Source organism: Citrobacter sp. RHBSTW-00029 (assembly GCF_014104295.1).
Taxonomy (GTDB): Bacteria; Pseudomonadota; Gammaproteobacteria; order Enterobacterales; family Enterobacteriaceae; genus Citrobacter; species Citrobacter youngae.
This window is the reverse complement of record NZ_JABXRT010000001.1, coordinates 2,867,067-2,982,409: the sequence shown is the minus strand read 5'-3', so window position 1 is coordinate 2,982,409 and position 115,343 is coordinate 2,867,067. Positions and strand designations below refer to the sequence as shown.

100 protein-coding genes, 1 tRNA gene and 5 pseudogenes (2 of these 106 cut by a window edge) are annotated in these 115,343 nt (G+C 52.5%); 45 read left to right on the top strand and 61 right to left on the bottom strand.

Annotation, left to right across the window (positions count from 1 at the left end; all coding sequences use genetic code 11):
* On the top strand, window positions 1-417 hold the final stretch of the coding sequence (ushA, locus tag HV041_RS14675) for a bifunctional UDP-sugar hydrolase/5'-nucleotidase UshA (RefSeq protein WP_121584312.1). 1,236 nt of this gene lie to the left of the window's left edge; only the last 417 of its 1,653 coding nucleotides appear in the window; its start codon lies off the left edge, out of view; the stop codon is at window positions 415-417.
* 181 nt (window positions 418-598) lie between these two features.
* On the opposite strand, the gene ybaK is transcribed toward ushA, so the two are convergent.
* The 10 genes from ybaK to HV041_RS14625 form a co-directional block, all read right to left on the bottom strand.
* Window positions 599-1,078 carry a Cys-tRNA(Pro)/Cys-tRNA(Cys) deacylase YbaK gene (gene ybaK, locus HV041_RS14670; RefSeq protein ID WP_003021794.1) on the bottom strand — a complete coding sequence of 160 codons (480 nt, stop codon included), beginning with the start codon at window positions 1,076-1,078 and terminating at the stop codon, window positions 599-601.
* Window positions 1,079-1,279: 201 nt separating this feature from the next.
* A complete protein-coding gene (locus HV041_RS14665) occupies window positions 1,280-2,074 on the bottom strand; it encodes a TraB/GumN family protein (protein ID WP_121584313.1) in 795 nt (264 codons plus the stop codon).
* A gap of 154 nt (window positions 2,075-2,228) precedes the next feature.
* Complete coding sequence (gene copA, locus HV041_RS14660; RefSeq protein ID WP_121584314.1) at window positions 2,229-4,730, bottom strand: copper-exporting P-type ATPase CopA; 2,502 nt, start codon at window positions 4,728-4,730, stop codon at window positions 2,229-2,231.
* A gap of 146 nt (window positions 4,731-4,876) precedes the next feature.
* The gene (locus tag HV041_RS14655) at window positions 4,877-5,647 is read right to left on the bottom strand and encodes a heme ABC transporter ATP-binding protein (RefSeq protein ID WP_121584315.1); all 771 of its coding nucleotides are present in this window, start codon (window positions 5,645-5,647) and stop codon (window positions 4,877-4,879) included.
* Window positions 5,644-6,636 carry an iron ABC transporter permease gene (locus HV041_RS14650; protein ID WP_121584316.1) on the bottom strand — a complete coding sequence of 331 codons (993 nt, stop codon included), beginning with the start codon at window positions 6,634-6,636 and terminating at the stop codon, window positions 5,644-5,646. The genes HV041_RS14655 and HV041_RS14650 overlap by 4 nt, the downstream gene beginning before the upstream one ends.
* A gap of 51 nt (window positions 6,637-6,687) precedes the next feature.
* A complete protein-coding gene (gene chuY / locus HV041_RS14645) occupies window positions 6,688-7,311 on the bottom strand; it encodes an anaerobilin reductase (RefSeq protein ID WP_048212395.1) in 624 nt (207 codons plus the stop codon).
* The gene (gene hutX, locus HV041_RS14640; protein WP_003847520.1) at window positions 7,311-7,805 is read right to left on the bottom strand and encodes a heme utilization cystosolic carrier protein HutX; all 495 of its coding nucleotides are present in this window, start codon (window positions 7,803-7,805) and stop codon (window positions 7,311-7,313) included. The genes chuY and hutX overlap by 1 nt, the downstream gene beginning before the upstream one ends.
* 12 nt (window positions 7,806-7,817) lie before the next feature.
* A complete protein-coding gene (gene hutW / locus HV041_RS14635) occupies window positions 7,818-9,155 on the bottom strand; it encodes a heme anaerobic degradation radical SAM methyltransferase ChuW/HutW (RefSeq protein ID WP_182294238.1) in 1,338 nt (445 codons plus the stop codon).
* 18 nt (window positions 9,156-9,173) lie between these two features.
* Window positions 9,174-9,998, bottom strand: a complete 825-nt coding sequence (locus tag HV041_RS14630) for an ABC transporter substrate-binding protein (RefSeq protein WP_048212393.1) — start codon at window positions 9,996-9,998, stop codon at window positions 9,174-9,176.
* A 2-nt stretch (window positions 9,999-10,000) separates the two neighbouring features.
* Entirely contained in the window at window positions 10,001-12,145 is a 2,145-nt protein-coding gene (locus tag HV041_RS14625) for a TonB-dependent receptor (RefSeq protein WP_121584318.1), read from the bottom strand.
* Between the two features lie 290 nt (window positions 12,146-12,435).
* On the opposite strand from HV041_RS14625, the gene cueR reads away from it, so the two are divergent.
* On the top strand, window positions 12,436-12,846 hold the full coding sequence (gene cueR, locus HV041_RS14620; RefSeq protein ID WP_003021822.1) for a Cu(I)-responsive transcriptional regulator: 411 nt from the start codon (window positions 12,436-12,438) through the stop codon (window positions 12,844-12,846).
* Here cueR and HV041_RS14615 read toward each other — a convergent pair.
* Genes HV041_RS14615 through HV041_RS14600 form a run of 4 tightly spaced genes read right to left on the bottom strand, consistent with a single transcriptional unit; the run spans window position 12,843 to window position 17,065 of the window.
* Entirely contained in the window at window positions 12,843-13,559 is a 717-nt protein-coding gene (locus HV041_RS14615; RefSeq protein ID WP_165712226.1) for a DUF3142 domain-containing protein, read from the bottom strand. The genes cueR and HV041_RS14615 overlap by 4 nt on opposite strands.
* Window positions 13,529-15,673 (bottom strand): hypothetical protein, encoded by a 2,145-nt coding sequence (locus HV041_RS14610; protein WP_121584320.1) that lies wholly within the window; start codon window positions 15,671-15,673, stop codon window positions 13,529-13,531. The genes HV041_RS14615 and HV041_RS14610 overlap by 31 nt, the downstream gene beginning before the upstream one ends.
* Before the next feature lie 19 nt (window positions 15,674-15,692).
* Window positions 15,693-16,151: an NfeD family protein gene (locus HV041_RS14605; RefSeq protein WP_121584321.1), complete on the bottom strand. Its 459-nt coding sequence runs from the start codon at window positions 16,149-16,151 to the stop codon at window positions 15,693-15,695.
* Window positions 16,148-17,065 (bottom strand): SPFH domain-containing protein, encoded by a 918-nt coding sequence (locus HV041_RS14600; protein ID WP_003021835.1) that lies wholly within the window; start codon window positions 17,063-17,065, stop codon window positions 16,148-16,150. The genes HV041_RS14605 and HV041_RS14600 overlap by 4 nt, the downstream gene beginning before the upstream one ends.
* A gap of 134 nt (window positions 17,066-17,199) precedes the next feature.
* Between HV041_RS14600 and fetA the strand changes: the two genes are divergently transcribed.
* The gene (gene fetA, locus HV041_RS14595; protein ID WP_121584322.1) at window positions 17,200-17,877 is read left to right on the top strand and encodes an iron ABC transporter ATP-binding protein FetA; all 678 of its coding nucleotides are present in this window, start codon (window positions 17,200-17,202) and stop codon (window positions 17,875-17,877) included.
* Window positions 17,864-18,643, top strand: coding sequence for an iron export ABC transporter permease subunit FetB (gene fetB / locus HV041_RS14590; RefSeq protein WP_121584323.1), 780 nt, complete (start codon window positions 17,864-17,866; stop codon window positions 18,641-18,643). The genes fetA and fetB overlap by 14 nt, the downstream gene beginning before the upstream one ends.
* A gap of 45 nt (window positions 18,644-18,688) precedes the next feature.
* Here fetB and HV041_RS14585 read toward each other — a convergent pair whose 3' ends face one another.
* The 3 genes from HV041_RS14585 to tesA are packed head-to-tail and all read right to left on the bottom strand — an operon-like array spanning window position 18,689 to window position 21,027.
* Window positions 18,689-19,543, bottom strand: coding sequence for a co-chaperone YbbN (locus HV041_RS14585; RefSeq protein ID WP_121584324.1), 855 nt, complete (start codon window positions 19,541-19,543; stop codon window positions 18,689-18,691).
* A 58-nt stretch (window positions 19,544-19,601) separates the two neighbouring features.
* Window positions 19,602-20,372 carry an SDR family oxidoreductase gene (locus HV041_RS14580; protein WP_061067454.1) on the bottom strand — a complete coding sequence of 257 codons (771 nt, stop codon included), beginning with the start codon at window positions 20,370-20,372 and terminating at the stop codon, window positions 19,602-19,604.
* A 28-nt stretch (window positions 20,373-20,400) separates the two neighbouring features.
* On the bottom strand, window positions 20,401-21,027 hold the full coding sequence (tesA, locus tag HV041_RS14575; RefSeq protein WP_121584325.1) for a multifunctional acyl-CoA thioesterase I/protease I/lysophospholipase L1: 627 nt from the start codon (window positions 21,025-21,027) through the stop codon (window positions 20,401-20,403).
* On the opposite strand from tesA, the gene ybbA reads away from it, so the two are divergent.
* From ybbA to HV041_RS14545, 6 genes are all read left to right on the top strand, one after another.
* Entirely contained in the window at window positions 20,995-21,681 is a 687-nt protein-coding gene (gene ybbA / locus HV041_RS14570; protein ID WP_003021853.1) for a putative ABC transporter ATP-binding protein YbbA, read from the top strand. The two genes, tesA and ybbA, sit on opposite strands and share 33 nt — an antisense overlap.
* Window positions 21,678-24,092: a putative ABC transporter permease subunit YbbP gene (ybbP, locus tag HV041_RS14565; RefSeq protein ID WP_182294237.1), complete on the top strand. Its 2,415-nt coding sequence runs from the start codon at window positions 21,678-21,680 to the stop codon at window positions 24,090-24,092. The genes ybbA and ybbP overlap by 4 nt, the downstream gene beginning before the upstream one ends.
* A 188-nt stretch (window positions 24,093-24,280) precedes the next feature.
* Window positions 24,281-25,414 carry a porin gene (locus HV041_RS14560; RefSeq protein ID WP_121584327.1) on the top strand — a complete coding sequence of 378 codons (1,134 nt, stop codon included), beginning with the start codon at window positions 24,281-24,283 and terminating at the stop codon, window positions 25,412-25,414.
* Window positions 25,415-25,676: 262 nt separating this feature from the next.
* Entirely contained in the window at window positions 25,677-26,507 is an 831-nt protein-coding gene (locus HV041_RS14555) for a MetQ/NlpA family ABC transporter substrate-binding protein (RefSeq protein WP_121584328.1), read from the top strand.
* A 63-nt stretch (window positions 26,508-26,570) separates the two neighbouring features.
* Window positions 26,571-27,587: a virulence-associated ABC transporter ATP-binding protein SfbB gene (gene sfbB, locus HV041_RS14550; protein WP_121584329.1), complete on the top strand. Its 1,017-nt coding sequence runs from the start codon at window positions 26,571-26,573 to the stop codon at window positions 27,585-27,587.
* Window positions 27,580-28,239 (top strand): methionine ABC transporter permease, encoded by a 660-nt coding sequence (locus HV041_RS14545; RefSeq protein WP_048212383.1) that lies wholly within the window; start codon window positions 27,580-27,582, stop codon window positions 28,237-28,239. The genes sfbB and HV041_RS14545 overlap by 8 nt, the downstream gene beginning before the upstream one ends.
* Here HV041_RS14545 and mnmH read toward each other — a convergent pair whose 3' ends face one another.
* The 5 genes from mnmH to ppiB all read right to left on the bottom strand — a co-directional run bounded on the left by mnmH (window position 28,240) and on the right by ppiB (window position 32,332).
* On the bottom strand, window positions 28,240-29,325 hold the full coding sequence (mnmH, locus tag HV041_RS14540) for a tRNA 2-selenouridine(34) synthase MnmH (protein WP_121584330.1): 1,086 nt from the start codon (window positions 29,323-29,325) through the stop codon (window positions 28,240-28,242).
* A gap of 96 nt (window positions 29,326-29,421) precedes the next feature.
* Window positions 29,422-30,489: a 5-(carboxyamino)imidazole ribonucleotide synthase gene (gene purK, locus HV041_RS14535; protein WP_121584331.1), complete on the bottom strand. Its 1,068-nt coding sequence runs from the start codon at window positions 30,487-30,489 to the stop codon at window positions 29,422-29,424.
* Entirely contained in the window at window positions 30,486-30,995 is a 510-nt protein-coding gene (gene purE / locus HV041_RS14530; RefSeq protein WP_121584332.1) for a 5-(carboxyamino)imidazole ribonucleotide mutase, read from the bottom strand. The genes purK and purE overlap by 4 nt, the downstream gene beginning before the upstream one ends.
* A gap of 117 nt (window positions 30,996-31,112) precedes the next feature.
* Entirely contained in the window at window positions 31,113-31,835 is a 723-nt protein-coding gene (gene lpxH / locus HV041_RS14525) for a UDP-2,3-diacylglucosamine diphosphatase (RefSeq protein ID WP_121584333.1), read from the bottom strand.
* A gap of 2 nt (window positions 31,836-31,837) precedes the next feature.
* The gene (gene ppiB, locus HV041_RS14520; RefSeq protein ID WP_003021875.1) at window positions 31,838-32,332 is read right to left on the bottom strand and encodes a peptidylprolyl isomerase B; all 495 of its coding nucleotides are present in this window, start codon (window positions 32,330-32,332) and stop codon (window positions 31,838-31,840) included.
* A gap of 173 nt (window positions 32,333-32,505) precedes the next feature.
* Here ppiB and cysS point away from each other — a divergent pair, with 173 nt between their 5' ends.
* A complete protein-coding gene (gene cysS, locus HV041_RS14515; RefSeq protein WP_121584334.1) occupies window positions 32,506-33,891 on the top strand; it encodes a cysteine--tRNA ligase in 1,386 nt (461 codons plus the stop codon).
* A 91-nt stretch (window positions 33,892-33,982) separates the two neighbouring features.
* Here the strand turns inward: cysS and HV041_RS14510 are convergent, their stop codons facing one another.
* From HV041_RS14510 to folD, 3 genes are all read right to left on the bottom strand, one after another.
* Window positions 33,983-34,507 (bottom strand): metal-dependent hydrolase, encoded by a 525-nt coding sequence (locus HV041_RS14510; RefSeq protein ID WP_048212378.1) that lies wholly within the window; start codon window positions 34,505-34,507, stop codon window positions 33,983-33,985.
* Window positions 34,508-34,631: 124 nt separating this feature from the next.
* Window positions 34,632-34,844 carry a ribosome-associated protein YbcJ gene (gene ybcJ, locus HV041_RS14505; protein ID WP_048212377.1) on the bottom strand — a complete coding sequence of 71 codons (213 nt, stop codon included), beginning with the start codon at window positions 34,842-34,844 and terminating at the stop codon, window positions 34,632-34,634.
* Between the two features lies 1 nt (window position 34,845).
* Window positions 34,846-35,712, bottom strand: a complete 867-nt coding sequence (gene folD / locus HV041_RS14500; RefSeq protein ID WP_005122057.1) for a bifunctional methylenetetrahydrofolate dehydrogenase/methenyltetrahydrofolate cyclohydrolase FolD — start codon at window positions 35,710-35,712, stop codon at window positions 34,846-34,848.
* Window positions 35,713-36,286: 574 nt separating this feature from the next.
* Here folD and fimA point away from each other — a divergent pair.
* The 6 genes from fimA (at window position 36,287) to sfmF (ending at window position 42,355) form a co-directional block, all read left to right on the top strand.
* Window positions 36,287-36,841, top strand: a complete 555-nt coding sequence (gene fimA, locus HV041_RS14495) for a type 1 fimbrial major subunit FimA (protein ID WP_005122056.1) — start codon at window positions 36,287-36,289, stop codon at window positions 36,839-36,841.
* Between the two features lie 76 nt (window positions 36,842-36,917).
* On the top strand, window positions 36,918-37,451 hold the full coding sequence (fimI, locus tag HV041_RS14490) for a type 1 fimbrial protein subunit FimI (RefSeq protein WP_048212376.1): 534 nt from the start codon (window positions 36,918-36,920) through the stop codon (window positions 37,449-37,451).
* A 41-nt stretch (window positions 37,452-37,492) separates the two neighbouring features.
* A complete protein-coding gene (fimC, locus tag HV041_RS14485) occupies window positions 37,493-38,185 on the top strand; it encodes a type 1 fimbria chaperone FimC (RefSeq protein WP_005122054.1) in 693 nt (230 codons plus the stop codon).
* A 7-nt stretch (window positions 38,186-38,192) separates the two neighbouring features.
* Complete coding sequence (locus tag HV041_RS14480) at window positions 38,193-40,814, top strand: fimbrial biogenesis usher protein (RefSeq protein ID WP_061067462.1); 2,622 nt, start codon at window positions 38,193-38,195, stop codon at window positions 40,812-40,814.
* Between the two features lie 4 nt (window positions 40,815-40,818).
* Complete coding sequence (gene fimH, locus HV041_RS14475) at window positions 40,819-41,826, top strand: type 1 fimbria D-mannose specific adhesin FimH (protein ID WP_005122052.1); 1,008 nt, start codon at window positions 40,819-40,821, stop codon at window positions 41,824-41,826.
* A 10-nt stretch (window positions 41,827-41,836) separates the two neighbouring features.
* On the top strand, window positions 41,837-42,355 hold the full coding sequence (gene sfmF, locus HV041_RS14470) for a fimbria assembly protein (RefSeq protein WP_048212618.1): 519 nt from the start codon (window positions 41,837-41,839) through the stop codon (window positions 42,353-42,355).
* Between the two features lie 50 nt (window positions 42,356-42,405).
* Here sfmF and fimZ read toward each other — a convergent pair whose 3' ends face one another.
* From fimZ to fimW, 4 genes are all read right to left on the bottom strand, one after another.
* A complete protein-coding gene (fimZ, locus tag HV041_RS14465) occupies window positions 42,406-43,038 on the bottom strand; it encodes a fimbria biosynthesis transcriptional regulator FimZ (RefSeq protein ID WP_005122050.1) in 633 nt (210 codons plus the stop codon).
* Between the two features lie 589 nt (window positions 43,039-43,627).
* Entirely contained in the window at window positions 43,628-44,350 is a 723-nt protein-coding gene (locus HV041_RS14460) for a fimbriae Y protein (RefSeq protein WP_115600804.1), read from the bottom strand.
* A 23-nt stretch (window positions 44,351-44,373) separates the two neighbouring features.
* Window positions 44,374-45,102 carry an EAL domain-containing protein gene (locus tag HV041_RS14455; RefSeq protein WP_121584335.1) on the bottom strand — a complete coding sequence of 243 codons (729 nt, stop codon included), beginning with the start codon at window positions 45,100-45,102 and terminating at the stop codon, window positions 44,374-44,376.
* A gap of 167 nt (window positions 45,103-45,269) precedes the next feature.
* The gene (gene fimW, locus HV041_RS14450; RefSeq protein ID WP_165712222.1) at window positions 45,270-45,863 is read right to left on the bottom strand and encodes a fimbria biosynthesis transcriptional regulator FimW; all 594 of its coding nucleotides are present in this window, start codon (window positions 45,861-45,863) and stop codon (window positions 45,270-45,272) included.
* Window positions 45,864-45,899: 36 nt separating this feature from the next.
* On the opposite strand from fimW, the gene HV041_RS14445 reads away from it, so the two are divergent.
* The 4 genes and pseudogenes from HV041_RS14445 (at window position 45,900) to HV041_RS14430 (ending at window position 46,863) form a co-directional block, all read left to right on the top strand.
* Window positions 45,900-46,079 (top strand): hypothetical protein, encoded by a 180-nt coding sequence (locus HV041_RS14445; RefSeq protein ID WP_040232627.1) that lies wholly within the window; start codon window positions 45,900-45,902, stop codon window positions 46,077-46,079.
* 39 nt (window positions 46,080-46,118) lie between these two features.
* Window positions 46,119-46,195 (top strand) — tRNA-Arg (locus tag HV041_RS14440).
* 99 nt (window positions 46,196-46,294) lie between these two features.
* Window positions 46,295-46,516: pseudogene (locus tag HV041_RS14435) on the top strand (IS4 family transposase); the annotation flags it as partial.
* A gap of 41 nt (window positions 46,517-46,557) precedes the next feature.
* The gene (locus tag HV041_RS14430) at window positions 46,558-46,863 is read left to right on the top strand and encodes a tail fiber assembly protein (RefSeq protein ID WP_053065226.1); all 306 of its coding nucleotides are present in this window, start codon (window positions 46,558-46,560) and stop codon (window positions 46,861-46,863) included.
* 119 nt (window positions 46,864-46,982) lie between these two features.
* Here HV041_RS14430 and HV041_RS14425 read toward each other — a convergent pair whose 3' ends face one another.
* Window positions 46,983-48,224 carry an acyltransferase gene (locus tag HV041_RS14425; RefSeq protein WP_237558109.1) on the bottom strand — a complete coding sequence of 414 codons (1,242 nt, stop codon included), beginning with the start codon at window positions 48,222-48,224 and terminating at the stop codon, window positions 46,983-46,985.
* Here HV041_RS14425 and HV041_RS14420 point away from each other — a divergent pair.
* Both HV041_RS14420 and HV041_RS25110 read left to right on the top strand, forming a co-directional pair.
* Window positions 48,130-48,384: pseudogene (locus HV041_RS14420) on the top strand (recombinase family protein); the annotation flags it as partial. The gene HV041_RS14425 and the pseudogene HV041_RS14420 sit on opposite strands and share 95 nt — an antisense overlap.
* Window positions 48,385-48,417: 33 nt before the next feature.
* Window positions 48,418-48,581, top strand: a pseudogene (locus HV041_RS25110) (LexA family transcriptional regulator); the annotation flags it as partial.
* 39 nt (window positions 48,582-48,620) lie between these two features.
* On the opposite strand, the gene uspF reads toward HV041_RS25110, so the two are convergent.
* The 7 genes from uspF to cusR form a co-directional block, all read right to left on the bottom strand.
* Entirely contained in the window at window positions 48,621-49,049 is a 429-nt protein-coding gene (gene uspF / locus HV041_RS14415; protein WP_048212371.1) for a universal stress protein UspF, read from the bottom strand.
* 145 nt (window positions 49,050-49,194) lie between these two features.
* Window positions 49,195-49,998, bottom strand: coding sequence for an MBL fold metallo-hydrolase (locus tag HV041_RS14410; RefSeq protein ID WP_121584337.1), 804 nt, complete (start codon window positions 49,996-49,998; stop codon window positions 49,195-49,197).
* An 80-nt stretch (window positions 49,999-50,078) separates the two neighbouring features.
* Entirely contained in the window at window positions 50,079-50,330 is a 252-nt protein-coding gene (locus tag HV041_RS14405) for a hypothetical protein (RefSeq protein WP_121585468.1), read from the bottom strand.
* Window positions 50,331-50,344: 14 nt separating this feature from the next.
* Complete coding sequence (locus tag HV041_RS14400) at window positions 50,345-50,851, bottom strand: hypothetical protein (RefSeq protein ID WP_121585469.1); 507 nt, start codon at window positions 50,849-50,851, stop codon at window positions 50,345-50,347.
* A gap of 315 nt (window positions 50,852-51,166) precedes the next feature.
* Window positions 51,167-51,493 carry a copper-binding protein gene (locus HV041_RS14395; protein ID WP_121584338.1) on the bottom strand — a complete coding sequence of 109 codons (327 nt, stop codon included), beginning with the start codon at window positions 51,491-51,493 and terminating at the stop codon, window positions 51,167-51,169.
* A gap of 143 nt (window positions 51,494-51,636) precedes the next feature.
* Complete coding sequence (locus HV041_RS14390; protein ID WP_101742357.1) at window positions 51,637-53,088, bottom strand: Cu(+)/Ag(+) sensor histidine kinase; 1,452 nt, start codon at window positions 53,086-53,088, stop codon at window positions 51,637-51,639.
* Complete coding sequence (gene cusR, locus HV041_RS14385) at window positions 53,078-53,761, bottom strand: copper response regulator transcription factor CusR (RefSeq protein ID WP_182294236.1); 684 nt, start codon at window positions 53,759-53,761, stop codon at window positions 53,078-53,080. The genes HV041_RS14390 and cusR overlap by 11 nt, the downstream gene beginning before the upstream one ends.
* Before the next feature lie 182 nt (window positions 53,762-53,943).
* On the opposite strand from cusR, the gene HV041_RS14380 reads away from it, so the two are divergent.
* The 4 genes from HV041_RS14380 to HV041_RS14365 all read left to right on the top strand — a co-directional run bounded on the left by HV041_RS14380 (window position 53,944) and on the right by HV041_RS14365 (window position 60,231).
* Complete coding sequence (locus HV041_RS14380; protein ID WP_048212366.1) at window positions 53,944-55,326, top strand: efflux transporter outer membrane subunit; 1,383 nt, start codon at window positions 53,944-53,946, stop codon at window positions 55,324-55,326.
* 32 nt (window positions 55,327-55,358) lie between these two features.
* Window positions 55,359-55,706, top strand: coding sequence for a cation efflux system protein CusF (gene cusF, locus HV041_RS14375; RefSeq protein ID WP_061067467.1), 348 nt, complete (start codon window positions 55,359-55,361; stop codon window positions 55,704-55,706).
* A gap of 77 nt (window positions 55,707-55,783) precedes the next feature.
* A complete protein-coding gene (locus HV041_RS14370) occupies window positions 55,784-57,076 on the top strand; it encodes an efflux RND transporter periplasmic adaptor subunit (protein ID WP_121584339.1) in 1,293 nt (430 codons plus the stop codon).
* Window positions 57,077-57,087: 11 nt separating this feature from the next.
* Window positions 57,088-60,231: a CusA/CzcA family heavy metal efflux RND transporter gene (locus tag HV041_RS14365; RefSeq protein WP_182294235.1), complete on the top strand. Its 3,144-nt coding sequence runs from the start codon at window positions 57,088-57,090 to the stop codon at window positions 60,229-60,231.
* Between the two features lie 40 nt (window positions 60,232-60,271).
* On the opposite strand, the gene rclR is transcribed toward HV041_RS14365, so the two are convergent.
* Window positions 60,272-61,126 (bottom strand): reactive chlorine-specific transcriptional regulator RclR, encoded by an 855-nt coding sequence (gene rclR, locus HV041_RS14360; protein WP_048212362.1) that lies wholly within the window; start codon window positions 61,124-61,126, stop codon window positions 60,272-60,274.
* Between the two features lie 236 nt (window positions 61,127-61,362).
* On the opposite strand from rclR, the gene rclA reads away from it, so the two are divergent.
* The 6 genes and pseudogenes from rclA (at window position 61,363) to HV041_RS14330 (ending at window position 65,946) form a co-directional block, all read left to right on the top strand.
* Window positions 61,363-62,688, top strand: coding sequence for a reactive chlorine resistance oxidoreductase RclA (gene rclA, locus HV041_RS14355; RefSeq protein WP_115600799.1), 1,326 nt, complete (start codon window positions 61,363-61,365; stop codon window positions 62,686-62,688).
* Between the two features lie 44 nt (window positions 62,689-62,732).
* Window positions 62,733-62,888, top strand: a pseudogene (locus tag HV041_RS14350) (YdgH/BhsA/McbA-like domain containing protein); the annotation flags it as partial.
* 65 nt (window positions 62,889-62,953) lie between these two features.
* Window positions 62,954-63,193: pseudogene (locus HV041_RS14345) on the top strand (DUF417 family protein); the annotation flags it as partial.
* Between the two features lie 584 nt (window positions 63,194-63,777).
* Window positions 63,778-64,473, top strand: a complete 696-nt coding sequence (locus tag HV041_RS14340; RefSeq protein WP_061067471.1) for a pilus assembly protein PilZ — start codon at window positions 63,778-63,780, stop codon at window positions 64,471-64,473.
* A gap of 21 nt (window positions 64,474-64,494) precedes the next feature.
* Entirely contained in the window at window positions 64,495-65,076 is a 582-nt protein-coding gene (locus tag HV041_RS14335; RefSeq protein ID WP_170927356.1) for a LuxR family transcriptional regulator, read from the top strand.
* Between the two features lie 102 nt (window positions 65,077-65,178).
* The gene (locus HV041_RS14330) at window positions 65,179-65,946 is read left to right on the top strand and encodes an EAL domain-containing protein (RefSeq protein WP_048212357.1); all 768 of its coding nucleotides are present in this window, start codon (window positions 65,179-65,181) and stop codon (window positions 65,944-65,946) included.
* A gap of 194 nt (window positions 65,947-66,140) precedes the next feature.
* On the opposite strand, the gene HV041_RS14325 is transcribed toward HV041_RS14330, so the two are convergent.
* The 3 genes from HV041_RS14325 to HV041_RS14315 form a co-directional block, all read right to left on the bottom strand.
* A complete protein-coding gene (locus HV041_RS14325; protein WP_121584340.1) occupies window positions 66,141-75,473 on the bottom strand; it encodes an autotransporter outer membrane beta-barrel domain-containing protein in 9,333 nt (3,110 codons plus the stop codon).
* Between the two features lie 196 nt (window positions 75,474-75,669).
* On the bottom strand, window positions 75,670-76,248 hold the full coding sequence (locus HV041_RS14320) for a LuxR C-terminal-related transcriptional regulator (RefSeq protein ID WP_061067473.1): 579 nt from the start codon (window positions 76,246-76,248) through the stop codon (window positions 75,670-75,672).
* Between the two features lie 737 nt (window positions 76,249-76,985).
* Window positions 76,986-78,161: a DnaJ family molecular chaperone gene (locus HV041_RS14315; protein ID WP_048212354.1), complete on the bottom strand. Its 1,176-nt coding sequence runs from the start codon at window positions 78,159-78,161 to the stop codon at window positions 76,986-76,988.
* 300 nt (window positions 78,162-78,461) lie between these two features.
* On the opposite strand from HV041_RS14315, the gene HV041_RS14310 reads away from it, so the two are divergent.
* The 3 genes from HV041_RS14310 (at window position 78,462) to pheP (ending at window position 83,322) form a co-directional block, all read left to right on the top strand.
* The gene (locus HV041_RS14310; RefSeq protein WP_121584341.1) at window positions 78,462-79,544 is read left to right on the top strand and encodes a YncE family protein; all 1,083 of its coding nucleotides are present in this window, start codon (window positions 78,462-78,464) and stop codon (window positions 79,542-79,544) included.
* A 59-nt stretch (window positions 79,545-79,603) separates the two neighbouring features.
* Entirely contained in the window at window positions 79,604-81,802 is a 2,199-nt protein-coding gene (locus HV041_RS14305; protein WP_048212352.1) for a TonB-dependent siderophore receptor, read from the top strand.
* Window positions 81,803-81,927: 125 nt separating this feature from the next.
* The gene (pheP, locus tag HV041_RS14300) at window positions 81,928-83,322 is read left to right on the top strand and encodes a phenylalanine transporter (protein ID WP_121584343.1); all 1,395 of its coding nucleotides are present in this window, start codon (window positions 81,928-81,930) and stop codon (window positions 83,320-83,322) included.
* A gap of 54 nt (window positions 83,323-83,376) precedes the next feature.
* On the opposite strand, the gene HV041_RS14295 is transcribed toward pheP, so the two are convergent.
* The 4 genes from HV041_RS14295 to HV041_RS14280 form a co-directional block, all read right to left on the bottom strand.
* Window positions 83,377-84,621: a mechanosensitive ion channel family protein gene (locus tag HV041_RS14295; protein ID WP_061067478.1), complete on the bottom strand. Its 1,245-nt coding sequence runs from the start codon at window positions 84,619-84,621 to the stop codon at window positions 83,377-83,379.
* A gap of 64 nt (window positions 84,622-84,685) precedes the next feature.
* Window positions 84,686-85,339 carry an oxygen-insensitive NAD(P)H nitroreductase gene (gene nfsB, locus HV041_RS14290; RefSeq protein WP_061067479.1) on the bottom strand — a complete coding sequence of 218 codons (654 nt, stop codon included), beginning with the start codon at window positions 85,337-85,339 and terminating at the stop codon, window positions 84,686-84,688.
* Between the two features lie 119 nt (window positions 85,340-85,458).
* Entirely contained in the window at window positions 85,459-85,827 is a 369-nt protein-coding gene (locus tag HV041_RS14285) for an MmcQ/YjbR family DNA-binding protein (protein WP_121584344.1), read from the bottom strand.
* The gene (locus HV041_RS14280) at window positions 85,827-86,408 is read right to left on the bottom strand and encodes a TetR/AcrR family transcriptional regulator (RefSeq protein WP_048212348.1); all 582 of its coding nucleotides are present in this window, start codon (window positions 86,406-86,408) and stop codon (window positions 85,827-85,829) included. Before HV041_RS14280 ends, HV041_RS14285 begins: the two co-directional genes overlap by 1 nt.
* A 191-nt stretch (window positions 86,409-86,599) precedes the next feature.
* Here HV041_RS14280 and HV041_RS14275 point away from each other — a divergent pair, with 191 nt between their 5' ends.
* Together HV041_RS14275 and HV041_RS14270 are read left to right on the top strand one after the other, a co-directional pair.
* Entirely contained in the window at window positions 86,600-87,712 is a 1,113-nt protein-coding gene (locus HV041_RS14275) for an MBL fold metallo-hydrolase (protein WP_048212347.1), read from the top strand.
* A 17-nt stretch (window positions 87,713-87,729) separates the two neighbouring features.
* Window positions 87,730-88,071, top strand: a complete 342-nt coding sequence (locus HV041_RS14270) for a RamA family antibiotic efflux transcriptional regulator (protein WP_005122005.1) — start codon at window positions 87,730-87,732, stop codon at window positions 88,069-88,071.
* A gap of 22 nt (window positions 88,072-88,093) precedes the next feature.
* Here the strand turns inward: HV041_RS14270 and HV041_RS14265 are convergent, their stop codons facing one another.
* Entirely contained in the window at window positions 88,094-88,342 is a 249-nt protein-coding gene (locus tag HV041_RS14265) for a DUF1158 family protein (RefSeq protein WP_005122002.1), read from the bottom strand.
* Between the two features lie 66 nt (window positions 88,343-88,408).
* The gene (locus HV041_RS14260) at window positions 88,409-89,527 is read right to left on the bottom strand and encodes a YbdK family carboxylate-amine ligase (RefSeq protein WP_101742366.1); all 1,119 of its coding nucleotides are present in this window, start codon (window positions 89,525-89,527) and stop codon (window positions 88,409-88,411) included.
* A 144-nt stretch (window positions 89,528-89,671) separates the two neighbouring features.
* Here HV041_RS14260 and HV041_RS14255 point away from each other — a divergent pair, with 144 nt between their 5' ends.
* Complete coding sequence (locus tag HV041_RS14255; protein ID WP_115600793.1) at window positions 89,672-90,376, top strand: GNAT family protein; 705 nt, start codon at window positions 89,672-89,674, stop codon at window positions 90,374-90,376.
* Window positions 90,377-90,455: 79 nt separating this feature from the next.
* Here HV041_RS14255 and HV041_RS14250 read toward each other — a convergent pair whose 3' ends face one another.
* Genes HV041_RS14250 through HV041_RS14235 form a run of 4 tightly spaced genes read right to left on the bottom strand, consistent with a single transcriptional unit; the run spans window position 90,456 to window position 95,220 of the window.
* Window positions 90,456-91,964: an FGGY-family carbohydrate kinase gene (locus tag HV041_RS14250; protein WP_048212344.1), complete on the bottom strand. Its 1,509-nt coding sequence runs from the start codon at window positions 91,962-91,964 to the stop codon at window positions 90,456-90,458.
* Window positions 91,965-91,996: 32 nt separating this feature from the next.
* A complete protein-coding gene (locus tag HV041_RS14245) occupies window positions 91,997-93,415 on the bottom strand; it encodes an L-fucose/L-arabinose isomerase family protein (RefSeq protein ID WP_121584345.1) in 1,419 nt (472 codons plus the stop codon).
* Between the two features lie 34 nt (window positions 93,416-93,449).
* Window positions 93,450-94,397 (bottom strand): transketolase C-terminal domain-containing protein, encoded by a 948-nt coding sequence (locus tag HV041_RS14240; RefSeq protein WP_048212342.1) that lies wholly within the window; start codon window positions 94,395-94,397, stop codon window positions 93,450-93,452.
* The gene (locus HV041_RS14235) at window positions 94,390-95,220 is read right to left on the bottom strand and encodes a transketolase (protein WP_061067485.1); all 831 of its coding nucleotides are present in this window, start codon (window positions 95,218-95,220) and stop codon (window positions 94,390-94,392) included. Before HV041_RS14235 ends, HV041_RS14240 begins: the two co-directional genes overlap by 8 nt.
* A 316-nt stretch (window positions 95,221-95,536) precedes the next feature.
* On the opposite strand from HV041_RS14235, the gene HV041_RS14230 reads away from it, so the two are divergent.
* Window positions 95,537-96,487, top strand: coding sequence for a sugar-binding transcriptional regulator (locus tag HV041_RS14230; protein WP_048212340.1), 951 nt, complete (start codon window positions 95,537-95,539; stop codon window positions 96,485-96,487).
* 127 nt (window positions 96,488-96,614) lie between these two features.
* Here HV041_RS14230 and HV041_RS14225 read toward each other — a convergent pair whose 3' ends face one another.
* The 6 genes from HV041_RS14225 to HV041_RS14200 form a co-directional block, all read right to left on the bottom strand.
* Complete coding sequence (locus HV041_RS14225) at window positions 96,615-97,703, bottom strand: ABC transporter permease (RefSeq protein ID WP_048212339.1); 1,089 nt, start codon at window positions 97,701-97,703, stop codon at window positions 96,615-96,617.
* Between the two features lies 1 nt (window position 97,704).
* Window positions 97,705-99,231, bottom strand: a complete 1,527-nt coding sequence (locus tag HV041_RS14220) for a sugar ABC transporter ATP-binding protein (RefSeq protein ID WP_170971279.1) — start codon at window positions 99,229-99,231, stop codon at window positions 97,705-97,707.
* A complete protein-coding gene (locus HV041_RS14215) occupies window positions 99,231-99,839 on the bottom strand; it encodes a DUF2291 family protein (protein ID WP_048212338.1) in 609 nt (202 codons plus the stop codon). The genes HV041_RS14220 and HV041_RS14215 overlap by 1 nt, the downstream gene beginning before the upstream one ends.
* 11 nt (window positions 99,840-99,850) lie before the next feature.
* A complete protein-coding gene (locus HV041_RS14210) occupies window positions 99,851-100,792 on the bottom strand; it encodes a D-ribose ABC transporter substrate-binding protein (RefSeq protein WP_048212337.1) in 942 nt (313 codons plus the stop codon).
* Window positions 100,793-100,909: 117 nt separating this feature from the next.
* The gene (gene entD / locus HV041_RS14205; RefSeq protein ID WP_121585470.1) at window positions 100,910-101,572 is read right to left on the bottom strand and encodes an enterobactin synthase subunit EntD; all 663 of its coding nucleotides are present in this window, start codon (window positions 101,570-101,572) and stop codon (window positions 100,910-100,912) included.
* A 48-nt stretch (window positions 101,573-101,620) separates the two neighbouring features.
* Entirely contained in the window at window positions 101,621-103,912 is a 2,292-nt protein-coding gene (locus tag HV041_RS14200) for a TonB-dependent siderophore receptor (protein WP_121584346.1), read from the bottom strand.
* 252 nt (window positions 103,913-104,164) lie between these two features.
* Here HV041_RS14200 and fes point away from each other — a divergent pair, with 252 nt between their 5' ends.
* The 3 genes from fes to entF are packed head-to-tail and all read left to right on the top strand — an operon-like array spanning window position 104,165 to window position 109,518.
* Entirely contained in the window at window positions 104,165-105,382 is a 1,218-nt protein-coding gene (gene fes / locus HV041_RS14195; protein WP_121584347.1) for an enterochelin esterase, read from the top strand.
* 30 nt (window positions 105,383-105,412) lie between these two features.
* The gene (locus HV041_RS14190) at window positions 105,413-105,631 is read left to right on the top strand and encodes an MbtH family protein (protein ID WP_061067489.1); all 219 of its coding nucleotides are present in this window, start codon (window positions 105,413-105,415) and stop codon (window positions 105,629-105,631) included.
* Window positions 105,628-109,518, top strand: a complete 3,891-nt coding sequence (gene entF / locus HV041_RS14185; protein WP_121584348.1) for an enterobactin non-ribosomal peptide synthetase EntF — start codon at window positions 105,628-105,630, stop codon at window positions 109,516-109,518. Before HV041_RS14190 ends, entF begins: the two co-directional genes overlap by 4 nt.
* A 33-nt stretch (window positions 109,519-109,551) precedes the next feature.
* Here the strand turns inward: entF and fepC are convergent, their stop codons facing one another.
* From fepC to fepD, 3 genes are read right to left on the bottom strand one after another with little or no spacing between them, the layout of a single operon-like run.
* Entirely contained in the window at window positions 109,552-110,355 is an 804-nt protein-coding gene (gene fepC / locus HV041_RS14180) for an iron-enterobactin ABC transporter ATP-binding protein (RefSeq protein WP_005123456.1), read from the bottom strand.
* Window positions 110,352-111,344 carry an iron-enterobactin ABC transporter permease gene (gene fepG / locus HV041_RS14175; protein ID WP_161958600.1) on the bottom strand — a complete coding sequence of 331 codons (993 nt, stop codon included), beginning with the start codon at window positions 111,342-111,344 and terminating at the stop codon, window positions 110,352-110,354. The genes fepC and fepG overlap by 4 nt, the downstream gene beginning before the upstream one ends.
* Window positions 111,341-112,348 carry a Fe(3+)-siderophore ABC transporter permease gene (gene fepD, locus HV041_RS14170; protein ID WP_048212331.1) on the bottom strand — a complete coding sequence of 336 codons (1,008 nt, stop codon included), beginning with the start codon at window positions 112,346-112,348 and terminating at the stop codon, window positions 111,341-111,343. Before fepD ends, fepG begins: the two co-directional genes overlap by 4 nt.
* Before the next feature lie 109 nt (window positions 112,349-112,457).
* Here fepD and entS point away from each other — a divergent pair, with 109 nt between their 5' ends.
* Complete coding sequence (gene entS / locus HV041_RS14165) at window positions 112,458-113,693, top strand: enterobactin transporter EntS (protein WP_061067491.1); 1,236 nt, start codon at window positions 112,458-112,460, stop codon at window positions 113,691-113,693.
* 61 nt (window positions 113,694-113,754) lie between these two features.
* On the opposite strand, the gene fepB is transcribed toward entS, so the two are convergent.
* Complete coding sequence (gene fepB / locus HV041_RS14160; RefSeq protein WP_048212329.1) at window positions 113,755-114,711, bottom strand: Fe2+-enterobactin ABC transporter substrate-binding protein; 957 nt, start codon at window positions 114,709-114,711, stop codon at window positions 113,755-113,757.
* A gap of 188 nt (window positions 114,712-114,899) precedes the next feature.
* On the opposite strand from fepB, the gene entC reads away from it, so the two are divergent.
* Window positions 114,900-115,343: the 5' end (the start) of an isochorismate synthase EntC gene (gene entC, locus HV041_RS14155; protein WP_048212328.1), read on the top strand. 732 nt of this gene lie beyond the right edge of the window; 444 of the gene's 1,176 nt are visible here — the first part of the coding sequence; it begins with the start codon at window positions 114,900-114,902; the stop codon falls past the right edge of the window.

Here is a 115,343-nt window from a genome sequence, read left to right as displayed (position 1 = left end):
ATCGAAGGCGGCGATATCACCTATAAGAGCGTGCTGAAGGTACAGCCGTTTGGCAACATCGTGGTGTACGCCGATATGAGCGGGAAAGAAGTGATTGATTATCTGACCGCGGTGGCGCAAATGAAGCCGGACTCCGGGGCCTATCCGCAGTTTGCCAACGTCAGCTTTGTGGCGAAAGACGGCAAGCTTAACGATTTGAAAATCAAAGGCGAGCCCGTTGACCCAGCCAAAACCTATCGTATGGCAACGCTGAGCTTCAACGCCACCGGCGGTGATGGTTATCCGCGTATTGATAACAAACCAGGCTATGTGAATACCGGGTTTATTGATGCGGAAGTGCTGAAAGAGTACGTGCAGAAGAACTCACCGCTGGATGCCAGTATGTATGAGCCGAAGGGTGAGGTGAGCTGGCAGTAACAGGGCTATTTTGTTCGCCATTTTGAACACGGGCAGTGCTCGGAATCCTCACGTACTTCATGTACGCTCCGGTTCCTGCGCGCTGGCCGAGTCCAAACTGCCTTCACCAATAACGCCCTGTTGAGTATTCGATTTGTAGGCCTTAAAGCTGCGCGCCATCAGGCAGTCATTCTATAACCGCTTAATCCCGGCGGGCGATATCGGCGAATTTCGCATCCAGAATTTTCGCCAGATCGCTCGCTGCCAGTTCGATGTCCAGTCCGCGTTTGCCGCCGGAAACATAAATGGTGTCAAACGTTTGGGCTGGCGCGTCGATAAGCGTCGGCAATCTTTTTTTCTGCCCCAACGGGCTGATACCGCCTACCAGATAGCCGGTAGTGCGTTGCGCGACCATGGGGTCGGCCATATCGACCTTTTTGGCGCCCAAAGCTTTGGCAACCTTTTTGAGATCCAGTTGACCGGCTACCGGTGTGACGGCAACCGCCAGATGTTTCATATCGCCATTCACGGCAACCAGCAGCGTTTTGTAGACCTGATCCGCATTCAGTCCTAATTTACGGACCACTTCGTCGCCAAAATTCGTCTCGGACGGATCGTGATCGTAGGTGTGGATCTGAAAAGAAATTTTGTTTTTTTCGAGTAGTTTAACGGCGGGTGTCATAGCAATTTTTCCTGGCCCAGACAAAATACGCCATAAGCATACGCCTGATGGCGGTGGAAAAAATAGTACCATCTTGCGCAATAGTATTGGCAGGATGATGACTTTGAGCGACAATCGACCTACACCGATGCTTTAAGCGTCGGCATAATAATAATGATGAAATTCCTCTTTGACGGGCCAATAGAAATATTGGCCATTTTTTTATCGCATCATCTCCGGTAAGTTTCCCTCTCCATATAGATGCAGTGCGCCCACAGCGACCACATAGTGGCCCGCAGGCATTGCCTTGAGTTTGTCCCGCCAGGCCTCATTACGCTGGTGCATGAGTACGTCATATAACGACTGGCTGAATGTGTTGGGTAATGTGAGTTCGCCATTTTGTGGTGGTGATTCAAGCCACCAGCCCATCATTTGTTGCAGCAACCTGGCGTTGGTATGCCAGTGCGTCAGGGTATCGTCGAGCAAAGCCAAACCGTTATCAGGCAATTGGCATAACAGGTCGATTTGGCTGGAGGCGCCTTCCAGTTCAATAATGGGTTTTTGCGTCTGTTTAGCCGCTTTGAGCAGTTGGTAGTCAATGCCATATTCCGCCCGTAATCCCAGCTGTTGCGCCTGCGTGGCTTGTAAGATCATGGCAATTTGCCACAGGGGTTGAGTCGAAAATAGGGAAGGGGAAATACCGAGATCGGCAGAAACTTTTTGCAGATTGCGCAACTGCTCTTCGCTGATGCGTTCTTTCAGCGTGGCAAAGGCCGGAAGATTGGCAAACGGAGTATCGTCACCGGAGACATCGGCTTCGACAATCAGTGCGTCAGCGTGGCTGAGTTTTTTCAGTAATCTGGCAGGCAGAGGGGCCATACCCCGGCTACCCATATGAATACTGCCGATCAGATGAAAATGGCGGTTGCCAGGCAAAGAGATATCGATGGCCGGCCAGGTATAATGGTTACCGCGCAGTGCAGACCATAATGCTTTTACCCGGTATAACAAATCCATACGGCCTCCCTTGAGTAGACTTCCATGCTAGCGCGTGGTCCAGGAAGGTGCAATCCGTGAATCGTTGAATGGCGACGCGAAATCGTCTTATCCGGCCTACATTATCACCTACTTTTTGTAGGCCGGATAAACGAGAGCGCCGTTCGGCAAAGGGTTACTCTTTCGGTTTAAAGCGCAGCAGTCGGTTGGCGTTGCTCACCACGGTAATAGAAGAGAGCGCCATCGCCGCTCCGGCAACTACCGGGTTCAGCAGGGTTCCGGTGAACGGCCACAGAATCCCGGCGGCAACGGGGATACCGATGCTGTTGTAGATAAATGCGCCGAGCAGGTTCTGCTTCATATTACGCAGCGTTGCCCGCGAGATAGACAGCGCATCAGCAACGCCCATCAGGCTATGACGCATCAGCGTGATCGCAGCGGTCTCAATCGCCACATCGCTGCCTCCGCCCATTGCAATACCCACATCGGCCTGGGCCAGGGCAGGGGCATCGTTAATGCCGTCACCGACCATGGCGACCTGACGTCCCTGGCTCTGCAGACGTTTAATGGCTTCCGCTTTACCGTCTGGCAGTACGCCGGCTATCACCTCATCAATACCTGCTTCTTTGGCAATAGCATTGGCCGTCGTTGGGTTATCGCCGGTGAGCATCACCAGACGATAGCCGGCGCGGTGCAGACGCTGAAGCGCTGCCACGCTGTCGCTGCGCAATGGGTCACGTACCGCTAACAAGGCTGCCGCTTGCCCGTCAATGGCTAACAGCACCGGGGTTGCCCCCTGGGAAGCCTGAACCGTGATCTCGGCTTCCATTTCGGTGGTAGCAACGTGCTGTTCGTTGAGCAGCGCCTGGTTACCCAGTAATAACGTATGGCCTTCAGCTTCCCCGCTGACGCCTAAACCGCGCAGCGTACGGAAACCATTGACCTGCGGCAGCGTCACATCGCCCGCCTTATCCATAATCGCCCGGGCCAGCGGATGGCTGGAACCCTGTTCAAGGGCCGCTGCCAGGCGAACAGCCAGCGCTTCGTCGGTATTGCCGAACGTTTTGATGGCGACAACCTGCGGTTTACCTTCGGTCAGCGTCCCAGTCTTGTCAAAGACGACGGTATCAAGCGTGCTGGCGCGTTGCAGCGCATCGGCATCGCGTACCAGTACCCCAAACTCAGCGGCACGCCCCACGCCGGAAATAATCGACATCGGCGTTGCCAGACCCAACGCACACGGGCAGGCAATAATCAGGACGGTGGTGGCGATGACCAGCGTATAAACAATCTGCGGCGCCGGGCCAAAGAAATACCAGATAGCGGCACTCACCAGCGCGATCACCACCACCACCGGAACGAACACCGAGGAGATACGGTCGGCCAGCTTACCAATCTCGGGCTTACTGCTTTGCGCCTGACGCACCATGCGAATAATGCGTGACAGCGTGGTGTGGCTGCCAACAGCGCTGGCGCGGAACAGTACGCTGCCGTCCTGGACGACCGTACCGGCGTGGACGCTATCGCCTTCGCCTTTTTGTTGCGGAATCGGCTCACCGGTCAGCATCGCTTCATCCAGCCAGGCTTCGCCCTGGGTAATTTCGCCATCGACCGGAACGCGGTCGCCGGTGGTCAGGCGCAGTAACATTCCGGCCTGAACGTCTGCCAGCGGTACGTTCTTTTCACCTTCGTCAGTAACGACGCGTGCGGTCGGCGGCGTCAGATCGAGCAGTTTTTCCAGCGCTTTGGACGAGCGCTGGCGAGCCCGCGCTTCCAGCATGTGTCCGAGGTTAATCAGACCAATAATCATGGCGCTGGCTTCATAATAGAGGTGTCGCGCTTCCATCGGGAACCACTGCGGCCAAAGGTTGACGCTCATGGAATAGAGCCATGCCACCCCCGTGCCCAGCGCGACCAGTGTATCCATGGTTGCGGTGCCGTTCATCAGGCTTTTCCACGCGCTGCGGTAGAAGTGACCGCCTGCGAAGACCATCACGGCGAGTGTTGCCAGACCAATTACCAGCCACAGGCTACGGTTGTCGGCACTCACCATCATGTTATCGCCAATCATTCCCCATACCATGACCGGGATACCCAGCAGCAGCGCGACGGCCGCCTGCCAGCGAAAACGTTTCATGGTTGCCACGGCGGTTTCTTGCTGACGCTCGCGGCGCTTAGCATCATCTTCAATGGCTTCTGCGCCGTAGCCCGCTTTTTCAACCGCCTGCACTAAATCTGCGGCGGAGGCACTGCCCATTACCAGCGCAGTGCGTTCCGCCAGGTTTACCCGTGCTTGGGTGACACCCGGTACGCTTTGCAACGCATTTTGTACACGGGTCACACAACTGGCGCAGCTCATGCCGTTTAACAGCAACTGTTGGCTGTCATCATCAGCCGTAGCTGCCGGAAGCTCGGAAGGGACCGCTGCCAGTGCTTCCGACGGGATTGATGACTCCGTCAGCGGTTTAGCCTTTGGGTGGCTTAACTCCGCGCCGTAACCGGCTTGTTTGATGGTTTCAATCAGCGCTTCTGCGCTGGCGCTCCCGGTAACATGCGCTTCAGTCACAGTGACATCCGCTTGCTCAACATCCGGACGTTGTTCCAGACTTTCTTTAACGCGTTTTACGCAGTGACCACAGGACAAACCGTCCAGGGTTAGATCGATTGTTTGAGACATAACCAACTCCTTCATTGCAGGTTTAACTGACTGTGATAAAGGTTAAACCTTCCAGCAAGGGGAAGGTCAAGGGTGTTTTTAGAAAAGATGAAAAAAGGGGCGAAGGGGAAAAAACGGGAACGTCACCTCAGAGCGTTCCCGGTCTGTTATTGATTGAGAACGATAAGCGGCGTTCGATGCTCCGGTTCATTTATGACCGTGAGATCGGCACCGTACAGCGCGTTCAGCGCCCGTTGCTTCAGGACATCCTGCGGATACCCGTTATCAACAATCCTGCCGCGCTCCATCAATACCACGCGGTCGGCATAACGCGCTGCGAGGTTGAGATCGTGCAGGACGCAGCAGACGCTAAACTGCCGTTCACGCACCAGACGACGCAGCAGACGAAAAAGGTGCTGCTGGTGGTGAATATCCAGGGCGGAAGTGGGTTCATCGAGAAACAACCATTTGGGCCGAGGCTCGGGCTCCCAAAGCTGAACCAGCAGACGTGCCAGCTGTACCCGCTGTTGTTCTCCTCCCGACAGATGCCGATAATCGCGCGCGGCCAGCGCCTGGCAGTCACACAACGTCATGATGTGTTCCGTTTCATCGCCCGTATTGCGCGTGCGATACGGATGCCTGCCCATGCGGATAACCTCCTGCACGCTAAACGGGAAGGCCATATGACTGTTCTGGCGCATCACGGCACGGGTTTTTGCCAGCTCGGTGATTGACCATTCGTTCAGCGGCTTGCCGAATAAGCTACAGCGCCCACTGTGAGGTTGCAGATAACCCGTGAGCTGGCGTAGCAGTGTCGATTTCCCGGCGCCATTCGGGCCAAGGATCGCGACGATCTCTCCTTGGGGTAGCGTCAGGGAAACATCGTCGGTCAGTCGTCTCCCCTGAATGTTGTAGATCAGATTTTCTGCGACGATCATGACACCCTCCGGCTACGCAGGATTAACCACAGAAAATACGGTCCTCCGATCAGGCTGGTTAACAGGCCAACGGGCATTTCGGCAGGCTGCACCAGAGTGCGGGCCAGCGTATCGGCAATCAGGAGTAGACAGGCGCCCGCCAATGTAGAGCAGGGAATCAACCAGCGATGATCGGCGCCGGTAGTCATTCTGATCAGATGCGGGATCACCAGGCCTATAAAGCCAATTACGCCGCTGACGGAAACGGCAGCACCAACCAGTAGCGAGCTGAGCACCAGTAACTGCTGGCGCTTACGTTTGACGTTCACGCCGAGGTAATGCGCCTCTTCATCGCCCAATTGCAGCAAATTAAGCGTGCCCGCCATACAGACGGTGATAGCAATGGCTGGAAGAACAAAGGTACTGGCAACCAGCAGCGTTGGCCACTGGGCCTGGCCTAGATTGCCCATCATCCACAGTGTAAGTTGACGTAGCTGCTGCTCATCGCCCACATAGCTCAGCACGCCAATAGCCGAACCGCACAGAGCATTGATAGCGATGCCGGCTAACAGCAGTTGCATCATTCCGCCGTGGTTATGCCGCTGGCTTATCAGGAAAATAATCGTGCAGACCACCATGCTGCCCGCGACGGCAAAAATCATCTGCTCATACAGCACCAACACCACGGGAAACGAAAAGGGGATAACTATCGCGATGCCGACCATCAGCGCGGAGCCGCTACTGACGCCAAGCAGGCCAGGATCGGCCATCGGATTGCGAAAAAGCCCCTGCATAATGACCCCTGCCGTTGCCAGCGCTGCGCCTACCAGAACGGCCAGCAACACGCGGGGCAGGCGGATGTTCAACCAGATGTCACGGTATTCGTCGTTGAACAGCGCGCTGAAGCTAATGTTCAGCGCCCCCTGGCTGGCTCCGAAGAGCATCAGAGCGACCAACAACAGAGAAAGACCCGTCAGAATGCTGACGGAAGAAAGCGAGTCCTTAAGCACGCAACGCTCCATAACGTCTTTGCGGCGCGAAGTTCCCGCGCCGCGAGGGGTTTACGCGGGTTTCAGTCCTGGCTCAACCAAACTGTAAATCTGGTTATTGAGTGACGGAGCTGTAGCCAGTTCGTGAATGTGCCTGGCAACATCTGCGCGCATCACAAAACCATGGCACTCCTCGGCCTGTATCCGTTGCGCCTGACCTGTGGCTGCACCGTTCAGTAAACCGCCGGGGCGGAGAATGGCGTAGTCCAGTTGACTGGTTTGTAACCAGCTTTCAGCCAACGATTTTTCCCGTACAGCCTGACCAAATGCGGCCCTGGCGCGTGGGGATAAAAAGGGCCAACTGTCGCCACAGCCAAGCGAAGTCACCAGAATCATGCGTTTGATCTCCGCTTTTTCTGCTTCATCAATGACGGTTCTGTGCGCCAGATAATCCTCGGCACCGCCCATGGAGGAGATCACCGTGGCATGTTGACCCGCTGCGCGACAGGCACAGGCGGTGACCTGGCTGTCGCAGGCGTCGCCAATGAAGACCTGCACTCCTTTTTCCTGCAACCCGGCAGCGACCTGCGCGTTGCGAACGACGGCAATCACCGGACGTTGTTCCGCCAGTGCGAGTGCCAGCGTTTTCGCGCCGACGCCGCTACCACCCGCACCAAAAATGAGCCATGGAGCCATCAGGCATGTTCCTTTAAGGATGAAGACAGCGCGTGAAAGGCGCTGACCTGGTCGGCCAGTAGCTGACGATGCTCATCCCGACCGAGGAAAATTTTGAACATAGCGCTACCCGCCTGGTTAAAGAAGAGAATGGACGCGGTGTCCATGCCCATAAATTTGCGTTCAATCAGGGCGATATGCGTGCAGTTTTCTGCCTTGATATGACCGGTCATGCCTTTTTTGCCGCGCAGGTTGAAGTAACCGTGGCGGTGGAATCCTGAAGGTAATTCACCCGTGAATTCCAGTATGACATCAGCAGTATGGACCAGGGTGGTGACTTTGCCCCATTCGCTGACGGTTTCCCAGACGGTATCAAATTGACTGCCGGAAACCAGCGTCGGGGAGGGGAGGTTTTTCACCACCTCCAGCAGCGTGGTGTTGTACTGGGCTGCGATAGCTTCCAGCGTACCGTCCGGCTCAGTTTTCAAAAAATCCTGTAAAGAGACATGGCTCATACTTCACTCCTTTTATGGTTGCTCTACCGCAATACGCGGCGCGTTAAGTGTTTGAATCAGTTCATCAAGAGACTGCAAAATATTGCTCGCCCAAAAACGCCCTTCATTGGTCAGGCGCAAACAGGTACTGGCATCTCGCGTCAGTCCTGCGTGATGCCACTGGGTCAGTAGCGGGGCCAGTTTTTGTGCATGAGGCGTCAGTTCATCCAGCGGGACGCGGGCCGTTTCGATACCGGCCTGGAGGGTGTGTCGCCACTGGAAACCACGCTCGGCGGTGCGCATCATCATCATGAGCGGTTTTTTTCCGGCGACGATGGATTCATGCCATGTGGTCAGATTGCGCTCGACCATCCAGGAATAGCCATTGACCGACCCTCCTGCGCCAGAGCCGAATGCCAGACAGTCTGCTCCCTGTTTAATCAGCAGGTTGTACAAATTGCGTTCCCGCGTGGTTCGCGCCCAGTGGCTGTTGCTGATGCAGCGCCAGCCCGCGTTGTCCATAAAATCGCAGCCCTGAAGATAGAGATCGCGGCGTTCGGCAGGGGAGGGAACCGTTGTACGCCCGGTTTCAACCGCTTTGCCAAGCGGTGTATTAGGGATCAGGTTCAGCGCATAAAGATCTACACCGTCGAGGCCGATGTCGCGAGCAATCGCCAGATCCTCGCCCCACACCTTTGCGTCCTGTCCTGGCAGACCAAACAGCAGATCGCACACCACGGCGGCTCGATCCCGTTTTACCAGCCCCTGCATAAAGGCCGTCGCGGTCGGGCAGTCCGAAGTGCGCGCCATTTTTTTGCGGATCCGGCTGTTAAAAGACTGAATACCGATCGAAAATCGATTGGCGCCAGCGTCAAGGCAGGCATCTATTCGCGCATCGTCAAAATTGAGTACCCGCCCCTCAATAGTGATTTCGCAGTCCGGCGCCAGAGGTAGCTTGTCACGCAGTGCGGTGATGATTCTGGCCAGATCCCGTGCCGACAGCGCAGACGGTGTACCGCCGCCAAAATAGACGGCGTGAATCGGGGCCGACTGATGCAATGGGCTATCGGCTTCCATCTCTATTTCGCGCAGCAGCGCGTTGGTATAGCGGGCGCAGTGATCCTCTTCAAACCGGTTTTGATAAAACCCACAGAAAGTACAATGTGTTGCACAAAAAGGGATATGCAAGTACACCAACCGTTTCCGCGGTGGGGTTGGCTGGCTGATGACCTCCTGCCAGGTTTGTGACAATAGCTCTTTGGCAACCGGGATCGCCCCACGCCAGGGCATCGTGGCGCGGCGATCCTTAAAGGGCTTACTTCCCTCGAGCGCAAAATGCGCGGTGAGATCCAGCGAGTGTTCAGTTTTCATTGTTCTTTATAAATCCAGTTAGTGAGGCCAGAATTGCTGGTGCAGGGCTTCAACCGCATCGGCGACGCGCGGCCCCATACCCAGAATCAGCGCCTGGTCTACCGCCACAATGCGCTGGTTTTTCCAGGCCGCAGTGTGGGTAATACCGGCTATTGCGCTCAGACGAGCCAGACCACCATCCACCATTTGCGACGTCACCACGATCACCTCTGGGTTGGCGGCGATCAGCGATTCCGCGCTGTAGCTTTTGTACTGCGCGTGAGTGGCGACATTTTGTGCGCCCGCAAGGGTCATAATGGCATCGGCAACGCTACCCTTGCCGGCGACCTGTGGCGCGCTGCCGCCAGCGGAGAGAATGAACATGGCTTTGACCGGCGCGTTTTTTGCTGCCACGCTGTGCTGAACGCGATCCAGACGTTGACGAATGCGATCGATCAACGTCTCACCTTGTTTGGGAATGCGCAGGGTTTGAGCCAGTTCCCGGATGTTGGCGTACATTTGCTCAACGGTGGCCGGTACGCGCGGCAACGTCACGACGTTAACTTTTTGCGCCCGCAGCTGATCCAACACGATTTGAGGGCCTGCATCCTGCCAGGTGATAAAGCTGTCCGGATGCAGCGATAAAATGCCCTCGCTGTTTAACTGCTTCCAGTAGCCGATATGCGGGAGTGCGGCAGTTTCGGGCGGATACGAGGTGGTTTCATCGACGCCGACCACCCGGTTGCCGACACCCATGGCGTAAATCAGTTCGCTAAGCGATCCGCCCGCCACCACCAGGCGGTCGGCGGACTGGGCACTAAAAACGCAGGCGAGGCTCAGTAAGCCAATCAAGAGATTTTTCATCGTCAGAAATTCCACGCAAAGCCAATGGCGGCATTGAAACCAGCGTCTGGAATAGATTCATGCGCGGTTCTGTAACGCTTGTCGGTCAGGTTGTTGAGCGCGAGGTTGACCTGATACTGATCCTGCGGACCGAACTCGGCGTTGAATGCGAGGTTAAGCGTGGCCCAGCCCGGGTAGTTGATTTCCGTGGTGCCGGTATTATCTTTGGCGCTGGACGCCGCGCGGATAAAGACATCGGACGTCAGGTTAGCGACGTTCATCAACCAGGTATGTTTCAGGCCGACGCGCCCGGTCAGCGTAGGTTCGCCGGTATCCCAGGTTTTAAGGGTATTGCCTTCGTACTGACGGCGAATAAGATTACCGCTCAGGTAAGGTGATACCGCCCAGCCGTTGTATTCTGCGGTGAGTTCCATGCCCCAGGTTTTGGCCCGATCGATGTTGTCGTAGTAGTAATAGCCGCCCCGTGAAGAGGTGGTATTACCGCTGCATACGGGTTGACCTGAACAAGCCAGACTGGCGATATAGTCTTTAGCTTCGGAGTAATAAATGGCGCCGTCTATCAGCCACATATTCCCTTTATACCGCGCGCCCAGCTCATAGTTATTCGAGTGTTCCGCCTTCAGGTTTGGGTTGCCGTAGGTCACGCTGCCGCCTGCGGACGTCTGTGTGAACAACTGAGTCAGCGTAGGGAAGACATAGCCCTGGGCATATGCAGCCCGGAGTTCAAGATCTTTAAAACCGGAATAGCGTAGGCTGGTTGAGGTCACCAGTTCATCATCGTGAACGGAATTTCCTCCGGTGGATTGCCAGGTGCTGCCGCTGCTTTGCAGGGTTTGCGTATCGTTGCGATTGAGCTTCGAAGACAGCCAGTACTGGCGGGCGCCCACGGTCCACGTCCAGTCATCGGCAAAGCGCCAGTCGTTTTGCGCGAACAATGAGGTGTTGCTTTGCTCCGCTTCGTTGTATGACAGGGTACGGGTTTGCGTATCGAAGAAGCCGGTAGCCGCGGTCTGGCGCGTGCTGCCGTCCGTGTCCTGTTTTATTTTGTCATGCTGGTACTGAGCGCCAATCACCAGCTCGTTGTTAGCAGGCAGGGAGAAGTTGCTCTGTAGCGTTACCCCCTGGGTATACTGTTTGTCGTTGGTATTGGTCTGATTGCTGACCGTCAGCGCTTTAATCATCGGGCTGGGGATAACCTGGGTCGTTTTGACCCGGTTTTCAAATTTGCGCTCTATTGTCTGGGTGTATGCGTCAACATGGATGTTCTTCAGGTAATCCCCATCGGCCGCGTAGTCGTAGAAAAGACCGATTTTCTCGCGTTCCAGCTTAGGAATTTTGACGCTAAAGTCGTCGAACTGGCCTTCCGGATCGTCAAACCAGGTTTGAGTGGACAGTTTGTAACGATCGAGGGAGAGTCCGATTTTGTGGCGATCGAAGTTGTAACCCAGCCACACGCCCTGGCCGTTATTACGGAAATTGGTGTCGGGCAATCTTCCGTCAGGTGTGTCGCGGTCGCCCTGGTCGGAATAGCTGCCATTGATGCGGTAGTCAAAGTTTCCGATGCTGCCCCAGGCCGCTGCTGATTCTTCCCATCCTGCCGTTGCGGAGTTATAAACAGCCTTAACGCTGCCGCCGAGGGGCTTATCGCCGCCTTTTTTGGTAATAAAGTTCACGACGCCGCCAATCGCCTGCGAACCGTAGAGGACAGAATAGGGGCCTTTGACCACTTCAATCCGTTCCAGCGCGGATTCGTCAATCAGCAAACCGGCTCCGTAGTTTTGTCCGGCACGTTGGTAACTGACGACCTGGCCGTCGATCAAAATCAGCACCCGCGAAGAGGCTTCGCCACGGATACGAATTTGTTTCCGCCCTGCGAGGGCGTTATCGGTGACTTCGACGCCGGGAATATCTTGTAAATCATCAGCAATAGAAACGCTGGTGGAATTTTGCAGCGTCTGGCGATCGATAACCTGGATGGTTGCCGGGCTATCCCAAAGACTACTTTCTGTGCGGTTAGCCGTGACGATCACCGTGTCTTCGTCGGACGTAGAAGCGTGTGCTGGAGAGGTAGCTGCAAAAGCGGCGCCGGACATGCATAATGTCAGGGCTGAAAGAATAAATGGCCTTTGGTTATTCCGTGGCAACATAAGAGAACCTTTATTGAATGTAAATGATCATCATTATCATTCGCGTTTATATATAAAATTGTTTCCCTTTGTTCAAGATGAAAGATGTAGAACCAATATATCTTTTGATTTGAGTCAATTTCGTGCAGTCATTAAATGCATAAATGTGATCTGAATCGGATATAACAATGTGAATTAAAAGGATTTGCGCATCGCGGTGATGGTGGAAAATGTGCAGAGTTCTCGGGTAAATCATTACGACAATCTGGGCTATAATGGGGCTCAGTACCAACAAGATCCGCGGGGGAAATGTGAATATTAGCGATGTTGCGAAAAGAACCGGTTTGACCAGCAAAGCGATACGCTTTTATGAAGAAAAAGGCTTAGTGACGCCGCCGCTGCGTAGCGAAAATGGTTATCGCACATACAACCAACAGCATCTGAATGAACTGACGCTGCTGCGCCAGGCACGCCAGGTGGGTTTTAATCTCGAAGAGTGCGGCGAACTGGTGAATCTGTTTAACGATCCGGCGCGTCATAGCGCAGATGTGAAAAAGCGTACCTTAGAAAAGGTCGCGGATATTGAGCGGCATATCAGCGAGCTGCAGGCCATGCGCTTGCATTTGCTGGCACTGGCGGAGAGTTGCCCTGGCGATGACAGCGCCGAATGCCCGATAATCGATAACCTCTCCGGCTGCTGCCACCATAAAGCGAAGGCTTAACGGCGAGGGGGATTAAGCATAAATACCACCGTGCCGCGGTACCACGGGGATTTCTCAAGCTGCGCTTCAGCCTGCGGGTCCCGGCTACCGTTTTGCACCAGCCCCAGCTTAAACGGAATGCGCAGACGACTGAGTGCAGGCAGATACGCCTGATAATTCGTTACCGTATGACGGCCCTGATAGCTCTGGACCACCAGTTCATCGACCGCCAGCGCATTCAGCGTGGCGACGTCGCCCGTTTTTGCCCAATCCAGAAGTCCAGTCACGCCAAGCGCGAACTCGGCCGGTAGCTGTTGGCGTAATTGCTGCAGAAAGCGGGCGTAATCGGCAAGCTGATGGGTCGCCGCGTCAAAATCAACCTGCAGGCCGACCACGTGATTCCCGGCGGTCTGCCAGCGTTGCATCAATCTGATGATGCGAGCCGGGAGCGCCTCCGGTACGTCGAGCGTGGTAAAGCGCACGGTCAGCCAGATTGAGGGAAAAGACAGGCGGCTGACCGGCAGCCCGAGACGCTGGAAAACCACGTTACCCGAACGAATCAGCACCTCACCCTGATGCAGATAGACCGTTTGTGCGTCTTTCAGCTCATCACTGGCCTTCACGCCGGACCACAGCCAGAAGGCCGGATGTTCACGGGTGGCGACGATATCCGCCGCCTGTGCCTGTCCGACCAGCAGCGCGGTTACCAGTAGTATTTGAGTTTTTGCGCCCACGGACTTCCCGGATATTGCGTTTTCAGTTGGGTGAACCAGCCTTTACGCTGCAGTTTATCCACTTCCTCACCGCCGCACTCGTTAGAACCTGACGGCGCATAGCACATGATGGCGCGATACAGCGCGAAGCTCTTGTCTTCAACCTCTGCTTTTGGCGAAGTGATTACCTGCTGATAGTAGCTTTGCCTGTCGAACTGGCCGAACGGCTCCTTGCGCGAGATTGCTGATTCAAGTACATCGTTACCGGCGCTGTTTTTCCACAAATCAACGTGGGTTTGCGTGGTGCGGAAGAATTCGCCTAAGCAGTTCAGCGCGTGGGCATCATCCGCTTTTTTGCTCAATACCGTTACCGTTTCATTGAGGATGCGACAGGTGTAACCGGCTTGAGCGGCATCGCCATTCCAGTCGAAAATACTCAGATTAACGTCAGCAAACGCGTCGCCAATAACCGGTGGGGTAATGGCGCTGGCCAGCTTTCTGTCATTCAACCAGTCGCCAAAGCGGTTTTCGGTAAGATCTCGTACCAGCAGCGTATGCAGGGCGATGGTACGCTCTTCATTGTTAGGTCCATGGACGGCCTGCTGGCGCAGCAGTTCAGGCGAGGCCTGTGTTTTAAGTATCTGCGAGCGAAAACGCAGGTTGGTGACTGCGCTTTCTGGGGCAAAAACCGCTGCCACGTCGCCGCTATAAACCAGCGTTGCGGCGAGCTTAGCCTGTACATACTGCTGCTGTTCGTTGTCCTGGCTGAGTTTTAGCAACTGCTGCCAGAAATCACGCGCCGCGCGCCAGTTCTTCTGGCCCATCAGCGCTTCGCCGTACAGTACCTGTTCACTGAAGGCGAGCGTATCGTGAGCGGCAAGTTTCTGCGCTGGCGTAACGGCCTGAATAATCGCCGCGTAGTTCTCCGTCGCCAGCCACAGATTCAGTTGCAGATCGCGCCATAGCGGTAGTTTTTGGCTCTGCTCAAACACCGGTTTGCTGGCATCGAGCTGCGCCTGGGTCAGCGTGGGTTTACTGTTGTTATCCAGACGCAGCGCGCGCAGTAGTTCGATATAGCTGACATGCGGCGCATCGGGGAATGCTTCCACCACGGACTGTTCGTAGAACGCCATACCGTAGACATTATCGTATTCGATGACAATTTCACGCAGTTGCCGAGCGTCAGCCGACTGCTGGAGCGTCTGCTCATACAACCCGGCCAGCTGCGGCCACGCCTGTAAATACCAGTTGATGCGACGCAGCATACCGCGCGCGGAGTCGGCATACAGGCCTTGCGGGTAACGTTGCAGATAGGCCTGCGCCTGTGTCTGAGCCTGAGTCGCGTCCTCGCGGTTAATTTTTGCAATATCAAAATCGCCGTACTCGCCCACGCTGTTCTGGCTGCTCTTGTTCAACGCCGCACGCATCAGCATGTATTGCGCGGTCTCTGCCAGCCACGGATGCTCACTTTTGGCAAGCTGAGTAAAATCCCGTTCGGCGCTGGCATAATCACCGGCATAGAAACTGGCGGCCGCGGCCAGATAATTTTTATAGGACAGAGCGGGTGAATCAGCCGGGAGAGTGGCAAGTGAAGACTCAATTTGCTCGCGGGTTGCCCCGGATAGCAGCCCCGTACGCGCCTGGGCTAAGGCCTGGCGCTGTTCCGCCGTTAACGTCGAGTCGGCCAGCAGTGCGGCAAAAAACGCGCTGACGCTCTCGGTGTTATTCGAAACATGACGGTTCTCAAGCTCAGCGTCGTTGACGTTTATTTCGTCTGCGCGAATGTTCAGTTCGGCCATCTGTTGAGAGAGTGGGCTGTTTTCGCCGGATGCCGGAGCAGCGGTTGGCTGCGGGGAAGCCTCATCCCACTGCGGGTGATAGGCAAAATAGAAATCCCGGGAGCGGGTGATATCCGCTGGCATTGATTGCACCGGCAGAGCAAATGATTTTTCCTGGCTCAGCAGCCGCAGCAGGTTATCGCGGCTGTCGTTATTCGGATTAAAGGTCGGCGTGCCTTTCAGCAGGCAGCTGTCGTCGCTCCATTTGCAGTCTTCCATATCGAAAGAGGCGAATGCCTGCGGGGCGGCGGTTAATAACGTGCAAAGGGCAAAGGCAAGGGGTGTCTTCCTGACCATAGTCTTATTTCCTGTCTTTTTAGTGTGATACCGCTTTAATAATCAGGGTTATCCCTTCAACGGCAATGACTTCAACCTGCGTTCCGGCGCTCAAATCGTCAGGGGCGCTGACGGGCCAGGAACTGTCGCCGACGCGCATATGTCCACGGCCATTGACCAGGCCAGTTTCCAGAATAAATCGTCGGCCAACCAACTGCTGCCCGCGCTGGTTAAGATGGCTGTCGGCGGGTCTCTGCTCCTGAACGCGCCTTGCCAGCCATTTCCACCACAGCCAGGCCGCCAGTAAGGTGAGGGCGGCGAACATCGCACCCTGCCATGCCCAGTCAAGCGGAACGAGCCAGACGACCAGACCGGTAATCACCGCCGCTACGCCGCTCCACAGCAGGTAGCCGTTACCGCCCAGCATCTCGGCGGCGAGTAGCAAACCGCCGAGGCTGAGCCAGAAGATGTGCGGGTGCACTAGAATCATCGCTATCATGATTTTTTCCGCTCGCTGGCGCTGTCCTTAACCAGTTCTGCGATCCCGGCAATGGAGCCCATCAGGCTGCTGGCATCCAGCGGCATCATCACCACTTTGCTGTTATTTGACGAACCGATGTGTTGCAGCGCTTCGGTGTATTTCTGCGCCACGAAGTAGTTCACTGCCTGAATATCCCCGGCGGCAATGGCCTCCGAAACCATCTGCGTTGCGCGAGCTTCAGCTTCTGCCGAACGTTCACGCGCTTCAGCCTGTAAAAACGCGGACTGGCGTTCACCTTCCGCTTTAAGGATCTTCGACTGCTTCTCACCTTCGGCCTTGACGATTTCTGCCTGACGGATCCCTTCGGCTTCAAGAATGTAGGCGCGCTTGGTACGTTCGGCTTTCATCTGCGCGTTCATCGCGTCGATAAGTTCTGCCGGAGGACGCACGTCGCGGATCTCGATACGGGTGATTTTGATGCCCCAAGGATTCGTGGCTTCATCAACAATATGCAGCAGGCGCGTGTTGATGTTGTCGCGTTGGGAGAGCATTTCATCGAGTTCCATCGAACCGAGAACGGTACGAATGTTGGTCATGGTCAGGTTGATAATCGCCAGTTCCAGATTGCTGACTTCATAGGCCGCTTTCGGCGCGTCGATCACCTGAATAAAGCACACGGCATCAATGGCGACGTTGGCGTTATCTTTGGAAATGACTTCCTGAGAAGGGATATCAAGCACCTGTTCCATCATGTTGATCTTACGACCAATGCGGTCCATGAACGGCACAACAAGGCTTAAACCCGGTTGCAGGGTTTTGGTGTAACGGCCAAAACGCTCTACCGTCCACTGATATCCCTGCGGGACGATTTTGACGCCAGCACCGACGATGACCAGCGCGACAAAAATAAGAATAGGAATAAAAATGAGCATTGATGAAACCTCCTGTTGTGCTGTCCTTTACTGCCTCATTAATCAAATTATACCCGATTAATCAAGGGGGGTTCCCTTATAATAAATTACAGGCATAGACTGTCTGCACGAAAGATGTAAAAAAGGGATGGGTAATGGAAGAAAGCAGCATTCTGCTTCAGTTAAAAAAAGTCGCATGGCAGGCAGGGGAGACGCAGGTTCTCAATAACATCTGTTTTGATCTCCGCGCCGGAGAATTTAAGCTGATTACCGGCCAGTCCGGCTGCGGGAAAAGTACGTTACTCAAGATTGTGGCGTCATTAATGAGTCCGACTGCCGGTGAAATTCTCTTTGAAGGCAAGGATATAGCTACCCTCAAGCCGGAAACGTATCGCCAGCAGGTCTCTTATTGCGCGCAAACGCCCGCTTTGTTTGGTGACACCGTTTACGACAACCTCATTTTCCCCTGGCAAATCCGTAATAAACGTCCGGAGCCGGATGCGTTTCTGAGCGATCTGGCCCATTTTGATCTCCCCGAGACGATCCTCAAAAAAAGCATCAATGAGTTGTCCGGTGGCGAAAAGCAGCGCGTCTCGCTAATTCGTAATTTGCAGTTTCTGCCCAAAATCCTGCTGCTTGATGAAATCACCAGCGCGCTGGATGAGGCTAATAAACGTAATGTGAACGAATTAATTCACCACTATGTTCGTGATAAGAATATTGCGGTGCTGTGGGTGACGCACGACAAAGATGAAATTACGCATGCGGATAATGTCATAACCCTTCAACCGCACGCCGGAGAAATGCAGGAAGCACGCAATGAACGAGCATAATATTACCAATGAGTCCCTGGCATTAGCGATGATGCTGGTGGTGGTGGCAATCCTGATTAGCCACAAAGAAAAACTAGCGCTGGAGAAAGATATTCTCTGGAGCGTTTGCCGGGCAGTGGTTCAGCTTATTATCGTCGGCTATGTGCTGAAATATATTTTTGGCGTTAACCACAGTATTCTGACCTTACTGATGGTGCTGTTTATCTGCTTTAACGCGGCTTATAACGCACAAAAGCGCAGTAAATATATTGATAAAGCTTTCCTCTCGTCGTTTATCGCTATCACGGTGGGGGCGGGGCTAACGCTGGCGGTGCTGGTTTTGTCTGGCTCTATCGAGTTCACGCCGATGCAGGTCATCCCGATCTCCGGCATGATTGCAGGCAATGCGATGGTAGCAGTGGGGCTGTGTTACAACAATCTGGGGCAGCGGTTTAACAGCGAACAGCAGCAAATTCAGGAAAAACTCAGCCTCGGCGCGACGCCGAAAGTGGCCTCCGCGGCGCTGATTCGCGACAGCATTCGCGCCTCGCTGATCCCAACGATCGACTCTGCTAAAACGGTAGGGCTGGTGAGTTTACCGGGGATGATGTCCGGATTGATCTTCGCGGGTATTGATCCAGTAAAAGCGATTAAGTATCAGATTATGGTGACGTTTATGCTGCTTTCTACCGCCAGCCTGTCGACCATTATTGCCTGCTACCTGACTTATCGGAAATTCTACAATTCGCGCCACCAATTAGTCGTAACGCATTTGAATAAGACGTGATGTGATGCCGGATGGCGGCTAGCGCTATCCGGCAAATGCGGCAGATTAGTACAACAGCGCGTACAGCTGGCGGCGGTATTTTGAGGCCAGCGCATCGCCGGTTCCGAGTGCGGAAAGGATCTCCTGGAAGGTCTTACGTGCCTGACCGTCGGCAGCAGTGAGATCTTTCTTCAGGTGGCTGAACAGCAGTTCCAGTGATTCCTCGTTACGTCCGACCTGATGTAACTGGATGGCCAGTTGAGTTGCCAGCGCCGCATCCTGTGGATTGCTGGCGACCTGCTGCTGCAGCTGCTGGATTTCCGGCGTATCCGCCGCCTGCTTCAGCAGTTCTATCTGCGCCACCAGTCCCTGATAGCGGGTGTCCTGATCCTGCAACGGAATGGTTTTCAGCACCGCTTCGGCTTCGTCAGAACGATTGAGGGCGATTTGCGTTTCCGCCAGCAGCAGGCCAATTTCGCTGCTCTGGTTGGAGATCTGCCAGGCTTCTTTCAGCAGCGGCAGTGCATCCGCGTGATTACCGGCTTCGATGAATTCGATAGCCTGACGCGCTTTCAGCTCTTCTTCGCTCGGCAACACTTTTTCCAGCAGCGCGCGGATAACCTCTTCCGGCTGCGGGCCCTGGAATCCGTCTACTGGCTGACCGTTCTGGAACAGATAAACCGTAGGGATGGCGCGCAGGCCAAACTGAGAAGCGATCATCTGCTCGGCGTCGCAGTCGAGCTTGGCGAGAATAAACTGGCCGTTGTACTGGGCGGCAAGGCTCTCCAGTACCGGCGTCAATTGCAGGCAGTGCTGGCTGCGCTCAGACCAGAAATAGAACAGGACCGGCGTGGTCATCGACTGTTCAAGGGTCTGCTGCAGGTTAGATTCGTTAATGTTAACAATATTCTGTGTGGACATGGAGTTACTCTCTTTTGTCGATTTCTTGTTACATGGGGGCTGACGCGCGCGCTTCAACTCAACCCTGTAAAATTTTGTCCATTATGCGGCCTGGCAACAGGCGTTTAAGTAGCATCACTGCCCAGGTCACCAGCGTAACCGGATAACGCAATTTGGGTTTATCGCTCTCAAATGCATGACGTACTTTGGCGACAACGGCCTCCGGGCCCAATGTAAATCGAGCAGCAATGCCGGGGTTTTCCACGGGAGCATCGCTCTGGGTCTGGTTGACGTTTTCGGTAAAACGGGTGCGAATAGGGCCGGGTTCAATCAGGCTGACCTTAATGCCGCTGTGGCGCAGCTCCATACGCAGCGCGTCGGACCAGGCTTCCAGCGCATATTTGCTGGCGGCATAGGCGCCGCGTCCCGGCGTTGAGATCAATCCCATCACCGATGAAGTCATCACGATACGTCCTTCGCCGTGAGGGAGCATAGCGGGCAACAGGCGCATGGTAAGCTGATGTGCGCCAAAGAAGTTGGCGGAAAATTGCTGCTCCATTTGCTCGCGGCTAATGGTGGACAGCGGGCCATAGACGCCGTATCCGGCGTTGTTAAAGATCCCATACAAACGATTATCGGTCAGGGCGATCACCTCGTTGGCGGCGCGATCCACGCTTTCGGGTGAATCCAGATCCAGCAATACGCCAGTGAATCCCATACTGTTCATACGCGCGACATCGTCAGGTTTGCGACAGCCTGCCAGAATTTGAAAACCCTGGCGTTTAAGCTCAAGCGCACTTTCCAGACCGATTCCGCTGGAACATCCTGTTATTAAGACCGATTTTTGCATAACTTTACCTGTCAGGATCTCCGTTGAATTACGAGTCGTGATTTACTAAAGGGGTCAATTGTTTCGCCATCCAGTCGGCAATAAACGGCTGGGCGTCACGATTAGGATGGATACCATCATCCTGCATCCATTGGGGTTTCAGATAGACCTCTTCCATAAAAAAGGGCAGCAGAGGAATATCAAACTCTTTGGCGAGCTTTGGATAAATCGCGCTAAAGGTTTCATTATAACGGCGACCGTAGTTTGCCGGCAGACGAATTTGCATCAGCAGCGGTTCGGCATTTGCCGCTTTCACATCCTGCAGGATTGTGCGCAGGGTTTGTTCGGTTTGCGCAGGCGCAAACCCGCGCAGGCCATCGTTACCGCCAAGTTCGACCAGCACCCAGCGCGGCTGGTGCTGCTTGAGTAATGCAGGCAGACGGGCCAGACCCTGCTGAGAGGTATCACCGCTAATGCTGGCATTCACCACTGGCGTTTTGGTTTGCCATTTATCATTAAGTAGCGCAGGCCACGCGGCGCTGGCGGACATACGGTATCCGGCGCTCAGGCTGTCACCCAGAATTAATAACGTGTCCGCAGCGGCGGCGCGGAAAGTTAACAGGACCAGGAACAGGAAAGGCCAATGCCAGCGGAAAACATTGTTGAAGTTCATCATCTTAAGAAATCCGTCGGTCAGGGTGATCAAGAGCTATCCATCCTTACCGGAGTTGAACTGGTTGTCAAACGCGCCGAGACCATTGCGTTGATTGGCGAGTCGGGATCGGGGAAATCCACGCTGCTGGCGATCCTCGCCGGGCTGGACGATGGCTCCAGCGGTGAAGTCAGCCTGGTGGGGCAGGCGCTGCACACCATGGATGAAGAAGCCCGGGCGCAGCTGCGGGCGCGACACGTGGGCTTTGTCTTCCAGTCATTCATGTTAATTCCAACCCTCAACGCGCTGGAAAACGTCGAACTGCCCGCGCTGCTACGCGGCGAAAATAGCGGAAAAAGTCGTGACGGGGCAAAAACGCTGCTGGAGCAACTGGGGTTGGGAAAACGCCTTGATCATCTTCCGGCCCAGCTTTCCGGCGGGGAGCAGCAGCGCGTAGCGCTGGCGCGGGCGTTTAACGGACGCCCTGACGTGCTGTTTGCCGATGAACCAACGGGCAATCTGGACCGCCAGACCGGGGACAAAATCGCCGACCTGCTGTTTTCTCTGAACCGGGAACATGGCACCACCCTGATTCTGGTGACCCATGACCCGCAGCTGGCGGCGCGTTGCGATAGGCGTTTACGCCTGGTAAACGGACAGTTGCAGGAGGAGGCATGATTGCACGCTGGTTCTGGCGCGAATGGCGCTCGCCTTCATTACTGATTGTCTGGCTGGCGTTAAGCCTGGCGGTGGCCTGCGTACTGGCGCTGGGCAATATCAGCGATCGCATGGAAAAAGGACTTAGCCAGCAAAGTCGTGAGTTTATGGCGGGCGATCGGTCGCTGCAAAGTTCGCGCGCTGTGCCGAAAGCATGGATTGACGAGGCGCGACAGCGTGGTCTGAAGGTGGGTGAACAGCTCACCTTTGCCACCATGACCTTTGCCCGGGATACGCCGCAACTGGCGAACGTCAAAGCGGTGGATGATGTGTATCCGATGTACGGCACGTTGCAAACCAATCCGCCGGGGCTGAAACCGCAGCCGGGCTCAGTGCTGTTGGCCCCGCGTCTGATGGCGCTGCTCAACGTAAAAATCGGTGATTCCATCGACGTTGGCGATGCCACCCTGCGCATCGCCGGAGAAGTGGCGCAGGAACCGGATTCCGGTTTTAATCCCTTCCAGATAGCGCCGCGCCTGATGATGAACATGGCGGATGTCGAAAAAACGGCGGCGGTCCAGCCGGGAAGCCGGGTGACCTGGCGCTATAAATTTGGTGGTACGCCACAGCAACTGGAAGCCTATGAAAAATGGCTGCTGCCGCAGTTAAAGCCGGAACAGCGCTGGTATGGGCTGGAGCAGGATGAAGGGGCGTTGGGGAAATCTCTGCAGCGTTCGCAACAGTTCCTGCTGCTGTCGGCATTGTTAACGCTACTGCTGGCGGTTGCTGCCGTTGCCGTGGCGATGAATCATTACTGCCGTAGCCGTTACGATTTGGTGGCGATATTAAAAACGCTCGGTGCGGGCAGGGCGCAGTTGCGCAAGCTGATTATCGGCCAGTGGCTGATGGTGCTGGTGCTGTCTGGCGTGACCGGCGGGCTGTTCGGGCTGTTATTTGAGCGGGTGCTGGTGGTATTACTGAAGCCGGTTCTGCCCGGTGAGCTGCCGCCCGCCAGCCTGTGGCCGTGGCTGTGGGCACTCGGTACGATGACCGTCATTTCTCTGCTGGTGGGGCTACGCCCTTATCGCCTGCTGCTGGCGACGCAGCCGCTGCGGGTACTGCGTCGCGACGTGGTGGCAAACGTCTGGCCGCTCAAGGTCTATCTGCCCGTAGCAACGATAGTTGTGGTTGCGCTGCTGGCCGGACTGATGGGCGGAAGTATGCTGCTGTGGGCGGTACTGGCCGGGGCGGTGGTGCTGGCGCTGCTGTGCGGCGTGCTGGGTTGGATGCTGCTCAACGTACTGCGTGGCCTGACGTTAACGTCGCTACCGCTACGTTTAGCGGTCAGCCGGCTGTTGCGCCAGCCGTGGTCAACGCTGAGCCAACTGTCGGCATTTTCGCTGTCCTTTATGCTGCTGGCGCTGTTGCTGGTGCTGCGCGGCGATCTCCTCGACCGCTGGCAGCAGCAAATGCCGCCGGAAAGTCCAAACTATTTTCTGATCAACATTGCCACTGAGCAAGTGGCTCCGCTGAAGGCTTTCCTTGCTGAGCATCAGGTGATCCCTGAGTCGTTCTATCCCATCGTGCTGGCGCGTCTGACGGCAATCAATGACAAAGCGACCGAAGGTAATCAGGACGAGGCGCTTAATCGTGAATTGAATCTGACCTGGCAGGATACCCGGCCGGATCATAACCCGATTACCGCCGGAAGCTGGCCGCCAAAAGCGGGTGAAGTGTCGATGGAAGAGGGGCTGGCGAAGCGGTTAAACGTAAAGCCTGGCGATCGTGTGACCTTTATGGGCGATACCCAGGATTTCAGCGCCACAGTCAGCAGTCTGCGCAAAGTGGACTGGGAAAGCCTGCGACCGAATTTCTTCTTCATTTTCCCTTCCGGCGCGCTGGATGCTCAGCCACAAAGCTGGTTAACCAGTTTTCGCTGGGAGAACGGCAACGGCATGCTGACGCAGCTTAACCGTGAGTTTCCGACTATCAGCCTGCTGGATATTGGTGCGATCCTCAAACAGGTGAGTCAGGTGCTGGAGCAGGTGAGCCGAGCGCTGGAGGTGATGGTAGTGCTGGTCACCGCCTGCGGTATGTTGCTGCTATTGGCGCAGGTGCAGGTCGGGATGCGTCAGCGTCATCAGGAACTGGTGGTCTGGCGCACGCTGGGAGCGGGTAAGAAGCTGCTGCGTACCACGCTGTGGTGCGAGTTCGCCATGCTCGGGATGGTCGCCGGACTGGTGGCGGCCATCGGGGCGGAAACTGCGCTGGCGGTGCTGCAAACCCGCGTGTTTGATTTCCCCTGGGAGCCAGACTGGCGGCTGTGGGTTGTGTTGCCGCTTTGTGGGGCATTGCTGCTCTCTCTCTGCGGCGGATGGCTTGGTTCACGTCTTCTTAAAGGCAAAGCGCTGTTCCGTCAGTTCAGCAGTTAATTCATATTCGTGATGATTACGCACCGGTTTTTTTAAATCGGCGCGTTTTTTTATCTATGTAGCACAAATTGATAACTCCTTAATATTTAACAGCACAGAACAATAAAAACCCGACAACACGAGTGTATTAATAAACGTTAATATTTGTATGCTGAATAATTGGCAGGCTATCTATCAAAGTACAAATAATGACTATAAAAAAAACGGTGCTGGCGGTATCGATCGGCGCAGCAGTGGCATTAACGACTTTCGCCTCCCAGGCGGAAATCACGGTCCTGAAACAAGATCCGCAGGCGGGCAACCCGCTGAGCCGTCTTAACTTCACCGTCGGCGGGAGTATTCGTCCGCAGTTCCAGAATATGGCCGGTGACGATGGTAAGAATGGCTACAAACGTAATGGCTTCGACGGCGGGACGCGTTTCCGCTTTGCCGCTGACTACTATCTGTTTGATGATATCAGTTGGGTGAGCTACTACGAGCTGGGCGTTAACTTCCCGGCGATGTTCAACTGGGACAATCACTATGCTAACGGCGCCAACGATACCACGCGTCGTATGCTGTACACCGGTCTGAAGAGCGCGACCTGGGGTACGCTGACCTTCGGTCAACAGAACAGCATTTACTATGATGTGGTGGGTGCGAAAACGGATATCTGGGACTACGACATGATCGGCCAGGCGCCAGGTAACGGTATCAATGGCGACTACGACGGTTCCTATCGTACACGTAAGTCACTGAAGTATAAAAATACGGTAGGCGATGTTGATCTTTACGCGTCTTATCTGTTCAGTGATGACTACAACCCGAACAACGGTTTGCGCTACAAACGTAAAGGCGGCGGCTCGCTGGGTGTGGATTATCACATCACCGATGACCTGACCTGGGGTACAGCGTGGAACTACACTCGCGCGGAAATGCGTGGCAACACCAGCAAAACCTACGATCAAAACATCGTCGGTACTGCGCTGAGCTGGAAACCGGACAACTGGACCTTCTCAATGGGCGGCGGCTGGTATCAGAACTTCATGACCACCAAAAAAGTCTCGGTTAACGACTACTTTGCCGGTGATGCCTGGGGTCTGGAATACTTCGCGGGTTACACCTTCCCGGTTGGTCAGTATGCGCTGAAATCCGTTCAGCCATACTTTATGGGCGATCGTATTGAATACGTGAATGGTCGTAACTACCTGCGCACCGACAACGGTGTGGGTATCAGCTTCCAGCTGGATTACGGTTTCCGTGTGGATTACGAACACGTCTTTACCTCCAGCACCGACAATCTGGGTGATATGAACCTGGTTCGTCTGCGTTACGATTTCTAATCAAACGCCCGCCGCCCGATGCGCTTGCGCTTATCGGGCCTAAGAAAGCTGTTGTAGGCCGGATAAGGCACTTGTGCCGACATCCGGCTTTTTCATGCCATCTCACATTTAAAAACACATTCTGCAACATCATGAAATAATTTCAAGGACAGCAGGTTGTGATCTGTGTCATGTTAACAATCAGCCTGTTAAACAGGTTAACAACAACAACGCCGCAAGAACGGCGTGAGACATGACACCACAACGTTAAAATGGAGAGATTATGGGATTGCGTCAGAGTTTACGCGTCGCGACCGGGGCGCTGTTACTGGCCTGTGGATTACAATTTGCTCATGCGAACAGTGATCCGCACACTATCGTATTTGGCGTCGCGCCTGGGCCGTACGGCGATATGGTAAAACAAGCCATTGCCCCTACGCTGAAAGAGAAAGGCTATAAGGTCGTGGTGCGCGAATTCAGCGACTACGTGCAGCCGAACATGGCGCTCTCCAACGGCAGCATCGATGCCAACCTGTTCCAGCACTCGCTCTACTTTGACAAATTCACCGCCGATAAAGGCCTGAAGCTGAGCAAGCTGATTGTGGTCCCGACGGCCGGGATGGGTTTTTACTCACATAAAATCAAAAGCCTGGATGAGTTGAAAAAAGGGGATGTGATCACGCTTTCCAACGATCCCACCAACCTGGCTCGCGGTCTGCGTTTCCTGCAGTCAATTGGCCTTATTACCATCAAAGATAACATCGACCCGACTAAAGCCTCTGAGCGCGATATCGCCAGCAACCCGAAAGGGCTGGTGTTTAAACCGCTGGAAGCGGCACAGCTGCCGCGCACGCTGGACGGTGTGACCGGGGCATTGGTTAACGGTAACTTTGCCGTGGCGGCAAAACTGGATCTTGCCAGCGCCATCAAGCAAGAGCATCTGGATGAAAATCTTAAAAATATCATTGCGGTACGCAGTGACGATGCGGATAAACCGTTCGCCAAAGATATTGTTGAGGCGGTGAAATCTCCGGCATATCGTGCCGTGATTGACGACCCGAAAAATATCTACAGCGCCTTCCAGAAACCGGAATGGATGTCGGCAGCCCAATAATCGCTGCGCACAAGGGTTAACAGGGGCAGCGACGACTGCCCTTTTCGCATTTCTGAGGTGGCTATGATTGAGATAGAAAAGGTTTGCGTGGACTTCGCCGCAGGCCGTGGAGCATCAACCCGGGCGGTTGATGACGTTAGCTTGCGCATTGGCGCAGGTGAGATATTTGGCATTGTCGGGACCAGTGGCGCGGGGAAAAGTACGCTGCTGCGCACCCTGAACGCCTTAACGCGACCGAGCCAGGGAAGCGTAAAGGTGAACGGCGTAGAAATTTCTGCGCTGGAAGGCTCTCAGTTACGTAAAGCCCGTCAGCGTATTGGTATGATTTTTCAGCACTTTAATCTGATGCATACCCGCACTGTGGCGCAAAACGTTGCTTTCAGCCTGAAGGCTGCCGGATGGGAGCGCAGCAAAATCGCTCCACGCGTGGCGGAGATTCTGACGTTGGTCGGACTGGCGGATAAAGCAAACCGCTTTCCGGTTCAGCTCAGCGGTGGGCAAAAGCAGCGCGTGGGTATTGCCCGTGCGATTGCTAATCACCCGGATGTGTTGCTGTGTGATGAACCGACTTCCGCATTAGATCTGGAAACGTCAGCCACGATTCTGACGTTGCTCAGGCAGATCAACCAACAGTTGGGGATCACGATCGTGCTGATCACCCATGAGATGAACGTGATCAAATCCATTTGCGATCGCGTGGCGGTGATGTCCGGTGGCAAGGTAGTGGAGTCTGGTGAGGTGTTTGATGTTTTTGCTCACCCGCAGCACGCTTTCACTCAGCAACTGGTGTCGCATACTCTCAATCTGACGCTACCCGACCGTCTGCGCCAGCATCTGCCCGGTCAGTTGCTAAAAATTCTGTTCATCGGTGATTCGGCAGAACAGCCGGTGTTGTCAGAAGTGGCGGTTAAATTTGGCGTGGCGGTGAACATTCTGCACGGCAAAATTGAATATATCGGCGAACGTGCGCTGGGGATTCTGGTGGTGCAACTCACCGCGCCGCATAACCCTTCTGCGGTGGATATCGCCGTGGAACATATTCGTCAACGTACTGCACAGGTGGAGGTGATTCGTGGATGATTTATTGCCGGATTTGACGCTGGCGTTCAATGAAACCTTCCAGATGCTGAGCATCTCTACGCTGTTGGCGATTATTGGCGGTCTGCCGCTCGGTTTTCTTATTTTCGTTACCGATCGGCATTTATTCTGGCAAAACCGTTTTGTGTATCTGCTCAGCTCCGTGCTGGTGAATATTATCCGTTCGGTGCCGTTTGTGATCCTGCTGGTTCTGTTGTTGCCGCTCACCCAGTTTTTGCTCGGCAATACCATTGGACCCATCGCGGCGTCGGTCCCACTTTCGGTAGCAGCAATTGCTTTCTATGCCCGTCTGGTTGATAGCGCGCTACGTGAAGTCGATAAAGGCATTATCGAGGCGGCGGAAGCCTTTGGCGCCAGCCCGATGCGCATCATCTGCACCGTTCTGTTACCGGAGGCGAGCGCGGGTCTGCTGCGTGGGTTGACGATAACGCTGGTGAGTTTGATCGGTTACTCCGCAATGGCTGGGATCGTTGGCGGCGGCGGGGTAGGCGACCTGGCGATTCGCTTTGGTTATTACCGCTACGAAACCCAGGTCATGGTAGTCACCGTGGTGGCGTTGATTATTCTGGTGCAGGTCGTTCAGGTGCTGGGCGACTGGCTGGCGAAACGCGCAGACAAGCGCGACAGACATTGATTACTGCACGCTAAGCCAGTCAGCCACCTCCTGCCATGAGCCGCGAAAGACGATTTTCGCGGCTTTCTTTTCCAGCTGATAGCGATACATCGGGTCGTAATACTCGTTGAGCAACGGCACCAGCCAGCCCATATGAGCGTCGGTACTGCCCGTCGTCTGCTGTTCGCGCAGGGCCACGTCGAGCAGGGCGGTCAGCTCGGCAAAACGTTGTAAACCCAGACGACGGCGGATAGCAAACAGGCCATGGTGCAGATACTCGCTGTACTCCTGCCAGCCCTGGCTCTCGCCATAAGCGTGGGTAAAATCGTGGTGCATCTTCACGAAATACTCTTCGCGCAGTCGCTCCAGCCGTAACTCAAAGGGATCTTCCACCACCGCAATGTTTGCCTGAGTCATGCGATCACGCAAACATTCGGGCAGATGATTGGCACCAATCATGCGGCCTTCATCTTCCAGTACCCACAGACGTAAATCCTGGCGGCTGTCGGTTTTCAGCATTTCGACCGCCAGCAGGTTTTCGAAGCTCGCCTGGCTCAGTTGCGGTTCGACGGTGCGGCCAAAAGAGGAACCGCGATGATGTGCCAGACCTTCGAGATCCACGCCGTTTGGCTGCTGTTGTACCAACAGCGTTTTACCGCTGCCGGTACAGCCGCCAATCAGGACGATAGGTTTTTGCACCAGCGTTTCCGTCAGCTGTATCGTCGCCTGGCGCAGCGCCTTGTAACCGCCTTTTATCAGCGGATAGTTGATACCAGCCTCCTGCAACCAGTGCTGCACGATGTGCGAGCGCTGCCCGCCGCGGGCACAGCATAAGTATCCCTCTGGATGCTGGCGACAGGCGTCCAGCCAGGCGTTCATTCGCTGCTGGCGGGTTTCACCCGAGACCAGTTGGTGGCCCAATGCGAGCGCCGCCTCCGGTCCCTGACGTTTATAGCAGGTCCCGACCGCGGCGCGTTCGTCATCGTTCATTAGGGGGAGGTTGATCGCACCTGGCATCGCACCCTGTTGAAATTCGACGGGGGCGCGTACATCGATTAAAGGCGTACCGGCGAGCAGAATCGCGCGATAGTCCGTTCCATCGTTCATGTTCAGTCCTGAAAATACAAAACAGCAATGGAGGGGATTTTACGCGCCTGAAGAGGGGCCGGGGAAGGATAAAATCAACTCCCCGGCATTAATGGCTTATTTCAGCTGTGATTGCGCCCAGATAATTCCGCTGGCATATTCCGGCGGTAGTAGGGGAATTAACGCTTCCAGCGTGGCATTTAGACGTGCAGTATCGCTGTCGCTCAGGTTCAGGTGGCCGACTTTACGCCCTTCGCGCACTTCTTTGTCGTACCAGTGCAGATGGACCAGCGGCAGTTTCAGCCAGTCGTAGTTCAGGTCGCTACCAATCAGGTTTACCATCACCGAAGGATTGTTCACTACCGGCGTCGGTAACGGCAGGTTGGTAATAGCGCGCAGGTGCAACTCGAACTGGCTGATGCTGGCACCGTTTTGTGTCCAGTGCCCGCTGTTGTGCACGCGAGGCGCCAGTTCGTTAATCAGCAGACCTTCCGGGGTAATGAAACATTCCATCGCCATCACGCCGACATAACCCAGCGCCTGCATGATGGCGGAAAGCATCGCTTCGGCCTGTTCCTGCTGTCTGGCGTTAGCCTGCGGGAAGACCACGCTGGTACGCAGAATGCCGTCCTGATGCAGGTTGTGGGTTAGCGGATAGAAAACCGTGCTGCCGTCGTGTGCGCGAGCGCCTACCAGCGACACTTCGCCCGAGAAGTTAATGCCCCGCTCAACGATGCATTCGCCATAGCAATCATCCGGCAATTGTTCCGTTTCATTCGCGCGCAAACGCCACTGACCGCGACCGTCATAGCCGCCAACGCGACGCTTGACGATCGCCAGCTCACCCAGCTTGTCGAATACCGCAGGCCATTCGCTTTTCTCTGTCAGCAACTGCCACGGCGCGGTTGCGAGGCCGAGTTTGTCAAAAAGCTGCTTTTGCGTCAGGCGGTCGGCAATAATCGGGAAGACATCACGATTCACGAACGCCGGATGTCGCGCCAGCTCGCGGGTTAACGCGGTTTCCGGCCAGCGCTCGATCTCAGCAGTAATGACGCTTTGCTGAAAGGGAACGGCGGCGGGTTCGGCATCCAGCCCGACTGGCCAGACCGCAATGCCCAGCGGCTCGCCGGCCTGACGCAGCATGCGCCCTAACTGACCGTTACCGAGTACGCAGACCTGCTTCATGCCGCACCTCGCGGGTCCGGGTTCTCCAGTACCTCATCGGTTTGTGCTTTGCGCCAGTCGTTCAGACGCTGGTGTAATGCTTTGTCGTGTGTTGCCAGAATTTGTGCTGCCAGCAGGGCTGCATTGGCCGCACCCGCTTTGCCAATCGCCAGCGTACCCACAGGGATGCCGCGTGGCATCTGCACGATCGAATAGAGGCTATCTACACCGCTCAACGCTGCGCTTTGTACCGGAACGCCTAACACGGGGACCAGCGTTTTCGCTGCAATCATGCCCGGCAGATGCGCTGCACCGCCAGCACCCGCAATAATGACCTGATAACCGTTTTCTTCAGCACTTTCGGCGAAGCTGAACAGTTTGTCAGGGGTACGGTGGGCTGAGACGACTTCAACATGGTGTGGAACGTCCAGCATTTCGAAGATTTCGGCGGCGAACTGCATAGTAGCCCAGTCGCTTTTGGACCCCATCACGATGGCGACACGCGCCGGATTATTGCAGGAAGACATGCGTCTAAAAACTCCTGTGGTGCACTACACTCGACTTTTGAGGCCACAGAGAATAGCATAATTCACCGCCAAGGAAAACGATTGCGTAGCCTGTATAACAAGCATTTTGACAGGGAGTTAAAACGGAAATGCGATCAGTTCAACGTCGTCAGGTGTGACTTTAATCATCGAACCTTCGGTATGCCAGGCACCTAACACCACGCGGAAAGCGGGTTGCGCATTGGCCGTGACTTCGTGGACTGCCGGGCGATGGGTATGACCGTGAATTAACCACTGGACCTGATGTTTCTCCATTTCGGCAATGACGGCCTGTGGATTCACATCCATGATCTCCAGCGACTTGCTGCTATTGGCCGCTTTGCTGTTGGCGCGCATTTTCGCGGCAATACGTTGGCGAATGAATAACGGCAGGGAGAGAAACAGTTTTTGTAGCCAGGGCTGATGAACCTTCGCGCGAAACGCCTGATAGCCTGCGTCATCGGTACATAAGGTGTCACCATGCATGATCAGTACGTTGCGGCCATACAGGTTGAGCACTTTTTCCTGAGGTAACAGGGTCATGCCGCTCTCACGGGCAAAACGCTTGCCGATCAGAAAATCACGGTTGCCATGAATGAAAAAGCAGGGAACACCGGAATCCGTCAGCGTTTTTATCGCTGCGGCCATTTCACGATGTAGGGGATTGGGATCGTCATCGCCTATCCAGGCTTCAAACAGATCGCCAAGAATGTACAGCGCATCGGCCTTTCGTGCATCGCCGGCTAAAAAACGCAGAAAACCGGCGGTGATCGCCGGTTCTTCCGTGCAGAGATGAAGATCTGCAATAAACAGTGTTGTCACGATTACTCGCTGACGGTCACGTTTTCGATGATAACGTCTTCTTTTGGTACGTCCTGATGCATACCGCTGCGACCGGTGGAAACGCCTTTGATTTTATCAACGACATCCATACCTTCGACAACTTCAGCGAACACACAGTAACCCCAGCCCTGCATGCTTTCGCCGGAGAAGTTCAGGAAGTCGTTGTCGGCAACGTTGATGAAAAACTGAGCAGTCGCGGAGTGCGGAGCCTGAGTACGCGCCATTGCCAGCGTTCCACGGGTGTTTTTCAGACCGTTGTTGGCTTCGTTTTTGATAGCCTCTTTCGTGGCTTTTTGCTTCATGCCCGGCTCAAAACCGCCGCCCTGGATCATGAAACCGTTAATAACACGGTGGAAAATGGTGTTGTTGTAAAAACCTTCGCGGCAGTAGTCCAGGAAGTTTTTAACTGTTTCAGGCGCTTTATCATCAAACGTTTTGATTACGATATCGCCGTGATTAGTGTGGAAAGTAACCATTTTTGCATCCTGTTCCGATAGAGTGGTGCTTCGACCCTGGTCAGGGTCACATGATAGGGGCTTGTTATAGCATAACCGCAAGGTTCGATCACCTTGCAAAGTGTGCTGCTTCGGGGCCAATTTATAGGTATTATAGGGCTTTGTTATCCACACACGTCTACACGGAATCTTCGATGTTAAAAATCTTTAATACACTGACGCGCCAAAAAGAGGAATTCAAACCCATTCATGCCGGGGAAGTCGGCATGTACGTGTGTGGCATCACCGTTTACGATCTCTGTCATATTGGACACGGGCGTACCTTTGTTTCTTTCGACGTTGTTGCCCGTTATCTGCGCTTCCTCGGCTACAAGCTGAAGTATGTGCGCAACATTACCGATATCGACGACAAAATCATTAAGCGCGCTAATGAAAATGGCGAGAGCTTTGTGGCGCTGGTTGATCGCATGATTGCGGAAATGCATAACGATTTCGATGCGCTGAATATTCTGCGCCCGGATCTTGAACCGCGTGCTACGCATCATATCCCTGAGATTATTGAAATCACCGAACAGCTGATTGCCAAAGGCCACGCTTACGTTGCCGATAACGGCGATGTCATGTTCGACGTACCGACCGACCCGAATTACGGTCAGTTGTCACGTCAGGACCTGGATCAGCTGCAGGCGGGTGCGCGTGTTGATGTGGTTGATGTGAAGCGTAACCCGATGGACTTCGTGCTGTGGAAGATGTCTAAAGAGGGTGAGCCGAGCTGGCCATCCCCGTGGGGCGCAGGCCGTCCGGGCTGGCACATTGAATGTTCTGCGATGAACTGCAAACAACTGGGTAACCATTTCGATATTCATGGCGGCGGCTCTGACCTGATGTTCCCGCACCATGAAAACGAAATCGCGCAGTCTACCTGTGCGCATGACGGTGAATATGTAAATTACTGGATGCACTCCGGGATGGTGATGGTTGACCGTGAGAAAATGTCCAAATCACTGGGCAACTTCTTCACCGTTCGCGACGTGTTGAAATATTATGACGCCGAAACCATTCGCTACTTCCTGATGTCTGGCCATTATCGTAGCCAACTGAACTACAGCGAAGAGAACCTGAAGCAGGCTCGCTCAGCGCTGGAGCGCTTATATACCGCGCTGCGCGGCACTGACAAGTTCGTTGCCCCTGCGGGTGGCGAAGCCTTTGAAGCGCGTTTCATTGAAGCGATGAACGATGACTTTAATACGCCAGAAGCCTACTCCGTGCTGTTTGATATGGCGCGTGAGGTTAACCGTCTGAAGGGCGAAGATATGGCGGCAGCTAACGCTATGGCTGCGCATCTGCGTAAGCTGTCCGGCGTGCTGGGCCTGCTGGAACAGGAGCCAGAAGCCTTCCTGCAAAGCGGTGCGCAGGCGGATGATGGTGAAGTTGCTGAAATTGAAGCGTTAATCCAACAACGTCTGGATGCCCGTAAGGCGAAAGACTGGGCGGCAGCTGACGCCGCGCGCGATCGTCTCAACGAGATGGGCATCGTGCTGGAAGACGGTCCGCAGGGCACCACCTGGCGTCGTAAGTAAATCTCTATATTGCCGGATGGCGGCTAGTGCCTTATCCGGCCTACGATGGAATGATCGGTAGGCCTGATAAGCGTAGCGCCATCAGGCACTATTAATGACGTCTGTACCACCACAACACACCCATCATGACGGCTCCCGGCAGCCATACCCACATTAGCTCCGAAAGAATAACCTGATGCCCGTACGGCGTGGCGTAGCGTGATAGCGCAAACGGGGCGACCTTAATGACCTGCCACGGTGCGAAGAAGCGTTCATCTGACCACGGCCACAGCCAGCCGACGCCTTTTCCCCCGGTAGTGACAGAATCCAGCAGGCTGTGCGACAGCAGTGAAACCGTCAGGAATAACCAGCAGCGAATCAATCCCACCTTAAACCATCGTCGGCCAATCAAAACACAGAGTAGTGGCACGACAAAGGCGAACAGCAGCGAGTGGGTAAAACCACGGTGACCAAATACGTTGCCGTAGGCGATGCCAAGCTTAAACGACAGCACGTCGGCATCCGGCAACATAGCCAGAATGACGCCAGTAAACAGTAAGCGCGGGGGGATGACTTTAAGCCCGAGACCTAACCCTAAGCAGAGTGGCACGGCCGCGTGGGTAACAATTGTTGGCATGATGATCGCTTCGTGTGGAAAAACGACATGCTAACAATTCACTGTGAAGTGGTGATGAAGTGATTATCTGAAAATGAGAGAGGAAGTGGCCGGACAGGGGGTTAGCCTCATCCGGCACCGGGGATCACGCCACGACGGTAATACTTTGGCCTTCAAAGCTTACGGTCTGTCCGGCAACGATTTTGCAGCGCTTACGCGTTTCTACTACACCATCGACCTTCACCAACCCTTCGCCAATGGCGATTTTTGCCTGGGCGCCACTTTCGCTCCAGCCTTCCAGCTTCAGCAGATCGCAGAGTTCAACATGTGGGTGTTTACCCAGTGAAAATGTGGCCATCTTAAACGTCCTTTACATCATGATATTCAACACACGCCTGCAGCGTGTTTTCGATAAGCGTGGCGACGGTCATAGGGCCAACGCCGCCCGGCACTGGCGTGATATATGACGCGCGTGCGGCAGCATCTTCAAAGACCACATCGCCAACAACCTTACCATTCTCCAGACGGTTGATGCCGACATCAATCACAATCGCACCTTCTTTAATCCACTCACCGGGAATAAAGCCTGGTTTACCGACGGCGACGATCAGCAGGTCAGCATGCTCAACGTGGCGACGCAGATCTTTGGTGAACCGGTGGGTAACGGTGGTGGTGCAGCCAGCCAGCAGCAGTTCCATGCTCATCGGGCGACCAACAATATTGGAGGCGCCAATCACCACGGCGTTCAGGCCATACGTGTCGATGTTGTAGCGTTCAAGCAGGGTCACGATACCGCGTGGGGTACATGGACGCAGGCGCGGCGCGCGTTGGCACAGGCGACCGACGTTATACGGGTGGAAACCGTCAACGTCTTTATCCGGTGCAATACGCTCCAGCACTTTGACGTTGTCGATACCCGCCGGCAACGGCAGTTGTACCAGGATACCATCGATGGTGGCATCTGCATTGAGCGTATCGATCAGCTCAAGAAGTTCCGCCTCGCTGGTGGTTTCAGGCAGGTCCCAGGAGCGGGAGACAAAACCCACTTCGTCACAAGCTTTGCGTTTACTTGCCACGTAAATCTGCGAAGCCGGGTTGCTACCTACCAGCACAACAGCCAGTCCTGGGGCGCGTAATCCAGCCGCTAAACGCGCCTGAACTTTTTGAGCAACCTCAGAGCGCACCTGCTGCGCAATCGTTTTACCGTCAATAATCTTTGCTGCCATCAGAGAGAGGATTCCGTCTGTTACGTTAAGTCGAAGGGGATGTCACTATTTTGTCAGAAGCGGGGCGTGCTGTCAGTTTTCGTTTGCGTTTTTACGTGCGGTGGAGTGTTTCGCATAGCCCGTGAGCGCGGCAACAGGTGTTGGACGTTGGTACGTAATTCATAAGCATGCTAACGAAATTTAACCTAAATGAAACAACTCATCACCCTGCTATTTTCATGGGTAATATCTCAGAAACCAGACTGTTACGTCTTGTTATGGCCGTTTTTGCCTCATTTCCATCCGGAATTTTCTTAGAGTCCAATAAGAATAAGCCAGGGTCATTAAAAGGAATTGCAGGTATTTTTCATTAATTGAAATGTTTAATTTATCCCGGTGACGAATTGTCATATTCGTGAAGATTAATTAGTGAATCAAATACTCAGGAGAGTGGGAGTACACGTTTCGCTAATTCTCTCTCGATATATATCTTTACAGGATGCAGAGATAATTTGCCTGACATTTAATGTCGATAATGATTCAAACGGATCCCGCAGGACGCTGGAGCCGGATGTGTGTAATTCAAGGGAAATCCATGAAACGTAAATTAATGACCTCTTCTGTTTTTGCCAGCATGATGTTAATGGCGGGCGCAGCGGTGGCGGCAGATCCGGTAAGCGTGAGCGGCGGTACGGTTCACTTTGAAGGTGAACTGGTCAATGCAGCCTGTGCAGTGAGCACTCAGTCAGCCGACCAGGTTGTCACATTAGGCCAATATCGTACCGCCAGCTTCACCGCAGTCGGTGACACCACGGCGCAAATTCCGTTTTCCATAGTGCTGAACGACTGTGACCCGAAAGTTGCTGCGACTGCTGCTGTTGCTTTCTCGGGCCAGACGGACCTCACCAACAACAGCCTGTTGGCTCTCTCCTCTTCGGATAACAGCACCACAGCGGGCGGCGTAGGGATCGAAATCCTGGACAACACCTCTACCGCACTGAAGCCAGATGGCGCGACCTTCTCAACCGCTCAGGCGCTGGTGGAAGGCACCAACACCCTGCGTTTCTCCGCGCGTTATAAAGCCACAGCAACCAGCGCCACGCCGGGTCAGGCAAATGCGGATGCGACCTTCATCATGAAGTACGAATAAGCCGTTTGATTCTTGCAGGGAAGACTACCGCCTCATGGGATGAGGCACTATCCGGGGATGATGAAGGATGTGGCAGATGATAGGGAAAGGCGTAGCGCTGGCGGGAATGGTCTGCGTAATGCCGGCGTTTGCTCACACCGTGATACTGGAAAGTGGCCGTCTTCATTTACGTGGGCAACTGGTTAATGGTGCCTGTACGGTTGCCACAGACAGCCAGAGCTTACGGGTGCAGATGGGGCAGTACCGCACTAACGCGTTTTCCGGGACGGGAAGCTTTGCTTCTACCAGCGTACCGTTTTCGCTGCGACTAACGTCGTGCAGTGCTGATGTTTATGACCATGTGGGGATTGCCTTTGCGGGCGTTACGCCAGCCGAAGATCCACAGGTCTTTCTTGCCAGCGGCGATGCGTCTGCGGTTTCGGGTATTGGTCTGGCGTTGTTTGATGAGCGACAGCGACAAATAATTCCGAATGCGCTGCCGCTTCATTATGCCCCGATTTTAACGCAAGAGATGACGTTTCATTTCACTGCTCGCTATCGGGCTGTCTCGGAATATATAACGCCGGGAACGCTTCGTTCAGATGTGTGGTTTACGTTGGTGTATCCCTGATTTATTTCCTAACGATAATCACGCCAAAGGTATTTGTAGCTATGTTTAATTATCTAAAATCAGGCTTTATCATTTTACTGGCCTTATTTTCTGCCACCAGTGTGCAGGCATCTGGTGGAATTGCATTAGGTGCAACTCGCGTTATTTATCCTGCCGAGGCTAAACAAACGTCCCTCGCCATTAGTAATAGTGATACCAAAGAACGTTTCCTGATTAATTCATGGATAGAGAACAGCGCAGGCGTCAAAGATAAATCGTTTGTGGTCACACCGCCGCTGTTTGTCAGTGAACCTAAAAGCGAAAACACGCTGCGTATCATCTACGCGGGCGAGCCGCTGCCCAAAGACCGTGAATCGCTGTTCTGGATGAATGTGAAGGCTATTCCGTCGGTCAATAAAAATAGCCTTGAGGGGAAAAACGTTCTGCAACTGGCGATTTTGTCGCGCATCAAACTCTTTGTCCGCCCAAATAATCTGCCACAAATCGCGGAAGATGCGCCAGGCATGCTGCAGTTTTCCCGTACTGGCAACCACCTGAAAATCACCAACCCGTCAGCGTATTACGTCACGCTGGTCAATCTCAATGTCGGAAATACGAAGATTGATAACGTTATGGTTGCGCCAAAAAATGACACGCAGGTCCTGTTGCCGACTGGCGTTCAGGGAAACGTTACGTTCCAGACGGTGAACGATTATGGCGCAGTCACCACCGCTAAAACGGTTAGCGTGCGTTGAGAAAACGATGAATAAGACAACGTATTTTCCTGGCCTGTTACCGGGGGTTACGCCACCGCTGGCGGGGGTGGCGTTGTCCACGCTGGCCGCGCTCTTTCCCTCCTTCAGCCAGGGTGAAAGCTATTTCAATCCGGCGTTTTTATCTGCCGATACCGCTACTGTGGCGGATTTGTCTCGTTTCGAAAAAGGGAATCACCAGCCTGAAGGCGTTTATCGTGTGGATATTTGGCGCAATGATGAGTTTGTGGCTACCCAGGATATTCGTTTCGCCACCAGTGCGGGGAAAGCCGGAGAAAAATCCGGCGGGCTGATGCCGTGCTTTGATCTCGACTGGGTTAAACGCCTTGGCGTCAATATCACTGCGTTTCCGGCACTCAGTCAGGATGCGAACAATACCTGTATTAATTTGCCAGAGGCGATTCCTGGTAGCGAAATTGCCTTCGATTTTTCTACACTGCGTTTAAATGTCAGCCTGCCGCAAGCCTCAATGTTGAACAGTGCGCGTGGCTATATTCCGCCAGAGGAGTGGGATGAAGGTATTCCGGCGGCGCTGGTTAACTACAGCTTTACCGGCAGTCGCGGCAGCGATACCGACAGCTATTTCTTAAGCATGTTAAGCGGCCTGAACTATGGCCCATGGCGGCTGAGGAATAACGGTGCATGGAACTACTCGAAAGGTGACGGCTACCATTCGCAAAGCTGGAAAAATATTGGCACATGGCTTCAGCGCGCGATTATTCCGCTGAAGGGTGAGCTGGTTATGGGGGACAGCAACACCGGCAACGACGTTTTTGACAGTATCGGTTTTCGTGGTGCTCGTCTCTATTCGTCCGACAGCATGTATCCCGACAGCTTACAGGGCTATGCGCCAACCGTCCGTGGGATTGCGCGTACCGCAGCGAAACTGACTATTCGCCAGAATGGCTACGTGATTTATCAAAGCTATGTTTCGCCAGGCGCTTTTTCGATAACCGATCTTAACCCCACCTCGTCGAGTGGTGACCTGGACGTAACGGTTGATGAGAAGGACGGCAGTCAACAGCGCTATACGGTGCCGTATTCCACGGTACCTCTGCTCCAGCGTGAAGGACGTTTCAAATATGACGTTGTCGCCGGGGATTTTCGCAGCGGTAATAGCCAGCAGTCTTCGCCATTCTTTTTCCAGGGAACGTTAATTGCCGGGTTACCAGAAGGTTACACCGCGTATGGCGGCACGCAGTTAGCTTCACGCTACACCGCACTAGTGTTAGGTACTGGCCGCAACCTGGGAGACTGGGGAGCCGTCTCTGTCGATTTAACGCATGCCCGGAGCCAACTGGCGGATGACAGTACGCATCAGGGGCAATCGCTGCGTTTTCTGTATGCAAAATCACTGAACAACTTCGGTACCAACTTCCAGCTGTTGGGGTACCGCTATTCGACGCGCGGGTTTTATACCCTCGATGATGTGGCGTATCGCAGTATGGAAGGTTACGAGTACGAATATGACAGCGAAGGGAATCGCCACGATGTTCCACAGGTGAAGAGCTACCACAATCTGAGCTACAGCAAAAAGGGACGTTTTCAGATCAACATTTCGCAGAACCTTGGCGATTACGGATCACTCTATGTATCGGGTAGCCAGCAAACGTACTGGAACACCTCAGATACCAATACCTGGTACCAGCTGGGGTATGCCAGCGGTTGGCAGGGGATTAGCTATTCACTCTCCTGGTCATGGAATGAATCGGTCGGGATCTCTGATACCGACCGCATCCTGGCCTTCAATGTGTCTGTACCGTTCAGTCTGCTGACCGGGCGGCGCTACTCGCGTGATAACGCACTCGATCGCACCTACGCCACTTTCAATGCGAACCGTAACAGCAATGGACAAAACAGCTGGCAAAGCGGTATTGGCGGCACGCTGTTAGATGGACGCAATCTCAGCTACAGCGTTAATCAGGGACACAGCAGCTCCAACGGATACAGCGGGAGCGCTAACGCGAACTGGCAGGCGGCCTATGGCACGCTGGGCGTGGGTTACAACTATGACCGTGACCAGCATGACTATAACTGGCAACTCTCCGGTGGCGTCATCGGACATGCGGACGGCATTACGCTCAGCCAACCACTGGGCGATACCAACGTACTGATAAAAGCACCAGGGGCTCAGGGGGTGCGGATAGAAAACCAGACCGGCGTGCAGACCGACTGGCGTGGCTACGCGGTCATGCCGTATGCCACCGTTTATCGTTACAACCGCGTCGCGCTGGATACCAATTCAATGAATAACAACACCGATGTGGAAAATAACGTTAGCAGCGTCGTGCCCACGCAGGGAGCACTGGTACGTGCGGCGTTTGATACACGCATTGGCGTGCGGGCGCTTATCACGGTGAATCGGGATGGAAAACCGGTGCCATTTGGGTCGGTGGTTCGCGAAACCACGAGCGGCGTCACCAGCATGGTCGGTGAGGATGGACAAATTTATCTGAGTGGTCTGCCGCTCAAAGGCAACTTGTTGATCCAATGGGGTGAAGGCGCAAACGCACGCTGTGAAGCGCACTATACCTTGCCTGAAGAGAGCCTGAAACAGGCTGTAACGCTCACCAACGTGATGTGCCAACGACCGTCGGCACGACAGGGATAATATGATGAAACGACAAACCGGTTTGCTACTGGGAAGCGCTTTACTGCTTATAGCTAATACGTCATGGGCGACGGTCTGCCATAACTCGAACGGAACGCCAACGGACGTTTATTACGATCTGTCGAATGTGTTTAACAGCAGCAATAACCAACCGGGCCAGGTAGTGACATTGCCTGAAAAGTCAGGCTGGGTTGGGGTGAATGCAACCTGCCCGGCAGGGACGACGGTGAATTACACCTACCGAAGTTATGTGACAGAACTCCCCGTGCAAAGTACGGAAAATAACTTTCAGTATCTGAAACTCAATGATTACCTGTTGGGGGCCATGAGTATTACCGATAGCTACGCGGGGTTGTTTTATCCTCCACGTAATTATATCCGCATGGGGAATCACCCAAACGTTTCCAAACAGCAGCCTTTTGGCGTGATGGATTCGAAGCTGGTGTTTAAATTAAAAGTGATTCGTTCATTTATCAACATGGTGCCGATCCCGCGACAGACGATGTTCAGCGTCTATGTCACTACCAGCACGGGAGATGCGCTGAGTACGCCGGTTTACACCATAAGCTACAGCGGCAAGGTGGAAGTTCCACAAAACTGCGAGGTGAATGCCGGGCAAATCGTGGAGTTTGATTTTGGCGATATTGGTGCCTCGCTGTTCAGCAAGGCGGGAGCCGGTAACCGGCCCGAAGGTATCAATACGCAAACGAAAACGGTCGCCATAAAATGTACAAATGTTGCCGCGCAAGCTTATCTGACCATGCGGGTCGAGGCCGAAAAAGCGTCCGGGCAAATGATGATATCGGACAACCCGGATTTAGGTTTTATCGTGGCCGACAGCAGCGGTAAACCGCTGACACCCAACAATCTGTCCAGCACCATTCCCTTTCAGTTGGATGATAACGCTGCCGCGCGGGTTGGCATTAGAGCATGGCCAGTCAGCGTGACGGGCAATAAACCAGCGGAAGGGCCTTTCACCGCCCGTGGCTATCTGCGAGTTGATTATGAATAAGCAGAAAACAATGAGACGCCGTGCACTTTTCGTATTGATATCAGCAGTGTCAGCCAGTTCACTATGCCAGGCGGATACCTCGCTGGGTGAGATTAATATCGAACTACACGGTAATATTGTGGACTTTACCTGTGCGGTTATTGCCAGTGACAATAATAAGTTGGTTGAACTAGGCACCTGGCCAACAAAACAATTAAAGACCACCGGGGATACGACCCAACCGGTTCCCTTCACGTTGAAACTTGAAGGCTGCCCGCCGGGGTCGGCCTCGATAACCTTTTCCGGCACGCCGGCAGCGGGTACCACGTTGTTGGCGCTGGACGATGCCGTGATGGCACAAAAGGTCGCGATTGAATTGCACGATAGCGACCGTACGCGATTACCGCTTGAACAAGCCAGCCAGACAGTAAGCATTGATGAAAATGGCAACGCTATGCTGACTTTTTTTGCCAACTATATTGCGCTGGCAGATGGCGTTCAACCGGGGATCGCGAAAGCAGATGCTACGTTTATGATTAACTACAATTGACATCATGCGCTGATAACGCACTCCCGAACGACGCCTCGCCGGGAGTGCGATCACATTAATTCATGCATCTTTGCATAATCAATAAGCTCAACAATGGTATGTAGTCCGAGCTTGGAATAGATGTTAGCTTTGTGAGCGCTGATTGTTTTATTACTCAATAAAAGTTGCTCAGCAATTTCTTTATTAGATAACCCATTCGCCAGATAACGTAAAACCGTTACCTCGCGGTTCGATAACGGCATGTCATTCAGCACACCTTTACGTATATTAATATTATTAATAAAGTTAAGCGTGTCTGAAGGGAAAAATGAATATCCTGATAAAATCATTTTCACCGCGTTATAGATATCATTGAGATCCTTTCGTTTGCTGACGAAGCCATTGGCACCGGCACGGATCGCCCGTCCGGCATAAAATGATTCAGACTTTGAGGATAGAAACAGTACCCGAGTTTTTTCCTGCAGAGATTTTATTCTCTTGAGTAATGTAAACCCATCGGAGCCAGGTAGTTCAATATCCAGAATGACCAGATCGACTGGATAAGTCCGTAGATGATCTATTGCTGCGCGGCTGTCATCGGTTTCCAGAACAACCTGAATATTACTATTCTTTTCGAGCAGTACTTCTATCGACATTCTGACAATAGGGTGTTCGTCCATAATGATAACGGATGCTGGTTTCATTGTTGTATGCCTCAAACTGTTTGTGTATCTTGCGATTTTGATAAAACATCAGGCGTTATAATATTGTCAAATAGCCAAGGATTGCTCTGGAAGAAGAACCGAATAAATATTATGTCATCCTTGTTTATTCGGTTGTTCTACGTCAGAACAATGAGTTTGTGGAATATCCATTTCACACCAGGGAAAACTTACAATTAATCAGAAAACAGTGAGGATTATACCTGCTCTGCACTTTCGGAAAAGGCTTACAGCACGTAAGTTCATAATGTCTGTTAGGATATCCTGAAAGATCAGGGCATGGTAATGACTATTGATATTAATCTCCTGCTGTTTGAATTATGGCAGATTGAAAAAATTTTTTAAATAGTAAAAACGACACAATGGACTAATTGTTTAGGTTTTGTTAAGGCGGCAAGGCAATTCTTTTTTGTCGAAATGTACTGAATCTGTCAGCTAAAGCAGGATACCTGCGCGACATATAATACCAGGAATAGTTGTAAATATTAAATGTTTGTAAAAATCACATTCGTTTTCTCAGCTGAAAATAAGTAATTTCCTATAAATTCTTATATCACAGAGGGTTAGGGTGTTAAATTAAATGGGGATAGGTAACGCTGAGGCGATGTATCAGATGCAAAAAACGCTGACGATGTGGCAACCCCAGCAGCGTGATCAGCTGGTTCAGGCGATAGATAACGCGGTGATAGGGTTGAGCCTGCAGCAGAGCAATCTTCTTTAACGATTTACCTTGTGACAGTAATGAGATCATCTCCCAGTCGGCCTGATTTATGTGCCCGGAGTGAATATGGTCCGGCGGCATAGATAATAAAGCATGGCGCATCTCCGGGAGGCGCTGACGGCGCGACAGGATATAGAATGGCCCAGCCATCGCAATAAAGTGCCTGAGCGCTTCGTGGCGACTGGGAAGTAATATGAAAATTTGAATATTATCCTGTTCTTTAATGAGTCGGCGAAGATATTCCAGAACATCGAAATATGAGCTTGATGCACCATCCATATCAACCACTAACTGACTCGCTTCAGACTCTTTCAACAGTGGCAGGGCCGATTCAATCGTCTGGAAGATGGCCGTGTGCGTACCAGAAAATAAATAGCGATTTAACGTATAGCCGAGATAGTTGTCTGTTGTGATAATCGCTTGAGATATTGTGTCGCCCGGTAATGTGTAATCAAGTTTTTGAGCCAGATACTCAATTCTGTCAAATTCCTGCGGCGCACAGTGATCATATTGCCAGGTACAGTGGGCGTTTCGTAAACGGCGATGCCGTTCCCGGCGTTTTACACTGCGCATCCTTCCTTTTTCCCTGTCCGTATCTATTGCGCCTGCTCTGGATAAATGGCTGGCCACAAATATCCCTGACCCAAATTTGCGCCAGCGCGCAGGGCAATTTCCTGCTGTTTTTGCGTTTCAATTCCTTCAACTACCACCAGGCTGGCGATTGCGCGCCCCATCTGAATAACCTGGCGGAGTTTTTCCGGCACATGACTGAGTGTCCAGAACGTATTTTTATCTAACTTCACCCCTGACAAATGCCAGTTGGCTGCGGTGAATGTGCCAAGCAGTTCCTCATTGACGTCATCCAGCCATATTGGGATACCATGGTCTTCAAGATGTTGAATTACGCCGTAGACGATCGCCCGCTGGGGTGTACTTAAAGAATAAAATGTATTTGGATCTTGTATTTCGATAATCAAGCTGGACGGAGAGGGCGTAATCAGGGAATGGAATAGCGGCCAACTCAGAAAGGCTTGCATCGGTAAATTCAGTGAGTAGCGCAGTCCCTGTTGGTAGCACTTAATTTTGTCAATTTGCTGATAAAACAGATGCTGTTGATGCTGAACCGACAGTTGGTGAAAATATTTCTCACTGTTTATATTGGCGGGAAGATGTGTGAGGACCTCACAACCGTATCTCAACGCGGTAGACAAATCGACAATGGGCTCGAATTTAAGTGCGAATTGCAGGGGTTCTGCATCGCTGTTTTTGGCGGTAAAGACCGAGTACTCAGATTTATCATTCCATAATAGCAGGCTCGGTGCCACGATATCCCCCCTGGCGTCAGAGCAAATATTACCGAGTGTGTCTATTTGTTTCCCCGGAAATAATATACATAGGGTATTCTGGCAGCATGCGATTAGGTACAGTAGGTGCCGATACTTAATTGATGATGAGACATTTCTCAATAAAATGCCCGACCGCAAGATTCACTCTACTGTTGCAGAAAACTCAGGTGCGCCCTGATATACCTTAAAAATTGCTGATCATTTTTCACATCCAGCTTTTTCATAATACGGCGGCGAGTTGCTCTGGCCTGGATATCGCTGATGGAGAGAAGATGTGCTGTTTCAGCGAGCGTGTTACCGCTGGCAAGTAGCATTAAAAACTGGCGTTCCTCCACTGAAAAGTGGCGGGTGGTACAGTAATGGCAGATGGTTGCAGGCACACTGTGGCGGAGCGCGCGTTTTTGCAGAATCAGAATCAATTTTTGGGTTATCGCTTCAACATTATCTTCGCGATAGATAAGCGGCAGCATATACAGGCAGGGACGAAACATCAGCTTATCTTTATCGCCTCCGTTGCAGATGATAACCCGATGCTGGCGTCTGGTGTGGACGGGAACCTGATAACATCCTGCGCTGAGCCAATCGTCATCCAGTGAAATAAAGGCGATGTCTGCGCGATCGATATCTTCGGTAGGTAAAAAGCAGATGTCCTGATGCCACTCATTTGCCATGCGGGAGATGATGATTTTCAGCCCATGTTCGAAATGACTATTTTCTTCCTTGATAGCGATACTTAACATTGACGAGGTCCTGAACAGCAGGGAAGGGGTTGGGGAATGTTAAGCAAAATCATTAATTTTCTAAATACTTGTAACCTTAAATCCCGCATTATGCTGGCTGAGTTATTACCAGGTGATTTCCTGGAACCCCATGAACGACCAGAAAAAAACAACATTCGTACACTTCGTCAGCAACCGGAACAAAAGGCATTGACTCAGCAGGCGCTGACCGTATAATTCACGCGTTTCATCTGCATGAAGTCATCACTTCTCTATGCGCCCTTAGCTCAGTTGGATAGAGCAACGGCCTTCTAAGCCGTAGGTCGTAGGTTCGAATCCTACAGGGCGTACCATTTTATTTCAGTAGCTTACCCATTTTCTGCAGGTTCCTTATTTCCCAGATGGGACATATTGGGGACATCATCACTAAAAATCGAGTCAATTTGCTTCGCGTGTTCTGATGCACACTGGACACGTCAGAGAACGATATCGCTTTCCCCCGACAGACGCATGCCGGGAAACCGGCGCTCTACCCGCAGGTCAAAATGGTCTGTCAGATGGAACTGACCAGCCATCTGCTGACGGCGATGGCCTTCGGTATGATGAGCAACAGTGAAAATGAGCTTGCTGAGCGGCATATAGAGCAAACCGGCGATAACACCCTGACGTTAATTCCTGTGCCAATGCCCCGCTTACTGGAAAAACAGGTTTTGCCGTGTGTCGTCAGACAAACAATGATGAGTGGGAATATATTGCAGACCACCGAAGAGAAATCGTTTATGACACAGAAACCGGGTGTCCTACCGGAATTACCGAACTGAGCGAGCATGCCGATAATATAACTACTGTCCCACCGTCAACGCCCTTTGATGCGTGGAACGGCAGCGAGTGGGTCACTGATGTTGCTGCTCAGCGTAATGCGGACGTTGCCGCTGCTGATGCTATAAAACAATCGCTGATCGATGTGGCAATTCAGTTAGTCAGCGTGCTACAGCTAAAATTGCAGGTCAGCACACGCTGACTGATGCAGAGAAATTGCGGCTGAATGCTGTGCTGGATTACATCGACGCAGTGACAGCGATTGATACTAGCACTGCGCCAGATATTAACTGGCCGGTTCCTCCGTTGGCGTAAGTTAGACTATATTTTTCTTGGTATCCAGGGTATTAGCAATGTTTTCCCCAATCGATTCCCTGGTAGCTCAATAAGCCGATAAGTCACAGCAGCTATCAGGGATACACTCAGTGTCACGACCACCAACAAGAAATATTGGTTATCGATAAAATGCCGTAATCGTGACAATAAAAAAAAGCCAATAGGGACATGTAGCAGATATAGCGAATAGGTCACGTTAGATAGTTTGCATATAGCATGCGTAAGGGCGTTTTCACCGGAAAAACATTTATTGGTAAGCAGACACAACCCAAAAAACAGACCCGCAATGATTTGTGTGGCAACGTTAATGTCCTGATGAAGTTGTATCCCAAGCTGATTGATACAGAGGTAGCGGTAAATATTATAAGCAGACAGTATCAAAAACAATGTCCCAACTGTTTTGAAATTAGGTTTTGTATTATTAACTATCAAAAAGAGAGCGGAACCGCATAACATGAAAATCATAAAGCAAAAATCATGAGCGAATGCGTTGGTGATACTTAACATTTGAGGTGAGGTGGAATAAACACCGTGCCTGACAAGGTTTATTTGAAAGATCAGCAGTAGCAACATCAGAGAAGCGGCAGACAGAATCTTCTTGCAGTTAAGATGCCCAAGTAGTGTGATCAGTAAATAGAATTTGAACTCAATAAGCAGTGTCCAGACAACCGCGAGAGTTAACGGATAACCGAAAAACTGACTGGTCAGAGTCATGGTTGATAGAACATTAACCGTACTCAGTGAGTGGCGATCGCCAAACAGGTACTGAATAGTTGCAGCCATTATCACGGCAAAAATCAGCATTGGGAAGATACGGAACAAGCGATTAATCAGAAACTGCTGGCGCGAATACCTGGATAGCATAGGTGGCACAACCCAGCCACTAATCAGAAAGAATAATGCAACTCCCCAGATGGCCACTGCCGTTTGCCATTTCCCCAGCATAAAGGTATCAAGCATCCATAATGATTGTGATGATTTACTTAGCAGGGGGAGGCTTTCTGTACTTCCGGTCCAGGTTCGCGATATCTCATCAAATGTACCACTCAGAACAAAATGGCTAAACAACACACAATAAGCGGCCACCAGACGGGCCAGATCTAAACTGTATTCTCTTTTCATTGCTGTAGAAATGGTCTGTTGCGTCAGGTTGCTAAATACTATCACCCTGATATTGGCGGGAGTAAAAAGTTTAAGAGATTTTCTTCTCGTATGCCAGAAAAGCACCGAACTACAACTGATTGCATTCCGTATTGCAGGATGTGAACACATCTATGACGAGCGGGCCAGCGGCAGGAATGCAGACCGGCCTGTTCTGAAACAATTGATCAGCGAGTTACAGCGGGGCGGCGAACTTGTAGTCTGGAGACTGGATCGCCTCGGTCGCAGCATGCGACATCGTGTTGTGTTAGTGGAGGAACTGCGGGCATTGCGTTCACATTTCAGGGAGGGGGCACTGCTTGTTGTGGATGCGTCGCTTCAGCCTGTGATGGCTCGCTGCTGATATGTGCAATAGACGGGGAATTCAGAATCAAGCGATATCGAACACATTCTCAGCCACACCTGGTTAATCAGGAAAACGGGAGCCTGCTCGCTCCCGTTTTCCTGTTTTTCTAACCAATATCACCGCACAACAAGCACGGGGCATTTAGCATGACGTACTACAGCTGCGGCGGTTGACCCCAACAGATAGGTGCTGAAACCCGGTTTATGGGATGCAATGACGATCAATTCGGCGTCCACCGCATCTGCCAGTTTAAGGATCTGATCTTTCGGTGGACCATAAACCACATGGGTCTGAGTTCTTCCGGCGGGGATATTGAATTGCTTAACAATGTCGTCGAGCTTTTCGGCGGCTTTCGCCTGTATACCACTTCTGTCCGGGAACTCGTTGGAGTAGGCGAGCCCGAGTGATGCGTAGAACGGAACGGTAGGAATGACCGCTAAAAAATGGACCTTAGCGGTTTTTGCATGCGCTTCAACCTGCGGAATAACATGGCGAGTTAAATCGGCTTCAGAGATATCAATGGGCACCAGAATAGAGCGATACATATTCACTACCTCCTGTTTGTTTACCTCTGTCCTGAGTGTAGCGAACGTTATTTCTGTATAATAAGTGACCAGATCAAGGTTGTGCGCGCATTTTAATATTCATGAATGTTATGTGATGAAGATACAACAACCACAGTGGTGATTATTATTCGGCCAGCACAATAACATCTCCTGTCGCGGGAGCTTCTTGTCCTGGCAACCACAAACGTCCCCATGCGCCGGTGCAGTGGCAGCCGAGAAGTTTTTCTGGCTGCTGTTGTTTAATAAATCGTCGGGTTTGCCATAACGTATAGGGTGATGCGCAGCGTAAATGGAAGCCACCGACCAGGGCATGAATTTTGCTGACGCCCGTTATTTTCTGGCAGTGAGCGACGATATTGGCAATACCCCGATGCCCGCAGCCGGTAATGATGACTAATCCGCGGTCTGACTTGTAGATCAATACCCCTTCGTCAGTGACGTAGTCCTGTTGGGGAGGATGCTCATTGATGACACCGTAGGCCTGCGGTGCGGATACGGATATTTCTCCTGACCACAGAAAGCGTTCGCTAAGGGGCAAAGGCTCACGGGAGTACGCCATCTGCAGACGAGAGTAATCATTCTCGCGTGATAATTTCTTGATTTTGCGGGTATATCCTGCAAGCGTGAATGCTGCGTAACGTTCGCAGGCAATGTGTGGATGACAGATGACGCGGCTGTTATCGGGAAGCCACGGCACGCCGCCACAGTGATCATAGTGACCATGTGAGAGCACGACAGCAGTTAACTGAGACAGGTCTACGCCCATCAGTGCGGCATTGTGCCTAAAGCTGTCATCAGGCCCGGTATCGAATAATATTGTGGTGGTTTCATCCTGAACTAACAGACTTAATCCAGGTTTTGCCCGTAGGGCTTTTTCAGCACCGCGGGCGCGCCTGTTTTCAAGCAATACCGTAAGGGTTAAAGCCATACCTGACTCCAGCGTTAAAGCGGCATACTGTAACGCACGGAATGTCAGAGCGCTGTGATCTCAGCGCTCTTTGGGACGGCTCAACGATGAGAGTCGTGGCCGTCATCATCATGGTGATGGTGATTATGCCGCCATGCATGCTGATTCTCCCTTTGCTCGCGCTCCTGGCGTTCATGCTCTTTATCGCGGTTAGATTCACGGTTTTTGTGGTTGGCGATTGCCGTGGCAACCGCCGCAGCACCTACACCTACGGCTGCAGCCGAAAGATAAGGATGTTCCGCACACCCCGACAGGCTGACCATAATAATCCCTGCGGATATCAGCTTCCTCATTGTGGCGTTACCCATTATTCACGCACAATTTTGCCAGCATTCCCGGCGTCAGGATTGTTCCAGCTACCGCGACCATTCGTTTTAAGGGTATAAGTGGCATATCCCACACGGAAGGTCATCGTATCTTTATAGGTATTCACGTCACGCACTTCATGACCATTTACGTAGACGCCAGAGTCTTCTACGTGAATATCAACGCTACGTTGGCCATTCTCAAATTCAGCAACGTAATTACCGGTGAATTTGCCATCAATACCGGCATTATCATGATTATCTTGATTACGGGTATTTTGCTGATCTTCTGTATGACGGTGATGGCGATTTTGCTGGCTTTGATCGTTTTCGATAAAACCATGATCGCGGTTCCACTGATAAGATTTATTGACATCGCAACCGTTGAGTTCACTTATCTGCGTACAACCTGAACGTTCATATTTTTTCTGCATTGCAGGGGTGATTGCACATGCTGTTGTGGCAGTTGTCAGGCCGAGGACGAAAATGGCCAGCAGACGTTTATTCATTTTGTTACTCGCTATCATCATTAATTTTATATATAGGAATGCAAATCTATTCTGTCATGTAGACGACGACAGCAGTCTCCCATTTAATAGTAGTAACGAATACCAGGGAGATTCCTAAATTTTAATCGGGAAGGAATGTTGATATTAATATTTGAGATATTATGCGAGCATTGTTTACGGGGCTAAAACAGTTTTATTGCACTGTTTATATTATTTAACGTCTCGTCTGGGGATTTAATAGAATTCTAATATTGACATTAACCAAGGGGAAGCGCGCAGGCAGGCCCGCGCGCGTGGCTTGGTGGGGACGATGGACTACCCTTGGGTTGCTGCCTGTTCGCGATGTTTTTTCGCCTGCAGATCATGTGAATAGGAATGACTGTTATTCATTGACTGATGAACAACCATCGCTTTTTCATGTTCATTCATTTGCGAAAAAGACGGTGCACTAGCCCGCGTGGATTGGCTATTTTGCACCTGTGCTTCATGTGTTTGTGCCATTTGCTGATGAGCAGGTGCATCGCTATTATTCATCATATCGTGAGCCATAGCTGCCTGCTGATGCATTGTGGATGTTTCTGCCGCATTAACGCCAGCTGAGATAAAAAAGGCGATAGCTAAAAAGGAAGATATCTTATTCATCATATTTCTCCAGTGTCGGTTTACAGGAGAATTATAATAATCAGGGGCTGTCAGTGAGGTGACAGGATTATGACGATGATGTCAGAGAATAATAATATTAATATCAGGTTTAATCGATGGCGCATTAGCGCCACCAATAATTATTAAGCGGCATATTTGGGTAATGTCAGAATAAAGCGGGTAGCGCGAGCGTCGGATGTCACGGAGACTTTTCCCTGGTGGGCAATCACAATCGATTTCACTATCGCCAGGCCAATACCGCTACCTTCGCCTTTACGCTGTCGTGAGGGATCGACGCGATAAAACCGGTCAAAGAGTCGTGGCAGATGTTCCGCGGCTATTGGCGTACCAGGATTTTCCACAATAATATGCACGAGATCATCAGCCTCTTTCACTCGCACGGTGACAGATTCGCCTTTGGGCGTATAGCGCATTGCGTTAGAGAGCAGGTTGCTCATTGCCCGGCGTAACATTAACGGGTCGCCAGAAACCCGGCATGCCCGACCTTCAAAGCGCAGGCTGACTTCGCGTTCTTCCGCCCAGGCTTCGAAAAAGTCGAACACTTTACTGACCTCATCCGCAAGATTCAGCGCTGTTTTTTCCGGGATCAACTGATTATTGTCTGCCTGTGCCAAAAACAACATATCACTCACCATCTTCGACATACGCCCAAACTCTTCGAGATTAGAGTAGAGCACATCTTCCAGCTCTTTCGTGCTGCGGGGATGGCTGAGGGCAATTTCTGTTTGCGTGACCAGGTTGGTGATTGGCGTGCGGATTTCGTGAGCAATATCAGCAGAAAAATTGGACTGACGTTTAAACACATCTTCGATTCGTTCGATCATATGATTAAATGACTCGACCAGTTGCTCAAGCTCAATCGGCACGGCCTGCGGGTCCAGGCGAACATCGAGATCTTTAGAGGTGATATTTTGGATGCGCCGACTGACATTACGGATCGGTTCATGACCTTTATAGACGGCGAACAGCACAATAAAAACAATCATCATGCTAATTAACGATGCTGTCATGATCAGTTTGTTTTTCAGATCGTTAATATAGTGCAGATGAAAATCAATCGATAACGCCATAAACAACGTATAGGCCGGTTTTCCGTCTGGCAACTGCCCAATGGGTAAACGAATCATTCGCCAGTTGGAGGATGCGTTTTTCCCGTGCGCATGTTCTGATGTTTGCAGCGTTGGGCCGGAAATTAAAAAGACATTACGGGTATGTGCATTTTTATCCGGCGTTGCCGTGGCGATAAACTGACGAAGATCCGGCGCATTAGGTGAATGGAAAATGGCCCTCTGATTGGCATCTTCCAGAGAAATAATGACGTTAGAATAACCCGAAACTACGTTTTTTAGTGTTTCCAGCCGACGCGATTCCGGTTCGTTCGGGTGGTTAATAATACGCTCCAGCGTCGCGCTGATCTCTTTTAAATCATTGATATCCTGCTCTGCGAAATGGACTTTCACCGAGTGGATCATTATCCATGCGAAAGCGAAAAATGAGGCGATAGTCGCCAGACTGATAAAAAAGGTTAACCGTGTTGCCAGCGAAAAAGGGCGCTGTAATCGTTTAGTTGCCATCCGGCACCTCAAGCATGTACCCCACGCCACGCACGGTCTGAATCAGTTTCGGCTCAAAGTCATTATCGATTTTGGCCCGCAGACGCTTCACGGCGACATCAATCGCATTGGTGTCGCTGTCAAAATTCATATCCCAAACCTGAGAGGCAATCAGCGAACGCGGCAACACTTCTCCCTGATGACGCAGGAAAAATTCAAGCAGCGTAAACTCTTTACTGGTCAGGATGATGCGTGTGCCGTTGCGGGTGACCTTTCTGCTGACCAGATCGACCATTAAATCCGCGACCTGAAACTGACTTTCGACAATGACCGCGGCTCCCCGTCGCAGCAGCGTTCTGACCCGCGCCAGCAATTCTGCAAAGGCAAACGGTTTAACCAAATAATCATCAGCCCCCAGCTCCAGACCTTTGACCCGATGCTCAATGGTACCCAGTGCGGTGAGTAGCAGAATGGGCATGCCTTTATTGGCGGTGCGCAGCATCCGCACGATATCCCAGCCGTTTACATCGGGCAGCATGATGTCGAGAATGAGCAGGTCATAATCACCGGTCATTGCCAGGTGATATCCGTTCAGACCGTTGTCCGCCAAATCCACAACAAAACCCGCTTCCGTCAGGCCTTTCGTCAGGTATTCGCCGGTTTTTTTTTCATCTTCGACAATCAAAATCTTCATGACATTCTCCATCACGCACTGGCTGTGCGGATTTTCAATTCTAGAGAAGGCGGATCGGATAGCAATCGGTTATTGGGAAAATGACAGTTTTGTCATTTTCCTGTCACCGCTTAAACAGAGTCATTCAGGTATAAATTCACACATCTTTTATGGTTATCAGTCCGGTCTGGACGAGAAGAACTATGTACAAATTTAAGCTTCTTACCCTCAGCGCTATTTTTGTTCTGGCTGGCTGCTCGTTGGCTCCGGACTATCAACGTCCGGCATTGCCGGTCCCGCAGCAATTCTCCTTAAGTCAGCACACGCTGGTTTCGGCCCCGACGGGATATCAGGATACGGGCTGGCGTAACTTTTTTGTTGACTCCCAGGTGAAGGCGTTGATTGGTGAGGCGCTGGTCAATAACCGTGATTTACGCATGGCGGTACTGAAGGTTCAGGAAGCGAAAGCGCAATACGGTGTGACGGATGCCGATCGTTACCCACAGCTTAACGCTGGCTCCAGCGGTACCTATAGCGGGAAATTAAAAGGCGATAGCAGCACCAACCGGGAATTTGAAGCGGGACTGAATCTCAGTTTCGATCTGGATTTCTTTGGTCGACTGAAAAATATGAGTGAAGCCGATCGGCAGAATTTTTTCGCCAGTGAAGAAGCGCGTCGAATGGTGCATATCTCATTAATTTCTAATGTGGCGCAAAGTTATTTCAACCAGCGTCTGGCTTATGCGCAACTGCAAATTGCCGAAGAAACGTTGCAAAACTACCAGCGCTCTTATGCGTTTGTCGAGAAACAGTTGATGACCGGCAGTACGAACGTGCTGGCACTGGAGCAGGCTCGCGGCGTGATTGAAAGCACACGCAGCGATATTGCCAAACGTCAAGGCGAACTGGCGCAGGCGAACAACGCACTGCAACTATTGCTGGGGACGTACGGGAAATTACCGGACGACCGCGTGCGCAGTCGCGGTGATATAAAACCCGTGACACTGCCCCCCGCACTCCCATCGCAAATATTATTGCAGCGCCCGGATATTATGGAGGCCGAACATGGATTGCTGGCGGCGAACGCCAATATTGGCGCTGCACGAGCCGCATTTTTCCCATCGATTACGCTGACCAGCTCTGTATCCAGCAGCAGTGGCGATCTCTCCAGCCTCTTTAATGCGGCCAGCGGCATGTGGAATTTTGTCCCGAAAATAGACATTCCGATCTTTAACGCTGGACGTAATCAGTCAAATCTCGATTTAGCAGAAATCCGCCAGCAGCAATCGGTGGTGAATTACGAGCAAAAAATTCAGAACGCATTTAAAGAAGTTGCGGATGCACTGGTGTTGCGTCAAAGCCTTGCCGATCAAATTACCGGACAACAGCGTTATCTGGACTCATTACAAATCACGCTGCAACGCGCTCGTGCACTCTATCAACATGGTGCGGTTAGTTATATCGAAGTACTGGACGCCGAGCGTTCTTTATTCACTACACAGCAATCGTTGCTCGACCTTAACTATGCCCAACAGGTTAATGAAATTAAGCTGTTTGCTGCCTTAGGCGGTGGCTGGGTTGAATGATATTTAATCTTAAATTCTCAGGAGTATATTGCATGAAAACTACCGCTAAAGCCGCTTTGTTTACTGTGTTATCTGTAGTCATGTTTAACGCTCAGGCCAATGAACATCAGCATGGCGAGATGATGAATATGGCGCCTGCGGCCCAGCAGGAGCAAGTGATTAGTGCGACAGGCGTGATTGAATCTATTGATATGGATAGCAAAAAAGTCACGATTAAACATGAACCTATTCCCGCAGTGAACTGGCCGGCAATGACGATGCGTTTCACGCTGGTATCTGATACCAGGGCCGACGATATTCAGCCAGGCGATAAAGTTGCATTTACGTTTGTTCAGCAGGGAAATCTCTCTGTCTTACGCGATATTCACATCAGTAAATAACGGATCTCGCTGGTCTCTTTTATTCTTGCCCGGGTTTTCCTGGACACGGGCGAGACTATCGCGCAATGGAAATCACTATGGCGTCTTTAAATATTAAAAATACCGCGCTTATTCTCGGCAGCATGATTGTCGGCGGAATTATTTCTGTCGGTGTGTATACCTATTATTCATCCGCAAAAGTATCGGCCGATACCGGCGCTGCTCAAAAAAAAGAAGAGCGTAGAGTTTTATTCTGGTACGACCCCATGTATCCCAATACGCGGTTTGATAAACCGGGTAAATCTCCGTTTATGGATATGGATTTGATCCCGAAATATGCCGATGAAGAGACGGCGAGTACATCCACACCGGGTGTGCGTATTGACCCGACACAGACTCAGAATCTGGGGCTAAAAACCGAACCCGTGCGCCGTGGGCCATTGCAATATGCACAAACTTTCCCGGCGAACGTCAGTTATAACGAATATCAATTTGTCATTGTCCAGGCGCGTTCGGCAGGCTTTATCGAGAAAGTTTATCCGCTGACTGTGGGCGACAAAATTAAGCAGGGCTCGCCGCTTATCGATCTGACAATTCCTGACTGGGTAGAAGCACAAAGTGAATATTTACTGCTGCGGGAAACGGGCGGCAGCGCGACGCAGGTTGAAGGTATTCTGGAGAGATTACGCCTGGCGGGAATGCCGGAGGCGGACATTCAACGCTTGAAAGCGACGCGGAAAATTCAGACCCGCTTTACCCTGAAGGCCCCTATTGATGGGGTGATTACCGCGTTTGATTTACGTACTGGTATGAACATCTCAAAAGATAATGTGGTCGCGAAAATTCAGGGAATGGATCCGGTTTGGGTCAGTGCTTCAGTCCCGGAATCTATCGCCTGGCTGATTAAAGACGCCTCGCAATTCACCATTACCGTACCTGCCTGGCCGGGTAAATCCTTCACCATTAGCAAATGGAGTATTTTGCCGAGTGTGGATTCCACGACGCGCACGCTCCAGCTTCGTCTACAGGTTAATAACCCGGATGAGGCCCTTAAGCCGGGAATGAATGCCTATCTGCAGCTAAAAACGCAAAGCGAGCCGATGCTGCTGATCCCGTCTAAAGCGCTGATTGATACCGGTACCGAACAGCGGGTTATCACCGTCGATAATGAAGGACGATTTGTACCTAAGCAGGTAGCCGTATTCCATGAGTCTCAGGGGTTAACGGCCATTCGCTCTGGTTTGAGCGAAGGTGAAAACGTGGTGTCCAGCGGTCTGTTTCTGATCGATTCCGAAGCGAATATTTCTGGCGCCCTGGATCGTATGCGCGCCCAGGCAAACGGGACGCTCGCTGTACCCGCGATGCCAGCCCAGGCGACCCATTCACACTGAGGACATGATAAATGATTGAATGGATTATTCGCCGCTCGGTGGCAAACCGTTTCCTGGTGATGATGGGGGCGCTGTTTCTCAGCATCTGGGGCACCTGGACCATTGTGAATACGCCGGTTGACGCACTGCCCGATCTCTCTGATGTGCAGGTGATCATCAAAACCAGTTATCCGGGGCAAGCGCCGCAAATTGTTGAAAATCAGGTGACCTATCCGCTGACCACCACCATGCTGTCGGTGCCGGGAGCGAAAACGGTGCGTGGTTTCTCGCAATTTGGCGACTCTTACGTATATGTCATTTTTGAAGACGGGACCGATCCTTATTGGGCGCGCTCCCGTGTCCTGGAATATCTCAACCAGGTGCAGGGGAAATTACCCGCAGGCGTCAGTGCTGAAATGGGGCCGGATGCGACAGGGGTCGGCTGGATATTTGAATATGCGCTGGTGGATCGCAGCGGCAAACATGATCTTGCCCAATTACGTTCCCTGCAGGACTGGTTCTTAAAATATGAATTGAAAACTATCCCTAACGTGGCGGAAGTTGCCTCGGTGGGTGGTGTGGTCAAAGAGTACCAGGTTGTCATCGATCCGATGAAGCTGACGCAATATGGCATCAGTCTGGGTGAGGTGAAATCGGCGCTGGATGCCTCAAACCAGGAAGCCGGTGGTTCATCTGTCGAAATGGCAGAAGCGGAATATATGGTCCGCGCCAGTGGGTATCTGCAGTCCCTTAATGACTTTAATAATATCGTGCTGAAAACTGGCACAGATGGCGTTCCGGTCTATCTGCGTGATGTTGCCCGCGTACAAATTGGGCCGGAAATGCGCCGCGGGATCGCCGAGCTGAATGGCGAAGGCGAAGTGGCAGGCGGCGTAGTGATCCTGCGCTCCGGTAAAAATGCGCGCGAGGTGATCTCCGCGGTTAAGGCTAAACTTGAAACGCTGAAGAGCAGTCTGCCGGAAGGCGTTGAAGTAGTTACAACATATGATCGCAGTCAACTGATCGATCGCGCGATTGATAACCTGAGCTACAAGCTGCTGGAAGAGTTTATCGTTGTGGCGCTGGTGTGCGCGCTGTTCCTGTGGCATATCCGCTCGGCGCTGGTGGCCATTATTTCTCTGCCGCTGGGACTGTGTATCGCGTTTATCGTGATGCATTTCCAGGGACTGAACGCCAACATTATGTCGCTTGGGGGGATAGCCATCGCGGTCGGGGCGATGGTCGATGCCGCAATCGTGATGATTGAGAACGCGCATAAGCGGCTGGAAGAGTGGGGGCATCAGCATCCTGGTGAAACGCTGGATAACGAAACTCGCTGGAAAGTCATCACCAACGCCTCGGTGGAAGTCGGTCCTGCGCTGTTCATTAGCTTACTGATTATCACGCTGTCGTTTATCCCTATCTTCACCCTTGAAGGGCAGGAAGGGCGGTTGTTTGGTCCGCTGGCGTTTACCAAAACCTACGCTATGGCAGGTGCTGCGTTTCTGGCCATTGTGGTGATCCCGATCCTGATGGGATTTTGGATCCGTGGCAAGATCCCGGCGGAAAGCAGCAACCCGCTTAACCGTTTCCTGATTCGTATTTACCACCCGTTATTGTTGAAAGTGCTGCACTGGCCGAAAACGACCCTGCTGGTGGCGGTGCTGTCGATCCTGACCGTCATCTTCCCGCTGAATAAGGTTGGGGGCGAATTCCTACCGCAGATTAACGAAGGCGATCTGTTGTATATGCCTTCAACCTTGCCGGGGATTTCCGCAGCGCAGGCGGCAGATATGCTGCAAAAAACCGATAAGCTCATCATGACGGTTCCTGAAGTGGCGCGCGTGTTTGGTAAAACCGGTAAAGCTGAAACGGCGACCGACTCCGCGCCGTTGGAAATGGTGGAAACCACCATCCAACTGAAGCCGCAGGATCAGTGGCGTCCGGGGATGACGATGGACAAAATCATTGAGGAACTGGACAAAACCGTTCGTTTACCGGGGCTGGCGAATCTGTGGGTCCCGCCAATTCGTAACCGTATCGATATGCTCTCTACGGGGATTAAAAGTCCTATCGGTATTAAGGTTTCGGGTACCGTGTTGTCGGATATTGACGCCACGGCAGAGCAAATCGAAGAAGTCGCAAGAACGGTGCCTGGCGTGGCATCCGCATTGGCTGAACGTCTGGTCGGCGGACGTTATCTTAGCGTAGATATTCATCGTGAAAAGGCCGCCCGTTATGGGATGACCGTCGGCGATGTGCAACTGTTTATCACCTCAGCGGTAGGCGGTGCCATGGTAAGTGAAACGGTTGAAGGTATCGCCCGCTATCCGATCAATCTGCGTTATCCACAAAGCTATCGCGATAGCCCAGAAACGCTACGGCATCTGCCGATACTGACGCCAATGAAACAGCAAATCACGCTGGCTGATGTTGCAGATGTGCAGGTGGTTTCGGGGCCGTCGATGTTGAAAACCGAGAACGCGCGGCCAACCAGTTGGATCTATATTGATGCCCGCGATCGCGACATGGTGTCGGTGGTGAACGATCTGAAAAAAGCGATTGCTGAAAACGTCCAGCTAAAACCGGGAACCAGCGTGGCATTCTCCGGGCAGTTTGAGCTGCTTGAGCGCGCCAGCCACAAGCTTAAACTGATGGTGCCGATGACGCTGATGATTATCTTCGTGCTGCTGTATCTGGCATTCCGTCGTTTTGGTGAAGCACTGTTGATTATCACCAGTGTGCCCTTTGCGTTGGTAGGCGGAATTTGGTTTCTCTACTGGATGGGATTCCATATGTCGGTCGCGACCGGGACCGGATTCATCGCACTGGCAGGCGTGGCTGCCGAATTTGGCGTGGTGATGCTGATGTACCTGCGCCACGCCATTGAAGCAGAGCCTGCGCTGGAAAACCCGCAAACCTTTACCGTAGATAAACTGGATGAGGCGTTGTACCACGGAGCGGTACTGCGTGTGCGTCCTAAAGCAATGACTGTCGCGGTCATCATTGCGGGTCTGCTGCCGATTTTATGGGGAACGGGAGCCGGGTCTGAAGTCATGAGCCGTATCGCTGCACCGATGATTGGCGGCATGATCACGGCACCTTTGCTGTCACTGTTCATCATTCCGGCAGCGTATAAGCTGATGTGGCTACACAGGCATCGCACCCAGAAATAGCCCCTGGTAGCGCTCGCCTTCAATCCTTTGAAGGTGGGCGCTATGATTCCAGCGCCTTCACCCGTTTACGGTACTCACCAGGCGTACAGCCGAATTCACGCAGAAAAACTTTGTGAAAAGATGACTCGCTGGCATATCCCACCGATTCGGCAATCACGACCAACGGCTGGGCGCCGCGCGACAGCATCTGGGCGGCGAATTGCAGACGCAATGTAGTGAGTACGGCGAGCGGCGTGGAGTTTGAAACCTCGCGAAACAGTTGAGCAAAACTGGCCCGGGACATATGCGCGCGCTGCGCCAGTTCTTCAACACTCCAGGGATGTGCGGGTGATTCCAGCATCTGGAACACCACCGCTCCCAGTCGGGGATGTAATAGCAGATTCAGCACATTTTTGGCAGGGGGGGCCTGAGATAACCATTCGCGAACGGCAAGCGTGAACAGCGTGGCGCATTGCTGGCTGCACACAACGTTGGAACCGGGCAGCATGCTCAATGATTCCTGCTGCATCAGCCCGATCATCGCCTTAAGCCAGTGGTAAACGGGGCTATTTTCGCCAGGTGCCAGCAGCAAAACTTCCGGCAGCGCGGTTAAAAAATAGCGGGAGGATGTCTGTAGTTGCAGACTTCCGCAGACAATATGCGTTTGCTCCTCACCTGACTGACACAACCGATGCGCGGAGTTTTGCGGCAAGATGACTACCGTACCAGGACGCAGTGTATAAGTGTTGCCATCAGGCATCTCCAGTAAAGCGCTACCCTGGGTTACCGTATGCCAGCGGATCACGGATAACTCACCTGCTGCATGAGGGAGTTGCCAGTCTCTGCTCAATACGCAGTTTTGATCAATAGAACCCTGCGGATCGTTAAGCATTAGCAAGCGGCTAAGTGCATCCATAAAGACTCCTGAACAATTTTTATTGTTGTTGATAGAACCGTAATTATCGCTATATTTTTACATTAAATTAATTTTATCAAATAGTTACTTTTTGTTTCGTTTGGCGGGTTTTTAGTTTTTATTATTTGGTCTTAGACGATTGAACAAAAAAATGCGCGTTATGGATATGCTGGCCTGACAGGGCACTGCCTATAATCCAGAGTAACAAATGAACAATGACTTTGCGGAGAGGCAGCATGAAACAATATCAGGCGATCATTATTGGATTTGGCAAAGCAGGTAAGACGCTGGCGGCTACGCTGGCAAAGACGGGCTGGCGGGTAGCAATTATTGAGCAATCCAACACCATGTATGGCGGAACATGCATTAATATCGGCTGTATTCCAACCAAAACCCTGGTACACGATGCTGAGCTGCAGCATGACTTTGCAACTGCGATGCAGCGTAAGGCTTCCGTGGTCAGTTTTCTGCGCGATAAAAACTTCCATAATCTGGCCAATCTGGAAAATGTGGACGTGATTGAAGGGCGTGCTGAATTTGTCGACAACCATACCGTGCGGGTAATGCAGTCGACAGGAACGCTTGAGCTGAGCGGTGAGAAGATTTTTATTAATACCGGTGCACAGTCGACGATTCCGGATATTGAGGGATTATCCAGTACGCCGGGCGTCTTTGACAGCACCGGGTTGCTGAATTTGACCCAACGCCCACAGCGCCTGGGTATCCTGGGGGGTGGCTATATCGGCGTTGAGTTCGCGTCGATGTTTGCCAACTTCGGCAGTCAGGTCACTATTTTTGAGGCTGCACCGCTGTTTTTGCCCCGCGAGGACCGGGATATCGCCGATGCGATCGCTGATATTTTACGCGATAAAGGCGTAGAGCTGATCCTCAATGCTAAGGTGCAGTTGGTTTCGTCTCATGATGGCGCGGTGCAGCTACAGATGCCGGAAGGGGAACAGGTTGTTGACGCACTGTTGGTCGCATCAGGCCGCAAGCCGGCGACGGAACAACTGCAACTGAAAAAAGCCGGTGTCGATGTGAACGATCGTGGCAGCATTATTGTGAATAAATATTTGCGGACGTCGGCGGATAACATCTGGGCTATGGGAGATGTAACAGGGGGGCTGCAATTTACCTATATCTCACTGGACGACTTCCGTATTGTGCGTGATGGCCTGTTAGGCGAAGGGGTGAGAAACACCGGCGATCGGCAAAATGTGCCATATTCCGTCTTTATGACACCACCACTTTCCCGCGTGGGGATGACAGAAGAGCAGGCCCGTGCCAGCGGTGCGGCGGTACAGGTGGTGACGCTTCCCGTCGCTGCGATTCCACGGGCGCGAGTCATGGATGATACGCGTGGTGTACTTAAAGCTGTGGTGGACACGGATACGCAGCAGATATTAGGTGTCTCACTGCTGTGTGTGGATTCGCATGAGATGATTAATATCATTAAAACTGTGATGGATGCCGGGTTACCTTATACCGTGTTGCGTGACCAAATATTTACCCATCCAAGTATGAGTGAGTCATTAAACGATCTGTTTTCTCTCGTTCAATAATAAATATAGAGTCTGCATCTTTGCCCCACCTGTGTGGGGGTTTTTTGGCCCACGTCAGTGTATCCGCTGTTTCAGCGGCACCTTCTGATGTCGAAGAGGACATTGCTAAACTGGCGCAAGAAAAGCTGGCATCATCATGGAAAATTACTTCGATGAGAATTGATAGCAGTACTTATGTCACTGCAATTTTGTACAAGTAGGATTGCCATCATGGAAAAATATCTTCGTTTACTGGGGCAGGGGGATCGAATTGGATTAACCTTGACCGATTAGCCGTTGGTCAGGATTGATGGGGGAAATTCTGGCATTTGCAACGCCGGTGGTCACCTTGTTGCTTTTAATTACCACACCAGAAGTATGGGTTATGCCATTGGGTGATTTACACTACGGCTTTCCGTATTTATCGGGGGCGGGACGTCTGGTGCTAAAAAACACGTTAATGTTGGCTGGGGCAGTGATGATAATTGCTGATTCTGCCCGGGCAATCGTTAAACAACGGTATTGAATTTTTAACGCTGTACCCTCTGTAAGAGAGTTTGCCACTCTAATTTAATTCGGTATTTACCGGGGCCAGCATCATGCTGGCCTTTTTATCACTTAAGTTAAATTACGATTAATATACCTGAATGATACATTCATTCCTGTGAAATGAGACGTCATGGTATTGGTATCAGTTGGCTAATGACCACCTGCTGGATATTGTGCCTATAGGTTCAGCCCCCCCCGTCCACGCTCTGTATTGTCAACTCCTTAGTTTTACAGCATTTTTTCTATTTTATTTCTATGCGATTATTGCTATTTATTATCTCAAAATCGCATTTTGAAAAGTCTTGTTATTCGCTTTTGTTATAGCTATTGCGTAGGTTTGCATGGTTTTAGGCATGGCTTAAGCTAAAATTAATTCTGATTAAATGTTTTTACGTATCAATAAATGACGAAAGATAGTTAAAAACTTAAGTTTTAATCAACTGTTCGACATGGAATCCACTATGGTAATTAGGCACCAGGGGTGGATGCTGATCTCGCGTTTTTGTCTGTCATCAGACCGGGGCCGAGACATATCTTAAATATGGAAATAAGGGTTTTAGAATGAACTTTGGATTAGCAAAGGACAACAAGTTTGAGATCATCGCTATCCTTCGTGAAGAGCTGCATAAGAAGACGAAGCTGGAAGTTTTATGTGAAAACACCAGCGTCATCACGCAGTTAGAAAGGATCGATTTCGAACGCTTTGTGGTCACCGGTCATGAAGACATCATTCCTGAAAAGATCCAATACTTTATCCTGCACAGTGACAGCGGGATTATAAAATTTAGCGCCAGATTTGAAGCCACCCCATCAACAGGTGCTGAGGCAGGATTATCCTACCTCATCCCGGATATGATTTTCTTTGCCCAACAGCGACAGAATCAGCGGTTTTCTTTTCTGAAGGGGTTCGATTTTTTCTGTTTTGGTCGTTACAAAAACGGAGAGAACTACTCACTTAAGATTAAAAACATCTCTCAGGGTGGTTGTGCGTTAATCGCTAAAGATGTTAATGCCCGTTTTCTTTACAAGGATGCAGTGATTAAAAATGCTGCTCTGGATTTTGATACGTTCGGCAGTTTTCAGCTTGATCTAAAAGTCATTGATGTCGTCGCGATCAACGAATTTGATGAGGATAATCAATTGTATTCCTGTCATCAGGTTTCTTGCGAGTTCGATTTTAAGAACCGTCGTGAAGAGGCTGAAGTTGAGAAAACCATTATTAAATTTTTAATGAGTAATAAAATTAGAAGCTTATAAGGAGCGGTGAACAGGATGTTGATGTGTGGCAGTGATAATTTTGTGGGCAACGGTATGTTTGCCTACCTGACAAGCAAACATGTGCCGATAAAAACATTCCAGTTTGAGGATATGTTGCAGCAGTCGTCATTATGCCAGCATCAGACAATGGTTTTTAATATCATTAACAATGAACAGCCTTGTTCTGCCATTGTGCAGTTTTTGAATAAAAACCGGTTCAAGTTTTATAATAGCGTTGTCGTTATCGTTGCTGATAGTTTGGTGGCGAAATTATGTGTTGAATTATTATACGTTGAAAAAACCATAGTATTGACTGAGAAATCCTCATTGCGTGATTTTGCTCAGTTGGCTACGTTGTCGGTCGGGAAATGGAATCCCCGACTGTATCGTTCGCAGAAGAGATTGACGGAAAGAGAACAACAAATCCTCAATCTATTGGTAAGTGGTTATTCTGCCAAGGAAATCTCTGAGTTGGTTAGTCTGAACTATAAGACTATTCAGGCGCATAAGATGAGAGTTGTCGCCAAGCTGGGACTGACTAATACCTCTGATCTGAATAAACTGATTGTCAGATTTACCCACAGCATGTCTTTTTTACCCTAACCTGGCTATTCTTTTCTGATGTAACGCACTTAACAGCAGGTACAACTCGGGAGTGACTTTGACTGGTTTTTAATTTATATGATTTGTAGAGGGAGAGGGGGAATGTTTAATTCCGATGAGGTGCTCACCGCGCTTGAAAAGGCATTGAATACCAGTCAACTTTATATGGTTTATCAGCCTATTTTTAATTTACATACCGAGTGTATTAGCGGATTTGAAGCATTAATGCGGTGGAACAGCCCTCAGATGGGTATGATTTCTCCTGATGTATTTATTACGTTACTGGAAGACAGCGGCAATATATTTTCAATTGAAGATATGGTTGCCAGCCCGCCGTGGAATGTTGCGAGTACCTGGCCCGAACCTCTTGTATTATCAGTAAATATTTCTGCACTTGAATTCTGCGATCCTCTTTTACCTCAACGAATCAGACAAAACCTGGCCGCTTCCGGGCTTCCGGTTCATCGCTGCCAGATTGAAGTAACGGAAACATCGCCGCTGTGTGACAGCCAAATAGCGGCGAAAAATATGACGGAACTGAAGGCAATCGGGGTCAAGTTAGCGCTTGATGATTTTGGTACCGGGCACGCTAATCTTAATTATCTGTTGAAATATCCTTTTGATACCTTAAAAATTGATAAAGAGTTTGTCACCGAAATAGAGCCCGACACTAAATCGACAAGGATTATTGAGGGTATCATTTCTTTAGCGCACAATTTTGGCATTGAAGTCCTGGCCGAAGGGGTTGAAACCCAGTCTCAACTTGATCGCCTGACGCAGATTGGCTGTGACAAAATTCAAGGCTTCTTCATTTCTCCCCCGGTGTTGGCAGAAGAGATTCCTTCACTCTTAGCGCAATATAGCCGTTAATCTCATCCCTCTTTGTTGTTCCCCTTAGTCTGAATTCTTTCGCGTTGTCGGGTGGCGGTGCCTGTGCCTTATCCGACCTGCAAGAACGAACACTAATCCGTAGGCGTGATAAGTGCAGCGTTTCAGGCAGCGCTGTATTCTGGAGCGACAAAAAAAGCCCCCTGTGAACAGGGGGCTTGCGAGTTTATGCCTGCTTAAAACGATTTCTTAAAGCCAATCGACGCATTGACCGGGGCTTCAACCTGCGATTTATTGCTACCGTTGCTGAACTGTGTCCCCAGTTCGCCGTAGACCTGCAGATTTCGGTCGATAGACCATGACAGACCCGCTGCAACCTCGGTGCTGGAGTACTGCTGTGAAGATTCCAGCGTGGTGGTGGCGACCGCGTTGCTGAAGTGCGTTTTATCTTTGGAACCCAGACCCTGCCAGACGTTTACCCGGCCGTACGGCTGGAACTTGCCATGGTTGGTGTCGTAGTCCGCGACCAGACGCACGCCCAGACGCGCGGTAAACGAATCGGCGGTATCCATTTTCACTTTCGTTTGGGTCACACCATCCAGCGTGCTGTTATCAAAGTTGCTGTACTGATAGATCAACTGGGCCTGCGGTTCCAGGCTCCAGGCGCTGGCACCTAAACGGAATGCTTTACCCACTTCAGTTGAGGCGGTCAGCGTATTGCCTTTGACAGTGTAAGAGCCGTTGTTACCCGATGCTGATAGGCGGGATTTATGGTTCCCGTATTGCAGCACGTTATCGACATACATACCGTCACCAGAGAACCAGGTAGCATAACCGCCAACGTAAAATGCGTTGTCGTCGATGTTGCCGCCTTTGCCGTTGCTGCCCGTTTTACTGCCTTTTACATTGCTGTCGATATCCAGAATGCTGGTATACATACCGGCTTTCCAGCTTTCATTGGCGTACATATCGACGCCGACCTGAATACCCATGGTATGGGAACTGGTTTGCGTACCGGCTGCATCATCCAGTTTGGTTTTACCGGAATAACCAATCATTCTCGCCCAGGCGCGATTGTCTTCATCAATACCCGGTTTAACCTCATCACCCATACGCTGGTGCATGTTGCCCAACAGACTGATGTCCCCCTGGCGAACCACGCTGGCGAGACCGGAATACAGCATGGTTTCCGGACGATATTCACTCCTCAGGTACCAGTTTTCGCCCTGGCCCTGAGCGTTTCCGGCGTGGAGCTGATACTCAAAGGCACCCGCAGCCATACGTTCAGCGACAAGATGGAAGGCATCCCGCGACGTTTGCGCCGTCGTCGTTGCACCGTTGAGCGCCGTGACCACTTCAATGCCGTCACCCACGGTCGGTGCGCCAAGGCCGGAGCCGTCGACATCCAGCAGCGTGCTTCCGCTGGCTTTACCGCCATCAATAATCAGTCGGTCAGCAATACCTGTGCCGCCGGCATTCTGCCGGGCAGCCATGTTGATAGTGCCTTGTTCGCCGCTGTAATCCCCTTTAACCGTTAAGGTTGTGCCTGGTTGCTGGCCGGTGAGCGACACATCGCCACCGTTGCTCAGCCCTGCGACTGTCTGGTTATAACCCTGAGTATTCAGGGTGGTGCCCGCGACAACATAGTGGTGCGAGGCGGCGCTCAGAGTATTGGTATCACCGGCTTGCAATACCCCGCTGGTGATGAGCGTTGCACCGCTGTAGCTGTTTTGGCCTTGCAGCTCCGTCGTACCTCTACCGGTCTGATGCAACTGACCTTCTCCGCTGATATTACCGCTTAACGCCAACGTATCGGCGCGATTAACGTTGAGCACGCCGTTATCAACGATATCCCCTTCAATACTCCCTATCGTACCGCCCGTGCCGAGCTGCAATACACCTTGTTCGATGGTGGTGCCACCGGTGTAGGTGTTATCCAGCGTCAGCGTCAGTGAACCTTTACCGGTTTTGGTCAGTTGACCGTTACCTTCGACTTCCGTCAGCAGGGACACATCATGTCCGTTGGTGTCGAATGTCCCACCACCAGATTCCAGCGTCACCTGACGGGCGGTATCAAACGCTTCACCATATTTCAGCGTACCGCCGTTAAAGGTGATTCCGGTCTCTGCTGCGCCGAGGTTGGTATCGCCTGCAACCTGAAGCGTCCCTGACGTGATAGTCGTGCCGCCGCTGTAGGTGTTGTTGCCCGTCAGGATTAACGTACCGAGGTCGCCTTTATTCAGACCACCGGTACCGCGGATCACGCTGTCAATGGTTGCGGTGTAGTTGACGCCATCGACCGTACCATCACCGACGCGAATCAACGTATTGGCGGTATCGGTAGTAATGGCTTCACCGCCGACGCGATAACCATCGGTAGCGAACTGCGCGCCGCTGATGATGACATCGCCTTTGCTGTTATCGACGGTGACGTTGCCAGCTTCACCCTGGAAGACGGCGAATGCGGCATCGGTAAACGGTGCGTTCAACGCGCCTTCTGGCGTTGATTCATCGGTGGTCCAGTTGTCGTTCCCCTGGCTTGATTGCCAGATACCGTCGCCGCCGTTGATGACGCCGTTGTTTTTCAGTTCGCCATTTTCACCGCCGGTGCCGTCCCAGAAACGCAGTGTCAGCCCGGCATGGTTGACCAGGTTAACCTGGTTTTTAACCGAGGTTTGCACGTACAGGCTGTCGGCAGCTTCCGGCGCGTTGGCAATATCCATCACGTTGTTGGTTAATGTGCCGGTGTAGTTGATGACGCGATAAACACCCACGTCAAAGCTACCGCCCGGTGAGGTTTCAATATTGAGTTTACCGTCGAGCGTCAGGTCGCCATTCACATCAATCAGGTCGTTGAAAGCACCGCCTGGGGTATACGCCTGACCAAACTGGTAATCCAGCTGCGCATTATCGCTCAGCGTCAGAGAACCGGTGGTCAGTTTGCCCACGCTGTTGATGGCGGCACCGGCGGTAATATGACCGTCGTCCAGCACATCAACCGCGCCGCCGATAATACCGTTACCGCCGAGGGTGGCACCCGATTTCACTGTGACCTGTCCGGTAGAAGCCGATTGATTGCCGTTGACCAGCAACACACCCTCATTGACATCCGTGATACCGGTGTAGGTGTTGTCGCCTGTCAGGATTAACGTACCGTTACCCACTTTCACCAGGCTGCCGTCGTTGCCGCTGATAATGCCGCTGATGGTGTCTGGAAGGTGTAGATTCCCCAGCGACAGTTGCTTATTACCCAGTTCGACATTACCCGCACCGGACAATGAACCAATGGAAGTCTTGCTGTTGACTGCGCTGACATCTACCAGACCGCCTGCAAGGTTAACCACGCGGGTATTTTCTGCCATCGCCTCATCGGCCATGGTCATCAGCCCACTGTTGGTCACCATGGCATTCCCGCCGCTGGCATTGTCTTCCAGCGCCAGCGTGCTGTCTTTTGCCACGCTGACCGTCGCGTCCCCGGCTGTTGCATTGTTTGAGAGTACGGCTTTGGCTTTACCTGTCAGATTCAGTTTGGCACTGGCTGCTGTGACGGTATCGGCCAGCGTTAACAGGCTGTCGGCAATGTTCATGGTCAGTGATTGCAGACGGGTGTCTGCGCCGCTGACGTTGAGCGTTGCCCCATTATTAACCGTGATGGTGCTGCTCTCGTTGCTGCCGAACACGCCGGTTTTGCTGGCATTGACCGTCACATTGTTGGCATTGCCGGTGCCGGCAATTTCGGTGTCGCCTTTGTAGCTGTTCGCGCGGTCGAGCGTTAAGGTACTGCCCGCATCGCTTGAGCTGCTGGTGACTTTCAGTTTACCGTCGCCGGTAATCTCACCGGTTGGCGTGAAGTGGTGCGAATTAAGGTCAAACACCGCGGCTTTATCATTCGCGCCCAGTTCAATGGTGCGATTGCTGGTCAAATCCGCACCTAATTGCAATGTCGAGGCGTTGTTAATCGCCAAATCGGTTCCGCTCTGTCCGAGGTTATTATCGGAGGAGATCTGCAACGTACCGCCATCAATGCGCGTACCGCCGCGATACGCGTTATCACCACTGAGGATCAGACGACCGAGGTCGGTTTTCACCAGTGTCAGTTTGTCGTTGGTGCTGGCTTCACGAAGGATTGACTCAATGGTTGCCGTAAAGTTTTGTCCCGCACCGCCGGCGCCTACGCGCAGCAACAGTTCACCGGTCCCCGGCGTCTGCCCCGCATGGGTGGCATTTTCTGTGGTGGCCCAGGCGTTAAGTGCATCGCCTTTTACGACGTAACCATCGGCATCAAACTGCGCCCCGGAGAAGTTAACTTCACCTGCAGCGTTATCCACGGTAACGGTACCGCCTTTGGTGGTGAAGACGGCAAATGACTTCTGCGCCCACGGGGCGTTGCCCTCACCGGTGGATGTTGTCCAGTTGTTGTCGCCCTGAGCACCGATCGCCATCCATTTACCGTCGCCGCCGTCAATCTTGCTGTTGCCTTCGATGCCGGATGCGCCGTGACTCTGATTGACGGTTGCGCCATCCCAGAATTGTAGGGTAACGCCGTTGGCGTTCACCAGGTTGACCTGTTTGTCGATAGAGGTCTGGACAAAGATGTTGCTCTTATCCTGAGTGTCCGGTACAGCACCTAACTCCAGCGTCTGGTTATTCAGCGTACCGCCGTAGTTATAAATACGGTACACACCAGGCCCGAAATTCCCGCCCGATGACGTGGTGACATCCAGAGTTCCATCCAGTTGCAAATTGCCTGCGACGTTAATCAGGTCATTCAGCTTACCGCCCGGCGTATAGGCCTGGCCCAGTTCGAAAGCGGAGGTCGTTTTGCTGCCAAGCTGCAGATTGCCGTTAATGGATAACGTACCCGCACCGCCATCGCCAGCGCTGATAGTTGTGGCATCGTTCATCAGCACGTTGCCGCCGATAATGCCATTCCCACCCAGTGTGGATGTGCCGCTGACGGTGGTTGCGCCACGTGCTGCGCTTTGATCGCCATTCACCAACAGCGTGCCATGGGTGACAGTTGTGTCGCCGGTATAGGTGTTGTTGCCGGTCAGACGGGTAATGCCGTCACCTATTTGCTGCAGTGCGCCGATACCGGATATAACGCCGTTCAGCAGGACGTCGTTGGCGCGATTAATTGCCAGTATGCCGTTATCGATGATGTCAGATTCGGTGCTGACTTCGCCCGTCTTTCCGCCGGAACCTAACTGCAACGTACCTGTTTGCGCAATGGTGGTAGAGCCTGTGTAGCTGTTGTTGGCGGTAAAGACCGTGGTGCCGCCCGCCGCACGTTCAAACTTCCCGTCACCGCTGATAGTACCGTTATAGATTTGCGCCGCGGTGTTATCACCCTGGGTATCGAAGATAACCCTGCTGCCTGCGCCCTGGGTTGTGACATTGTAGTCGCCAATACTGGCGGCAGTACTGGTTGGCTCGACATGGTCGCCGGTGCGCAGCGTTGCACCATTGTTTACAGCAATAGTTTTGCTTGCCAGACTCAGGTTTTCAACGATGCGGACATCCGCGTTTGACCCGCTGAGTGTCAGCGAATCCCAGCCGGTGCCAATATTCGTGCCGGTAGTCAGGTTGTCGCTGACCAGCGTTCCAATCTTCGCATCTTTTGTATCGGTGAAGGTGAGGGCGTTGCCCGTACCGGCAGCGGTAATGATGTGGCGCGTGTTCTCCAGCGTCACATTGCCGATGTTGGCTTTATTGTTACCGCCAGTACCGGCGAAATTCACTTCACCGGCATAGGTGCCGCTACGCCAGTTGAAGGTGTCCATACCTTCACCGGTATTGATTACGCCGCTGGTGACACCGCCGCTGATATCAATGGTGTCATTGCCTTTACCAGACTGAATGGCCACCGCAGTGTCGGTGATGGCCTGCAGGGTGCCGGTGTTGGTAATAGCTTTACTGCTGTCACCGCTGGCGTCGATTACCGGGGAAGTGGTGCTGGCAGAGATAATCTTGCCACTGTTGGTTAACGCGCTGACGTTTTTCGCGATGATTGCCGAACCGCCAGCGCTGTCGTGCACGTTAATGTCGGCCTTGGTGTCGATGCGGCCATCAGTATTGGCGCGGATACCGCTGCCTTCGCTGTTCAGTACCTCAATGGTATAGCCTGTGCCGATGGTCAGATTGCCCGTTACTGCGTCACCATTGCGCTGTTCAAAGGCGAAGCCGGTACCTTTACCGTTAACGTTAAGGATGTTGTTAAGCCCATCTTTCATGTTCAGGGCTACGCTGGTGCGGATCCCCGCGCCGTCGTTGGAATCGATGGTCACATTTTGCAGTGTGATATTGGTGTTGTTAGCATCGTTTTGAATGCCTGCGCCCGTGCCATCAGCACGGATCTTCACATGCTGCGCTGACAGGTCGCCGGCTTTATCTGCCAGGCGAATGCCATCAGCAGTACCGTTGGTGGTAATGCTGTCGCCACTAATGCCGTTAATCTGCAGGCTGGCCCCTTCCGTCAGTAATACGCCAGCGGTGCCATCATCAACCTTAACCTGGCCCAGTTGATTAATTTGCGCACTGGCACCCGACGCGCGAACGCCGATGCCGTTGCTGACATGCAGGGCGCTGGAGGAGTTGTTGGTTAAGCTACCGCCTTGTTGAACGTCCACGCCGATACTATCGATGCTGGCCAGATCGATAATTGATTTGGTATCGAGGATCAGGTTACCCAGATTTCTCGCTATATAGGCGATCACTTCATTGCCACTGGCTTCAGAGGTGATCTTCGCGTTTGAAGTAAGCGTAGTGCTGGTGGCATTACCCTCTGCGCTGCCATTCAACCGATGCGCCTGGCCATCAACCACCCCGGCAACGGTACGTTCACCGGTTAAATTAATGGTGGTTTTGTCGCTGATATTACCGCTGGCGCCGCCTTCGATGACCAGTGCTGCGGAATCGCTACCCTGCACGGTAAATGTGGCTTCACCAGTATCGACTTGACTGCCTGCACCGGTAGCGAGAACGCCAACAGAGTTCTTACCGCTGAGGGTAAGGTCAAGGTTGGAGCTGGCCTGGCTGCCAGGAGGGGTGGTGTTACCGGCCAGTAATGCACCATTGGCGATACGGAAAATGGTGGTGCGATCCTGACCGTTGTCATTCATCACCGCCTGACCAATATTGGCGGCCGCGTCTTTCCCATACAGATAATAGCCAATCTGATCGGTGTTGTTGAACACCGGGCTACTCAGGCTATCAACGTTAGCAATGGCGTTATCACGCACGTGTACGCCGATGTTCCCGGCCTTGTCCAGCGTAATGTTGGAGTAGACGTTGACCACGGCCTGACCTTTGGCGCCTCCTTCAGCCCAGATGGCGTAGTTACGATCGTTGATGCCACCCGTACCGCCCACGATAATAGAGCCTGTGGCACTGGTGGTTACTTCGGCATTTTTGTTATTGGCGCTGACGTGGATCCCCACGTTATTCGTGCCGTTGACGTTAATCTTGCCGTCGTTGCGGATTTCCTGATTATTTTCCGTGCCGCTGTCACGCACGGAGATGCCGTAGTTCTTGTTGTTCCCCGCATCCCCATTACCATTGATGACGATGTTGCCCGTATTCAGTACGTTGCCTGTTGCGTTGCCGATCAAAATTCCTGCCGCGTTACGGACACCGGTACCCAACGTGATGAGACCGTTGTTAATCACCTCTTTGGCGCTTTTGGTCATAATTCCGGCGCTCAGGCTGGCACCACCTGGCATGATGACATCCTGGGTCAGGTTACTTGCGTCACGACCAAGGTAAATAGCGGCATCAGCACTGTTGGTAAAGGTCGCATTTCCGGCGACTTCCACGCCAAAGGCGGTGCCGTCACCGTAAGATGCACCGTTTTTACGTCCGTCGACGACGTTAATATTGCCGTTATTGACACCTTTTGCCTCGCCGGACAACTGCATACCAATAGCCAACGTCAGCGACGTATCAGGTTTATCCTTGCTCCAGGGATCGGCGGCAGATGCGGTGCCGAAGTTATCGGTGGTGATCGCCTGGTTGATGGTGCCTTCGTTGGTGATAACGCTGGTACCTTGTCCCTGCATACCGAATGCGCCGTAGCTGTTAACGTTCTGATTACCATCTTTATCAATGAACAGACCTGAGTTGATAGTCCCGCGGTTGGTTGCCTCGGCGTTTTGCGCCAACATGCCAATCGCCAGGCTTTGCCCGCCAGAACTGCGTAGCGCGTTCAGCTCGCCGAGGTTGTTGATAACCCCACCATCAATGGCTTTCATGACGCCATTGATACTGCCGTCAACGGCAATTATCGCCTCTTTGTTCAGAGTACCGGTGGTGCCAGCGCCGTTGGCATAAATGGCATGCAACTCACCGCGGGCGGCAGTGGCGTTGTTGATATGTGACTCTCCATCGGTCCAGACTTTGTAGTCCCAGGTGAGTTCATCAGACGGCTGACTGGAATTAATTAAGCTATCGATATACCCGGCATACTTTGCTTGTGCTGCTGTGACGGTGGTGACCTCTTCAGCCTCCAGCCACAATTGGATTTGGCTGACCTTATCGCCATTGGCATTTTCTGCGGCGTCGGCACTTCTGCCCAACAGGAAGTCGTTAAAATCAGCCAACTCCTGCGTACTGGTAATGGTGAATGTGCGCACCCCGGTTTCGATAACCTGGCCATCTGCATCATAGCCATAAGTCATCAGCGACACATCATCGCCAAAGACAGAGGCTTGCGCTGAGCCGGTGAACGTTTGTGTGGGGATCACGGGTGCTGCGTTAAATTTTATATAGTTGTCAGACTGCCAGTTTACCTGGCTGTTGGCGCCTTGTGCTTCCAGTAAGGAGGAGTCTTTGGCCAGTAACTCGATGGTATTGGCTTTGTCGCGTACATTGAGCGTGTCATTACCTATGTTCAGGTTGGCCGTAGCACCATTGGTTGCCAGCGCGATACCAAACTGCTTATAGATTTCAGACCTGGTTGCATCATAAGTATTTAATACGGAATCGCCGATTTGCGATTTAGTAAGAAAGCTACTTAACACATTGGTATCATAGACCTTAATGGTTTCTGTGCCGTCCGGGAATGCCGGGTCAACCACCTCGAAGTTTTCGCTTTGAGAAGGCGTAGCCGATTGGTTATACGTCAGGTATTCCGCCAGCTCTTCTGCTGTGGTGATTGTTTTTGCACCCTGGCCTGGGCTGGTAGCCTGCAGCGTGATTTTTCCTGTTCGCAGTAACTCACTGATGGTGGTTGATTCTACAACGCCGCTTTGACCCGGATTAATCGTCGGGATTGCGCCGCTGATATTGAGTGTCTGACTGGCAGTATTATTTTCATATAAGAAGCCGTAGTCGTGGGGAACCTGATAAACGCCCGCAGAAATACCGTTCTGGAAGTCGTCAGAAATATTTCGATCGCCCGTAGTGGTAATCTGCGCAGCTGAGGCCATCATCGTAGCGCCACTTAATGCGCTGGCGGCCAGTACCGCAACAGTTTTACGTGAACTGCTTTTTTTCTTACCTCTGGTTAATTCAGAGACGACAACCCAGATGCCGAGTGCCGCGTTCCAAATAATGCTGTAAACCTTATTCATATATAACCCTCGTTTACATTCCTGTTATGTATGTGTTAATGCGTTGAGTTGTTGGCGATGGTTGGCACGCGGATGTGCTACCCGGTATGTCGATTTTCGAAAATAGCGATCCCTTCCGGGCCAGGCGGAATTAAAAAATGAGCCGAAAGAAAATCTGTTAATAATTAACTGTGATTACTATCCTTAAATAAGTCAGTTACGGCTGGCTATAGTGAGAAATGGTGTACTTGAGCCGGGTATTACTTTTACCCAGCTTTCTGGCAATGTTGCTTTTGTACGCCCCGATTGTTTTTTCGCTTTTTTGCGATACTCCGGCGATTTGTGCCAGTGACCACCCGCGGGCTAGCATCATCATCACATTGAATTCGTTGGTCGTTATTTTTGTTTGTAGTTCTTTGATATTGCGTGGATTTTTTCTGTCGATGATACGAGTGATTGTTTGCAATAGCTGATCAAGACTGGTGTCCTGATCGAGGAACTGCAGGGCCATTCCGCATACTGTTTGAAAAATAGAAAAAGTGGCTTCATCGGCTAACACGATGATCGTTGTGGATGGTCGTATAGCCATGTTGCGGATAATTCTGGCATATTTTAAAAAATCTGACTTGTCAGGATTAATAATGATGCAATCCGTTTCATAAGATAGCGTTTGGACGGCAGAAAGCGTCTGGGAGGAATGGTACGCGATATCAATATATAATGATGAGCCACGTAGGATTTCTCGCATGCCTAGCCAGGGGTAAATTGAGTCACCCAAAAAAATAGCTTTAGACATAACGATCTCCTTGAAATTTTGGTGCAAGCAGTCGCCTCTTTTTTTGGTTAAAAAAGAGTTTCTCGCGATGCATGAAATGTTAATTAATTCTCGTATGCCCTAAATAATTCAAGTTACAGGAAGTCCGGGGAGAGAATTCCCTGGCGTACAGATACTATGTGGCTGAGGTGAACTAACGCAGCCAACGCATATGTAACTTGAAGTATGACGGGTATATTTCGCTCTTTGCTTTGAACGTATCCTTATTTATTCGGATATCAACAGATAATATCTGTCTTTATTTAAATCATTAACTATTCTTAAAGTGGATATTACACTTTGTTAAAATTTAAGATAAATCGTTTATATCACCTCTGTGAAGATGATTGATAGATTTCGCTTATTGATCGGCGAAGTTTTGTGTCCGTCGATTCGATAATGACAGGGGATTCCTATAGGTTTAGAAGGGGGATACTGTTAATTGTTATTAATTTCAAACAGATATGTGATTTTCTTAACGGGGTAGGAAACAACCAGGAGAATTCTTAATCAAAAGCCGGGCAGGGAAGGAGCTAAATGTTTGGAAGGAGAAAATAGTGTTTAATTTGAATTAATGGGCTGAAAATGAAAATAATTTAGATTTATATTCTTGTTTTGTTAGTGTTTTAAGGTGTTTAATCTGAAGTAAGCTTTTTGTGCTTAATCTGAAAATCAGTCTTGCAGCCGCTTTTTTGTCTGTTTTTTGTACGCGCATTTTCTCAGCCAGCCAATAGTTCTTGCTCCACTTGTTGTACCTGCATTTCCAGCGTAGTGCGGATTTCGGTCAGTGCCCGTTGCTGATCGGAGAAGTAGGCTTCTTTGTCTGTTACTGAAGTAGCAAGACGCCAGGCGTTTTCCGCTTCCAGATCGCTAATCTCTTTGAGCAGCGCATTAATTTGCTCCCTGAGCTGCTGAATCTTGCTACGTAAATGCTGCAGATCGTTTAATCGGTCACTTGCCATCATCGGTTCGAGTCCGCTTTGTAACTGGGTCAGCAATGCCCGAACTGCGGCCAGATCGGCATTTTGTCGTGCCTGATTAAGCTGCACCATCATCTGATGGGCTTTCTCTTTCAGGTCATCCGCTACCACGTCCGGGTGGCAAAGGCGACTGGCCTGACGCCACAGGCGTTTTAACTCATTACGTTCATCCGCTGAAAGCCGCTGGTCGCGGGTGTAGCGGTGCTGCGCATCCTGCTGTTGTTCCTGATATTCATCATATTCGTGGCTGGCTTCCTCCTGTGCCTGACGGGTCGCGCTGTCGTCCTGGCGAGAAAAGTCGTTTTCCAGTTCACGAATTTCCGCCAGCAGGGCGGTGATAAGCTCAGTCTGTTGCTGAATGCGCTGGCGAGTTTCCACGGATTCGCGGGAGTCCGAACTCAGATTTACCCAGTGCTGCTTGAGTTTCGCCAGTTGATCAACGGCCTGTGAAATATAGTGCAGACAGGACTGATAATCTTTTTCGCGACGTTTTCGTTCTGCTTCCTGCTTACGTTGTGCGCTGGCGGCCAACTGCTTACGCAGTTCGAGAATTCGGCTCATTAACGGTCCGAGGCGAAGATGATACAGGTCATTGAAATCATCGAGGATTTGAATGCGCGTGTTGCGCTTATCAATCAGATCACGCAGTTGGGTTTCAAGCGCTTTCAGTTCGAGCTTACTGGCGGCAATGCCGGGGTCCTGCCACGTTGATACTGCGCGCTGGGATTGTAGCCAGTGCGTAATTTCACGCAGGGCATCGCCGAAACGCCGTTCTTCAATCGCCTGCACGATGACGCCGGGAATGACTGGCAAAGGTTCATTTTTCAGATGCGCCAGCTGCTGGAAAATAATCTCTTCATCTTCCAGTTCGATGGCGCTTTTGACGATCTCAAGTCGTTTAATGATCTTATTCATGACAGTCGTTGCCTGGCGTGGTTCAAAAACGAGTGACTGAACCACGACAGGTTCACCCGTTTGAAAATGTTGGAAAAACAGTAAAGTGCATTCTGTGGCCTGCGATGCCTTTTCGTCCAGAATAATTAACTGTAATTATGAAAAAGCGGTACTGGCGCGCACTTCTTCATGTCTTTAAACCCTCGTTTCATCTTTTTTATTCACCGGCTAATTATTCTTGATCTGATAAAGATAATGCGTATAGTTCTCATTCTCTTTTGATATTAACAATCTGCGTGAATTCTGGTAAGGATCCTGACAATGAAACAAACAACATCCGCTCTGGCATTGTTGGCTGCCGTTGCATTGAGCGGCTGCACAGCTAACGCCACGCCAGCCAGTAACCCGCTGGCACAGGAAAAAGCAATCGCACCGGCAGCAACGGATATTCAGCAACGCGCACTGGCTGACGGCTTGTATGAAATGGCGCTGAGTCCTGCGGGTGATACGCTGTACGTCGCCAGCGCGGAAGGGTTCAAAGATGTTCAGGGTGGGGTGGTTTACAAGCTGGATCCGCAAACGCTGAAGACCATCGGTCTGAGCCACACCGATCTGAAAAACTTTGGTATGGCTATCTCGCCAGACGGTAAAACGGTGTATGTCACCAACTCTCTGGATGGTGGTCTAAGCGCGCTGAATGCCGCAGACGGCAAAGTGAAGAATCGCGTGCTGTTCCCGGAACGTAACCCGCAAGGTTTCCCATACGGTGCGCGTCAGGTACTGCTGCATAACGGTCTGCTCTATATTGGCGCCGTTGCCGATCCGGCGGTGATCTGGGTGGTTGATGCCGAAACGCTGAAACTAAAAACCCGGATTAAAAATACCGGTAAATGGATGACCGGACTGCATTACTCAGAAATGACGCAGCGTATTTATGCGGCAAATGGCGGCGGTGAAATCCTGGTTATCAACCCGCGTACTCAGCGCGTTGAAAAACGCTGGCAGCCGCTGGGCGATAAACCCGCGTTGCTGTTGAATATGGCGGAAGACCCGCAAACCGGTCGCCTGTTTGTCACCGACAATTCCAAAGCGAAAACGACATTGGTGTTGGATATTCATACGGGCAAGCTGCTCAAACAACTGGATATCGGGGATTCTCTGGCGGTGAAATTCAATGCGAAGCGTAATGAAATCTATATTACCCAGCGTGATTCCGGAAAACTGCTTAGCCTAAACGCAACGGATTACAGCGTGAAGAAAAGCTGGGAGCTCCTCCCCAATCCAAACAGCCTGTTGCTCTCTGCTGATGGCCAAACCTTGTTTGTCACCGTGAAACAGAAATTCAATAAAGACCACTCCACCTCCGCGCCAGATAACGTGGTGCGTATTGTTCTGAATAAATAATAACAACATGTTGCCGGGGCGCTCTCCGGCAACGTCGTCAGACTTTTAATGGCATGGCTATGGACAACACTAAAACATACGCACAATTAATGAGAAAAACTGTGCTGGCCGCTACTATTGGCGCGCTTTCCGGCACGGTGAATGCTGCTGAAACCCCGACAGAAGCGGAAGATACCATTGTCGTACAGGCTGCAGAGGGACGTGATTTTAAACCCGGTGGCGATACGTTACTGCCTGCCTTCCTCGACGGCCAGGTCGCCAATGGCGGCAGGCTGGGGATGCTTGGTCAGCAAAATGCCATGGATGTGCCATTTAACGTTATAAGCTACACCTCAAAACTGGTCGAAGATCAGCAAGCTAAGACCGTAGCCGATGTTGTCGCCAATGACGCGAGCGTGCAGGCGGTGCAAGGCTACGGTAACTACGCAGAGACATACCGTATTCGCGGTCTGAAACTTGACGGCGATGATATGACCTTTGGTGGATTATCAGGTGTGCTGCCGCGCCAGGTGGTGGATACGCAGATGATCGATCGCGTTGAAATCTTTAAAGGCGCGAATGGATTGCTCAATGGCGCGGCCGGTAGCGGCGTTGGCGGAATGATTAATCTTGAACCCAAGCATGCAGACGATACGCCGATCACACGCCTTGGTATGGACTACACCAGTGACTCACAGGTGGGAACGTCGCTCGATGCCGGACGTCGTTTTGGTGACAATAACCAGGTCGGTGCCCGTGTGAATCTGTTGCATCGTGAAGGGGAGGGGGCGGTTGACGACGATAAACGTCGTACCACGCTGGCATCGCTGGGACTGGATTACCGTGGCGACCGTTTCCGCAGTTCATTAGACGTCGGGTATCAAAAAAAGACGTTTCACGGCGGTAACATGGGGATCAATGTCTACTATGTACCATTTGTCCCCGATCTGCCGAAAAATACGCACAACTATAGCCAGAGATGGGGTTATAGCGATATTGAAAATGAGTTCGGAATGGCGCGCACGGAATATGATCTGACCGATAACTGGACCGCTTACGCTGGTTTAGGTGCGCAGCACGCGCATGAAATTGGTTTGTACAGTGCCCCGGAAATATACAACCAGGCCGGTGACGCCAAAGCCGGACGCCTTGATACCAATCGTATTATTGATGCGTTCAGCGGGATGGCAGGGCTGCGCGGGAATTTTGATACGGGTTTTGTGTCACATAAGGTTAATGTAGGCTATTCCGCCGTCACTAAAGAAGACAAAATCGCCTGGCGCATGGGGTCACGTGCCGCACGTCCGGACGTCAATATCTACGATACGCAAGCTGTAGCAAAACCAGCGGTGACGGCGACGGGAGGTAACTATAGCGATCCGTTAACCAGTGGACGTACGCGTAGCCAGGGGTGGTTACTCAGCGATACGTTGGGCGTGCTTGATGATCAGCTTCTGTTTACCGTCGGTGCCCGCCACCAAAAGGTCGTGGTACGTGATTACAACAAAGAAACAGGCGCTGAAAACGTTAAGAACAGTTTTGATGACAGCCGCTGGATGCCGACGTACGGTGTCGTATATAAGCCGTGGCAGGAACTTTCTCTTTATGCGAATCACACCGAATCGCTACAGCCTGGCAGCACCGCGCCAAGCAGTGCGGTGAACTACGGTCAAAGCACCGGAATCATCCATGCAAAACAGAATGAGGTTGGGGTCAAAACAGACTTTGGGCGTGTAGGCGGTTCACTGGCGCTGTTTGAAATCAAAATGCCGGTTGCGCAGTTGGATAGCCAGACCCGGTATTACGCAATCAACGGTGAGCAGCGTAATCGTGGCGTGGAGCTGAATGTATTTGGTGAACCGGTGTTAGGACTGCGGCTGAACGCCAGTGCAACGTGGCTGGATGCGACGCTCAGTAAAAATCAAAACGGTATCAACAACGGTAAGACGGCAATCGGCGTACCGGACTTCTATGCGGTGCTGGGGGCTGAATATGATATTAAACCTGTTGAAGGACTCACCGCGACGGCACGGCTGAACCATTCTGGCGCTCAGTATGCCAACGCGGAAAATACCAAGAAACTCGACAGTTTTACCACACTGGATTTAGGTGTGCGTTACCGTATGTCACTCAATCAAAATCAGAACCAGATGATTTTGCGTGCAGGGGTCGATAACGTCACCAACGAGAATTACTGGTCAGGTATTGATGATACCGGGACTTATCTGTTCCAGGGCGAGCCACGCACGCTGAAGGTTTCCGTCAGTTACGACTTCTGATTTTTTTCCTGGGCCTCGGTGCGTTGGGCAAGGATGCCCGGCGTATCCAAACGATTGCGCCTTGCGACAACCAGGTTGAAATGTTAAAAGAAGCCCCTTCAATAAAAACCACACAGGGGTAGGGCGTGAAAAACGCGTCAACTGCATCTGACACCAGCGTGTCTGATGCCGCGTCGACGAATGAACCGACGCTTCAGCGGGGGTTGCAAAACCGCCATATTCAGTTAATTGCGCTGGGCGGCGCAATTGGTACAGGCTTGTTTCTGGGAATCGGCCCGGCTATTCAGATGGCGGGACCTGCTGTATTACTCGGTTACGGTGTTGCCGGGATTATCGCGTTTCTGATCATGCGTCAGCTGGGCGAAATGGTGGTTGAAGAACCCGTTTCCGGATCGTTTGCCCACTTTGCCTATAAATACTGGGGTCCGTTCGCGGGTTTCTTGTCTGGCTGGAACTACTGGGTGATGTTTGTGCTGGTTGGCATGGCAGAACTCACCGCAGCCGGAATTTATATGCAGTACTGGCTGCCTGATGTTCCAACCTGGATTTGGGCCGCGGCTTTCTTCGTGATTATCAATGCGGTCAACCTGGTCAACGTGCGTCTGTATGGCGAAACGGAATTTTGGTTTGCGCTGATCAAAGTTCTGGCGATTATCGGCATGATTGGCTTTGGTATCTGGATGCTGGTTTCCGGCAACGGCGGCGAACATGCAAGTATTGATAACCTCTGGCTTTATAACGGCTTTTTCGCGACTGGCTGGAATGGACTGATCCTGTCGTTGGCGGTGATTATGTTCTCGTTTGGTGGTCTGGAACTGATCGGAATTACCGCTGCCGAAGCGCAGGACCCGCAAAAAAGTATCCCGAAAGCGGTAAACCAGGTGGTGTATCGTATTTTGCTGTTTTACATCGGCTCATTGGTGGTGCTGTTGGCGCTGTATCCGTGGGTGGAAGTGAAATCCAACAGCAGCCCGTTTGTGATGATTTTCCATAATCTTGACAGCAACGTGGTGGCTTCTGCGCTGAACTTTGTCATCCTGGTGGCTTCGCTGTCGGTGTATAACAGTGGCGTCTACTCTAACAGCCGTATGCTGTTTGGTCTGTCGGTACAGGGAAATGCACCGAAGTTCTTAACCCGAGTCAGCCGTCGTGGCGTACCGGTAAACTCATTGATTCTGTCCGGCGCGATTACGTCGCTGGTGGTGCTGATCAACTATGTGTTGCCGCAAAAAGCCTTCAGCCTGTTGATGGCGCTGGTGGTTGCGACGCTGCTATTGAACTGGATTATGATCTGTCTGGCGCACCTGCGTTTCCGGGCGGCAATGCGTCGTAAGGGGCGTGATACTCAGTTTAAAGCGTTGCTGTATCCGGCGGGTAACTACGTGTGCATCGCCTTCCTTGGTATGATTCTGGTGCTGATGTGCACCATGGATGATATGCGCCTGTCCGCTATCCTGCTGCCCGTGTGGATCCTGTTCCTGTTCGTGGCCTTCAAACTGCTGCGTCGCAAGTCCCGCTAATATCTAACCGATCTCATCCTGGTGATGAGATCGGTCCTTTCTTCATGCTACCGATTAACGCTGAAAGACACCTGCCAGGGCGCGAATATCATTTCCGGTAGGGGATTGATGAATGCGTAAACCAAACTCTTCGACGACGGCAAAAATATGGTCGAAGATATCAGCCTGAATACTTTCATATTCCAGCCACACCACCGTATTGGTAAACGCATAAATTTCAATCGGTAAACCGTGGTCATCTGGTGCAAGTTGGCGCACCATTAATGTCATATCTTTGCGAATACGCGGGTGATGGCGTAAATATTCGTTCAGATAAGCGCGGAAGGTGCCGATATTGGTCATCTGGCGATGATTCAATACGGACTCAGGCGCATCTAATTGCTGATTCCACTCGCTGATTTCCTGGTGACGCGTGGTTAAATAGGGTTTCAGCAGATGCGCTTTATGCAATCGCTGGCGTTCATCTTCATCAAGAAAATGAATGCTGGTGGCATCGATGCTGATGCTGCGTTTAATTCTCCGACCACCGGAAGCCGACATCCCGCTCCAGTTTTTAAACGAGTCTGATACCAGCGACCAGGTGGGGATCGTGGTGATGGTATTATCCCAGTTGCGCACTTTTACGGTGGTTAAGCCAATATCAATAACCGCACCATCTGCGCCGTATTTCGGCATTTCCAGCCAGTCACCAAGCTTAAGCATGTCGTTGGCTGAAAGCTGTATTCCGGCCACCAGACCGAGAATCGGGTCTTTAAACACCAGCATTAATACGGCTGCCATGGCACCCAGACCGCTTATCAGTATTGCCGGCGATTGGCCTATCAGCAGGGAAATCATCAGGATCCCGACGAGGATGGCGGCAATCAGTTTGATACCCTGAAATATACCTTTCAAGGGTAACTGGGATGCGGCAGGGAGTTTTTGCGACAGGTTGAGAATAACGTCCAACAGAGAAAACAGGGACAGCAGGGCGTACATCATGATCCACAGCTGTGCGCAAGTCACTAATATATCTGCCGCTTCACTGCCTTTTTGTAGCCAGAGTGTGGCCTGTATATTGACGATGATACCTTGTAGCGTAAACGCCAGACGGTGGAATAATTTGTTCTGCGTGATAATTTGCAACCACAGACGGGAACTGGTGCTGGCACGTTTTTCAAATGCGCGTAATACCACCCAGTGCAAAATAACGTGAACAATAATGGCGGTGATAAAAATAATGCCAAAAATCATCACCAGCGAGGTGGTGTGATTTATTTCAATGCCGAGTTCTTCTACCTGAGATATCAATTCCTGCATAATGTCTCCTTAATAAACAGCGGTCTATGATGACCGCTGTGTGGAGCTTATGCAAATGTGGGGATCAGACTTCTGTCAGCGTCGTTTCTTGCGGCAGACGTGATTTTGGCAGGGCGGCGTTGAAGTCTTCTACGCTGTGATGACCCACCGGGACCACGACAACGCTGGTGTAACCTTTTTCTTTCAGACCAAACTCTGCATCCATCACTGCCGCATCAAAGCCTTCAATCGGCACTGCATCCAGACCCATTGCTGCAACGCCCAGCAGGAAGTTACCGACGTTCAGGTACACCTGTTTTGCCATCCAGTGGTTGTCATCTTTCAGTTCTTTGCGATGCATATCAGCAAAGAAGGTACGACCTTTGTGGTTTGCGGCTTTGGCTTCAGGGGTGGCGAAGCGTCCATCGCGCTCTTCTTGATCCACCACGCGCTCCAGCCACGCATCGTCCATCGCCGTTTTGGCGCAGAACACCACGACGTGGGAAGCATCCAGCATTTTACGTTCGTTGAACACGAAGCCGCCGGCTGCGGATTTAGCCACCCGCGCTTTTCCCTCGTCAGTGCTGGCAACGATAAAGTGCCATGGCTGAGAGTTGGTACTGGACGGACTAAACTGCAGCAGTGTTTTTAATTTTTCGGCCTGCTCAGCGGTCAGTTTTTTAGTCGGATCGAATGCCTTAGTGGAGTAACGTTTTAAGGCGACAGAAACAATATCCATAACTACTCCTGGTGGTTTTTTATACCCTGCGGGTACGTTTTGTTTCAGCAGGGTACAGGGTTAGCGGGAAAATGATAAGACCGAAAAATGCAAAAACACTTATCGACGCTAACGATAAATCAGCCAGGCCGCAGGCGTTTTTGATCCCGCTTAGGCAGGCCGTCTACCACCCGATGCCATGAGTCGTTCACCAGGTCAGTCAGTAATGACTCGCTAATATCATCGCCGGGGTAGACGGATATCCAGTGCTTTTTATTCATGTGATAGCCCGGTTCGATACTGCGGTAAATCTGCTGATTCAGCAGTGATTTTTGTGGGTCTGATTTCAAATTAACCAACGGACGAGCGCGCTGCTCTGAGACAATCATAAAAATCTTACCGCCGACTTTGAAGACATCGTATTCAGGGCCGAACGGCCAGCATTGCTCAGTAAAAGGCAGTTCGAGCGCAATACGTTTAGCACAAGCATGCAGCGTTTGGCCGTCCATTATTTTTCCTCGCGGGTCAGCGCGCGCCACATGGCCTCAAACCCCATCGAAATATATTCATTCGCGCGGGCAGGATCGCGGGCGGCAAATTCCATGGTTGTTTCTGCCAGTGAAAGAAAAAGCCCATCACCGAAGGCACGATATTCGTCAGACATAAATTCAGGGCGAACGGAACGATGACATAAATCGCGCAGTTCCGGGAACATATCATCAGCCTGCTGTTCGGTTTCTTTGCTGATCTTTTCGCTGACGGCCAGTTGGCGGATAGTGCGATGTCCACAAGTATGGTCCAGACCCCAACTGATGTAGCTGTTCCAGATGTAGTGAGTCATGGTTTTGGCATCGGTCACTGAGCGATCCAGATTTGCCATCATTGACTGGCAGAGGTCTTGCTTTAAATGGAGGTAAAGCTCGTTGATCAGATCATCTTTTGTTGCGAAATAGCGAAACAATGTTCCCTCTGCCACACCTGCATTGCGGGCAATTACGGCGGTAGAGGCCGCAATGCCTGATTGTGCAAATGCTGCGGTTGCAGCTTCCAGTAATGCCTGTTTTTTGTCTTCACTCTTCGGACGAGCCACTACACTTTACCCCTAAGTCTGTAAAAAAATAGGATTGAATCACGGCCTTTGCAGCACCGCAACGGCGAATGTCAAAGATTGAAAATCATCTTGACGACAAACTTTCGATTTCTATAATGAGTGCTTACTCACTCATAATCAAGAGTCAGTCGCGCAACCCAGCGGAAAGGGGGCGCGTTTAAGGTCAGGATATGAAGCGTCTCACAGTTTGTGTGGTTGTTATTATGCTCATTGCCGCAGCAGCAAGTTTACCGTTTGTCCTCAATGCCGGATTTGGTCAGGCGCCGCAAGGAGCACAACTGAGTCAGGTTGAACAGTCGCCACACTATCGTGATGGACAGTTTCATAATCAGGTCCCGACCCCGGGCTATACCGGCAACAAAGGTATGCTGGCGGCCTGGTGGGAGTTTCTGATCGCGAAGCGAGAAAACGCGCGACCCGCGCAGCCGTTACCACTGGTTGCGACCGATCTCGCCAGTTTATCGCCAGAGCAGGATACCCTTGTCTGGCTGGGACATTCCTCGTGGTATTTACAGTTGGCGGGCCAGCGTATTCTTATTGATCCGGTGTTGAGCAATTATGCCGCACCGTTTTCATTCCTGAATAAAGCTTTTGCTGGTGAGTATCCGTGGACCGCGCAGACGATGCCGGAGATCGATCTTCTTATTATCTCGCATGATCATTATGACCATCTGGATCTCGCCACCATCAAGGCCCTGATGCCGAAGATTAAGCGCGTGATTACGCCACTTGGCGTGGGATCGCACCTGCGTTACTGGGGAATGAACAGCGAGATTATTGAGGAACGTGACTGGAATCAATCCGTCAAAGTGACGGACTCGCTGATCGTCCATGTCCTGCCGGCCCGCCATTTTTCTGGCCGGGGGATTAAACGTAACCAAACGCTGTGGGCCAGTTTCATGTTTGAAACGCCGGAACAGAACGTTTACTACAGCGGTGACTCCGGCTACGGGCCGCATTTTAAAGCGATTGGCGAGCAGTTTGGCAAGGTCGATTTGGCAATCATGGAAAATGGTCAGTATGACCCGGACTGGAAGTTCATTCATATGATGCCGGAAGAAACCGCCCAGGCCGCGGCCGATCTCCACGCGAAAGCGGTATTACCCGGACATGCGGGTCGCTTCGTTCTGGCAAAACACACCTGGGATGATCCCTACAAAAGACTGGCACTTGCCAGTCGCCGCCAACATTACCGATTGCTGACGCCGATGCTGGGTGAGCCGGTAGCACTGTCCGAACCGGACCAACAGTTTACGGCCTGGTGGCAGCAGGCAACGCAATGAACAGAGGGGAGAGCATGATGACGATTTCTGCTCAGGTAATTGATACGATTGTTGAATGGATTGATGATAATTTGAACCAACCCTTGCGCATTGATGATATTGCGCGCCATGCGGGGTATTCAAAATGGCATCTGCAACGCCTTTTTCTGCAGTACAAAGGCGAGAGCCTCGGGCGTTATATCCGTGAACGTAAGCTATTATTAGCGGCACGTGATCTGCGCGATACCGACCAAAAAGTTTACGATATCTGTCTGAAGTATGGCTTCGATTCGCAGCAGACTTTCACGCGTATTTTTACCCGTACGTTTAGCCAGCCGCCTGGGGCGTATCGTAAAGAAAATCACAGCCGCACACATTAACGGTATACGGGTTCTCGCGGGTCTATTCTGCCAGCGAGAACCAACGCCGCCAGATGAAGCGCAGTACAAAATATTCAATCACCCCGAGAAGCAAGAACCACAGACAAAACAACAAAGTATAAAACTGATTAAGATCCATTAAATGAAAGGTTGTGACTAACTTTTGCGCCAACACCAGGCCAAGCGAAGGGGCGGGCAGCAGCAGGCAGGAAAGCAGAGCCAACAGCAGTATCCCGGCGGCGGTCATCAGTGATTCAAGCGGGTGTTTCATGGCATTGTTAAACTTGAGTTAAAAAGCCATTGTCCGGGATCTCGTTGGTTAACGCAAACGTCGCGCTTAATGCCCCGCCCAGATCTCACAGTGTTTTTTCACCAGTCCACTCAGCGAGCCACCGTTTGCCACAAAATCACGCATGTGCCGCACCTCATTGTGACCCTTTTTCACCTGCTGATGTAAGGTGTGAACGGCACTCGCTGCCCCCACTTTTTCAGCCGACGCAGTGACAGTGTTCAGTAAGCGTAGCGTGTCATCCGCCAGGCAGTGGTGATCCCCGGTATTCACGTCGGTGAGTATTCCTTCCATACCAAAACGACAGGCCTGAAAACGGTTGAACTTGTACAACAGATAATCATTTTCCTGATGCCTGAATGGCCGTTCGGTGAGTAACCAGTGGGCGGTAGCCTGAATTAGACCGGCTATGTTGAGAGCATGCTCAAGGGTCAGCGGGGTATCCATCACCCGTACCTCTACCGTGCCAAAATGCGGACTGGGGCGGATGTCCCAGTGCAAATCTTTAATGCTGTCAATCATGCTGGTATACGCCAGTCGGCGAAAGAGCCTGGTAAATTCCTGCCAGTTGCTTACCCACGGCATCGGGCCATTATCGGGAAATCCGGAGAAAATGTTCAGCCGTGCGCAGGCAAAGCGTGTATCGGCAGCCTGCATATAGGGGGAGGCCGCAGAGAGCGCAATAAAGTGGGGGACAAATCGTGACAGGCCGTGCAGCAGGTAAATCGCATCGTCACCGTTGGCACAACCGATATGAACATGCTGACCGAAAACCGTTGCCTGCTGAATAAGGTAGCCGAAGTTCTCCAGGTTCCGCCGATAGCGTTCGTCATCACACACTTCCTGACGCTGCCATGTCTGAAATGGGTGCGTACCACCACCGCAGATTTCGAGGTGAAGCGTTTGGGCTGCGCGCAAAACAAGGTGTTGTATGGTGGAAAACTGCGCGGCCGCCTGGTCAACATCGCAACACACCCCGGTCGCCATTTCCAGCATACTTTCGGTGATATCGTGCTTCACCTCGCCGACAGTGAGTTCTGACTTCACGGCGTCAATCAACCTGGACGCGTCCTGACTCAGATCGTAGCCCGGAGGATTGATTACCTGCATTTCCAGTTCAATACCTAACGTAAAGGGGTCTGAGACATGAAAATCGGGAAGTGACATCGTGTTCTCCTGAGCGTTGATTTCTAATCAGTATAGAAGGGGCGGCGATTTTCTGTTCCGCGTGATAAATCCCTGACCAGTGTTTTGAAGGTGAAATGGCGGGTGCTATAAATTGGTTTTTGCTTGCATAACAGGGGTTGAACAGTGCCAGAGATAAATCTGTATGGGCAGACGGTGGGAGATGCCCTGCCGGACTGGAATGGCGCAACTGCGCTGCCACGGAGTGTGCTTATCGGACAATACTGCCGTCTGGAGCCCCTGAATGCTGACCGCCATGCCGCCGATTTGTTTGACGCCTACGCGCAGGCACCTGACGAACGTGACTGGACCTGGCTTGCCAGCACGCGTCCGGCGAGCGTAGAGGAGGCCGTGCGCTGGGTCACGGGTAAATCAACGGATGCCACTTTGGTTCCCTATGCGGTGATTGATTTACAATCCGGGCGCGCCGTGGGGTTAGTCTCATTTATGGCGATCGACCTTGTAAATGGCTCGGTCGAGATAGGCCATGTGACCTGGTCGCCACGAATGAAGAATACGGTGCTGGGTACTGAAACCGTCTGGCTGTTGCTGCGCCAGGCGTTTGCGCTGGGCTATCGCCGCGTGGAGTGGAAATGTGATTCCCTGAACATTGCATCCCGACGTGCGGCGGAGCGTTTAGGGTTTATCCATGAAGGGCGTTTTCGCCAAAAGATGGTGCGCAAAGGCCGTAATCGCGACAGCGACTGGCTATCAATGATTGACGATGAGTGGTCACAGTGTGACGCTGTTTTGCAGCGTTGGCTGGCAGCGGATAACTTTGATGAAAAAGGGCTGCAGCGCCAGTCATTGGCGGCATGTCGGCAGCAATAGTACGCTTCAGAAAAATTAACGATGCGCCCGCAGTCAGTACAGTCATGGCATGGGCGCATTTATTATGGGTGCTGATTCACTAACGGGTTTGCCAGCGGGTACGTTCGACGGCGCTTTGCCATTCATGCCAGCGTTTTTGCAGTCTTCCATGGCGTACCATATCGGGCTGGAACGACACGTGATCGGGCAGGTAGTCGTGTAACTGGCTGGTTGCTATACCCAGCAGGTTCTTGCGTGCCAGCAGTCCTGCACCTATCGCGGAAAGTTCAGGGATATCGCTGCGCATGACCGGACAGCCCAGCAAATCAGCCTGATACTGCATCAGCCAGTCATTTTTTGTTGGTCCACCGTCAACCATTAACGCACTGAGTTGAAAGCCTTTGTGCTGGCGCATCGCGGATACAACATCGGCAATCTGATAGGTAATGGACTCCAGTGCTGCACGTACCAGATGTGCGCGCTTTACTCCGCGGCTAAGACCGTGAATCAATCCTCTGGCATCTTCATCCCACCAGGGGGCACCCAGTCCGGTCAGTGCCGGAACAAAATAGACGCCCAGTGTCGAGTCAACCGTGGCAGGCAGTGTATTGAGCTCGTGCAGCAATTGCGCGTCCGGTAATTCGCTAAGACCTGTGCTATCGGCCATCCATGCGACGGCGTCCCCGGTATGCGGAATATTGCCCTCCAGACCGTAGACCAGGGTATCACCATCATGCCAGGCGATGGTCGTTGCCAACGCGTTCACCGCAGACTGTGTCGTGAATACAGGAGCCATAACGGAAGATCCGGTGCCATAGGTGGCTTTGACACAGCCTTCGGTCCCCAGTCCATGAGCAAACAGCGCGGCATGAGAGTCGCCGATCATCGCCAGAATAGGGATGCCATCAGGTATCGTCGCCAGGCCTTGTGTGACGCCAAAAGGGTAGCTGGAAGGGCAAATTTCAGGCAGTGCCTGTCGTGGGATACCAAACAGCGCCAGCATCTCGCTATCCCATTGGCCACTGTTCAGATTGAGCAATTGCGTACGCGAAGCGTTCGAGATGTCGCAACGAAATGACTGGCCGTGTGTCAGGTTCCACAATAACCAGCTATCGATGGTTCCGAGACATATTTCGGCTTGCTGTGCGAGCGCCATACCGTTGGGAACAGACTCCAGTAGCCAGCGCATTTTAGAGGCAGAAAAGAGCGGGGCGACGGGTAATCCGGTGGCGGATTTTATGTGTGCCTCTCGGCCCTGTTCACGTAATGCACGACAAAAATCGGCCGTCCGCGAACACTGCCAGGTGATGGCAGGGCCGATGGGGCGTCCGCTGGTACGATACCAGCCGATCGCCGTTTCACGTTGATTGCTGATCGCCAGCGCGGCGACGCGATGTGCGCCAACGGCAGCAATGGCTTGTGCTACCACAGCCAGCGATGCTTCCAGCAGCGCATCGCCCGACTGTTCAACCCAGCCTTCGCGGGGCGTGTGGATCGCCAACGCCTGGGAGAATTTCGCGACCACATTTCCCTGGCTATCCAGCGCGACGGCTTTGGCATTGGTGGTGCCTTCATCGAGCGCAACAATAATGTCTTTTTGTGCTGACATTGTTTTCTCCAGCCCCTCTGATTCCCTGAGCATTAGCGATGGAAAAAGGTGTCCACCCCGAGATAGCGGGTGAAAGCTTCATGCAGCACCTCGGCACTGGCAGAATGGTTCATGGCCACGTGATGCTCAAAGCCGTTGCGACAGATCCAGGACAGTAGATCCTCCAGATGAGGCACCTGAATTACCGCGCGGCAGCCAACCGTATCCAGTGGATCGTCAACCGATTGCCCTTCCCCGACGTAGGCTTTGATTTCACCGGTTAAATCGTCGGTGCTCAGGCGGAAGTAGGTCAGTGCACCGCTTTTCATGCGTCCATGTACCGCACCACAGGTGTTCTCTTTTCCCACCGTGGTGCCGATGATATCTGCCGTGCCCATCTTCGGGTTATCCAGACTGGCTGATGCGAAGTTACCGCAGTGAAACAGGACACATTTGTCACGATCGTCGCCGAAATTATTATTCCAGTCAGCAATCGATGCAGGGCTTAAATTACTGCTGGCGAGCGCGTACATTGACAATGCACCCATCACGTCCACTTCGCAGGCGCTGGGCATTAACTGCCCGGACATTACGCTCATGATCGAACAAACATTGATACCCAAATTTTCCTGCAGCGAGGTCCAGCACTGGATGGCTGTCGTATCAATATCGTTGGCAACAACCCATTCGCTGATAACGACAAACAGTTTTGCCATTGTGACCAGTTTGTCAGTTGGAATGGTGCTGGCGTCGGCGTTATCCAGCAACAGACGTCGCTTCTCATCCACGCGAATATCGTCGTCGTGCAGTCGTTTGATGCGGGTAAAGACTTCAGACAGGTCCAGTGTTTCCACGGCGATCCCCAGCCTTTCGAGTAATTTTTCGCTGTAGCGGACGGTATTAAACCCGGCCGGACGTGCACCGATTGCGCCGACGCGTACACCGCGCATGCTGGTAACAACCCGGCAGATTTGTTCGAAGCGTTTCAGATCCTGTTCAAACACTTCGCCTGACAGATCGCAGACATGCTGAGTGGTCAGCGTAAACGGTATACCGTACTGGCGCAGGTTATTGCACAGGGAGATCTTGCCGCAGAAGCTGTCACGGCGGGTGGCCAGTCCCATTTTATCAAGATTGTCCTCCTGCGCCTGTACCAGCACCGGCACATTTAAACCAGAAAGACGCAGCGTTTCCGCTATCGCTTTTTCGTCGCCAAAGTTAGGCAACAGTACCACCACACCGTGAATGTCATCGCGGTGTGTGCGGAATAATTCAGCACAAATTTTCGCATCCTGACGGGTTTCAACCCCACCGAGCTCGGTCTGCGTATCGTCGAGCATAATGGTTTTAATGCCCAGCCGGTCAAAGAGTGCGCTGGCCTGTTCGCGGGCTTCAGCAACCAGATAGCTCGGGAAAAATCCCCGGTTGCCAATGATGACAGCCATGGTCAGTTGTTGAGGAATTCGGGACATAGCTTTCTCCAGTAAGTGTTCTGTTATTATTGTTTTATCGTGTTGCCTGTAACAGCGCGGTGGCGTTTTTCACGACGCCCGCTGCGTCAATTTCGTGGCGCGCGCGTGTTGCCGCACGATCGGCGGCGATGGCATATTGGCCATCGCCAATGCCTAATCTACGCAGTGGAATCGCACTGCCTGCTTCTGCCAGCACTTCAGCCACCAGACTACCCACGCCACCATTCACGTTATGTTCTTCTACGCTGACCACAGCCTTGCAGTGGGCTAATGCCGCCAGCAACTGTTGGGTATTGCAGGGGCGAATTGACGGTACACTGATTACGCTGGCATCAATACCAGCCTGTTCCAGCTGTGTGGCAGCCTCGACAATTTCATGCACGGTTGAGCCCATCGCGACCAGCGCAACATCTTTTCCTTCCCGCAGAATATCGATATTCCCCGGGGCGAAGCGGTAGTTTTCGTCGTGCAATTCGGGCAAGGCTTTGCCATCAAGGCGAATATAAACCGGACCAACGTGGCTTAAGGCATAGTCGATAATTTGTCGGCATTCCACTGGACAGGATGGGGCGTAAATCTCAATATTGCCAAAACCTCGCAGCACGGAAATGTCATCAATGCTGTGGTGCGTACTGGCGAGCGGGCCGTAGCTGGCCCCCGCGTTCAGACCAATCAACTTCACGTTGGTATTGTTGTAGCAAATGTCGACTTTAATTTGCTCATTAGCCCGTGAAATCAGGAAGGGCGCGGCGTTACAGGTGACGGCGATTTTACCGCCCAACGCCAGACCAGCAGCGGCGCCGACCAGCGTCTGTTCGGCAATACCTACGTTGACCAGACGGCCGGGAAATTCCTGCATAAATGGGGCGATTTTAGCTGTTGATGTTGAGTCGGCCACGACGGGCACAACATCCATCCCGCGTTTGACTGCGGCAATTAACGTGTTCACCATCACGGTGGCGAGGTGTTCGCTATTACGCATCTTTCAGTTCCTCCAGCGCCAGTTCAATTTCTTCTCCTTTTGGCACACGGTGATGCCATTCCGGGCGGCCCTGAATAAAGGAGATCCCGGCTCCTTTGGTGGTGTGTGCAATGACAACGTGCGGTTTGCCTTCGGGTGTTAATCCTTCCAGCGTGCGCACCACATCATTCATATCGTTCCCACGGCACTCTGTAACCTGCATGCCGAAGGCACGCCATTTTTCATCCAGCGGATCGGTGTTCATGATCTCTTTGGTTGCTCCGGCGAGTTGGAGGTTATTTTTATCGTTGATAATAATGAGGTTATCGAGTTTATAGTGGGCGGCGACCAGGGCCGCTTCCCAGTTACTGCCTTCGGCCAGTTCTCCGTCACCGGTGACGACAAATACCCGGCGCTTGCTATTGCTACGTTTAGCTGCCAACGCAATCCCTACTGCAACCGGTAGGCCGTGGCCAAGAGCCCCTGTGTTCAGTTCGATTCCTGGTGTTTTATGTTTTACCGGATGGCCTGGCAGATGCGAATCGGCGTGTTGGTAGGTCGCCAGCCAGTCCACCGGAATAAACCCCGCTTCTGCCAGTACACAGTAGTACCCCCCCACGGCATGACCTTTCGACTGGATGTAGATATCGCGCTCGTCGCTCTCTTTAAGCGCCACAGAGCAGTTCAGGATGCGAAAATAGAGTGCTGTCAGCAGTTCAACCTGCGACAGGTCAGCGCCAGTGTGCCCGCCAGCCGGGCTTTCAGCATTCAACACGATTATGCGGCGACGCACGGCACGTGCTTTCTTTTCTAGCTCTGGTATTGAGAGCAAAAACGGATTCATAAGACACCTCTTGAATGTTTAATCTTAGTTGAATAAATATTCCGTACGGGTGCAGTAGTGCAACTGTCTCTCTATTCACTGCGTAATCTGCAGATAAAACAGTCTGTCGTTATTGGTTAGAATAAATATTCACTACTGATTTATTATTCATTATTGAAGATATGCCTTGTCTGGCAGTTTGTCTACGGCTTGTGCCACCAAATTTTGGAGAAAAGAGAAAAGGATCACACTAACGAGTTAACAGGAAAGGTGCAGATGGCTTGTTATCTATTCAGGTATGAATAAAAATAACAGGTAGTTTACCAGGGGGAATGCCATGTCAAAGCAGGATGAACAGCGGTTGCTGGTTAAGATAGCCACACTCTACTATGCCGAAAATAAAAAACAGTCTGAGATCGCTACGCTGCTGCACTTGTCGCAGTCCTTTGTCTCCCGTGCGTTGACGCGTTGCCAGAAAGAAGGGCTGGTGAAAATCACCGTCGTACAGCCGACCAATATCTTTGTGGAGCTGGAAAAAGCCATTGAAGAGCAGTTTGGTATTCGCCAGGCGATTGTCGTTGATGTTGGAGATAACCCCAGCAGTACGCAAATCAAACATGCTATTGGCAGCGCGGCGGCACACTATGTTGAAACCCGCCTGCGTGCCGAGGACCTGGTTGGGATTTCCTCCTGGAGTAGCACCATTCGTTGCATGGTTGATGAGATGCACCCGCAAAATATCCGTGCAGCGGGCGTCATTCAGTTGCTGGGGGGCGTAGGGCCGAACGGCAACGTGCAGGCCACGATTCTTACCCAGCAGTTGGCGGCGCACCTTGGCTGTCCGGCCTGGCTACTGCCTTCACAAAGCATTGAACATTCGGTGGAGGAACGTACGCGGTTGGTTAACAGCCCGGACGTTGCTGCTGTGGTTGAAAAGTTTGCCGAAGTGGATGTGGCGATTGTCGGCATTGGTGAACTCGAGCCTTCTCAACTGCTGAAAAACTCAGGCAACTACTACAACGAAGAAATGTTGCGACTGCTGGCCGAACGCGGCGCGGTCGGGGATATCTGTCTGCATTATTACGATGCAGCGGGAAATCCGGTACTTAACCATGAGGAAGATCCGGTCATCGGCATGGAGCTTTCGCAGATCCGCGACTGCAACCATGTGATTGCGCTGGCGGGCGGAGTGGAAAAACAGAATGCGATTCGCGGCGCACTGCAGGGAAATTATATTGACGTACTGATCACAGACTACCCGACAGCGCGTAGTCTGGTAAAAGGGTGATGTCGCGGCGAGTTCAGTTATAACCAGCCCCAGGGGCTGGTTATAGTCATCAGCATTTTGTTAAGCGTAGTTTATCAGGCCTACTGTCATACGCGACGTAGGCCTGATAAGCACAGCACCTTGAGGGCTACTGCGTTTCCATCGCTGCTTTTTGCGCGACCACGGCGGCTTTTTGCTGCATGCGATTTTGCATCTGGTCGATGATGACTGCGACAATAATCACGATGCCCTTAATCACCATCTGCCAGAATTCACTGACCCCCATCATGACCAGACCATCGGCCAAAAAACCGATGACGAAGGCACCAATTAATGTCCCTAGAATCGTGCCCCGCCCACCCGCCAGCGACGTACCACCAAGTACAACGGCGGCAATGGCGTTCATCTCAAATGCCGTACCGTTCGCCGGATGGCTGGCGGAAAGTTGCGCTGAGACCACAATACCGGCAATGGCGGCACACAGTCCTGACAGGGTATAGACCCAGATTTTCACCTGTTTTACTTTTACTCCTGACAGCTCAGCAGCGCGTTCGTTATCGCCGATGGCGTACACGTGGCGACCAAAAGGCAGGCGACGGGCGACGTAAGCAATGACCAGGGCCAGCGCTATCATCATCCAGATGGCCCATGGAATGCCAAACAACGTTCCAGCACCAATCTCATCAAAACCGGTATTACCGAGCTGAGGATTACCGGAAAGCCCTGGGAAGGTTTGCCCATCGGAGGTCAGCATTGCCGCGCCGCGCAAAACGTACATGGTGCCAAGCGTACAAATAAACGGCGCAACGTTATACCGGGTGATGATCCAGCCATTCGTCGCGCCAATCAGTCCACCAATCAACAGAACGACAGGTACAATTACCCAGACACTGGGAAAAATTGCTATGCCGAACATCGGTAATACAATACCTTTGGTGATAAGCCATCCGGCAATCATGCCGCACAGCCCCAGCGTCGCGCCAATCGAGAGATCAATCCCGGCGGTAATAATGACAAACGTGATCCCCAGTGCCAGAAATGCGTTAATGGCAATGTGCTTGATCATAATGACCATACTGCCGCCAGAAAGGAATCCCGGTACGGTAAAAGCAAAAAAGCCGACTATCAAAAACAGTGCAATAAAGGTGCGTAATTTTAGGATCAACAGCAGGATATTTTCCCGTGAGAAAGCGACTGTGGAGCGAGGCGCGACGACAGCAGATTGTAGTGTTTTCATGTCAGAACCCCTGAGCACTTGCGGTTACCAGCGCCGACTCTTCGGCACGATCGCGGGCGATATCGGCCGTTAGCTTGCCGCCGGACATCACCAGAATGCGGTCGGAAACCGCCATAATTTCTTTTAAATCCGAGGTGGAGAAGACCACAGCAATCCCTTGCTGTGAAAGTTGGACCATCATGCGGAACACATCGGCTTTTGCCCCGACGTCGATGCCACGTGTCGGTTCGTCAAGAAATAGAATTTTGGGATTGGTGAGCAGAGAGCGACCAATCACCACTTTTTGCTGATTACCGCCGCTCAGCGCCTGAATTTCCACATCGGGTGAGGAAACTTTTATCGACAGATTACCAATTGTGCTGGCGACTACCGCCTCTTCATCTTTACGGGCAATGGCAAAGCCGCGCTGCAAACGGCGCCACAGGCTGGCAATGGTCAGATTGGTGGCAACGGATGAAATAGGGAAAATCCCCGTGCGTTTGCGGTCCTCTGGCACCAGACTCATCCCCATACGGATGCGATCGGCGGTCGTTAAGCGTTGCGGGACCGGTTTGCTGTCGAGCCACAGTTTGCCGAGATAGTTGCGCTCAGTACCTAACAAGCACTCGAACAATTCAGTTCGTCCGGCTCCCATCAGCCCATAGATACCGACAATTTCACCCGCGTGAACGTTAAAGGTGACATCATTGACGACCGCGTTGCCCGCAGTATTGACGCAGGTAATATGTTCCGCTTCCAGAACCGGGGCGCCAAACGTGCGGCCAGGTTCGAGAAAGTTGCTCACCGGATCGCTGCCCAACATCTCGCGCACAATCCATGGCACATCGATCTCGCTCACCCTGGCTTCGGCCTGAAATTTACCATCGCGTAAAATGGTGATCACATCGCCAATCGACATCAATTCTTCGAGACGATGGGAAATGTAGATAATTGACACCCCCTGGCGGGTCAGTTCACGAATGACACGGAACAGGATCTCGACTTCAGTTTTACTGAGCGCTGAGGTGGGTTCGTCAAGGATCAGGATATCCGCATCTTCAGCCAGGGCCTTCGCGATTTCGACCAGTTGTTGCTGTCCCACTTTGAGATTGCCAACCAGATCGCGTGGTGATATTGGCTGATCGAGTCGGGTTAACAGTTCGGCGGTACGTTTTTCCTGTTCGGCCTCATCAATGGGAGCCATGCCCGTTTGAATTTCCCGACCGAGGAAAATATTTTCCGCGACGGTGAGGTTCTCAAACAGGTTTAGTTCCTGATGCACCATGCCAATTCCGTGTGCCGCTGCGTCCCGGGTATTGGCGAAGCGCACGGGATTTCCATTAAGCGACATCTCGCCGCTGCTGGGCTGCTGAACACCCGCGAGGATCTTCATCAGTGTGGATTTTCCCGCGCCGTTTTCACCAATAATCACGTTCACTTTGCCGCGCCAGACCTGATAATCCACGCTGTCCAGCGCAATCGTGCCAGGAAACAACATGGAAATAGCATGGGTGCGCAGGATGATGTCATCAGCTGAGGTATTGCGCATTAATGAGTCTCCTGTTCAAGCGTCAGCGCTGCCGCGTTTTCCGCTTTTCCAGCATTCAACGTCACGGCGAACAGCACTGTCGCAGTCTTCCCTTGCCAACTCGTGTCTACGGCGGATAAGTGTTTTGCCGCTTCGCGGTTATAGGCCCGTGAAAGTTGGGCAAACTGAACCTGATTAGTAAAATCTTCGAACTTGAAACCGCTGGCATCACGAATAGCATTGCCGCGCATTACCGGACCAATCTGGACTGTGACGGGCATGTCATTGACCTTCACCACGATGGTGCGTTCACGCCCATTGGTGGTGTCGATGCTATCAATCGTGCTGGTCAGGCGTACAAACACGCTTTCGGGAGCGGGTGAGGGGGCCTTCAGGCGAGTGGTCAGCGCTGAAGCATCCAGAGCATGTTGCTGCGCCGCCTCCAGAACACGGGATTGCCAGGTTTGTTGCGCGATCTGATCGGGAGTTTGGTTGTCGAAACTGGCTTTGGCCTGTGGATCGGCCGGGATGATGGGTTTGCCGTTTTCGTCGAGGTCAACTACCGTGCAGGCCGTCAGCAACAGGGCGGCGCACCCAACCAGTGCGGCACCCCATTGTGTTAACGACATAGTGCCTCCGTTTAGTGGCTCAAATTAAACGAGTTCAGCTTGCTGGCATTGGTTTCATCAATCAGCACGCAATCCATAAGCTGTTTTTCCTCTTTCTGGGCTTTGCCGTTTTTCAGGTAATAATCTGCCTGCTCAACCGCCATTTGTGCCTGTTGCCAGCCGGGTTGCAGCACGGTCGCTTTGATATTGCTTTTATTGATGATTGAATCGCGGGTGTAGTCGCTACCATCAAAACCGACCACGATGACATTATTTTTCCCGGCAGCCTTCAGTGCGGCCTCGGCACCCAGCGCCATAGTGTCATTCCCTGAGATCACCCCTACGATATCCGGGTTGGTTTGCAGAATGGATTCCATGCGGGTAAAGGCTTCGGTTTGGCTCCAGTTTGCTGTTTGTTGGGCCACCATTTTCATGTCCGGGTAATCGTCGAGTACATCGTGATATCCCTGCGAGCGTACATGAGCGTTGGTGTCGGACTGACGCCCCAGTAGTTCAACGTACTTCCCTTTTCCGTCCAGCAGTTTGGCGAACGTCTCCGCACCGAGCTGTGCGCCTTGATAATTATTCGACACGATTTGTGCGACGGCGATGCCGGTTTTATTGATTTCGCGATCGATCAGAAAGGCAGGCACGCCTGCTGCTTTGGCTTTTTCCAGCGGACCCACGGTGGCATCCGCACCCGCATTATCGAGAATGATTGCTTTCGCTTTACGGGCAATGGCGGTTTCAATCAGCTGGTTTTGTTTATTGACGTCATCATCATGAGAGGCAACCAGCGTCGTGTATCCCAGCGCTTTTGCTTTGGCAACCGCGCCGTCGGCCTCGGCTTTAAAGAACGGGTTGTCGTGGGAAGGGGTAATAATCGCAATCAATCCGTTGTCAGCAGCATACAGCGAACCCGAGGCGGTCAGGATCGAGGCCAGTAATACGGATTTAACCAGGGTCTTGTTCATCTTTTTCTCCACTTTGAATATTTATTCAAATATGATTTATTATTCAAGTTAACGATAAATCGAGATAATCGAACTGTCTACGATTTGCGCAGCTAATTTCTTAAAAGGAGAAAAGGATCACGATCCTGATGGCGAGGCCGGGCACAGCGTAATGATGTTGTTACCACGCTGAAACCAACGCACGTTGACGTCCTGATTGCCGAGGTTTGCCGAAAATGATGGCATAATTTGCAGGGTTATATGCTGAGTCGTGAGGGCGGTAATTTTTGCGCTGGCGAAACCAGGTAACCCGCTTGCCTGGGTGGAGAATGCCTTATACAGACTCTCTTTGGCGCTGAAGGCCAGGGTTAAGGCAAGTGGAAAGGGGAGTGACGCATGAAGCAAAACCTTTCTCTCAGTGTTGTCTATAATGCTGTCAGCCAGCTCAGCTGCGACCTGCGGCGAAAAAATAGCCTCAATATCCAGTCCGACGGGGTGGCATGAGACGACAGCCAGTGCCGTTGTTGCGCTATGGCTGATACTGCCAAAGAGGCCATGTGGCCACAGCGGTTGTCGCTGTTCGCCGATGCCGGGCACCGTTTTGATACCGTATTCACGCAAAGCATGTATTGCGGCGATACGTCCTGCCAGATGTTCTGCTTTACGTTTACGTGCACCAGCGGTTAGCTGGGCATGGTGAGGGAGCCAGAGTAGATCGTGTTCGTGAAAGCTGTTGGGATCGAACTCGACAATGTGCAGCGTCTGGTCTGCGAAAGTGAGTGGTGTGTGCGTTGTGTGCATCATAGTTATGATTTCCCTCTCCCCGCAGCGAGGAGAGGGAAAGCGTTATCAGAAGTGCGTGTTAACGCTCATGAACCACGTACGACCCGGTTCGTTATAGGTGTACGCGCCAGCGCCCGCCATATAATTACCGGTAACGATATCACCAGTGGTCTGGGCATTGCCTTCACGCCACAGACGTTTGTCAAAGACGTTATCCACGCCGCCGGTCAGGCTGACGTTTTTGGTCACGTCCCAGGTCGCGCTCAGGCCGACTATGCTGTACGGACTCACTTCTTGTGCCGAGCTGCCGGTTACCGGTTTACCCTGGTAATCGTATTTCTTCGGCTGCTGTTTGCCGTACCAGGTAAAGGTGGATTGCAGTGACAGATCTTCACGCGCCTGCCAGCTCAATGTTGAGTTCAGCGTGTACTCAGGAATAATCGACAGACGTTCGCCAGTCTCTTTATTCTTGCTTTGCAGCATGTAGGTGATGTTGTTGGTCCAGGTAACGGTTTCGCTAACCGGCACGTTCAACGTTCCTTCCAGGCCTTCTACCACCGCTTTAGGAATGTTTCCCCACTGATAGATATCGGTGTAGGTTGTTGTGGTCTTGTCCGTTGTTGCGTTTTTCTTGCTGATCGAGGTTCTGTCAAACGGTACCGTACCTGCTTCAATCTTGTTACGGTAATCGTTGCGGAACCAGGTGATGCCGGCCAGCCAGCCGTCACGTTTGAACTCGAGACCAATCTCTTTGTTGATGCTGGTTTCAGCTTTCAGGTCATCGTTACCCATCATGTAGCAGCCAATACCGCTGGCAGAACCGGTGGCATAACAGCCCTGGCCTTTACTGTACAGAATGTAATTTGGGTTGAGTTGGTACAGGCTTGGTGCTTTATAGGCGCGCGCGATGCCCATTTTCAGCGTAAAGTCGTCGCCCAAACCTTGAGACAGATTCAGCGACGGGCTCCAGTTGTCGCCCACAATGCTGTGGTGATCGAAACGCAGACCCGGTGTCAGCATGGTGCTGTCGGTCAGCTCCATGTTGTTTTCGGCAAACAAAGAGAAGATCTCGGCTTTTGAATATGGGCTGCGATCGGTGCTGCTGTAGCCTGGAATATTACCGCCCATAAAGGTCTGCGAGTTAGACAACATGTCCTTCATGCGCTGCTGGTTCCATTCAGTACCCAGCGTCAGGTTTTGATTGACCAGTAGATCCAACGGAATGCTGATCTCACTGTGCAGCATGACGTCATTCAGGTCGGCATCGACATATTTTTGTGAAGCAGTCGGGTCGAAGATCCCCTCGGTTCCACCGGCCAGACCTTCCGGCGTGCGAGAGTTCCGCGTATGTTCGTACTGCACCCAGTTGCTGGTGGTGACACCATTATCCCAGCCGCCGTTCCAGGTCAGCGAGTAGTTCTGACGGTACAGACGGTTAGTTTCTTTACCGTAGTTATCTTTCACCAACTGGTTAGTGTTGGTATTTTGCGTGTCACCCGCGTACAGGTTGCCCTGGCGGCTATAACCCGCTTCCAGTTCAAGTGACTGAAGTGGGGCAAAATCCCAACGCACAATACCGTTGATGTCTTTGTTGATCACCCCTTCACGACCGGCGGGTAAGGTATTTGAATATGTGCCGGTACGTTCTGACTGATGACCCTGGTTGATGTCCCATGCGTCGGCCTGGGTTTTATCGAGATTACCGTACAGACGGAAGCTGAAATCTCCGCCCATTGGGCCGTTCAGGCTAAAGTTGGTGCGTTTGGTCGAACCTTCGTCTTTGTGTTCCGGGGCATTGAAATAGGTATCCCAGGAGCCGTGCCATTCACTGCTGCCTTTTTTGGTGATGATATTCACCACGCCACCCGCAGCACCGTTACCGTAGCGTGCCGCGGCTGGGCCGCGCAGCACTTCAATACGCTCGATCATTTCCGGCGGCACCCAGGCGGTATCACCACGGGTATCACGCTCGCCGCGCCAGCCCTGACGCACAGAGTTGCGGCTGGTGACCGGCTTGCCGTCGATCAGAATCAGGGTGTTTTCCGGGCCCATGCCGCGAATGTCTATCTGACGGTTGTTGCCACGTTGACCGCTGGTTGAGTTACCGGTCAGGTTAACGCCTGGCATGGTACGGATGATTTCCGACACGTCGCGAGCCGGAGGGTTCTTACGGATTTCATCTGCGGTGATGGTCGAAACGCCTGGAGCCTGCAGGTTCTGCTGAGCGGCGGTGACGACGATGGTGTCTTCATGAGAGACGGCGGCGCTATCGGTTTTATCTTCTGCCATCGCGGGCAGGGCTACCCCGTAAATCCCTAAATTGACCAATAAGGCCAGTGAATGAATCTTGTTGTTCATTGTATGTCCTGCTTTCTTTTAGCCACGAGTACCCGTGTGCCGTTTTGGGCACCAGGCCTGATGTCGCCCGCATCTGCGTAAACCCCTCCGTTCCAGAAAAAGTACGCAGCGCCAGGTCGGTTTATAAGTGGTGAAAAACTGTGCGCGCTTCCCACAGCGCGTCAATACGCTATTGCAAATGCAAATAGTTATCAATAATATTATCAATATATTTCACGCTCAGATATAAAATTTCACAATAAACATGGGGTTATGGCGGTGACGACGTTAATGATGGGAAGCGAGGCGTGGTGGCAGTCGAAAAAAGGCCCGGAGTGGAAGCGTGAAGACAACGGAAATTATCGGGTAACGTTCTGGTGGCGTGACCCGCAGGGAACGGAAAAAGAGTCCGCCATTCGTCGCGTGTGGGTCTATATCACCGGCGTCACCGATCATCATCAAAACGCTACCCCTCAGTCGATGCAACGCATTGATGGAACAAATGTTTGGTGCTGGAGCATTTCCCTGAGCGCTAACTGGCGCGGCAGTTACTGTTTTATCCCCTCCGATCGAAACGATATTTTTGCCTCACTGGCACCGGGTGAAATACCCGATCGCACTGTGCTACGCGAAGGCTGGCGACAACTGCTGCCGCAGGCCATTGCCGATCCTCTTAATCCACAGAGCTGGCAGGGCGGTCGTGGTCACGCGGTATCTGCGCTGGAGATGCCAGATGCTCCCGTACAGCCAGGATGGGATCGCCCTGAAAATCCCGACTTGCCCGCAGTATGCCTGCAATGGCACAGCGATCGGTTGGGTAATACGCGCCGGGTGTGGGTTTTCACCACCGGTGAAGCCAACCCGCAAGAACGTCCCCTGGCTATTCTGCTGGACGGACAATTTTGGGCACACAGTCTGCCTGTCTGGCCTGCGCTGACCTCACTCACTCATCGTGGCCAGCTTCCTCCCGCGGTATATCTCCTGATTGATGCCATTGATACGTCGCATCGCAGCCATGAGTTGCCGTGTAACGCTGATTTTTGGCTGGCAGTTCAGCAGGAATTATTGCCGCTGGTCAAAACCACGACGCCATTCACCGATGACCCGCAGCGTACGGTGGTTGCCGGGCAAAGTTTTGGCGGTTTGGCTTCGCTGTATGCTGGCCTGAACTGGCCGGAACGGTTTGGCTGCGTACTCAGTCAGTCCGGATCTTATTGGTGGCCGCATCGCGGTGGTCATCAGGATGGCGTGATTATTGAACAACTGAAGGCCGGAACGGTAAGCGTTCAGGGTCTACGTATTGTGCTGGAAGCCGGGACCCGCGAGCCGATTATTTTTCGTGCTAATCAGGCGCTATTCGCCCAATTTCCCTCTGCACCACAGTCTATTTTCTGGCGTCAGGTTGAGGGTGGCCATGATGCGCTTTGCTGGCGCGGCGGCTTAATGCAAGGGCTGATGACGCTCTGGCAACCGCTCACCGACACGCTTTAACCGGACGATGTTCCACGACAGGAGTTGAGTATGGAATTCAGTAACCCCTTCGATAACCCGCAGGGACAGTTTTACATTCTGCAAAACCCACAACGTCAATTCAGCCTTTGGCCTCAGCAGTGCTCACTTCCTGCTGGCTGGACGGTTGTGTGCGAACCGCAGTCGCAGGAAGTCTGCCAGCAATGGCTGGATGCGAACTGGACCACGCTGACGCCAGCGAACTATGTCGATGTACAGGAGGCGCAATGACTCAGCGCTTACCTTTAGTTGCGGCCCAGCCGGGGATCTGGATGGCAGAAAAGCTCTCCACATTGCCCTCGGCGTGGAGCGTTGCACACTATGTCGAATTAACCGGTGAACTGAATGCACCACTGCTGGCAAAGGCAGTCGTGGCCGGTCTGGAGCATGCGGATACCCTGCGGATGCAGTTCACTGAGGATAACGGTGAAATCTGGCAATGGGTTGATCCTACGCTCACCTTTGCTGAACCTGACATTCTCGATTTACGCAATGAATCCAGTCCGCACGAGGCGGCACGTGCGTTGATGCGGGCGGATCTGCAACAGGATCTGCGCGCTGACGGTGGCAAGCCGCTGGTCTTCCATCTGCTCATTCAGGTGGGAGATAAACGCTGGTACTGGTATCAGCGCTATCATCACTTACTGGTTGATGGCTTTAGTTTCCCGGCTATTACTCGCCAGATTGCTGCAATTTACACAGCGTGGCTGCGCGGTGAATCCACGCCAGCCTCGCCATTTACGCCGTTTGCCGAGGTCGTGGAAGAGTATCAACAGTATCGTCAAAGCGATGCCTGGCAACGTGATAGCGCATTCTGGGCTGAGCAACGCCAACAACTGCCGCCGCCGGCTTCATTGTCGAACAAACCGCTGCCAGGTCGCTCAGCCAGCGCGGATATTATTCGCATGAAGTTAACTGCACCTGAAGGTTCATTCCGCCAGCTTGCGTCACGTATGCCAGATGTTCAGCGTGCGGATCTGGCGCTGGCGCTGGTTGCATTGTGGCTCGGTCGTTTATGCAGCCGAATGGACTATGCTGCAGGGTTTATCTTTATGCGCCGTATGGGATCAGCTGCGCTTACCGCTACCGGACCGGTGTTAAATGTCCTGCCCTTTGGCGTGAGACTTGATGCAGCAGAAAGTCTCCCTGCGCTTGCGCAACGGCTGGCCGGGCAGATGAAGAAAATGCGCCGACATCAGCGCTATGATGCCGAACAAATTGTCCGTGACAGCGGGCGTGCGGCCGGGGCTGAGCCACTGTTTGGCCCGGTACTGAACGTGAAAATATTCGATTATCAGCTGAATATTCCCGGCGTACAGGCGCACACCCATACGCTGGCGACAGGACCGGTGAACGATCTGGAGCTGGCGCTGTTCCCGGATGAAAACGGTGGGCTGAGCATTGAAATTCTGGCGAATAAGCAGCGATATGACGCCGCTACGTTGGCGCAGCATGCCTCGCGTTTAATCGCGCTTATCGAGCAGTTTGCCGACAATCCGTCGCTATGCTGCGGCGACGCCGAAATGTTGTTGCCGACAGAACATGAGCGGCTGGCGAAGATTAACGACACGAGCGTGGAGATCCCGTCCACTACTCTGAGCGCGCTGGTGGCGCAACAGGCCGATAAAACACCGGATGCCCCGGCGCTGGCCGATGCCCGCTATCAGTTTAGCTATCGCGAAATGCGTCAGCAGGTGGTGGCACTGGCAAAACTGCTGCGCGAACGCGGTGTGCGCCCGGGGGACAGCGTGGCGGTTGCCTTACCGCGCTCCGTTTTCCTGACGCTGGCGCTGCACGGCATCGTCGAAGCGGGGGCAGCCTGGTTACCGCTGGATACCGGATATCCGGACGATCGTCTGCGGATGATGCTGGAAGACGCCAAACCTACGTTGCTTATCACCACTGATGAACAACGGGTTCGTTTTAGCGGTATCCCTGGGCTGGAAAGCCTGTGCTACACCGCTCCGCTGCCAGAGCAAGATGACACACCATTCGCTTTATCACGACCAAATCATACGGCCTATATCATCTTCACCTCCGGATCGACGGGCAGACCAAAAGGAGTGATGGTGGGGCAAACCGCAATCGTTAACCGTCTGCTATGGATGCAGAATCACTATCCGCTGACGGCCGACGATGTGGTGGCGCAAAAAACGCCATGCAGTTTTGATGTTTCGGTCTGGGAATTTTTCTGGCCTTTCATTGCCGGCGCAAAACTGGTGATGGCTGAACCAGAGGCACATCGTGACCCGCTGGCGATGCAACAGTTCTTCGCGACGTTTGGGGTGACGACAACGCACTTTGTACCGTCGATGCTGGCGGCATTTGTGAGCTCACTGACGCCAGAAACGGCGCGGGAAAGCTGCTCCACGTTGAAACAGGTGTTTTGTAGCGGTGAAGCGCTGCCGGCAGAATTGTGCCGCGAATGGGAGCAACTGACCCACGCGCCGCTGCACAATTTGTATGGGCCAACCGAGGCGGCGGTAGATGTAAGCTGGTATCCAGCCTGGGGGGAAGCGCTCGCTGCCGTAACCGGCAACAGCGTACCCATCGGCTATCCGGTCTGGAACACCGGTTTGCGGATCCTCGATGCCATGATGCGTCCAGTGCCCATTGGTGTCGCCGGTGACCTGTACCTGACAGGGATCCAACTGGCGCAAGGTTATCTGGGGCGTCCGGATCTGACGGCGAGCCGTTTTGTTGCCGATCCCTTTAGCCCAGGCGAACGTATGTATCGTACCGGAGACGTGGCGCGCTGGCTGGAAAATGGTGCGGTGGAATATCTTGGGCGCAGTGATGACCAGCTAAAAATTCGTGGGCAGCGTATTGAACTGGGCGAGATTGATCGGGTGATGCAGCAACTACCAGATGTGGAGCATGCTGTTGCCCATGCCTGCGTATTCAATCAGGCGGTAGCGACAGGCGGCGATGCGCGCCAGTTAGTGGGCTATCTGGTGTCACAATCGGGTTTACCGCTGGATATTTCGGCATTGCGCGAGAGTCTGCGCGCAACCCTGCCTGCACATATGGTACCGACAGTGCTGCTGCAACTGGCGGAGCTCCCGCTCAGCGCCAACGGCAAGCTGGATCGTAAAGCGTTACCAATGCCACAACTGACGTCACGTCAGGAAGGGCGGGCGCCGCGAGCAGGGACTGAAACCACTATTGCTCAGGCGTTCACGGCCTTGCTGGGCTGCGAGATCAATGATGTTGAAGCGGATTTCTTTGCGCTTGGCGGGCATTCGCTGCTGGCGATGAAGCTGGCCGCGCAGTTGAGCCGCATTTTTGCGCGCCAGGTAACGCCTGGGCAGATTATGGTGGCCTCGACCGTCGAACAGCTCAGCGCATTGCTGGATAGCAATGATGACGAGCAGTCGCAACGGCTGGGATTTGAAACGCTGCTGCCGCTGCGTGAAAGCGATGGTCCTGTGTTGTTCTGCTTCCATCCGGCATCGGGTTTCGCCTGGCAGTTTAGCGTGTTGTCACGCTATCTTCCTCCACAGTGGTCGATTATGGGTATCCAGTCACCGCGACCGGATGGCCCGATGCAGACAGCAGAAAACCTGGATGCGGTGTGCGAACAGCACCTGGCAACGTTACTTCGTCAGCAACCTCATGGACCTTATTATCTGATTGGGTACTCGTTGGGCGGTACGCTGGCGCAGGGCATTGCTGCCCGATTACACGCGCGTGGAGAAACGGTCGCGTTTCTCGGCCTGCTGGATACCTGGCCGCCGGAAACGCAAAATTGGTCGGAAAAAGAGGCCAATGGACTCGACCCGGAAGTGTTGGCGGAAATTGATCGTGAGCGGGAGGCGTTTCTGACTGCTCAGCAGGGCAATGCATCCGACGCATTGTTTAGCGCCATTGAAGGTAACTACGCCGATGCGGTTCGACTGCTGAGTACGGCACATAGCGTACCTTTTGCGGGACACGCGACGCTGTTTGTTGCTGAACGCACGTTACCGCCAGGAGTCAGCCCGGAACGCAGTTGGTCGCCGTGGATTTCCAGTCTGGATATTTATCGCCAGGACTGCGCGCACGTTGATATCATTACGCCAATGGCTTTCGAGAAGATTGGGCCAGTCATGCGTGACTTGCTCAACGATATCCAATAAATAGACTCGCCACCTCTGCGGAGGTGGCGCGATTTACCTGTTTGCAGTGCGTCCTAACGGAACCACTAACGGCGTTCCGGCAACCGGATCGTCGATAATCATACACCGTAGCCCATAGATTTTTTCAATGAGCTCTGCCGTGACAATCTCTTTCGGCGCACCCTCGGCGACGATCTTTCCATCACGAAGTGCAATCAGATGGGTGGCATAGCGACACGCCTGATTCAGGTCGTGCAGAACGGCGGCCAGCGTGTAACCTTTCTCCCGGTTTAGCTCACTCAACAGCTCCAGCAGATCAATCTGATGGCTGATATCCAGCCAGGTGGTCGGTTCGTCGAGCAGCATAATCGACGTTTCTTGTGCCAGTACCATCGCTATCCACGCGCGTTGGCGTTGACCGCCGGAGAGGGTATCCACACTTTGCGCCGCCAGATGTGTGATCCCCGTGGCCTGCATCGCGTGGGTTACCGCGATTTCATCTTCTTTACGCCAGCGGGTAAATAAAGGTTGATGTGGATAACGCCCACGAGCAACCAGCTCCTGCACGGTAATATCGCCCGGCGTGGTGGCATTTTGCGCCAGCAGACCAATTCTGCGTGCGACCTCTTTACTGGGGTAATGTTGAATATGTTCGCCATCGAGCCAGACTTTGCCGTGCGCGGGCGTCATCAGACGACTCAATGTACGTAGCAGCGTGGACTTTCCACAACCGTTGGGGCCAATAATGGCAGTGAAGTGACCATCGGGGATCGAGACATTAAGGTTTTCTGCCACGGTAAACTTGCCATAACCCAGCGTTAACTGGTCGCCACGCAAACGGGCTACTGATTCGGTCATTTTTTGCGGGACTCCTGAATTAACAAGACGATAAGGTAAATACCGCCGAGGCTTACGGTGACAACGCCAACCGGAAGCTGATAAGGCATAAATAGCTGCTGAGCGCATAAATCGGCCATCAGCAGTAGCAGGGCGCCGCACAGCGCCGACTGCGTTAATCCCCAACGTGCCGTGCCGCTAAGCCGACGCGCGATGTGTGGGGCAACCAGGGCAATAAACGAGATAGGTCCTGCCAGCGCGGTGGCCGCAGCGGTCAACACCACGGCGACCAGCATCATCATTAAACGTGAACGCTCTACGCTGACTCCAAGCGCGCAGGCGCTGTCATCACCCATTTCCAGTAAACGCAGGCGGCGTACCAACAGCGCGGCGCACCCCAGCATCACGATAATTAGCGGCGCAGAAGGCCAGGTCTTCGCCCAGGTCAGACCGTTGAGCGATCCGGCGTTCCACAGCCCGGCGGTCAGCGCGGTTTCTAAGGACGCCTTCAGCAGCAGCCAGGTGTTGAAGGCTACCAGCATAGCGCGAATGCCGATCCCGATGATGATCAGCCGGAAGGTGTCGATGCCGTTGCGCCAGGCCAGCGACCAGACCACCAGCGAAGTCAGGATCCCACCGAGCATTGCCGCCAGCGCGATGGCGGTAAGATGCTGACCAAACAGCACCATTGCCACCAGTACGCCGCTCCAGGCACCGGTATTGAAGCCCATCACGTCCGGGCTACCCAGCGGGTTACGCATCAATGACTGGAATATCGCGCCGCTAACGCCCAGCGCCGCGCCAATCAGCAGCGCCATCAACACGCGTGGTAATCGCCACTCGGTCACCACCAGCGTAATGCTACGCGGTGCATCACCGAACAGGGCGGCAATAATTTGCGGGGTCTCGAGCATAACGGCACCGCTACGCAGGCTCCACAATCCAACGGCCAGGCAACCGACGACCAGCAGCAGACAACTGACAATCAGGCGACGGGAGAGGTGCATCATGCGCCACCCCCGCGCGATTTACGGCGTACCAGAAAGATAAGCACCGGCGCGCCGATAAACGCGCTGACGACCGAGACGCGCAGCTCGCCGGGCACAATCAGACGACCGATGATATCGGCAATCAACAGCAGAGAAGGGGTGGCCAGCAGAGTGACGGGCAGCGACCAGCGATGATCTGCGCCCACCAGCCAGCGTGCCATATGCGGCATCATCAGGCCGATAAAGGCGATAGGGCCGACGATGGCGGTCGCACTTCCGCACAGTACGGTAATCACCAACAGGCCAATAAACTGGGTACGCGCAACTTTGCTCCCCAACGCCGTTGCGGTGTCGCTTCCCAGACTGAGGCTATTCAGAGCACGGCTGAGGAACAGCGCGACAGCACCGGCCATCAGGACCGGGATCAGCACGACTTTCAGCGTCTGCAGGCTGCGGATATCCAGTGAACCGGCTTGCCAGAAACGCAACTGGTCGTAGACGTCCGGGTTGAGCAGGGCGATGCCTGTGGATAATCCTTCCAGAACAGCACCCAGCGCAACACCGGCCAATGTCAGACGTACCGGGCTGAGCTGCCCGCCGCCCTGACTGCCGGTAAATGCCACGATCAGCGATGCGACCAGCGCACCGGCAAAAGCCATCAGCAGTTGTTCTTGCGCAGAGGAGAAGCCGAACAGTGCGGCCCCCAGCACAATAGCAAAGCTGGCACCAGAGTTGACGCCCAGAATACCGGGATCGGCGAGAGGGTTTCGCGTGAGCGTTTGCATCAGCGCACCCGCCAGGCCCAGTGCACCACCTGCGAGGAGCCCTGCCAGCGTACGCGGGAGTCGCGCGTCCAGCACGATGGTGCAATCGGCGCTTTGACAACTGCCGGTGAGTGCATCAAATACCACGGAGGTGGGCAGCGACTTTGCGCCAATAACCAGACTTAATGCCGTGGTGAGAACAAGTAGTAACAACAGTCCGGGCACGGCGAAGGCGCGTGTCACGGAAATAGAGCATGACATATCAACTTCCCTGATAATGATAGTAATTATCGTTATCGATCTTATTTGGATATGTTAGCATGTGCAGCCATTGAATGGATATTGAAAAAGTACCTGGTAAGGCTCTGTAATGAATCGACAATCCTGGCTGCTTAATCTCAGCCTGTTAAAGACCCATCCTGCATTTCGCGCCGTCTTCCTCGCCCGTTTTATTTCCATTGTCTCTCTGGGGCTATTGGGGGTTGCGGTCCCGGTACAGATCCAGATGATGACGCAGTCGACCTGGCAGGTCGGTTTGTCGGTTACGCTGACCGGGAGCGCCATGTTTATTGGTCTGATGGTGGGCGGCGTACTGGCCGATCGCTATGAGCGCAAAAAGGTGATCCTGCTGGCTCGCGGAACCTGTGGGATCGGTTTTATTGGCCTGTGTCTGAACGCGCTGCTGCCCGAACCGTCGTTGCTGGCTATCTATGTTCTTGGTTTATGGGATGGCTTTTTCGCCTCGCTGGGTGTCACTGCGTTGCTGGCGGCGACGCCGGCGCTGGTCGGGCGTGAAAATCTGATGCAGGCCGGGGCGATTACCATGCTGACTGTGCGTCTGGGATCGGTGATTTCGCCAATGCTTGGTGGGGTGTTGCTGGCGACCGGTGGCGTGGCCTGGAACTACGGCCTGGCGGCGGCGGGTACATTTATTACCTTGCTGCCGTTGTTGAGCCTTCCCGCATTACCGCCTCCGCCGCAGCCGCGCGAGCATCCTCTGAAATCGCTGCTGGCAGCATTTCGCTTTCTGCTTGCCAGCCCGCTGATTGGCGGCATTGCGCTGCTTGGCGGTCTGTTGACCATGGCGAGCGCCGTGCGCGTGCTGTATCCGGCGCTGGCGATAAACTGGCAGATGTCGAGCGCACAGATTGGGTTACTGTATGCGGCTATTCCCCTGGGCGCGGCCATCGGGGCTTTAACCAGTGGGCAACTGGCACACAGCGTGCGTCCGGGTCTGATTATGCTGGCATCAACTGTGGCCTCTTTCCTGGCTATCGGTCTGTTTGGCTTGATGCCGGTCTGGCAGCTTGGTGTGGTTTGTCTGGCGCTGTTTGGCTGGCTGAGTGCGGTCAGTTCTTTGTTGCAGTACACCCTGTTACAGACGCAGACGCCGGAAGCGATGCTCGGGCGAATTAACGGTTTGTGGACCGCACAGAACGTCACCGGCGATGCGATTGGCGCGGCGCTGTTAGGGGGGCTGGGGGCGATGATGACGCCTGCGGCCTCGGCAAGCGTCAGTGGGTTTGGGTTGGTGATTGTCGGTCTTTTACTGCTGCTGTTGTTGGGAGAAGTGCGCCGATTCCGGCAAGTTCCCGTGAATGTCTGATCGCGTTATGCTCTACGGATTGTAGGCCGGATAAGGCGTTAGCCGCATCCGGCACTGACCATTAAAACAGAGCCGACAGACGTTGCAGCAGCAGCGTTGCGCTGTAGTAGTCGAGACGGAAGGTTTCCGTGCCCAGCGCATAAACGCGTTTGTTTTGCACAGCAGGCAGATGCGCCAGCAGTGGATTAGCGTAAATCGCATCGGCATCTTTGCTGTCGCCTGCAAACAGGAACAGCGCTTCGCCATTCAGACCCGCCGCCAGGTTTTCACCACCAAGCTGGATAATATCGTGACGTTTACCCTGGCTCTGGCTGGTATGTAGTCCGGCAGGTAGTGGTGCCAGCGTGAAACCGAGCTGTTCCATCAGCTTGCCTTGCGCGGACTCCGGCGTCCACAGGTTGGCGCTGTGTGCGGCTGCGGTATACACCAGCGCACTGACTGGCTGTGGCGGCAGGGTGATACGTTGCTTTACCGCGAGCAGTTGCTTATCAAACTCAGCAATACGCGCCGCTGCCTGTTGCTCCTGCCCGGTGATTTCACCTAATTGTGTCAGCAGTGACTGCCAGCTTTTGTCGTCGTAATTAATGATAAGCGTAGGGGCTATGGTGGACAGTTGATCGTACAGTGCAAGCGCGGAATCTCCCCCGGTGGCGCTGACCAGAATCAGATCCGGCATTTGTGCTGCAACGGCTTCGGCGCTCGGCTCGCCAATATACAGGCGGCTCAGTTTGCGTTCTTTGGCGACGTCGCTCCACTGGCGTAAAAAGCCCTGAGCGTCACCAATACGGTTATTCGGTGTCGTGGCACCGCTGGCAATGATGGGCGCATCAATAGCGAGCAGAGAACCGGTGAGCGTGACGCTGGTGGACACAATGCGCAGTGGCTTATGTTCCAGCGTGTGCGTGCCGCGGCTGTCGGTAACCTGGCGTGGCCAGTCAGCGGCATGGCTTAAAGAAATTCCTGAAATAACGAGTCCAACCAGTAACAGCGCAGTGCGGTAAAACGCGGAAAATCTCACAAATAAGCTTCCTGTTATCAACGTGGTTAATGCTTCTCATTTTCATTGTTACGCGTCAGGGATGCAAGCCTAAGTCGCACATTGTGTTACCACAAGAGTTGACATACTGACGCTTTGCTTTTAGGTTAGCGACCGAAAATATAAATGATAATCATTATTAAAGCCTTTATCATTTTATGGAGGATGATATGGACACGTCACTGGCCGAGGAAAAAACGCAGACTATGGCAACTCTCGCTCCCGACAGTTTTTTCTTTATGTCGCCGTATCGTAGTTTTACGACGTCAGGATGCTTCGCCCGCTATGCGGAACCGGCAATTGATGGTGATTCACCAGACAGCCCTTTCCAACAGAAAATGCACGCACTGTTTGCGCAGGCCAAATCGCAGGGCATCGCAAACCCCATTATGGTAGGGGCCATTCCCTTTGACACCCGCCAGCCCTCGTCGCTGTTTATTCCTAAATCATGGCAAAGCTTCTCACGCACGGCAAAGCAGCAATCAGCACGTTACTTTACTGCCCATCAGTCGCTGAATGTCGTTGAGCGTAAATCGATTCCTGAGCAGGATTTTTTCGAAGATATGGTCGCCAGAGCAGCGGCGCTGACGGCAACCCCGGAAGTCGACAAAGTG

Coding starts and splice junctions, on each gene's coding strand:
- ybbP (WP_182294237.1), top strand. CDS start 21,678: ATGATTGCACGCTGGTTCTGGCGCGAATGGCGCTCGCCTTCATTACTG.
- fimA (WP_005122056.1), top strand. CDS start 36,287: ATGAAACGTAAATTAATGACCTCTTCTGTTTTTGCCAGCATGATGTTA.
- fes (WP_121584347.1), top strand. CDS start 104,165: ATGGCGGTGACGACGTTAATGATGGGAAGCGAGGCGTGGTGGCAGTCG.
- HV041_RS14335 (WP_170927356.1), top strand. CDS start 64,495: ATGTGTGGCAGTGATAATTTTGTGGGCAACGGTATGTTTGCCTACCTG.
- HV041_RS14555 (WP_121584328.1), top strand. CDS start 25,677: ATGGGATTGCGTCAGAGTTTACGCGTCGCGACCGGGGCGCTGTTACTG.
- ybaK (WP_003021794.1), bottom strand. CDS start 1,078: ATGACACCCGCCGTTAAACTACTCGAAAAAAACAAAATTTCTTTTCAG.
- HV041_RS14215 (WP_048212338.1), bottom strand. CDS start 99,839: ATGTCGTTAACACAATGGGGTGCCGCACTGGTTGGGTGCGCCGCCCTG.
- HV041_RS14220 (WP_170971279.1), bottom strand. CDS start 99,231: ATGCGCAATACCTCAGCTGATGACATCATCCTGCGCACCCATGCTATT.
- rclA (WP_115600799.1), top strand. CDS start 61,363: ATGAAACAATATCAGGCGATCATTATTGGATTTGGCAAAGCAGGTAAG.
- HV041_RS14560 (WP_121584327.1), top strand. CDS start 24,281: ATGACTATAAAAAAAACGGTGCTGGCGGTATCGATCGGCGCAGCAGTG.
- HV041_RS14235 (WP_061067485.1), bottom strand. CDS start 95,220: ATGAATCCGTTTTTGCTCTCAATACCAGAGCTAGAAAAGAAAGCACGT.
- HV041_RS14630 (WP_048212393.1), bottom strand. CDS start 9,998: ATGAAAAATCTCTTGATTGGCTTACTGAGCCTCGCCTGCGTTTTTAGT.
- nfsB (WP_061067479.1), bottom strand. CDS start 85,339: ATGGATATTGTTTCTGTCGCCTTAAAACGTTACTCCACTAAGGCATTC.
- HV041_RS14400 (WP_121585469.1), bottom strand. CDS start 50,851: ATGAATAAACGTCTGCTGGCCATTTTCGTCCTCGGCCTGACAACTGCC.
- HV041_RS14460 (WP_115600804.1), bottom strand. CDS start 44,350: ATGCGCAGTGTAAAACGCCGGGAACGGCATCGCCGTTTACGAAACGCC.
- HV041_RS14665 (WP_121584313.1), bottom strand. CDS start 2,074: ATGGATTTGTTATACCGGGTAAAAGCATTATGGTCTGCACTGCGCGGT.
- HV041_RS14655 (WP_121584315.1), bottom strand. CDS start 5,647: ATGATCGTCGCAGAAAATCTGATCTACAACATTCAGGGGAGACGACTG.
- HV041_RS14265 (WP_005122002.1), bottom strand. CDS start 88,342: ATGAAACACCCGCTTGAATCACTGATGACCGCCGCCGGGATACTGCTG.
- fimH (WP_005122052.1), top strand. CDS start 40,819: ATGAAACGACAAACCGGTTTGCTACTGGGAAGCGCTTTACTGCTTATA.
- sfbB (WP_121584329.1), top strand. CDS start 26,571: ATGATTGAGATAGAAAAGGTTTGCGTGGACTTCGCCGCAGGCCGTGGA.
- HV041_RS14370 (WP_121584339.1), top strand. CDS start 55,784: ATGGCGTCTTTAAATATTAAAAATACCGCGCTTATTCTCGGCAGCATG.
- entS (WP_061067491.1), top strand. CDS start 112,458: ATGAATCGACAATCCTGGCTGCTTAATCTCAGCCTGTTAAAGACCCAT.
- HV041_RS14270 (WP_005122005.1), top strand. CDS start 87,730: ATGACGATTTCTGCTCAGGTAATTGATACGATTGTTGAATGGATTGAT.
- HV041_RS14245 (WP_121584345.1), bottom strand. CDS start 93,415: ATGTCCCGAATTCCTCAACAACTGACCATGGCTGTCATCATTGGCAAC.
- fimZ (WP_005122050.1), bottom strand. CDS start 43,038: ATGAAACCAGCATCCGTTATCATTATGGACGAACACCCTATTGTCAGA.
- HV041_RS14600 (WP_003021835.1), bottom strand. CDS start 17,065: ATGCTCATTTTTATTCCTATTCTTATTTTTGTCGCGCTGGTCATCGTC.
- purE (WP_121584332.1), bottom strand. CDS start 30,995: ATGTCTTCCTGCAATAATCCGGCGCGTGTCGCCATCGTGATGGGGTCC.
- HV041_RS14610 (WP_121584320.1), bottom strand. CDS start 15,673: ATGGTCAGGAAGACACCCCTTGCCTTTGCCCTTTGCACGTTATTAACC.
- HV041_RS14395 (WP_121584338.1), bottom strand. CDS start 51,493: ATGAATAAGATATCTTCCTTTTTAGCTATCGCCTTTTTTATCTCAGCT.
- HV041_RS14605 (WP_121584321.1), bottom strand. CDS start 16,151: ATGATAGCGATGATTCTAGTGCACCCGCACATCTTCTGGCTCAGCCTC.
- purK (WP_121584331.1), bottom strand. CDS start 30,489: ATGAAGCAGGTCTGCGTACTCGGTAACGGTCAGTTAGGGCGCATGCTG.
- cusF (WP_061067467.1), top strand. CDS start 55,359: ATGAAAACTACCGCTAAAGCCGCTTTGTTTACTGTGTTATCTGTAGTC.
- HV041_RS14315 (WP_048212354.1), bottom strand. CDS start 78,161: ATGAATAAGATCATTAAACGACTTGAGATCGTCAAAAGCGCCATCGAA.
- HV041_RS14380 (WP_048212366.1), top strand. CDS start 53,944: ATGTACAAATTTAAGCTTCTTACCCTCAGCGCTATTTTTGTTCTGGCT.
- mnmH (WP_121584330.1), bottom strand. CDS start 29,325: ATGAACGATGGAACGGACTATCGCGCGATTCTGCTCGCCGGTACGCCT.
- entF (WP_121584348.1), top strand. CDS start 105,628: ATGACTCAGCGCTTACCTTTAGTTGCGGCCCAGCCGGGGATCTGGATG.
- HV041_RS14225 (WP_048212339.1), bottom strand. CDS start 97,703: ATGAAAACACTACAATCTGCTGTCGTCGCGCCTCGCTCCACAGTCGCT.
- fetA (WP_121584322.1), top strand. CDS start 17,200: ATGGAAGAAAGCAGCATTCTGCTTCAGTTAAAAAAAGTCGCATGGCAG.
- HV041_RS14295 (WP_061067478.1), bottom strand. CDS start 84,621: ATGCAGGAATTGATATCTCAGGTAGAAGAACTCGGCATTGAAATAAAT.
- rclR (WP_048212362.1), bottom strand. CDS start 61,126: ATGGATGCACTTAGCCGCTTGCTAATGCTTAACGATCCGCAGGGTTCT.
- HV041_RS14445 (WP_040232627.1), top strand. CDS start 45,900: ATGTTAAGCAAAATCATTAATTTTCTAAATACTTGTAACCTTAAATCC.
- folD (WP_005122057.1), bottom strand. CDS start 35,712: ATGGCAGCAAAGATTATTGACGGTAAAACGATTGCGCAGCAGGTGCGC.
- HV041_RS14390 (WP_101742357.1), bottom strand. CDS start 53,088: ATGGCAACTAAACGATTACAGCGCCCTTTTTCGCTGGCAACACGGTTA.
- HV041_RS14405 (WP_121585468.1), bottom strand. CDS start 50,330: ATGAGGAAGCTGATATCCGCAGGGATTATTATGGTCAGCCTGTCGGGG.
- HV041_RS14260 (WP_101742366.1), bottom strand. CDS start 89,527: ATGTCACTTCCCGATTTTCATGTCTCAGACCCCTTTACGTTAGGTATT.
- sfmF (WP_048212618.1), top strand. CDS start 41,837: ATGAGACGCCGTGCACTTTTCGTATTGATATCAGCAGTGTCAGCCAGT.
- HV041_RS14285 (WP_121584344.1), bottom strand. CDS start 85,827: ATGGACGGCCAAACGCTGCATGCTTGTGCTAAACGTATTGCGCTCGAA.
- HV041_RS14580 (WP_061067454.1), bottom strand. CDS start 20,372: ATGCAAAAATCGGTCTTAATAACAGGATGTTCCAGCGGAATCGGTCTG.
- hutX (WP_003847520.1), bottom strand. CDS start 7,805: ATGAGCCATGTCTCTTTACAGGATTTTTTGAAAACTGAGCCGGACGGT.
- fetB (WP_121584323.1), top strand. CDS start 17,864: ATGAACGAGCATAATATTACCAATGAGTCCCTGGCATTAGCGATGATG.
- HV041_RS14210 (WP_048212337.1), bottom strand. CDS start 100,792: ATGAACAAGACCCTGGTTAAATCCGTATTACTGGCCTCGATCCTGACC.
- tesA (WP_121584325.1), bottom strand. CDS start 21,027: ATGATGAACTTCAACAATGTTTTCCGCTGGCATTGGCCTTTCCTGTTC.
- ybbA (WP_003021853.1), top strand. CDS start 20,995: ATGCCAGCGGAAAACATTGTTGAAGTTCATCATCTTAAGAAATCCGTC.
- uspF (WP_048212371.1), bottom strand. CDS start 49,049: ATGTATCGCTCTATTCTGGTGCCCATTGATATCTCTGAAGCCGATTTA.
- ybcJ (WP_048212377.1), bottom strand. CDS start 34,844: ATGGCCACATTTTCACTGGGTAAACACCCACATGTTGAACTCTGCGAT.
- HV041_RS14510 (WP_048212378.1), bottom strand. CDS start 34,507: ATGCCAACAATTGTTACCCACGCGGCCGTGCCACTCTGCTTAGGGTTA.
- entD (WP_121585470.1), bottom strand. CDS start 101,572: ATGCACACAACGCACACACCACTCACTTTCGCAGACCAGACGCTGCAC.
- HV041_RS14200 (WP_121584346.1), bottom strand. CDS start 103,912: ATGAACAACAAGATTCATTCACTGGCCTTATTGGTCAATTTAGGGATT.
- fimC (WP_005122054.1), top strand. CDS start 37,493: ATGTTTAATTATCTAAAATCAGGCTTTATCATTTTACTGGCCTTATTT.
- HV041_RS14585 (WP_121584324.1), bottom strand. CDS start 19,543: ATGTCCACACAGAATATTGTTAACATTAACGAATCTAACCTGCAGCAG.
- fepC (WP_005123456.1), bottom strand. CDS start 110,355: ATGACCGAATCAGTAGCCCGTTTGCGTGGCGACCAGTTAACGCTGGGT.
- HV041_RS14625 (WP_121584318.1), bottom strand. CDS start 12,145: ATGTTGCCACGGAATAACCAAAGGCCATTTATTCTTTCAGCCCTGACA.
- fimI (WP_048212376.1), top strand. CDS start 36,918: ATGATAGGGAAAGGCGTAGCGCTGGCGGGAATGGTCTGCGTAATGCCG.
- HV041_RS14240 (WP_048212342.1), bottom strand. CDS start 94,397: ATGCGTAATAGCGAACACCTCGCCACCGTGATGGTGAACACGTTAATT.
- HV041_RS14365 (WP_182294235.1), top strand. CDS start 57,088: ATGATTGAATGGATTATTCGCCGCTCGGTGGCAAACCGTTTCCTGGTG.
- HV041_RS14250 (WP_048212344.1), bottom strand. CDS start 91,964: ATGTCAGCACAAAAAGACATTATTGTTGCGCTCGATGAAGGCACCACC.
- fimW (WP_165712222.1), bottom strand. CDS start 45,863: ATGTTAAGTATCGCTATCAAGGAAGAAAATAGTCATTTCGAACATGGG.
- HV041_RS14230 (WP_048212340.1), top strand. CDS start 95,537: ATGTCAAAGCAGGATGAACAGCGGTTGCTGGTTAAGATAGCCACACTC.
- HV041_RS14190 (WP_061067489.1), top strand. CDS start 105,413: ATGGAATTCAGTAACCCCTTCGATAACCCGCAGGGACAGTTTTACATT.
- hutW (WP_182294238.1), bottom strand. CDS start 9,155: ATGAAAACTGAACACTCGCTGGATCTCACCGCGCATTTTGCGCTCGAG.
- HV041_RS14410 (WP_121584337.1), bottom strand. CDS start 49,998: ATGGCTTTAACCCTTACGGTATTGCTTGAAAACAGGCGCGCCCGCGGT.
- HV041_RS14325 (WP_121584340.1), bottom strand. CDS start 75,473: ATGAATAAGGTTTACAGCATTATTTGGAACGCGGCACTCGGCATCTGG.
- HV041_RS14480 (WP_061067462.1), top strand. CDS start 38,193: ATGAATAAGACAACGTATTTTCCTGGCCTGTTACCGGGGGTTACGCCA.
- HV041_RS14330 (WP_048212357.1), top strand. CDS start 65,179: ATGTTTAATTCCGATGAGGTGCTCACCGCGCTTGAAAAGGCATTGAAT.
- fepG (WP_161958600.1), bottom strand. CDS start 111,344: ATGATGCACCTCTCCCGTCGCCTGATTGTCAGTTGTCTGCTGCTGGTC.
- HV041_RS14275 (WP_048212347.1), top strand. CDS start 86,600: ATGAAGCGTCTCACAGTTTGTGTGGTTGTTATTATGCTCATTGCCGCA.
- cysS (WP_121584334.1), top strand. CDS start 32,506: ATGTTAAAAATCTTTAATACACTGACGCGCCAAAAAGAGGAATTCAAA.
- HV041_RS14340 (WP_061067471.1), top strand. CDS start 63,778: ATGAACTTTGGATTAGCAAAGGACAACAAGTTTGAGATCATCGCTATC.
- chuY (WP_048212395.1), bottom strand. CDS start 7,311: ATGGCTCCATGGCTCATTTTTGGTGCGGGTGGTAGCGGCGTCGGCGCG.
- HV041_RS14310 (WP_121584341.1), top strand. CDS start 78,462: ATGAAACAAACAACATCCGCTCTGGCATTGTTGGCTGCCGTTGCATTG.
- HV041_RS14320 (WP_061067473.1), bottom strand. CDS start 76,248: ATGTCTAAAGCTATTTTTTTGGGTGACTCAATTTACCCCTGGCTAGGC.
- copA (WP_121584314.1), bottom strand. CDS start 4,730: ATGTCTCAAACAATCGATCTAACCCTGGACGGTTTGTCCTGTGGTCAC.
- fepD (WP_048212331.1), bottom strand. CDS start 112,348: ATGTCATGCTCTATTTCCGTGACACGCGCCTTCGCCGTGCCCGGACTG.
- cusR (WP_182294236.1), bottom strand. CDS start 53,761: ATGAAGATTTTGATTGTCGAAGATGAAAAAAAAACCGGCGAATACCTG.
- HV041_RS14305 (WP_048212352.1), top strand. CDS start 79,604: ATGGACAACACTAAAACATACGCACAATTAATGAGAAAAACTGTGCTG.
- ppiB (WP_003021875.1), bottom strand. CDS start 32,332: ATGGTTACTTTCCACACTAATCACGGCGATATCGTAATCAAAACGTTT.